The sequence below is a fragment of the Streptomyces sp. NPDC058295 genome, from assembly GCF_042880655.1.
Taxonomy (GTDB): domain Bacteria; phylum Actinomycetota; class Actinomycetes; order Streptomycetales; family Streptomycetaceae; genus Streptomyces; species Streptomyces coriariae.
Genome location: NZ_JBHVYO010000023.1, coordinates 1 through 108,491 on the forward strand (window position 1 = coordinate 1; position 108,491 = coordinate 108,491).

Here is a 108,491-nt window from a genome sequence, read left to right on the forward strand (position 1 = left end):
TGCGTTTCCGACTCTATCAGATCTTTTCTCGACCCGATTTCCTCGGTGCTTTCCAGGTTCTCGCTTTCGCGTTTCCCTTTCCGGCGGTTCCGACTTTATCAGAAGTTCTTGGCCGGTCTGACCGGCCATTCATTTTCCGACTTATCGGGGGTGCCTCTGTGGAATCATCGATTCACGAGGCTGACAGATACTAACCACTGCCGACCGGACTCTGTCCAGTTCCAGGCAACTGTTCGAATCTACCTCCCCACGCGCTCCGTGTCAACGGCTTTTGTGGGGCGAAGAGGAGACTAGCAGCCCGGCGGGGCCCTCCGCACATCAGGCGGCTGTCGGCACCTCGGCGCTGCGCGCGGCGACGTCGAGGTCGCCCGTCTCCCCGGCCCGGGCGGCTCTGCCGCCCAGGACATAGACGTATGCGAGGAAGGCCAGCTCGGCTGTGATGCCGATGGTGATGCGAGCCCATGTCGGTAGGCCCGACGGGGTGACGAAGCCTTCGATGGCGCCGGAGACGAAGAGGACCAGTGCGAGGCCGATCGCCATGCCGACCGCGGCTCGGCCCTCTTCCGCGAGGGCGGTTCGCCTGGTGCGGGGGCCCGGGTCGATGACTGTCCAGCCCAGGCGGAGCCCGGTGCCGGCCGCGACGAAGACCGCGGTCAGTTCGAGCAGACCATGCGGGAGGACGAGGCCGAGGAAGGTGTCGAGCCGGCCCGCCGAGGACATGAGGCCGGCCCCGATGCCGAGGTTGAGCATGTTCTGAAAGAGGATCCAGAGGACCGGTAGGCCCAGGAAGACGCCCAGGACCAGGCACATCGCGGCGGCCTGGGCGTTGTTCGTCCAGACCTGAGCGGCGAACGCCGCGGCCTCGTGGCTCGAGTAGTACGTCTCGTACAGGCCGCCGGGTCGGGTGAGCTCGCGCAGTTCGTCGGGGGCCGCTATCGAGGACTGGACTTCGGGGTGGGTGCCGATCCACCAGCCCAGGAGAGCGGCCACGGCGGTGGAGAGGAGCGCCGTGGGTACCCACCAGTGACGTGACCTGTACACCGCGGCGGGAAAGCCCTGCGTGAGGAAGCGCGTCACATCGCGCCAAGAGGCGCGACGGGTTCCTGTCACCGCGCTACGCGCGCGTGCCACGAGTTGGGTGAGTCGGCCGGTGAGCTGTGGGTCGGGCGCGCTGGACTGGATCAGTGACAGGTGGGTGGCGGTGCGCTGGTAGAGGGTGACGAGTTCGTCGGTCTCGGCGCCGGTCAGGCTGCGCTGGCGGCGCAGGAGGGCGTCGAGGCGGTCCCATTCGGCTCGGTGGGCGGAGACGAAGACGTCGAGGTCCATCGGTGTGCCTGCTCCTCGGCTGTTCGTCGGCGGCCGGTGATGGATGTCAGCTTGTCGTACTGCGGCGCGATGTGCCCTCAGCTTGGCAGACTGGCGGTTCTCGGGGCGGGCCAGGGAAGGGACGACGGGCGTGAGTGAGCTGGTGACGGGTGAGGCCGTGGCGTTGGAGCTGCGGCCTGCCAGGCTGCCCAGCCGAGCGTTGGCCACGCTGCTGGACCTGACCGTGGCCTTCGTGGTCTACGTCGTCGTGAGCATCGGTCTGGTGGCGGCGACGGCTTCCCTGGACGAGGCGGCTCAGATCGCGCTGTCGATCGCGACGTTCCTGCTGGTGCTGGTGGGCGGGCCGATCGCGGTGGAGACGCTCAGCCACGGGCGGTCGCTCGGGAAGATGGCGTGTGGGCTGCGGGTGGTGCGGGACGACGGTGGGCCGATCCGGTTCCGGCACGCGTTGGTGCGGGGCGCGCTGGGTGTGGTGGAGATTCTGCTGACGATCGGGGTGGTGGCCTGTATCGCCTCGCTCGTGTCGGCGCGGGGGCGGCGGCTCGGGGATGTCTTCGCCGGGACGCTGGTGGTGCGGGAGCGGGTGCCCGTGGCGCGGTCCGGTTTCGTGCCGCCGCCTCCGCCTTGGCTGGCGGGCCGGTTCCAGGCGGTTGATCTTTCGTCGGTGCCGGACGGCTTGTGGCTGGCGGTCCGCCAGTACCTGGGGCGGATGAACCAGCTGGATCCGCAGGTCGGCTGGGCCATGGCGGATCGGCTGGCCGGAGATCTCGCCGCGCGTACGGGGACGCCGGTGCCGCGAGGGGTGCCGGCGGCCGCCTACCTGGCGGCGGTGGTGCAGGAGCGGCAGGTCCGGGAGGCACGGCGGGCCTTCGGGAACGGTCCGGTGGCGGGGTGGCCCGCCGGTCAGGGTGGGGCCGGAGGTGCGGGCGGTGCGCCCGGGGCCTATGGGCCGCCGACACCCTATGGCCCGCCGACGCCATACGGGCCGCCCACTCCCTACGGGCCGCCCACGCCGTACGCGCCGACGCCGCCGATGTCTTACGGGCCGCCGGTGTCGTATGGGCCTGCTGTCGCGTACGGGCCTGCTGCGGGGCAGGCGTCTGCTGGGTCTATGGAGGAGTCGCCTGACGAACCGTCGCAGGGCCCGGCCACTGGGTTCGCGCCGCCGGCCTAGCGCCGTCCCGGGTGGTGCCGTCCGAAGGGGTTCAGTCGAAGGTGGACGGGGGTGTTTCGAGGTCTTCCAGTTCGATGCCGGGGGCCGCGAGCACGATGTCCCCGGCGATGTGCACCGCGTGCTGTTCCCCGGTGTCCAGGGCTGTGACCTGGTATTCGTCCACGGTCAGGGGGCCGTTGTCAGTGGCGTGTGTTTCTCTTCTCAGCAAGGCCCAGGACTGGTCCACGGTGCGCGGAGCGAGGACCGGATCGGTGAAGGCCACGAGGCGTACTCGGGTCGCCGAGGAGGAGGGGGTGAGGCGTAGGAGGCGGCTGGTGGCGATGAGGAATGCGGGGGATGTACCGGTGAAGGCGTGGGCGGGGACGTTGCCTTCCGTGGCCTGCGTGCCGGTGGGGTCGGTGCGGACCCAGGTGACGCCGTCGAGGGCTGCGCCGCGGACCTGCCAGCTGCTCGCGTGGAGTTCGAGGCGGAGGGGGCGGCCGAGGTCGTCGAGGGTGAGGTCGACGGATCCGGTGTGCTCGCCGGTGGGGGTGGTCAGCTGAGAGACATAGCGCCAGCCGGAGGGGCCTGGGGCGCATTGGAAGTGCTCGTGTGCGAGGGGGGTGTGATCGTGCGGATCGTGGAGCGAATATCGGCCGCGGGGCATCGGGGTCCTGGGGTGTGACGGGCCGGTCGGGTCCGTCTCGACGGGTCGGCCAGGCAGGCAGGCTGACGGCCGGTCCGGCCGTGGGCCGAAGGGGCAGGCCCCCGGCACGGGGGTGCGGGGGCCTGCCTCGGAGGACCTGCCCGGTGCTGAGAAGCGCGTCAGTGCACGGACGCGCTTTCAGCGGGCGGAGCTGCGGACTCAGTAGCGGTAGTGGTCCGACTTGTAGGGACCCTCGACCTCGACACCGATGTACGAGGCCTGCTCGGGGCGGAGGGTGGTCAGCTTGACGCCGAGTGCGTCCAGGTGGAGGCGGGCGACCTTCTCGTCGAGGTGCTTGGGCAGCACGTAGACGTCGACCGGGTACTCGTCGGGCTTGGTGAACAGCTCGATCTGGGCCAGGGTCTGGTCCGCGAAGGAGTTGGACATCACGAACGACGGGTGACCGGTGGCGTTGCCCAGGTTCAGCAGGCGGCCCTCCGACAGCACGATGAGGACCTTGCCGTCGGGGAACTTCCAGGTGTGGACCTGCGGCTTGACCTCGTCCTTGACGATGCCCGGAATCTTCGCCAGGCCGGCCATGTCGATCTCGTTGTCGAAGTGACCGATGTTCCCGACGATCGCCTGGTGCTTCATCCTGGCCATGTCGGCGGCCATGATGATGTCCTTGTTGCCGGTGGTGGTGACGAAGATGTCGGCCGTCTCGACGACCTCGTCGAGCGTCGTCACCTGGTAGCCGTCCATCGCCGCCTGGAGCGCGCAGATCGGGTCGATCTCGGTGACGATGACCCGGGCGCCCTGGCCGCGCAGCGACTCCGCGCAGCCCTTGCCGACGTCGCCGTAGCCGAAGACGACCGCGGTCTTGCCGCCGATCAGGACATCGGTGGCACGGTTGATGCCGTCGATCAGGGAGTGCCGGCAACCGTACTTGTTGTCGAACTTCGACTTGGTGACCGCGTCGTTGACGTTGATCGCCGGGAACAGCAGGCTGCCGTCCCGGTGCATCTCGTACAGGCGGTGGACACCCGTCGTGGTCTCCTCGGTGACACCGCGGATCTCCGAGGCGAGCTGGGTCCACTTCTGCGAGCCCTCGGTGATGGTGCGGTTCAGGAGTTCGAGGACGACCCGGTGCTCGTCGTTCTCGGCCGTGTCGACCGAGGGGACCTTGCCGGCCTTCTCGTACTCCACGCCCTTGTGGACCAGGAGCGTGGCGTCACCGCCGTCGTCGAGGATCATGTTCGGGCCGCCGGTGGGGCTGTTCGGCCAGGTCAGGGCCTGCTCCGTGCACCACCAGTACTCCTCCAGCGTCTCGCCCTTCCAGGCGAAGACCGGGACGCCCTGCGGGTCGTCGGGCGTGCCGTTCGGGCCCACCGCGATCGCGGCGGCCGCGTGGTCCTGGGTGGAGAAGATGTTGCAGGACACCCAGCGGACCTCGGCGCCGAGGGCGACCAGGGTCTCGATCAGGACGGCGGTCTGCACGGTCATGTGCAGCGAGCCCATGATGCGGGCGCCGGCCAGCGGCTGGGTGGCGGCGAATTCCTTGCGGATCGCCATCAGGCCGGGCATCTCGTGCTCGGCGAGGGTGATCTCCTTGCGGCCGAAGGCGGCCAGGGAGAGATCGGCGACCTTGAAGTCCTGTCGGTTGTCGACAGTCGTCATGTGGGCTGCTCCTCGGGGTTTTGGTCGAGAGAGTGGGTACGGCTGGTCTGCGCGGCGGCGGACACAGGGGTGCCCGATGAAGGGCATGGGCATGCCCGCGTGCGCGCAGCGCAGTCCGTCGGAGGCCCTCTCTCCCTCGGACGGTCCGCACCGGGACCGCCCGACCGCCATCAGCAGCGACGTCTGGCTCCGCTCCAAGCTACACCGGAGTGGCGGGGCGGCCCCAGTCCATCTCCGATCAGATCGAGCCGATCACGATCAGAGATGGACTGGGCCGAAGGAGATGCGGGGTGGAACGGCGACAGGGCCCGCCTGGTGTGGGGCGGGCCCTGTCGGGGTGGTGCGGGTCAGTGCTCGGTCGGGTGCTGGGCGGGGCCGCCCGGGGTCGCCTCGCGGTCGGAGCCCTTGGTGGCCTCGGCCTCGCTGTAGATGTCGGGTTCGAGGTAGATGACGCGGGCGATGGGGACCGCGGTGCGGATGCGGGCCTCGGCGGCGTTGATGGCGGTGGCGACCTGGGAGGCCGTGTCGTCGTGCTGGACGGCGATCTTGGCGGCGACCAGGAGTTCCTCGGGGCCGAGGTGGAGGGTGCGCATGTGGATGACGCGGGTGACGGTGTCGCCGTCGACGACCGCCGCCTCGATCTTCCGGACGTCTTCGGCGGTCGCGGCCTCGCCGAGCAGGAGGGACTTGGTCTCGGCGGCCAGGACGAGCGCGATGAGGACGAGGAGGACACCGATGCAGAGCGTGCCGATGCCGTCCCAGACGCCGTCGTCGGTGAGCAGCGCCAGGCCGACGCCGCCGAGCGCGAGGACCAGGCCGACGAGGGCGCCGAGGTCCTCCAGGAGGACGACCGGGAGCTCGGGGGCCTTGGCGCGGCGGACGAACTCCGTCCAGGAGTGCTCGCCCCGCAGGGGGTTGGACTCCTTGATGGCGGTGCGGAAGGAGAAGCCCTCGGCGATGATCGCGAAGACGAGGACGCCGACGGGCCAGTACCAGTGCTCGATCTGGTGCGGGTGCTTGATCTTCTCGTAGCCCTCGTAGATGGCGAACATGCCGCCGACCGAGAAGAGGACGATGGAGACGAGGAAGGCGTAGATGTAGCGCTCGCGACCGTAGCCGAAGGGGTGTTGCGGGGTCGCCTCGCGCTGGGCCTTCTTGCCGCCCACGAGGAGCAGGGCCTGGTTGCCGGAGTCGGCGAGCGAGTGCACGCCTTCGGCGAGCATCGACGACGAGCCGCTGAACGCGAACGCCACGAACTTCGATGCCGCGATCGCGAGGTTGGCCCCCAGTGCCGCCACGATCGCCTTGGTGCCGCCTGACGCGCTCATGTTTTCGCGTTGTCCCTTCGCCTACGTGCGTACGCCGTGCAGGGCGGGGCCGACTTCGGCTTTGCCCGTCCTTTGCCGGGGGGGCCATTCTTGCAGCCCTGTTCGGCAGCGGTGCGTCAGGTCGTCACGACAGGAGTCATACGACGACCGTGGCCCGGAAGACCGTACCCGCCCCGGCCACTTCGGCCTTGTGCCCCGCGGGGACGAAGACAGACGTGCCGGGCGTCAGCGCGTGCTCGCCCGCTCGGACGGTGCCCGCGGTGCAGAGCAGTATCTGCGGGGTGGGGAGGGTGAGGTCGTGGGCGGTGGCGCCCGGCGAGAGGACATAGCGCGACAGGCGGAACTCGTCGATGGGGGTGTCGTAGACCTCTTCGCCGTCCGGGGCGGCTTCGGGGCGCAGGACGCCGGGGTCCGCGGGCTCGAAGCGGACGATGCGCAGCAGTTCGGGGACGTCGACGTGCTTGGGGGTGAGGCCGCAGCGCAGGACGTTGTCGGAGTTGGCCATGATCTCGACGCCGAGGCCGTCGAGGTAGGCGTGCGGGATGCCGGCGCCGAGGAACAGGGCCTCGCCGGGCTGGAGTCGGACGTGGTTCAGCAGCATCGCGGCGATGACGCCGGGGTCGCCGGGGTAGTGGTGGGCGATGCCGGCGTAGGGGGCGTAGTCGCCGCCGAGGCGGTCGCAGGCGGCCGCTGCCTGGGCGACGGTGTGGGCCATCTCCTCGCGGTCGGCGCTGAGGATCGCGGTGAGGACCTCGCGCAGTGCGGCTTCCTCCGGCTGGGCGTGCAGGAGGTCGACGTACGGCTTGAGGGAGTCGACGCCGAGGCCGTCCAGGAGGTCGGCCGCGTGGGACGGGGCGCGGAAGCCGCACAGTCCGTCGAACTCGGTGAGGGCGCAGATGAGTTCGGGCTTGTGGTTGGCGTCCTTGTAGTTGCGGTGCGGTGCGTCGACGGGGATGCCGCGGCGCTCCTCGTCCTCGTATCCCTCTCGGGCCTGTTCCAGGTCGGGGTGGACCTGGAGGGAGAGGGGGGCGCCGGCGGCGAGGATCTTGAGGAGGAAGGGGAGGCGGGGGCCGAACTTGGTGACCGCCGCCGCGCCGAGTTCCCCTTGCGGATCAGCCTCGATGATCTCGACGAGGGTGCCTCGGTCGGTGCGTGAGGGTGCGCCCGGGTGGGCGCCCATCCACATCTCTGCCTGCGGTTCGCCGGTCGGCTCGGTGCCGAGCAGGTGCGGGATCGCGGTGGGGGAACCCCAGGCGTAGGGGCGGATGGTGTTGTCGAGGCGGTCCATGCGCTTCTCTCTGCCTGCCGGTCTGTCTGTCGGGCTGTCTGTGGGGGCTGCCTGTCGGGCTGTCCGGCTCGGGGCTGTCGGGCTGTCGGCCTGCCCGGCTCGGGCTGTCCGGCTGTCGGTCTTCTGCCGTCTGTGGCGCGTCGTCAGCCGTCTGTCATCTGTCGCCAGCCGTCTGTCGTCCGCCGTCTGTGTCTGGTGTTTCTGGGGTGACGGTCGGGGTCGGGTCAGGCTCCTGAGGCGAGGGCCAGGTAGACGGCGGCGAAGTCCGTGGTGGCGATGAGTTCGGCGAGGGTGACGAGTTCGTCGCCTGCTTCGGGCTCGAGTTCGCTGATCGGCGTGTCGTGGCTGAGGGCCAGTTCGCGGGCGGCCGAGGCGGCGGTGAGGCCGCCGATCGGACGGTCGCGCAGCAGCACCACGCGCGCGTGCAGCGCGGGCGCTTCCTCGACGCGGTCGCGGAAGAAGTCGTCCGGGTCGGCGCTGGCGGCGAGGGGGCCGGCGAGGATCGCGTTGTGTTCGGCGAGGGCCTGGGGGAGTTCGGCCACCAGGGCGGGGCGGCCGGCGAGTTCGGCGAGGGCGGCGGCGAAGCGGCGGCCCGCGGGGCCGGCCGAGGTGCCTTCGGTCCAGATCACCGGGAGGGAGTCGGCGAGTTCGCCGGCCAGGGTCTTCGCCGGGTTGCTGTAGGTCGCGACGGCGGGGCCGCAGCGTTCGGCGACCTGGTCGAGCCGGTCGGCGACCCGTTCGAGCTCCTCTGGCGGGGCGGAGAGCAGGGCGACGCGGTCGAGGAGGGCGAGGAGGGGGGTGAGGAGGGCCCAGAGGATTCCGGGGGCGGAGGCCGCGTCCGGTACTCCCTCGTCCTGTTCGTACGGTGCGGTCGCGAGCGGCACGAACAGTCCGTGGGCGGCGCCGGCCGCTTCGGTGAGCGGGGAGTCGGCGGGGGCCACGGCGGCGACCGTGCAGCCGCGGCGGTAGGCCTGTTCGGCGAGGAGGGAGAGGCCGGGCTCGCTCCCGTCGGGGGTGGCGATGAGGAGAAGGTCCACGGAGCCCGCCCAGCCGGGGAGTTCCCAGCGCAGGGCGCCTGCGGCGGGTGCGACGCCGGTGGGTGTCAGGCGGATGACGGGGCAGGCGGCGCCGGCGAGCGTGCCGAGGAGGTCGGCGACGCAGGTGGCCGCCGCGCCGGGGCCCGCGATGAGGATCGCCCGGGGGCGACCGTCCGGCTGGAGGTCGTGGACGCCGGCCTCGGCCGCGTACCGGGCGGCGGTACGGACGCGTGCGCCGGCCTCGGCCGCGCCGCGCAGGAGGGCCCGGTGATCGGCCTCGGCCAGGGCCTGCGGGGTGTCGAGCAGCGAGTCGTCGAGCATGTCGGCAGTCTCCGATCGCCTGGGGCGTCGTCGGTTTGCGGGGCCGTGGATGTGGCGGGGCGTTCGCCCGGAAGGCGTGGGGCTCGGCGCCGTGCGCGGCCGGGCGCCGGGGTGTGCTCGGGCCGGGGACGGCAGCGTGGCCGGGGGCGGCGTGGGGTGGGGTCGCGTGAGGTGCGGTCGCGCTGCGCGCTGTTACGCGGGGTGGCGGGCCTCGTCGACGAGGAGGACGGGGATGCCGTCCCGGACGGGGTATGCCAGGCCGCAGTCCTGGCCCGTGCAGATCAGCTCCGTGTCCTGCTCCTTCAGGGGGGAGTGGCAGGCGGGGCAGGCGAGGATCTCCAGGAGGCCGGCTTCGAGCGGCATGGGGTGTCCCTTCGGGGTGTGCGGATGTGCCTGGTCAGGGTACCGCTGGTGGGGTTGGGGCGTGGGGGTTGGGCGGGACGGGGAGGGGGCGCGCGTGGGACGGGGCTGGTGGTCGGCGCGTCGAGGGGCTTCGGGGGGCGTCGGGGGTTCGCTCCCGCCGCCCTTGCCCGTTCCCACCCTCAGACGCTTCGCCCCTTCCCTCTTGGGAGACTTCGCCTGTTCTTGCCCTTTTTGCCCCTGCCGCGTGTCGCCCCGCCCCCTCGAACCCACTCGAACCCCTGCGAGGCCTGAGGCCTGCGGGGCCTGCGAGGTCTTCAGGCTCGGATGATGGTCAGTGCCTCGTCGCGGATCTTGGCCATCGTCGGTTCGTCGCGCGCTTCCGCGTTGAGGCGGAGGAGCGGCTCCGTGTTGGAGGGGCGGACGTTGAACCACCAGTCGGCGGAGGTGACGGTCAGGCCGTCGAGTTCGTCCAGGGTGACGTCCTCGCGGTCGCCGTAGGCCGCCTTGATCGCGGCGATGCGGTCGGCCTGGTCGGCGACCGTGGAGTTGATCTCGCCGGAACCGGTGTAGCGGTCGTACTCCGCGACCAGGGAGGAGAGCGGGCCGTCCTGGCCGCCGAGGGCCGCGAGGACGTGCAGGCCGGCCAGCATGCCCGTGTCGGCGTTCCAGAAGTCCTTGAAGTAGTAGTGCGCGGAGTGCTCACCGCCGAAGATCGCGCCGGAGCGGGCCATCTCCGCCTTGATGAAGGAGTGGCCGACGCGGGTGCGGACGGAGGTGCCGCCGTTCTCCTTCACCACCTCCGGGACGGTCCAGGAGGTGATCAGGTTGTGGATGATCGTGCCCCGGCCGCCGTTGCGGGCGAGCTCGCGGGCGGCCACCAGGGCCGTGATCGCGGACGGCGGGACCGGCTCGCCCCGCTCGTCGACGACGAAGCAGCGGTCGGCGTCGCCGTCGAAGGCGAGGCCGAGGTCGGCGGACTCCTCGCGGACGCGCTTCTGGAGGTCCACGAGGTTCGCCGGGTCCAGCGGGTTGGCCTCGTGGTTGGGGAAGGTGCCGTCCAGCTCGAAGTACATGGGGACGAGCGTCAGGGGCAGGCCGTCGAAGACCGTGGGGACGGTGTGGCCGCCCATGCCGTTGCCCGCGTCGACCACGACCTTCAGGGGGCGGACGGAGGTCAGGTCGACGAGTGCGCGCAGGTGCGCCGCGTAGTCCTTCAACGTGTCGGCGGTGGTGATGGTTCCCGGGATCGGGGCCGGTGCGGGGGCGCCCGAGTCCGTCCAGCGTTCCACCAGTTCGCGGATCTCCGTCAGGCCCGTGTCCTGGCCGACCGGGGCGGCGCCCGCGCGGCACAGCTTGATGCCGTTGTACCGGGCCGGGTTGTGCGAGGCCGTGAACATGGCGCCGGGCAGGTCGAGTGCGCCCGAGGCGTAGTACAGCTGGTCCGTCGAGCAGAGGCCGATCTCGGTGACGTGTACGCCGAGGGCCGCTGCCCCGCGCGCGAAGGCGCCGGTCAGCGCAGGCGAGGAGGGGCGCATGTCGTGGCCGACGACGATCGCCTCGGCGCCGGTCACCCGGGCGAAGGCCGCACCGAACAGCTCGGCCAGCGACTCGTCCCACTGGTCCGGGACCACCCCGCGTACGTCGTACGCCTTCACGATCTGTGACAGATCAGCAGCCACGGCCAGCCTTCCTGGAGTCTGTAGGTCACCACAAACTACCCGGGCCGGTTCACCGCCTGCGGTGGGGCCGCCGAGTGGACCCACAGACGTAACCGTGCCGCCATGGTCCGCCGTCGTCCGAGGTGGGGCCGCTACGGCAGCATCCAGTCCAGCACGGGCGAGCTCTGGCCCACCACGATCAGGCACATCACCAGGAGCAGTCCGAGGCTCCACGGGAGCACCTTGCGCAGCAGGTCGCCCTCCCGGCCCGCGAGGCCGACGGCGGCGCAGGCGATGGTGAGGTTCTGCGGCGAGATCATCTTGCCGAGGACGCCGCCGGAGCTGTTGGCGGCGGCCAGCAGCTGCGGGGACAGACCGGACTCGCGGGCCGCGGTGACCTGGAGGGCGCCGAAGAGCGCGTCGGCGGAGGTGTCCGAGCCGGAGACGGCGACGCCGAACCAGCCCAGCACGGGAGAGAGGAAGGCGAGGACCGCGTCGGCCGCCGCCACGAAGTGGCCGATCGTGGCCGCCTGTCCGGAGAGGTTCATGACGTAGGCGAGGGCCAGGACGGAGGTCACGGTGAGGATCGCGTACCTCAACTCGTGCACCGTCGCGGCCCATTCCCTGAGCGCCACGCGCGCGTGGACGCCGAGTACGGCCGCGGTGCCGGTCCCGGCCGGCAGGACGAGGGTGCCGCCCGTCGCGACGACCGGCCAGGTGAAGAGGTTGCCGCCGACCGGATTCCCGTCCGGTTCCGCCACGTTGAGGAGGGCCAGTCGTAGGTGCGGGTGGTCTGTGCGAGCCGCGCCTTGACCGCCGGGATCTGGGCCACGGAGAAGATCACGACGATCAGTGCGTAGGGGGTGTAGGCGCGCACGACCTCGGCGCGCGGGTCCGGTTCGTCCAACTCCTCGCTGCGGGTGCCCGTCAGCACCGACGCGCGTACCGCTTCGGGAGCGGGCACGCGCGTGTGCGGTACGGCGGCCAGGGCCGCGGCCCCCGCCAAGGCGGCGCCGATGTCGGCGAGTTGCGCGGAGGCGTGGTTGGCGGCGGCGAACCGGGCGACGGGGAAGGCGGTTCCGCAGGCCAGGGCGGGAACCCAGGTCTCGCGCACGCCTCGTCGGCCGTCCACCAGGACGAGCGGTACGACGAGGGCGAGCAGCGGAGTCTGACGGCCCACCACCGAGGCCACGGTGTCCAGCGGGAGGCCGGTGACCTGGGCCAGCGTCACGACGGGGGCGCCCATGGCGCCGAAGGCGACGGGCGCGGTGTTGGCGACGAGGGCGACCACCGCCGCGCGGACGGGGTCGAAGCCCAGGGCGACGAGCATGACCGAGCAGATCGCCACCGGGGCGCCGAACCCGGCGAGCGCCTCCAGGAGGGCGCCTAAGCAGAAGGCGACGACGAGGGCCTGGATGCGCGGGTCGTCGGAGAGGCGCCCGAAGGAGCGGCGCAGGACGTCGAAGTGCCGTGTGTGGACGGTCATCCGGTACACCCACATGGTGTTGACGACGATCCACAGGATGGGGAAGAGAGCGAAGGCTGCTCCCTGGGCGGCGCCGGAGAGCGTCTGTCCCACGGGCATGCCGTAGGCGAGGCAGGCGACGAGGGCGGCGGCCAGCAGGCCCGCCAGGCCCGCCAGATGGGCCTTGAGGCGGACGCCGCCGAGCAGGACGAGGACGATCACCAGGGGCAGGGCCGCGACGAGGGCGGACGGGCCGAGCGAGTCGGCGACGGGTTGCAGCTCCTGCACGTACACGGGCGCCCCCGATCCCGATCACGTTTCCGATCACGTTTCCGGTCGCTTTTCCGGTCCCGCGCTTGCGATCCCGCCGGCGATCACGAGGGCGGTCGCCCTTACGGCCGTCCCGCCGGGCAGGCCGCAGGGCGCGCTTCCGTCATGCGGAAAGCGGTTTCTCGTTCTTCGACTGAAACGGAATGGCCATGTCCGCGACAACAGCGCGTCAGGGGATGTGCGCCGGTCCGTGCGGACGAGAGGAGGAAACCGGCTCAGTTGTCCGGCGAGCGCAGCACCCGCAGGTGGCCGCGGCGCGCGACCTCCATCGGGTCGATCGCACGGCCGCCGCCGGCCCCGGCCGCGCGTCCCTGCGGGCGGGCGGCTTCACGGACGGCGTTGGCAAGCGCTTCCAGGTCGTCACCACTGGGGCGCGCGGGAGCCGAACCGTCGAGGAGCCGGACGACCTCCCAGCCGCGCGGGGCGGTGAGGCGCTCGGAATGCTCGGCGCACAGGTCGTAGCAGTGGGGTTCGGCGTAGGTGGCGAGCGGGCCGAGGACCGCGGTCGAGTCGGCGTAGACGTACGTCAGCGTCGCGACGGCGGGTCGGCCGCAGGCAGTTCGCGAACAGCGACGTACAGGGCTCACGACGTTGGACGGTACCGCACTCTTGAGCGGGCCGCGACGACTCTCCACCAGGTCACTCCACCGTGTCGTGTTGTGAAACGCCCCACGCGCCTCTCCAGTCATACCCCGCTGACCTGCGCGAACACCAGCCCCTCCCCACACGTAGGCCTCAGCTCGTGGTCACCACTCGACACAAACGGCATCAATTGCGATGAGTTCGCCGGTCTCGGAGAGATACGGAATCGAGCCCAACCTTGGCCGGAATGGTCATCCCGCGACATGCGGGGCACGGCGGCCGGTGGCGGTCGGACTGCCGTGTGGGGCCGGGCACCGGGTCGCGGCGGGGACTACGCTTCAGTAGTGATGGACAGCCCCGTACCACCCCCCGCCGCAGGCCCCGGACCCCGTCGTCGCGACCGCCACGGCCGGGGCATGCGCGGGCCGATCGCGCCGCCGCAGGTTCCGTTGGCCGCCAGCCGTGCCGATGTGTTCGCGGATCTCGTGCAGGACTCCGTGGAACGGCTGGAGCGGCGGTGGCCGCAGCTCGCCGACATCGACTTCATGGTGCTGGAGGTGCCGCGTCTGGACGCGGCCCCGGAACCGTGGAACGACGAGGCGGTCCCGCTGGGCGGGGCGATTCCCGCGCGCGAGGGAGGGCGGGCGCGGGTCGTCGTCTACCGGCGGCCGGTCGAGATCCGCACCAAGGGGCGCGACGAGCGGGCCGCGTTGGTGCACGAGGTGGTCGTCGAGCAGGTCGCGGAGCTGCTGGGGCTGACTCCGGAGACGGTGGATCCGCGCTACGGCGAGGACTGAACCCCGTCACCCCGCGCCCGTCTCCCCCGCCCTGCTTCCGGGGCACCTCGACCGCCCTCTCGGGTTACTTCTGGAGCACCGCGACGTCCTCGTCGGCCTCCGGGACGGCCACCGTGCCGCGGTCGTCCGGCAGGGTCTGGATCGTGAAGCCCGGGACGCCCTCCGTGGTGGCCGTCAGGGTGCGGGAGGCGTAGACCGGGGTGTCCGTGAGGGGTTGCACGGTCAGCGCGTAGGTGCCCTTCAGGCCGGTGGGGACGGGGAGTTCGACCTCCTGCGTGGTGCCGCCCTTGACCGTGTACGTCTGGGACGCGGCCGTGCCGCCGCCGCTGCCCGCGGACGCGGTGACCTTGACCTTGGCGGTGCCCTTGGGGGCGGTCAGGGAGAGGGTGGAGCCCTTGGCGCTGTTGCCGGCGGCGGACGCGCGCGTGCCGACCGGGGCGGTGGCGGTGATGAACGCCGACTCCTGCTGGGCGCCCTTGCCGCGCAGGACCCGTACGGCCGCGACGACGGGCACCGACCGGTCCGTCGGGGTCAGGACCAGCGAGCCCGCCTCCCCGCGCGTGACGTCACCCAGGTCGACCGAGGCCGTCATGCCCGCCTTGACGTGCAGCGTCTCGTGTCCGGCCGGGGTGATCAGGCCCGAGGGGGAGGCGAGTTGGACTTTCAGGTCGGCGTCCGCGTCACCCGGCGCGTAGGCGATGAGGCGGACGGCCGTGGCGTCCTTGGGGATGCCCGGGATGACCTGCGTGCCCGCCGGGTCGGTGGAGGCGGCCAGCCAGTCCCCGCCGAGCTTCTCGTCCAGGGCCTGGACGGCGGCCCCCACACGGCCGCTGCGGACGTTGACGTGGACGGTGAGGTCCTCCTGCTTCTCGCCGGTGAGCGTGGACAGCAGGATCGGCTCGCTGGAGTGCGCCGGGATCGTGATGCCCTCCCCCACCGTGGTCGTCAGGGCGCCGTCCTTGCCGTAGAGCTCGATGTCGGCGACGGCGGCGGAGTCGTCCGGATTGGTGAGGTGGACGTAGTCCGTGCGGTCGGCGACGGTGCTGACGCCCGGGAACCAGAACTCCGTGTCCGGCGCGGTGCAGGTGACGCCCTGGAGGCCGCGACCACTGCCGGCGGCGACCTCGGTGGTCTCCTGGACGGTCCAGCCGGGCGCGAACTTCCCCCCGGCGGTGCCCAGCAGCGCGGGCGTCTCGCCGCCTGAGGTCTCGCCGACGGCCGGGGTGCCGGGCGCCTTGGGCGCGACGACGGGCTTCGTCGCCTTCTTCTTGTCGCTCGCCTTGTCGCCCGTCTTGTCGGTCGCCTTGTCGGTCGCCTTGTCGCCCGTCTTGTCGGTCGTCGCGGCTGCCGACTCCGCGGTGGCTGCCACGAGTTCGGCCGTGCCGTCGCCGTCCGTGCCCTTGGTGACGGGCGTGAAGGACGTGTACGACGTCTCGGCGAGGTCGGACGTACTGGGCGAGGGGCAGAGCAGGCTCGTACGCTCCACAGGCAGTTCGGCGGCCGCCTGGGCGGTGTCGGCGGGGGTCGCGTCCGGCTGGTTGAGCGTGGCGAACCCGGTGACCGCGGCGAGCGCGGCCGTGCCGGCGATCAGGGACAGGGTGGTGCGGTTCACTGCTGGCTCCCGTCGGGGCGCTCGCTGCCGGTGCCGTGGGGGTGCCGGTCCGGGTCGTAGGCGGGGTCGTAGCCGCCCTGGTCGTAGGCCGACGGGTCGTAGCCCTGCTGCTGCTGGTAGGTCTGGTCGTACGGCGCCTGCTGGGCCTGGCCGTCGTAGGCGTACGGGTCGTACTGGCCGGCCTGGTAGGGGTCGTAGGCCTGCTGGTCGTAGCCGCCCGCCGGGTACTGCTGGGTGCCCTGGTACTGCTCGCCCGCGTACCCGCCGTACTCGGCGTTCGCGTAGCCCGCCCGGTCCCCGCCCCAGTCCCCGCCCTGCCCGTCCGGGGGGACTCCCATGTCGTACGACTGCTGCTGGGGGACCGCGACCGGGGTCTCCTCCTGCGGCGGCGACGGGAACTCCTCGTGGTGGCCGGGCTCCTCGGCCTCGGCCTCGGCCTGGGCGCGCAGACGGCGGGCGCGGCGGCCCTCGCCGTCGACCGCCTGGGCCGGGACCGGCTCCTCCTCGGGAAGGTCGTCGTCGACGTCGCGGCGGCGGCCGGGAAGGGCGAGGACGACGAGGACGAGACCGAGGAGGCCCTGCGCCCACAGCCAGGCGGTGTGGGTGAAGGGGTCGTCGTAGGTGACGTCCAGCTTCCCGCCGGTGGCGGGGAGTTCGAAGCCCTGGGCCCAGCCGTCGACGGTGGTGGGGGTGAGGGGCTTGCCGTCGAGGGTGGCCGTCCAGCCGTCGGCGGCGGTGTCGGCCAGGCGCAGGACGCGGCTGCCGGAGCCGTCGGGGACGGTGGTGTGGATGTCGACGGGGCCCGCGGCGACCGGAGTCGCGGTGCCCTTGCCGGAGTCGGCGACGACGGCCGCGCGGGAGACCTCCTGGTCGACCCGCCACAGGGCGCTGCCGTCCTGCTGGCTGAGCCGCTTCAGGCCGGGTGTGGCGTCCAGGACGCGGGTGACCTCGCGCGGCGCGCCCTTGTGGACGAGGACGTAGCCCACGGCGAACTTGCCGAGCTGGTCGGCCTGGTCGGCGCCGGAGCCGGCGACGAGATTGGCGACGACCTTGTCGAGCTGCTGGTTCTCGCCGTCGGCCGCGGCGAGTTCGGCGTCGCCGAGGCGGGCGCCGGAGCCGCGGACCAGCATGTAGGCGACGTGGGCGGCGGAGTCGCTGTCGAGGACGAGGGTGCGGGCCTGGTCGCGGTTGCCTGCCTCCTCGGCGACGAACGCGGGCACCTGCACGGGGTCGCGGCGCTCCAGGGGGCCGTCGGCGCCGCCGATCATCCAGCCGGCGGCGACGAGCAGCGGGCCGGCGGCCGAGGCGAAGGCGATGAGGGCGGCCACCGGCTGGCGCCAGCCGAAGCTCTGTTCGGCGACACGCGTGCGTGCCCCGTCGGCGCCGATGACGGCGGCGGCGAGGAGGGCGATGCCGTAGACGAGGGTGGCGGGCCCGGCCCAGGTGGAGCTGTTGGACAGGATCGCGAAGACGAGGCCCACGAGGGCGACCGCCCAGGCCGCCCAGACGCCGAAGTGGCGCTCGGAGCGCAACAGCGCGGCCAGCGCGGCCAGCACGATGCCGATGAGCATCAGGCCGTCGACGGTGCCGGGGCCGCCGGGGCTGGCGCCGAGCAGGTCGAGCGCGGTGGCGGTCGACGCGCCGTAGTCGAGGCCGGCCTGGGTGAAGAAGCCGAACGGCAGCAGGGACAGCGACCAGGGCGCGAGGATCAGCAGGGGGGTGCCCAGCTGGGCCAGGAAGCGCGGGCCGTAGGCGGTGATCTCGCGGCGCCGGACGGCCAGGACCGCGATGCCGAGGACGAGCGCGAGGGGCCAGACGATCGGCGTGAACGCGGTGGTGATCGTCAGCAACAGCGCGTACGCCCAGGTGGCGCGCCAGCTGCCGCGGGCGCCGGACGCGTGCGTCAGGCCGCTCGCGGCGACGCCCGCGCGGGCGATGAGCGGGAGCAGGACGGCCAGGACCGCGGTGCCGACCCGGCCGCCGGCGAGGGCGCCGGTGGCGGCGGGCAGGAAGGCGTAGACGACGGCCGCCCAGGCACGCAGGAGGCGTGACTCGACGAGCGGCCGGGAGGCGAAGTAGGCGGCGAGGCCGGCCAGCGGCACCGAGCAGACGAGCAGCACGGTGAGGGCGAGTCCGGTCGAGCCGAACAGCAGGGTGGCCAGCGTCGCGATGATCGCGAGATAGGGCGGGGCGGACGGGGTGCCGCCCGCGCCGATCGGATGCCAGGCGTCGAGGTAGCGCGACCACAGCTCGGAGGCGTCGGCCGGGGCGGGCAGCAGGGCGCCGCCCGCGAGCGCGCCACCGCCGAGGAGGTTGCGGCAGGCGACCAGGGAGACGAGCAGCAGGACCAGGAAGAGCACCGGGCCGGGCTTGCGCGCGATGCGCTTGAGGCGGGCGAACTGCTCGATCTCCAGGAAGTCGGCGTCGTCGCCGCCGGGTCCGGACTCGACGGCGCCGCCATGCCGGCCCGCTCCGGACACGGCCTCGGGGTCGGAGGAGCCGAAGAAGTCGCCGGCGACCTGTTCGACGGTGGCCCGCACGGTCGCGCCGGGTGGCGGGAACAGGGGGCGCAGCTCATCCTTGTCGACCGCCGGCTTCCCGCGCCTGCGCCGCCCGGCGATGATCCGCTCGGGCCGCAGCAGGGTGCCCAGCAGACCGCGGATCTCGTCGACGGCCTGTCCGGGGACCTTGCCGACGAGATAGGCGACGGTCCGCAGCAGGGTGCCGAGGACCAGGCGGACCAGGATCCAGGGCAGCAGGGCGGTGCGGCTGTTGACGAGGAGGGTGTAGACGGCGCCGGCCTTGTCGACCTTGTGCGGGGAGGCGCTGGTGCGGCCCGCGCAGTCGACGGTGCGGCGCTCGCGGGAGGCGGCCTCGGCGTGCCGTACGACGGCCTCGGGGGCGATCAGGACGCGGTGGCCGGCGGCCTGCGCGCGCCAGCACAGGTCGACGTCGTCGCGCATCAGGGGCAGGCGGCGGTCGAAGCCGCCGAGCTGTTCGAAGACGTCGCGGCGGATCAGCATGCCGGCGGTGGACACGGACAGCACGGACCGGACGTGGTCGTGCTGGCCCTGGTCCTGCTCGCGGCGGTCCAGGCCGGTCCAGCGGCGGCCGGAGTGGGCGATGGTGACGCCGACCTCGAGGAGCTGGCGGCGGTCGTACCAGCCGCGGAGCTTGGGGCCGACGACGGCCACGTCGTCCCGGCCCAGTTCGAGTTCGTTGTCGACCACGCGCAGCAGTTCGGCCAGGGCGTCCGGTTCCGGGGCGCAGTCGTCGTGCAGCAGCCACAGCCACTGGACGGGCTCTCCGTGCGGGAGCTCCGGCAGGTCGTAGGTGTCGTCGCGCCAGGTGCGCGTGACGGGGTCCCAGCCGCTGGGGCGCTTCAGGTACGGCAGTTCCTCGGGGGTGAGGACCGGAGCCGTCCGGTTGGCCTCCTCCACTGCCTGGCCGAACCCGGTGCGCCGGGCGAGGTGCAGGACGCGGTCGTCGCCGAGGGTCTCGGTGACCAGGCGCGCGGAGTCGTCCGAGCTGCCGGTGTCGGCGGCCATGACGGACTGGACGGGGCGCTCCTGGCCGAGCAGCCCGGCGAGCGCGTCGGGCAGCCAGCGGGCACCGTCATGGGTGACGATCACCGCGGTCACTACATGACGCGGGAACTCAGGTGTGGCAGCGCGGTCTTGATGGGCTGCCGTGTGGCTGTGCACGGACATCGAGGTACGGGCCCCGGTTCGGTGGACTGCGGTGGACGCCTGCGCCGTGTGGTGCGGCCGGGTGTCTCGGACGAGCGCCCACACTATCGGCTGGGCAGGACGACGGCCCGCCGCCTGTGGACAACCCACGTGCGACGGGCCGTTCGGACCCTTTTCTCTGCGTACCGCGATGCCGTGACGCCCTTGTGCTGTCGAACCGGGCGGTTCTCAGACCGCCGCCTTCTTCAGCCGGCGGCGCTCCCGCTCGGAGAGCCCGCCCCAGATGCCGAATCTCTCGTCGTTGGCGAGGGCGTACTCGAGGCATTCGGAGCGGACCTCACAGGCGAGGCAGACCTTCTTCGCCTCGCGGGTGGAGCCGCCCTTCTCGGGGAAGAAGGACTCGGGATCGGTCTGGGCGCACAGCGCGCGCTCCTGCCAGCCGAGTTCCTCGTCCGCGTCGTCGACGTCGACCAGCAGTTGCTGCACCAGCTCGGTCATGTGCGCCCCTCGCTCTGTCTTTCGCGTCCCCGTGACCTGGCCGTTACCGATTTCGGCTGAACGACACGAGTGAAATTACAAGTGTGCTGCTCCGGGCGAGTCAAGCCGAGATCTGCTATTGGGTCCCTTATTCACTCTGCGGAACCAAGGCCATGCGGTAAGTGTTCAAATCGCCATAAACCTTGACAAGCAGATGAAGCCCCGGAGGGCCACCGGCCCCGCACAGCGCTTGTACGGGGAAGGACGCCCAAAGGTGCGATCCCGTTGCGGCACGCGCGCGGAAGCGAACCTGATCACAGTCGGATCACGGGATCGCCACGAGGCTTGCGCGCCCGGCTTGTGCGCCATGTGTCCCGAAGAACGCCTGCACAAACCTTTCACCTCCGAGATGGACCGGATGAGGTGAACCCTGTCCCACATACCGGGCGTCGAGTTGACAGTGAAGGTGTGAACCGCTGTCCTTATGGGCATGCTCGCGAACTTGGCACTCACCTCGACCGGCTCCGCCGGGTCCCACGGTGCTGCCCGCGCTCGCTGTAGCTGTTGTCGTCGTTCCAGCTGTTGAGCCCAACGCGCTCCGGCTGCTCCTCCTGAGTCCACCGCGACTCGGCTGCTGTCTCCCTTCGGCCCACACCAGGGCGCTCCTGCTCCACCCGTGATCCGGGCGGACGGTATGCGACACCCAGCAGGCCCCCCACTCTTCCGCCTCTTCCGCCGAGGAACCACCGCATCCCATGAACAGCGACAGCGACCTCCAGATCGCGGGCGACATCCTCGAAGTCCCGCACCTCCTCCAGGCACCGCGCGAGCACCCGGCCACCGTCGCCGAGTTCGTCGGCCTGGCCCGTTCTATCGCCGCGGACCGTGCCCGGTGGGAGCACCTGGTCCGGTACGACGCGACGACCCGCTGGTACCACCGGCTGCGCACCGGCCCCGGCTACGAGGTGTGGCTGCTGTCCTGGGTGCCCGGCCAGGGCAGCGGGCTGCACGACCACGGCGGCTCCTCCGGGGTGCTCACCGTCCTGGACGGCGAGCTGACCGAGCGCACCGAGCGCGGCAAGCGGGTGCTCGGGGCGGGTGTGCAGCGGGTGTTCGCGCCGGGGTACGCGCACGAGGTCGTCAACGACGCGCTGGAGCCCGCGGTGAGCCTGCACGTGTACTTCCCGGGACTGACGGACATGCCCATGCACCCCCGGTCCGGGCTGCACCCGGCCGGAAGGGCCCCCATCGCCTGCGCGGCGCTCGACACGTACGAACAGGTGGACACCGTCAGCTCGTGATCCGCCGTGCTCCGCTCGTGAGCGGACGCCGTCCGTCGTCGGCACGTACGGGTGGACCGGATATCCACAGGCGGGTGGTTGTCCACAACCGGCCGACGGGCTGTCGTGGCCGCCTGCGAGACTTGCCCTCATGCGCATTGTGGTTCTGGCAGGCGGCATCGGCGGTGCCCGGTTCCTGCGCGGTCTGAAGCAGGCCGTGCCGGACGCGGACATCACGGTCATCGGCAACACCGGCGACGACATCCACCTCTTCGGGCTGAAGGTCTGCCCCGACCTCGACACGGTGATGTACACGCTCGGCGGCGGCATCAACGAGGAGCAGGGCTGGGGGCGGGCCGACGAGACCTTCCACCTGAAGGAGGAGCTCGCCGCGTACGGCGCCGGGCCCGGGTGGTTCGGGCTGGGCGACCGGGACTTCGCCACACACATCGTGCGGACGCAGATGATCGGTGCCGGGTACCCGCTCAGCGCGGTGACCGAGGCGCTCTGCGACCGGTGGCAGCCGGGCGTCCGGCTCATCCCGATGACCGACGACCGGGTGGAGACCCATGTCGCGGTCGAGGCGGACGGCGAGCGCAAGGCCGTGCACTTCCAGGAGTACTGGGTGCGGCTGCGGGCGTCGGTGCCGGCCGAGGCGGTCGTGCCGGTCGGCGCCGAGCAGGCGAAGCCCGCGCCGGGGGTGCTGGAGGCCATCGCGGCGGCGGACGTGATCCTCTTCCCGCCGTCCAACCCGATCGTCTCGGTCGGCACCATCCTCGCCGTGCCGGGCATCCGCGAGGCGATCGCCGAGGCCGGGGTGCCGGTGGTGGGCCTCTCCCCCATCGTCGGGGACGCGCCCGTGCGCGGCATGGCCGACAAGGTGCTGGCGGCGGTCGGCGTGGAGTCGACGGCCGCGGCGGTGGCCGAGCACTACGGCTCGGGTCTCCTGGACGGCTGGCTCGTCGACACCGTGGACGCGGGCTCCGTGGAGCGGGTGGAGGCGGCCGGCATCCGCTGCCGGGCCGTCCCGCTGATGATGAGCGACCTCGACGCGACCGCGCGGATGGCCCGGGAGGCGCTGGCACTGGCCGAGGAGGTGCGCGGGGCATGAGCGGGTCCTTCGACACCGGTTACCGGGTCTGGGCCGTGGACGGGCTGCCCGAGGTGCGGCCCGGGGACGACCTCGCGAAGCTGATCGCGGCCGCCGAGCCCGGCCTGGCCGACGGTGACGTCCTGCTCGTCACCTCGAAGATCGTGTCCAAGGCGGAGGGTCGGATCGTCCGGGCGGACGACCGGGAGGCCGCGATCGACGCCGAGACCGTACGGGTCGTGGCCCGGCGCGGGGCGCTGCGGATCGTCGAGAACCGGCAGGGGCTGATCATGGCCGCCGCCGGCGTCGATGCCTCCAACACCCCTGCGGGGACCGTGCTGTTGCTGCCCGAGGATCCGGACGCGTCGGCGCGGACGATCCGGGCGGGGCTGCGGGACGCGCTCGGTGTGGACGTCGGGGTCGTCGTCACCGACACCTTCGGACGGCCCTGGCGCGCCGGGCTGACGGATGTGGCGATCGGCGCCGCCGGGGTGCGGGTGCTGGACGACCTGCGCGGGGGCACTGACGCGCACGGCAATCCGCTGAGCGCGACGGTCGTCGCCACGGCGGACGAGCTGGCCGGCGCCGGGGATCTCGTGAAGGGGAAGGCCGCCGGTCTGCCCGTGGCCGTGGTGCGGGGGCTGGGACACGTGGTCGTCGCCGAGAACACCGAGAACGCCCCGGCCGACGGAGGCGACGGGACCGACGGGGCCGACGCGGCCGACGCGGCCGACGGGAGTGGGCTCACCGGGGCGCGGGTCCTGGTGCGCGGCGCACGCGACGACATGTTCCGGCTCGGGACGTCCGAGGCGGTGCGGCTGGCGGTCACCCAGCGGCGGACGGTGCGGTCCTTCACCGACGAACCGGTCGATCCCGGGGCGGTACGGCGGGCGGTGGCGGCGGCCGTCACGGCGCCGGCGCCGCATCACACGACGCCGTGGCGGTTCGTGCTGCTGGAGTCGGCGGGGTCGAGGGCCCGGCTGCTGGACGCCATGCGGGACGCGTGGATCGCGGATCTGCGGCGGGACGGGAAGTCCGAGGAGTCCATCGCCAAGCGGGTGCGGCGGGGTGACGTCCTGCGCAACGCGCCCTATCTGGCGGTGCCGTGTCTGGTGATGGACGGGTCGCACACCTACGGCGACGCGCGGCGGGACGCGGCCGAGCGGGAGATGTTCGTGGTCGCGACCGGGGCCGGCGTACAGAACTTCCTGGTCGCGCTGGCCGGGGAGCGGCTGGGCTCCGCGTGGGTGTCGTCGACGATGTTCTGCCGGGACGTGGTGCGTGAGGTGCTGGAGCTGCCGGAGAACTGGGACCCGATGGGGGCGGTGGCGGTCGGACACGCGGCGGAGGAGCCCCGGGCACGCGGCGAGCGGGAGGTGGGGGACTTCGTCGAGGTGCGGTGAGGTGTGCGGCCCGGTGGGATGAGGTGTGCGGTGATCTGTGCCGGTCGGTGATGTGCCCGGGCTGTGTAGTGCGCCGGGCGGTGACAGCTGCCCGGCGGTGACGCTCGCCTGGCGGTGACATCCGGCGGCGACGCGCGCCCGACAGTGACGCGCGCCCCACAGTGAACTGCGCCGGACAGTGACGGTGCCGGGCGGTGGTGGGTCATTCGCCGCACCGCGAGGTGACCCCGCTGGGCGAGCCGTACTGCGCCCGACAGAGACCTGCGTGGCGCACAGCCCACTGCACGGGGCCGGTGTGGGCGTCGTGCGGTGGCATGGGGTGGGTGCGCCTACTCTCGTAGCGTCTCTCTTCCTCTACTCGGGACTTTTCGTGTCAGGACGGTTCTCTCCCCGGCCCACCCGTACGACCGTGCGCGGTGGGCATGTCGGCGTGCCCGGCGGGGTGCCGCGGCAGCCCTCGGCGGCCGGGCGGGTGCGGAGCTGGGTGCCGGAGGGGCCGCTCGATCTCGGGCTGGTCCTCGGGCCCCTCCGACGCGGGCCGGGTGATCCGACGTTCCGTGCGACGCCGGACGGGTCGGTGTGGCGGGCCAGCCTCACCCCCGCCGGGCCGGGGACGCTGCGCGTCGCCGCGGCCGGCGGCGCGGTGCGCGGGGAGGCGTGGGGGCCGGGCGCGGAGTGGCTGTTGGACCGGTTGCCGGAGCTGCTCGGGGCGTCGGACACGCCGGAGGCGTTCGTGCCCCGGCACCGCGTGGTGGCGACGGCCCGGCACCGGCGGCCGGGCCTCAGGCTGACGCGGACCGGGCTGGTGCTGGAGTCGCTGATCCCCTCCGTGCTGGAGCAGAAGGTGACCACCGACGAGGCGTACCGGGCGTGGCGCCTGCTGGTGCGCAAGTTCGGGGAGCCGGCGCCGGGGCCCGCGGCGGACGGGCGGCTCTGGGTGATGCCGGCGCCCCGGACGTGGGCGCTGATCCCGTCCTGGGAGTGGCATCGGGCGGGCGTCGACAACAAGCGGGCGTCGACGATTCTGCGAGCCGTTCGGGTCGCCGCGCGGATGGAGGAGGCGGTGCGGATGGCTCCGGCCGAGGCCCAGGCCCGGCTGGAGGTCGTGCCGGGGATCGGGCCGTGGACGTCCGCGGAGACCGTGCAGCGCAGCCATGGGGCAGCGGATGCGGTGACCGTGGGGGATCTGCATCTGCCGGGGATCGTGGGGTGGGCGTTGGCGGGGGATCGGGACGCCGATGACTCCGTGATGCTGGAGTTGCTGGAGCCTTATGCGGGGCAGCGGCATCGGGCGGCCCGGCTGATCCTGTTGAGCGGGCAGGTGCCGGCGCGGCGGGTGCCGAAGATGCCCCGGTGGGACATCGGGAAGTTGTGAGGGGCCGCTTGTGAGGGTCCGCTCAGCGAGGGCGGGGGTTGGGGCGGAGGGTTTCGCCCCCGCCGCCCCTACCCGTTCCCATCCTCACCAGGGGCGCTGCCCCTTCGGCCCCGCCAAGGGGCTCCGCCCCCTGGACCCCCGTTTCGGCCTGGACGGCCTCGTCCTCACCGCCGGACGGGCTGGAAGGCCACTGGAGGCTACTGGTCCGACGAGAAGCGGACCGCGCCCGCCGGGATTCTCGCGTCGCACCACACCCGCGCGCCGTCGCGGAGTTCGTTGTCCGGGCCGACGATCGCGCCGTCCCCTATGACCGTGCCCGTGAGCACGGAGCGTTCGCCGACGCGGGCCCGGGTGCCGATGAGGGAGTCGGTGATGACGGCGCCCGGCTCGATCACGGCGCCGGGGAGGATCGTCGAGCCGAAGACCCTCGCGCCCTCCGCCACGAAGGCGCCCTCTCCCACCACCGTGCCGCCCGTCAGCTTCGCGTCGGGGGCGACCCTGGCCGTCGGGAGGACCAGGCGGTCGCCGCAGCGGCCGGGAACCGCGGGGGACGGGGCCCGGCCGAGGACCAGGTCCGCCGAGCCCCGGACGAAGGCCGCCGGGGTGCCCAGGTCCAGCCAGTACGTCGAGTCGACCATGCCCTGCAGATGGGCTCCGGCCGACAGGAGGTCGGGGAACGTCTCGCGCTCCACCGACACCGGGCGGCCCTGCGGGATCGTGTCGATGACCGAGCGGCGGAAGACGTACGCCCCCGCGTTGATCTGGTCGGTGACGATCTCCTCCGGGGTCTGCGGCTTCTCCAGGAAGGCTAGGACCTTGCCCGTCCCGTCGGTGGGGACCAGGCCGTAGGCCCTGGGGTCCGTCACCTTCGTCAGGTGCAGGGAGACGTCCGCAGCCGTCGCCTCGTGGGTGGCCACCAGCCTTCTGATGTCCAGGCCGGTGAGGATGTCGCCGTTGAAGATCAGGACCGGGTCGTCGGGGCCGGAGTGCAGCCGGGACGCCACGTTGCGGATCGCGCCGCCCGTGCCGAGGGGTTCCTCCTCCGTCACGTACTCGATGTGCAGGCCCAGTGCCGAGCCGTCGCCGAAGTACGGTTCGAAGACCTCCGCCAGATAGCTCGTCGCCAGGACGATGTGGTCCACGCCCGCCGCTCTCGCCCGCGCCAGTTGATGCGTGAGGAACGGCACCCCCGCCGCCCTGACCATGGGTTTGGGCGTGTGCACCGTGAGTGGGCGCAGCCGGGTTCCCTTGCCGCCGACCAGGAGGATCGCTTCTGTCACCGTCGTCTCTGCTTCCTGCCGGGACCGGTCGAACCGTCATTCGACCGGCCAGTGTATGCAGACCGTTGTGTGGCGACTTCCAGGCCGTTGGTGTTCCGTCCCGGTCCCAGGAGACTGTCCCCCCGACGAGCTGAATGTGCCCCCATCCGAATGTGCGCTCCGGCCGTCCGGGGCATGCGGCCTCCGGGGCCTCCCCAGGCCCCGGGGCTCCCGAACCGAATCGTCCGCCTCAGCGCCCCTGGAAGCGCGCCGCGGTGGAGCGGGCCGAGCCGAGCTTGCCGTAGAGCTGCCTGCCTGGGCATTCCGTGGCGAACCCGTCCCGGTGACCCGAGATCACATTCAGTCGTACGTTCTTTCCCTTTCCGTAGAGATTGCCACCCCCGGACTTCAGGTATGTCTTTCCCTTCGGATTGGCCCCGAAGAGGCCGAGCTTCCATGCCGTCAGACGCGCGACGGCGTCGACCGTGGCGGTGGTCGGCTTGGCGGAGGTGAACGTGCCGAGAACGGCGATCCCCATGCTGTTGCTGTTGAAACCGAGGGTGTGGGCGCCCAGGACCGGCTTCGCCACTCCCCCGGCGCGACCCTCATAGATCTTCCCGCACTTGTCGACGAGGAAGTTGTAGCCGATGTCGCGCCAGCCCATGCTCCTCACGTGGTACCGGTAGATACCACGGATGACGGACGGGGCCTGTGAGCACTTGTAGCTGTTGCCCGACGCCGTGTGGTGCACGAACGCGGCCTTGACCTTCGTCGTGTAGCGGAAGCCGCTCTCCCGCAGTTTCTCGTCGGCGCCCCAGCCTCGACGCGTGACGATGCTCGGCCGCGGGCCGATGTACGGCTTCGCCCGCTGGGCCGGCGTCAACTCGGCTCCGCGCAGGGCGAGGAGTTCGCGTTCGGTGCCCAGGCGGTCCAGGGCGGGGATCCGCGTGGCGCCGAGCGGGGCGAGGGGGGCGTTGGCGGCGGAGGCCGCGGTCGCCTCGGCGGTCATCGCGGTCATGGCCGCGGGCTCGGCCCCCTCGACCCCTTCGCCCGCCTCGGCCCCTTCGCCGGCTTGGACTTCCTCGCCCGCCTCGACTTCCTCGCCCGCTTCGGCCTCCTCAGCCTCCTCGGCCTCCTCGGCCGCCGTCGCGGTCCGGGCGGTCTTCTCGGTTGCCGCGTCGCGCGGGTCCAGCGCCTCCGGGGTGCCCGCCTGGCCGGACCAGGTGATCGATGTCCGGCTGCGCGGGGGGCCCGCGGGGACGTGCTCGGGGGGCGCCGAGCCCGGGTCGACGAGCTCCAGGCGCAGGCCGGAGGGGAGCAGGGCGGCGTTCGCCGTCTCCTCCGTACGGCGTTCGGTGTCCGGATGGACGCGGATCTCGACGCCGTCGGAGTCACCGACCCACAGCGGGGCCGTGGCGCCGCGGACCCGGCCCGAGGCGCTCTCGGGCGTGCCGGGGTCGGCGCCGTGGTCGGCGTTGTGGGTCTCGACGTCCTGCCAGCCGGACCAGGCGCCGGTCTCGGAGGTGCGGGTACGGACCTGGACGCGGCCGTGGAGTTCGGCGGCCGGGTCGTCCCAGACGACGCCGAGGAGGGAGAAGTGGCGCACGTCCCGGCGGGGCAGGCCCTGGTCGGTGGCGGCGCCGCCCGGTGCCCGGTCTCGGGCCAGAGCGGCGAGGGGCAGCGACTGGGTACTGCCCGGGAGGTCGGGAAGAGCTGGGTGAGCTGGGTGGTCGGAGAGGGAGGGGTCGGAGAGGGATGAGGTGACGGGGGTGTCGGGGCTCGTGGCCCTGGCCGTCCCGGTGGGCGCCGTCTCCGCGGCCGACGCCGGTCGCGCCGTCGCCGCGCTGGCGGGCGGCGTCAGCGGGAGGGCGAGTGCCGCCGCGCAGGTGACACCGATCGAGGTAGCTAGCAATCCGCGCATGCCAACGATCCTGGCCATACCCATACATTTCTGTCCATCGGGGAATTGACGGGCCGTCGGGTGCGTTCGGCCGAACCGGTGGCTCCGGGAGGGCCCTGCGGCCGGTACGGCACCCAGGCCGGCGCGTACGCTTGCGCGGGTGACTGCCACCGATCGCACCCCGGCCGACCTGCTGCGTTCCGCGCTGGCCGCGGACCCCGCGCGCCCCTTGGTGACCTTCTACGACGACGCCACGGGCGAGCGGGTCGAATTGTCCGTGGCCACCTTCGCCAACTGGGTGGCCAAAACCGCCAACCTCCTCCAGGACGGGCTGTCCGCCGAGCCCGGTGACCGGGTCGCGCTGCTGCTGCCCGCGCACTGGCAGACGGCGGTGTGGCTGCTGGCGTGTTCGTCGGTGGGCGTGGTCGCGGACGTCGCCGGGGATCCGGCGCGGGCGGACTTCGTCGTCGCCGGACCCGGTTCGTTCGAGGCGGGGCTGGCCTGCCGGGGCGAGCGGTACGCGCTGTCGCTGGCGCCGCTGGGACGGCGGTTCGTACCGGGCCCGCCGGAGGGGTACGACGACTACGCCGTGAACGTCCCGACCTTCGGGGACCGTTTCGCGCCGTACGCCCCCGTCGATCCCGAGGAGCCGGCGCTGATCGTGGCCGGGGCCGAGTACACCGGGGCCGAGGTCGTGGAGCGGGCGCGGGCGGAGGCGTCGGGACTGGGGCTGACGGGTCCCGGCTCCCGGCTGCTGTCGGGGCTGGCGTACGACACGTGGGAGGGGCTGAGCGCCGGGCTGTACGCGCCGCTGGCGAGCGGGGGGTCCGTGGTGCTGTGTGCGCACCTGGCGGAGGCCGGCGAGGAGGCCGTGGCTCGGCGGGTGGAGAGTGAGCGGGTGACTTCGACCGCGCGGTAGCTTCTCGGGCGGCGGGTCGGTGCTCGGCGTCGACGCCGGCGTTGCCGGGGGCTGCCGCCCCCAGACCCCCGCTTCGGCCCTGAAGGGGCCTCGTCCTCAAACGCCGGACGGCCTGATCTTCCCGCACCCCAGCCCACGAGGCGGTCCCGCCCACCCGCCGCAGGCAGGCTGCCTTACGCACTCCCGGCGCCGGACGGGCAGATTTCCCGCGCCCCAGCCCACGCGCAAACCCCGCCCACAAGGCGGCCCCCCGTCCGCCTCACCCGTTCGGCCCACCCCCGTCCCCCCTCGCGGCCCGCTTCGCGGCATCGTCGTAGGGACAGCTCTACACGCTCGTACGGCCGAGGCGGGTCCGGAGGCGGGAGGGGTGGATCGGACGTGAGGGAAGCGGCGGGTTCCGGTGGGCCGCTCGGGCCGGGGGTGGGGGCGTCCGCCGACGGGCGAGGGCTCATACGGCGGCGCCGGCGGCGGTGGGTGCGGTACGGGGCGGGGGCGGCGGGGATGGTCGTCCTGGGGGTCGGGGTCGCGGGGTGGGTCGTCTACGCGAAGCTGGACGGGAACATCACGCCCGACGACGCGACCGCGGCGGAGCTCGCGCGGTATGCGCGGGAGCGGCCGACCTCGCTGGTGAAGGACGCGCAGAACATCCTGCTCATCGGGTCCGATTCGCGGTCGGGGGACGGGAACCGGAAGTACGGGCGGGACTCCGGGACCGAGCGGTCGGACACGACGATCCTGCTGCATCTGGCGGCCGGACGGCACAGCGCCACCGCCGTCTCCGTCCCGCGCGATCTGATGGTGGACGTGCCGGCCTGTCTGCGGCCGGACGGGAAGCGGACCGAGCCGATGTTCGCGATGTTCAACTACGCGTTCCAGAGCGGGGGTTCGGCCTGCACGATCCGGACGGTGGAGAAGCTGACGGGCGTCCGGATCGATCACCACGTGGTCGTCGACTTCAGCGGGTTCAAGGACATGGTCGACGCCGTGGACGGGGTCGAGGTGTGCCTGAAGGAGCCGATCGACGACAAGGCCGCCAGGCTGCGGCTGCCCGCCGGGAGGGTCACGCTCGACGGGGAGCAGGCGCTCGGGTACGTGCGGGCCCGCAAATCCCTCGGGAACGGCAGTGACACCGACCGGATGGACCGGCAGCAGCGGTTCCTCGGGGCGCTCGTCAACAAGGTGCAGAGCAATGACGTCCTGCTGAACCCGGTGAAGCTGTATCCGTTGCTGGACGCGGCCACGTCCTCGCTCACCACCGACCCGGATCTGGCGAGTCTGCGCGGACTGTACGAACTCGTGCGCGGCCTGCGGGACATTCCCACCGAACATGTGCAATTCCTGACCGTTCCACGGGAGTCGTACGTCTACAACGCCAATCGCGACCAACTGGTGGAGCCGGAGGCGGAGAAACTCTTCGAACGGCTGCGAACGGACAGGCCGGTGGTGGTTTCTCAGGAAATTCCCACGAACCCCGCCCCCACGGAGTCGGGCGACTACGGTCCGTTCGGATCCCGGACGTCGGGACCTGCGGCTTCCGGGGTGGTTTCGCCCACTCCGCCCGCTCCCACGTTCCGCGGGAACACCGCCGCCGAGGACGGCTGCGGGTAAAGCGCTTGCCAAGCCGGCCTCTTGCCGCGAACACAAGTTCAAAGAAATAGGGCGGATTGCCCGCTTGTAGGGGCGTGGAATTTGTCACGGCCGTCGCTCGCCACCGAACCTGGCGGATAGTGTGAGCGATCCGGTGCCCCCGGCCACGAGGTCTTCCTGGGGTCGCGCACCGAGTGACCGAGACCCGAGCGCCTTGAGGGGGAAAGGCGCCGCGTGGCCCCGACGGAGGATTCGGACAACCGTGGACGCGCAAGGCCGTGGGCGGGCGGACAACATCGACCCCGCAGACCAGTGGGTGCTCAATCCGAACACCGGCGAATACGAACTGCGACTGACTCCTTCCACACCGCAATCGGCGGTGCCGGGGCCTCGTAGGTCCGACTCCGGTCGGACCGGTGGCGCAGGAGGTCCGGCGCGCGGCCGGTCGGCGGCGCAGGGCCGGGAGTCCTCGTCGCCCGAGGAGACGCCGGACCCGGAGGTGCCTTCGCCGCGCCGCCGCCGGGGCGCACCGCCGGAGGAACCGGCGGCGAACCGGCGTGGCCGCCGGCCGGTGAAGAAGAAGGCGAAGGCGAAGAAGATACTGCTGTGGACCGGCGGGATCATGGCCTTCGTCCTGGTGGGTACGGCCGGTGCGGCCTACCTCTATCTCGAGCACCTCAACGACAACATCACGTCCGTCTCCGACGACGGCGCGAGCACCGGTGGCTTCAGCAAGGACAAGGCCATCAACCTGCTGGTGATCGGCACCGACAAGCGCACCGGTTCGGGCAACGAGGGCTACGGCGACTCCGGCAGCGTGGGCCACGCGGACACCACGATCCTGCTGCACGTCTCCAAGGACCGGACGAACGCGACCGCGCTCAGCATCCCCCGCGACCTGATCGTGGACGTCCCGGACTGCGAGACCAAGCAGGAGGACGGCTCGACCAAGGTCATCAAGGGCACGGACAACGTCCGCTTCAACACCAGCCTCGGCCAGGACAACCGCACGCCGAGCTGCACCGTGCGCACGGTCACCGAGCTGACCGGGATCCAGGCGGACAATTTCATGGTGGCCGACTTCAACGCGGTCAAGACGCTGACCACGGCGGTCGGCGGCGTCGAGGTGTGCCTGGCGAAGGACATCGACGACCCGGACTCGCATCTGAAGCTGTCGAAGGGCACGCACATCATCCAGGGCGAGCAGGCGCTGGCCTACGTGCGCACCCGGCACTCGGTGGGCTTCGGCGGCGACCTGAGCCGGATCGAGCTCCAGCAGCAGTTCCTCAGCGCGCTGATGCGCAAGCTGAAGTCGAACGACACGCTCACCAGCCCGACCAAGATGATCAAGCTGGCGGAGGCGGGCACCAAGGCGCTGACCGTCGACTCCCAGCTGGACACCATCGACAAGCTGAAGGACCTGGGTCTGGAGCTGGGCAAGCTCAATGTGAAGAACCTGACCTTCACCACCGTGCCGGTGGTCGACAACCCGGCCGAGAAGGTGGCGGCCACGGTCGTCGTGAACGCCTCGACGGCGCCCACCGTCTTCCAGATGATCAAGGACGATGTCTCCTTCACCGAGGTGAAGGAGCAGGCGGCGGCGTCCAAGAACGCGGCCGCCAAGGCCGCCGCGGCCCGCCTCAAGGGCACCCAGTCCGCCGCCTCCGCGGTGCGGGTGCAGGTCATGAACGGCGGCGCTCCGGCCGGCAGCGCACAGGAGACTCTTAGCTGGCTGCAGAATGATGAGGGCGTGACGAAGTCCGAGAACGCGGGGAACGCGCCCGCGGCACTGAGCAGGACGACGCTCGAGTACGCGCCCGACCAGGCCGACCAGGCACGCAAGCTCGCCGCCATCATGGGGCTGCCCGGTACCGCTCTGAAGCCGGGCAAGAGTGTCGAGAACTCCCAGGGTCTGCCGACGATGACGCTGACGCTGGGCAAGGACTTCAAGGGCGCGGGCGTCTCGCTCACAGCTCCGACCACCGTGCCGGACACGGTCCAGAAGTCCACGGCGGACAAGGTCGAGTGCGCCAAGTAGGTAACCCTTCGGGCCCGTCGTGCGTCTGACTTGACGCGGGACGGGCCCGTGTCAGGCGCACGGCGGGGAGGGGCAGGGGAAGTGGCGGGGAGCAGTGGGGTGCGAAGGGAGGTTCCCGCGGTCGAGGACACGGTGTCCCCGGCGGCGCGGGAACAACAGGACGAGACCGCGTCCGAGGGGGACGGCGGAGCGGGTGGCGGGCGCGGCGCGGGCCGGAACGCGGATCGCAGACGCCGACGTCGACGCGCGTTGCGCTGGTCGGCGACGGTGCTCGCGGTGGTCATACTCGGCGGCGCGGGGGCCGGATACCTCTACTACGAACACCTCAACGCGAACATCAAGAGCGACGACCTGAACATCGGCGACGCGAAGGACCGGGCGGCCAGGACGGAGGCCAACTCGGCCGGGCAGACGGCGCTGAACATCCTGCTGATCGGTTCGGACGCCCGTGACACGGCGGAGAACCAGAAGCTCGGCGGCGCCAAGGACACCTTCGACGGTCCCCCGCTCGCGGACGTCCAGATGCTGCTGCACATATCGGCGGACCGCAGCAACATGTCGGTGGTGAGCATGCCGCGCGACACGCTGCTGGACATCCCCAAGTGCACGGACCCCGACGACGGGACGACCTACCAGGCGCTGTCCGACGAGATGACGAACGTGTCGCTCGGCCGCGGCGGCCCGGGCTGCACGGTGGCCACCTGGGAGAAGCTCACCGACATCCACATCGACCACTTCATGATGATCGACTTCTCCGGTGTGGTGTCGATGGCGGACGCGATCGGCGGCGTCCCGGTCTGCGTGGACGCCAACGTCTACTCGCACACCAGCACCGGCAAGGGCTCCGGTCTGAAGCTGGAGGAGGGCACCCACGCCGTCAAGGGCAAGCAGGCCCTGCAGTGGCTGCGCACCCGCTACGGCTTCGAGGACGACACCGACCTGGCCCGGGCCAAGGCGCAGCACATGTACATGAACTCGATGGTCCGCGAGCTGCGCGCCAACGCCAAGCTGACCAATCCCAACAAGCTGCGCAAGCTCGCCGAGGCGGCCACGAAGGCGATCACCGTCGACGACGGCCTCGACACCATCACGAAGATGTACGACCTGGCGGGCGAGTTGAAGAAGGTGCCCACCGAGCGCATCACGATGACGACGATGCCGAACCGCTACCAGGGCAGCCGGGTGGTGCCCACGGACGACGCCAAGCAGCTGTTCCGGCTGGTGCGCGAGGACATCGCCCTGGACGGCAAGGACGCCAAGAAGGCCACGGCCAGTCCGACTCCGACGGTCACCGACCCGGCCGCCGCGCCCGGCGAGATCGCGGTGCAGGTGCACAACGGGACGTCCACGAGCACGCTGGCGGCGGTCCGCGGGCGGGCCACGGCGGTGAAGGAGCTGCTGGAGGGCAAGGGCTTCACCGAGGCCGTCGCGGACACCTCGGCGGCCACGGCCGTGGCGGCCACGGTGGTCCGCTACCCGAGCGCCGATCTGCAGGGCGACGCCGAGGCGGTCGCCAAGGCCCTCGGTATCCCGACGGGTCAGGTGAAGAAGTCCACCGAGGTCTCCGGGGTCACGGTCGTCGTGGGCGCGGACTGGCGCTCGGGGACGGCGTACAAGGCGCCGGTGAAGGACGACACGACGCCCGACACGGCCGGGGCGATCAACGCCTCGGACACCACCCAGTGCATGCACGTGGACCCGAACTACACCTGGTAGCCCGGGTCCTGTGATGCCCTGAGGGCGCGCTCCGGAAGTGCTTCGTGAGCGCGCCCCTGCGTCGGCGGAGCGGTGCGGCGGTGCTCAGTGCGTGTCGCTGAGCACCGCGGGGCGCCGCGAGGCGATGACCTTCCTGGCCAGTGCCTTGGGGCTGGTCAGGAAGCCGAAGCCCCACGACATGTGCATGGTGGCGAGGGCCACGGGGATCTGGAGCCGTGCCTTCGGCGGCAGCCCCTTGCCGGCCGGCAGCGACCCGGCGACGATCGCCGCGAGGTAGCCGCCGGGGATCACGAAGCCCAGCGGGGTGAGCGCGGCGCCCACGACGAGGCCGGCGGCTATCGCGCAGACCGCGGTGGGCGGGGCGAGGTAGCGCAGGTTGATGGAGCCCTCGTGGTAGCGGGCGACGACGTGCCGCCAACGGCCGTAGTCCTTGTACTGCTTGGCGAGCGCCTTGACGCTGGGCCGCGGCCGGTACGACACCTTGAGCTCGGGCGAGAACCAGATGAGGCCGCCGGCCTCCCTGATCCGGAAGTTCAGCTCCCAGTCCTGGGCGCGGACGAACTCCTCGTTGTAGCCGCCCTGTTGCTCCAGCGCGGCACGCCGGAAGACGCCGAGATACACGGTCTCCGCGGGGCCGGCCTGCCCTCCCGTGTGGAAGGCGGCGTTGCCGACCCCGATCTTCGAGGTCATGGCCGCGGCCACGGCGTGCTCCCAGTCGTTCTCGCCCTCGGCGTGCATGATCCCGCCGACGTTCTGCGCACCGGTCTCCTCCAGGAGCCGTACGGCGGTGGCGATGTAGTTCGGGGAGAGCATGCCGTGCCCGTCGACGCGGACGACGATCGGATGGCGTGACGCCTTGATCGCGGCGTTGAGCGCGGCGGGCGTACGCCCTGAGGGATTGGGGACCGTGTGCACGCGCTTGTTGCCGGAGGCTGTCTCGGCGACGAGCTGGGCCGCGATCTCTTCCGTACGGTCCGCGGACGGACCGATGGCGATCACGACCTCCATCTCGCCGGCGTACTCCTGCGCGAGGATCGCTTGGACGGCTCCGCGCAGATGCCGCTCCTCGTTGAGGACGGGCATGATGACGGACACTGCGGGGAGCTGCACGTCGGGCTTGGCGTTCATAGGGGGCTCACGTTACCGCGAACGGGGGACACGGCCCGCCCCGCCGGGTGCGCTGCACCGGTCGGCAGATCGTATGGGCCTACCGTTCCAACGGCTCCCCCCGCCCACCGCCGCCGCCCGGAGGTGCCCCGATATGCCCACCACACCGCCCCGGCCCCCGCGCCGACCCCACCCGCGGCGCCGCGTACCCCGTCCCTCCGCCCGGCGCGGACGCCCCCGCTGGGCCATGCGGGCGACGACCACGCTCTCGGTGGTGCTGCTCGCCGCCGCCGGGATCGGTCACTCGGTGGTCGCCGGCCTCGACGCGGACATCGCCCGGGTCGACCCCTTCAAGGACATGAAGAACCGTCCGCGGGCCGGCCACGGCATGAACGTCCTGCTGGTCGGCACCGACGGCCGCGACAACATCACGGAGACGGAGCGCCGCCGCTACCGCCTGGGCGGGGCCCCCTGTCACTGCACCGACACGATCATGATCGTGCACATCTCGGAGGACCGTGAGCGGGCCAGCGTCGTCAGTCTCCCGCGCGACTCCTACGCCGAGACGCCGCCGCACACCGACCAGGTCTCCGGCAAGGAGCACAGCGGCCACCCGATCAAGATCAACTCGGCGTACGCGGAGGGCGGGCCGCAGCTCACCGTCCGCACGGTCGAGAACATGACCCACGTGAAGATCGACCACTACCTGGAGGTCGACTTCACCAGCTTCATGAAGACGGTGGACGTGCTGGGCGGCGTGCGGATCTGCACGGCGGAGCCCCTGAAGGACACGTACACGGGCCTGGACCTGGCGCCTGGCGCGCACACGCTCAAGGGCGGCCAGGCCCTCCAGTACGTCCGCTCCCGGCACACGGACGCCTCCTCCGACCTGGGCAGGATGAAGCGGCAGCAGCGCTTCCTGGCGGCCCTGGTGGACCGGGCCACCTCCTCCGGGGTGCTGCTGAACCCGCTGCGGTTCCGGGACGTGACGCGGGCGGTGCTCGGCTCGGTACGGGCCGACCGGGGCTTCGGCACGGACGAGCTCCTCGACCTCGGCCGGGCGATGCGCACCTTCTCCCCTTCCTCCTCCGAGTTCACGACCGTCCCCATCGGCGAGCTGGACCACGTCGTGAAGGGCCTCGGCTCGACGCTGAAGTGGGACCCGGTGAAGTCGCGGCGCCTCTTCCGCGCCCTGCGCGACGACGAGTCCCTCGCCTCCGCGGGAGCCCGGCCGCGCGACGACGGGGCGACGCGCGTGGACGTGGCCCCGCAGCAGATCCGGGTCCAGGTCGAGAACGGCACCCGCACGGCGGGACTCGGCAGGCGGGTGGACGCGGCGCTGGCGGCGACGGGCTTCCGTACGACCCGGCAGCCGGTCAGCGCGGCCGACCCCTCGACCCGGCGCACGGTCGTCGCCTACGACCCCCGCTGGGACCGCTCCGCGAAGTCGCTCGCGACGGCCCTGCCGGGCAGCGAACTGCGGGCCGTGAAGGGCCTCGGGCCCACGCTGAAGGTCATCGCGGGGACGGACTTCCACAAGGTCCGCAAGGTGCGCGCGGACCAGGTGGAGCAGGGCGAGTCGGGAGTGGTGCGGGGGGACGAGGTGGGCTGTCCCTAGGCGGATGTGCGTTTCTGGTGCGAAACGTACGGAACGGAGCCGTCCGCCCGATGGCGCGGGGCACGTGGGAGGCGTACGACGGAAGGGCACGCACGGGGCCCGCCGGGCCCCCTCACCCCCAGGAGGAGCCATGACCCAGCCCGAAACCATGACCGCCATGAGCAAGGAGATGCAGGACTGCGTCGAGGCGTGCATGTCCTGCCACAGCATGTGCGAGGAGACCATGAGCTCCTGCATGCAGATGGGCGGCCAGGCCCAGATGCAGATCATGCGCGCGCTCATGGACTGCTCGGAGACGACCCGCATGTGCGCCGACATGATGATGCGGCGCTCGCCCATGTCGGCCGAGATGTGCGCGATGTGCGCCAAGGCGTGCGACATGTGCGCCGAGGCGTGTATGGCCATGCCGGACGATCCGCAGATGATGCGCTGCGCGGAGTCCTGTCGCCGCTGCGCCGAGATGTGCCGCATGATGGCGGGCGCCACCATGTGACCGCCGCCCGAACGCGCTCAGGGGCACCCTGTGCGGGTGCCCCTGGGTGATCCGCCGCGCGGCCGGCTCAGTTGCCCGAGACGGTGACCTTCTCGTCGTTCTTCAGCTGGCTGACCAGCGTCTTCACCTTCGCCTTGTCCCAGACGAGGTTGCTGCCGCTGGAACCGGAGATCGGCATGTTCATCGACTTGCCGTCACCGCTGTTGACGCCCTTCATCGCGAAGAACATCGACCCCAGGTCGTACAGGCCCATGTCCTTGTCGACGATCAGCGTGTCCAGGCCCGCGCTCATGGTCGGGTAGAGCTTGAACGGGTTGAGGACCGTGCCCGGGGTGGCCACCTGGTTGGCGAGGGCCGCGAGGAACTTCTGCTGGTTCTTCGTACGGTCCAGGTCGGAGCCCGCGAGCGCGTACCGGGTGCGGACGAACGCGAGGGCCTCCTCGCCGTTCAGGGTCTGCTTGCCCTTCTTGAAGTCGGCGCCCGACTTGGTGTCCTTGATGTCCTGCGGGATGTCGATCTCGACGCCGCCGACCGAGTCCACGATGTTCGCGAAGCCGGCGAAGCCGATCTCCACGTAGTGGTCGATGCGCAGACCGGTGTTGAACTCGACCGTGCGGACCAGCAGCTCCGGCCCGTCCTCGGCGTAGGCGGCGTTCAGCTTCACATGGCGGCCGGTGCCCTTGTAGGTCTTGCCGGACTCGGAGCCGACGAAGCTCGGGATCTCCACGTCGGAGTCGCGCGGGAGCGAGATCAGCGTGTCGCCGTTGGAGCCGGTGTGCAGGATCATCATCGAGTCCGTGCGCTTGCCCTCGGCGGAACCGGTGTGCAGTTCCTTCTTCTCCTCGGCGGACATGCCCTCACGGCTGTCGGAGCCGACGATCAGGTAGTTCGTGCCCTCGCCCGCCTCGGGCCGGTCGATGACCTTCGACAGGTCGACCTCGCGGTTCAGCTTGCCGTCGGCCCAGAAGTACGTGCCCACCGACGTCACGACCAGCACCGTCAGGACGGTGATCGCCGTCCACTTGATGCGGCGGCGCCAGTTCGGCGCGGGGCGCGGAGCGCGGGTGCCGACGCCCCCCGGACCGCCGGCGTCGCCGCCGCCCCCGTAGACCTCGCCCGAGCTGTAGCCGCTGTCGTAGCCGGTGTTCTGGGCGTTCGTGTAGTCGCCGTATCCCTGGCCGTTGACGTACGACGGCTGCGGCGGGACTCCGGCGCCCTGCGGCGGCGCGGCCGGGCCGCGGCGGACCTGCCGCATGACACGCGGGCTCTCGGGCTGCGCGTTCGCGCTGCCGCCGCCGTACCGGTTGCCGCGGTCACTGTCGGACCATCCCTCGGGCCAATCGTTCATGCGGACCAGTGTGCAGGGCAGGGCTGTGTGCCTTACAAGGGCCGTCGGAGAATCAGGGCCCCCCTGTTGCCAAGCTGACACAAAATCCCGGGTTGTCCCCCTCGGCATAAGGTGGAGGACATGACAGACCAGGTCACCGCGGCGGACTCGGGCAGCACCCCGGACATCCCGGGCAAGCCCACATCCGCGTCCCGCACCACCCTCAGCCACATCATGAGCCACAACGACACCAACCTGCTGGGGACGGTGCACGGCGGTGTGATCATGAAACTCGTGGACGACGCGGCGGGCGCGGTGGCAGGACGGCACTCCGGCGGCCCCGCCGTCACCGCGTCCATGGACGAGATGGCCTTCCTGGAGCCGGTCCGCGTCGGCGACCTCGTCCATGTGAAGGCGCAGGTCAACTGGACCGGCCGGACCTCGATGGAGGTCGGGGTCCGGGTCCTGGCCGAACGCTGGAACGAGTCGGCTCCGCCCACCCAGGTCGGCTCGGCCTATCTGGTCTTCGCCGCCGTCGACGCCGACGGCAAGCCGCGCGTGGTCCCGCCGGTCCTCCCGGAGACGGAACGGGACAAGAGGCGGTACCAGGAGGCCCAGATCCGCCGCACCCACCGGCTGGCCCGGCGCCGTGCCATCAGAGAACTGCGCGAGCGCCGGGTCGCCGAGGGGCTCGAGGACTGAGCAGACGCGGCGAAGGGTGCCCGCTGCTCACGGGCACCCTTCGGGCGTCGACTCAGTGACCGGTTACGGCAGGTTCCTCGCCATGACGATGCGCTGGACCTGGTTGGTGCCCTCGTAGATCTGGGTGATCTTCGCGTCGCGCATCATCCGCTCGACCGGGTAGTCGCGGGTGTAGCCGTAGCCGCCGAGGAGCTGCACCGCGTCCGTGGTGACCTCCATCGCCACGTCCGAGGCGAAGCACTTCGCGGCCGCGCCCATGAACGTGAGGTCGGAGTCCAGCCGCTCGGACTTGGCCGCCGCCGCGTACGTCAGCTGACGGGCCGCCTCGATCTTCATGGCCATGTCGGCGAGCATGAACTGGATGCCCTGGAAGTCGGCGATCGCCTTGCCGAACTGCTTGCGCTCCTGGACATAGCCCTTGGCGTAGTCGAACGCGCCCTGCGCGACACCGAGGGCCTGCGCGGCGATCGTGATGCGGGTGTGGTCCAGGGTCTTCATCGCGGTCAGGAAGCCCGTGCCCTCCTCGCCGATCATGCGGTCGGCGGGGATGCGGACGTTGTCGAAATAGACCTCGCGGGTCGGGGAGCCCTTGATGCCCAGCTTCTTCTCCGGGGCGCCGAAGGAGACCCCCTCGTCGGACTTCTCCACCACGAACGCGGAGATGCCCTTGCTGCGCTTCGTCGGGTCCGTCACGGCCATCACCGTGTAGTACTCGCTCACGCCCGCGTTGGTGATCCAGCGCTTGACGCCGTTCAGGATCCAGTGGTCGCCGTCGCGGACCGCCTTGGTCTTCATGCCGGCCGCGTCCGAGCCCGCGTCCGGCTCGGACAGCGCGTACGAGAACATCGCGTCGCCCTTGGCGAGCGGCGTCAGGTACTTCTTCTTCAGGTCCTCGGAGCCCGACAGGATCACCGGCAGCGAGCCCAGCTTGTTCACCGCCGGGATGAGGGAGGAGGACACGCAGGCCCGCGCCACCTCCTCGATCACGATCACCGTGGCCAGCGCGTCCGCGCCGGCGCCGCCGTACGACTCGGGAACGTGCACCGCGTGCAGGTCGCTCGCCACCAGGGCGTCCAGCGCCTCCTGCGGGAACCGGGCCTCCTCGTCCACCGCGGCCGCGAACGGCGCGATCTTCGCCTCGGACAGCGAACGGATGGCGTCGCGGAGCATGTCGTGCTCCTCGGACAGGCGGTACAGGTCGAAGTCAGCCGATCCGGCCAAGGTGTCTCACGCTCCAAAACGCTACGGTCACCGACGCTAATTACCGTTAAGTAACTCAAATTTTAGGGGTCCGCCCACCCGAGTGATACGTGAGCTTGGCGACAGGGGGCCTTCTTCTGACAACTGCCCGGTGAGGGGAGCCGACACGCCCCGACTATGCTCGGGCGCGCAGCGACGACATCCCCACCTGGAGCATTCATGGCCCTCAAGATCACCGTGATCGGCACCGGCTATCTCGGCGCCACGCACGCCGCGGCCATGGCCGAGCTGGGTTTCGAGGTGCTCGCTCTCGACGTCGTGCGCGAGAAGATCGAGATGCTGGAACGCGGCGAGACCCCCATGTACGAGCCGGGGCTCGAGGAACTGCTGCGCCGGCACGTCCCCGGCTTCGAGGGATCCAGCGGGCGGCTGCGCTTCACCCAGGACTGGGCCGAGGTGGGGGCCTTCGGCGACGTCCACTTCGTGTGCGTCAACACCCCGCAGAAGCACGGTGAGTACGCGTGCGACATGTCGTACGTCGAGTCCGCCATGGGCTCCCTCGCGCCGCATCTGGCACGGCCCGCGCTCGTCGTCGGCAAGTCCACCGTGCCGGTGGGTTCCGCCGACCGGCTGGCCCGGACCATCGCCGAGCTGGCGCCCGCCGGTGCGGACGCCGAGCTCGCCTGGAACCCGGAGTTCCTGCGCGAGGGGTTCGCGGTCCAGGACACCCTGCACCCGGACCGCATCGTCGTCGGGGTGCGCAGCGAGCGGGCCGAGGCGCTGCTGCGGCAGGTCTACGAGACGCCGATCGGCGAGGGATCGCCGTTCGTCGTCACCGACTTCCCCACCGCTGAGCTGGTGAAGACCTCGGCGAACTCCTTCCTCGCCACCAAGATCTCCTTCATCAACGCCATGGCGGAGGTGTGCGAGGCCGCCGACGGCGATGTCGCCAAGCTGGCCGAGGCCATCGGCTACGACGACCGGATCGGGAAGAAGTTCCTGCGGGCGGGGATCGGGTTCGGCGGCGGCTGCCTGCCCAAGGACATCCGGGCCTTCATGGCCCGTGCCGGTGAGCTCGGTGCCGACCAGGCACTGACCTTCCTGCGCGAGATCGACTCCATCAACATGCGTCAGCGCGGACAGATGGTCGAGCTGGCCCGTCAGGCGCTGGGCGGCGGGTCCTTCCTGGGCAAGCGGATCGCCGTGCTCGGGGCCACCTTCAAGCCCGACTCCGACGACGTACGGGACTCGCCCGCCCTCAATGTCGCCGGTCAGATCCATCTCCAGGGCGGGCAGGTCACGGTGTACGACCCGAAGGGCATGGCCAACGCCCGCCGGGTCTTCCCGACGCTCGCGTACGCGGACTCGGCCCTGGAGGCCGTCCGGGGCGCGGACGCCGTACTGCACCTCACCGAGTGGCAGGAGTTCCGCGAGCTCGACCCGGCGCGGCTCGGGGAGGTCGCGACGACCCGGCTGGTCCTCGACGGACGCAACGCGCTCGACCCGGTCCTGTGGCGCAAGGCCGGATGGACGTACCGGGCGATGGGTCGCCCGACCGCATAAGCAGCGGCACGAGCACGGACGCCGGAAACAAGCACGGGCACCGGCACGAACGCGGGCACGAGCACGGGCGCCGGCACCGCCGCGCGCGAGGCGCGGGCAGAGGCCTACGGAGCGACGCCGGTTCGGCCGAGGCTCAGTCGGCCGAACCGGCGTCTTGCTGCATTCTGCACCACCGGCCTGTGCCCCGGCCGGTGAACTACTTCGCCCGGTACCGGCGCATCTTCGCGCGCGCCCCGCACACCTGCATCGAACACCAGCGCCCACGGCCCGCCGGACTGCGGTCGTAGTACGCCCAGTGGCAGGTGACGGCCTCGCAGGCCTTCAGCCGGGTCCAGGTGCCCGCGATCAGCGCCTCCGCCACCGCGGCGGCCGTACGGGAGAGCAGCGAGGCCGCGCCGGCGGCGGCCAGGCGGGCGGAGCCGTCGTGCTCGTCGATCGTCACCAGCAGGGGCGCCGACGCCAGCAGCTCGCCCAGCGGGGTCACCTCGCGGTGCGGCGGATGGCCCGCGTGGGCCAGCAGGGCCGCGCGCAGCGACTCGCGCAGCTCACGGGCGCGCGCCACCTCGCCCCCGGCCTCCCCGACGGCGTCGGCGTTCGCCGGGTCTTCCGGGTTTTCCGGGTTTTCCGGCAACCCGAATCGGGCCCGGCCCTCCGCCGTGTCCAGCGCGTCCGCGCCCGACTCGAGGTCCAGCGTGTTCACCAGGGACTCGACCAGGGCCAGGCTCCCGGGCGCCGCCGATCGGTCATTCATGGTTGCGACGTTACCGCCAATGCGGGAGCATGCAGTAACCGTTACTGGTTACCAGGATCTAGGGGTAACCCATCCGATCGCCAGGAGGAAGTCATGGCTCTCGCCAAGCTGGGTGTCGTCGTTCTGGACTGTCCCGACCCGGGCGCACTGGCCGGTTTCTACGCCGAGGTGCTGGGCGGGAGCGTCGAGGGCGAGGGGGATTGGGTCGACGTGAAGGTGCCCGGTGGCCAGTCGCTGGCCTTCCAGGCCGCCGCCGGGTTCGTACCGCCCGCGTGGCCCGCCCCCGAGCACTCGCAGCAGTTCCATCTGGACCTGACCGTCGACGACCTGGACGCGGCCGAGCGGGGCGTGCTGGCGCTGGGCGCGAAGCCGCTGGACGCGGAGGACCGCTCGCGCGGCTGGCGTGTGTACGCGGATCCGGCTGGGCACCCGTTCTGCCTGTGCAGCTGCTGAGGCCCGCACCCCCACCGCAATCCCGCACGACCGACGAAGCCCGCACGACCGATGAAGCCGCACGCCCGATGCGGCGGCACCAGCGATGAAGCCGCCACCGCCGACGCGGCACAGACGCCGAGGCGGCACAGGCACAGACGCTGCAGCCGCATGACGCCGAAACCGTACGACTGTCGAAGCCCCGTACCGCGCTCGAGCCAGGAGGATTCCATGCCGCCCGTCGCCCGCTTCCGTTCCGTCGTCCTCGACTGTCCCGACCCGCGCGCGCTCGCCGACTTCTACGCGGCGGTCCTGGGCGGTACGCCCGAGGCCGAGGACGGCGAGGACGACTGGTTCGTCCTGTACGTCCCCGGCGGTCCCCGGATCGCGTTCCAGCAGGTCGAGGGGTACACCCCGCCGGAGTGGCCGCGCGCCGACCGCAATCCGCAGCAGTTCCATCTCGATCTCGACGGCGGCGCCACCTGGGCGGAGATCGACGCGGCCCACGAGCGGGTGCTGGCGCTGGGCGCGCGGCCGCTGGATCTGGAGGACCGGGAGAAGAAGGATTTCCAGGTGTACGCCGACCCGGCGGGGCATCCGTTCTGCCTGTGCCGGATCGAGCACCCGTAGCGGTCCTGACCGACAGGCCTGTCCGGCGGGCCCGACCGGCGATCCGCCCGATGGGCCTATCCGTCCAGCTCCGCGATCCTCACCGTCGACGGCTCCCTGCGGTCCTGGGCCGCTCGGGCCGTGAAGTCGGCGGTGCGCAGGACGCGCTGGACGTTGCCCCAGGTCAGCAGGGCGATGTCGGTCTCCGGCCAGCCCCGGCGGAGCAGCTCGGCGATCAGGTGCGGATAGCCGGAGGCGTCGGCGAGGCCCTGCGGGTGGGCGGCGCCGCAGTCGTAGAGGCCGGACAGTCCGACGCAGTCCGGGCCGGCGATCGCGCGGACGTGGTCGAGGTGGTCGGCCACGTCCCGCAGGCCGGGGCCGGTCTGCTCGGCGGTCAGCGGTACCAGGCAGAGTCCCCTGGCCTCGCCCAGCCCGGCGAGCAGTTCGTCGGACAGGTTGGCGGGGTGGGGGCGCAGCGCGCGGGCGGCGGAGCGGGTGCACAGGACCGGCGTCTTGGAGAACGTGAGGACGCGGCCGACGGTGAGGTCGCAGGCACCGGAGAGGTCGGCGAGCACACCGAGCCGGTTCATCTCGCGCACCACCTCCTCGCCGAACCGGGTCAGCCCCGTGTCGCCCCCCGCCCAGGAGACGCCGGTGAGGGTGAGGACGCGCAGCCCGAGGGAGTGCAGCACACGCAGGATGCCCAGGGAGTCGTCGAGCGCCGCGGCCGCGGCCGGGCCCAGGACGACGGCGACGCGGCCGCAGTTGCGGGCGTCGATGATCTGCCCGGCGCTGCGGGCCAGCCGCAGTCCTTCGGGGTGGGCGGCGATCACCGACCGGACGAGGTCCAGCTGCTCCAGGGTGGCCCCGACGGCCCGGTCGGCGACAAGGCCCTCGGGCAGGTGCAGCGACCACAGCAGCGCGCCGACATTTCCCCGGCGCAGCCGGGGCACGTCCGTGTCGACGGCGCTCTCGCCGAGCTGGAGGTCGTAGCAGGGCAGGTGCCGCAGGGCCGAGGGCAGTCCGCTGTAGCCGTCGGCGACGGGGTGCGCGGCGAGCAGGGCGCGGGCGCGTTCCAGCGGGGTGCTCTCCGGCTCCTGGACGTCCCGGACGGCGTCGGCGGCCTCCTCGGCCGTGAGCGGCGCGTACGGGCGGAACGGGGCCGCCTGCGCCTCGTCGTCGAGCTCACCGACCTCGGGAAGGGTGTGCGGCTCGTCATGGAGGTCGGCCATGGCGGTCTCCGTACGTCGATCAGCAGTACGGTCACCGTCGCACGGCGGACGGCGGGCTTCCTGGTGGGCGGGGCGTTCGGGGTACGGCCGCGCCGGCGCCCCGGTCAGGTGCCCTCGGCCACCTGGATCACCTCGTCCAGGGTGTGCCGGGAGCGGACCAGGTCGGCGATGGTCCGGTCGATGCGGTCACGTTCCGCGGTGAGGTCGGCGACCAGCCGGGGGGTGGCGACGGCCGAGGGGCCGCCGTCGGAGTCCCGCATGCAGGGCAGCAGCTGGGCGATCTTGGTGCTGTGCAGCCCGGCCGCGAACAGCTCCTGGATGAGCACGACCCGGTCGACGGCCCGCTCCGGGTAGTCCCGGTGGCCGCCGGGGGTGCGGTCGGCGGCCAGCAGCCCCTGGGCCTCGTAGTAGCGCAGGGAGCGCTCGCTGACGTTCGTGCGCCGCGCCAGTTCACCGATCCGCATGGCCGCTCCCGGTCCGGAAGGACTTGAATCTGACATCAGTGTCAGCTTTTACGGTACCGGCATGACACCGACCAAGGACACCCCGTTCCGGCTGGGAGGACTCGCTCTCCCCCACCGTCTCGTCATGGCCCCGCTGACCCGCAACCGCGCCGCCGCCGACGGCACGCCGGGCGACCTCATGGTCGAGTACTACGCCCAGCGCGCCTCGGCCGGCCTGATCATCGCCGAGGCCGCCACGCCCAACGCGGTCGGGCAGACGTATCCGAACATCACCGCGATCCACCGGCCCGAGCACGTGGCCGGATGGCGCCGGGTGACCGACGCCGTACGGGACGCGGGCGGGCGGATGTTCCTCCAGCTCCAGCACGGCGGGCGGGTGAGTCATCCGGCGACCAGCGGGCTGACGCCGGTCGCCCCCTCCCCCGTCCCGCTGCCGGAGACGATCTTCACGCCCGACGGTCACCGGCCCGCCGTCACGCCCCGGGAGATGGACCCGGACGACATCCGTGCCACCGTCGCCGACTTCGCCTCGGCCGCCCGCAACGCGCTCGACGCCGGGTTCGAGGGCGTGGAGGTGCACGCCGCCAACGGCCATCTGCTGCACCAGTTCCTGGCCGGCAACACCAACCACCGCACCGACGCCTACGGCGGCTCGGTCGCCCGGCGGATCCGGTTCGCGGCGGAGGTGGTGGAGGCGGTCGCCGCGGAGATCGGTGCGGAGCGGGTGGGTGTACGGATCTCGCCCGGCGTCACCTTCAACGGCATCGAGGAGGACGAGGACGAGACGGCGGAGCTCTACCCGGCGCTCGTCGAGCGGCTGAAGGGGCTCGGGCTCGCGTATCTGCACGTGGTGTACGCCGAGCCGGACGCGCCGCTGTTCCGCCGGATCCGGGCCGAGTGGCCGGGGGCGCTCGTCGCCAACCCCGTGCTGACGGAGCTCACCACGGACGCCGTCTCCCGCGCGGTCGACCGGCTGCTCGCCGCCGGGGCCGACCTGGTCGCCCTCGGACGGCCGTTCCTGGCCAACCCCGACCTGGTCGCCCGGCTGCGGCGGGGGGCCCCGCTGAACCCGCTGCGGGACCGCTACCTGATGTACGTGGGCGGGGCGGTCGGCTACACCGACTACCCCGCCCTGAGCGACGGTCCGGCTCAGCCGTCCAGCGACTCGATCGTCGCGTGGGACGGCGACCGGGTCGCCTGAAGGTCGCGGGCCACGTCCTCCGCCGCGCCGAGTACCCGTACCGCGTTCTGCCAGGTCAGCTTGGCGAGGTCCGGCCCGGACCAGCCGCGGTCGAGGAGCTCCGCGATCAGGTTGGGGTAGCCGGAGACGTCGTCGAGGCCGTCGGGGGTGAAGGCGGTGCCGTCGTAGTCGCCGCCGATGCCGAGGTGGTCGATCCCGGCGACCTCCCGCATGTGGTCGAGGTGGTCGGCGACCGTGGCGACGGTGGCGATCGGGCGGGGGTGCGTCTCCTCGAAGGCCCGGTGGACCTTCATCGCCTCGGCCGTGGTGGCGAGGTGGTGGAAACCGTTCGCGCGCATGTTGTCGTCGGCGGCGGCCGTCCAGTCGACCGCCGCCTGGAGGACGAACTTCGGCACGAAGGTCACCATCGCCATGCCGCCGTTGTCGGAGAGCCGTCCGAGGACGTCGTCCGGGATGTTGCGGGGGTGGTCGCACACCGCTCGCGCGGAGGAGTGCGAGAAGATCACCGGCGCGGCCGTCGCGTCGAGCGCGTCCCGCATCGTCGTCGCCGCCACGTGCGAGAGGTCGACCAGCATGCCCTCGCGGTTCATCTCGCGCACGACCTCGCGGCCGAACGCGGACAGGCCGCCGGCCCTGGGTTCGTCGGTCGCGGAGTCCGCCCAGTCCACGTTGTCGTTGTGGGTGAGCGTCATGTAGCGCACGCCGAGCGCGTACAGGCCGCGCAGGGTGCCGAGCGAGTTGGCGATGGAGTGGCCGCCCTCCGCCCCCATGAGCGAGGCGATACGGCCCTCCGCGCGCGCCGTCTCCATGTCCGCGGCCGTCAGCGCGGCGCGCAGGTCCCGCGGGTGGCGGGCGATGAGCCGCCGCACGCAGTCGATCTGCTCCAGCGTCGCCGGGACCGCGTCGGGCAGGTCCGCGCGCACGTACACCGACCAGTACTGCGCGCCGACCCCGCCGGCCCGCAGCCGGGGGATGTCGGTGTGCAGGTGGTCGTGCTGGTGGCCGGCGATGTCACGGGCGTCGAGGTCGTAGCGGACCTGCTCGCGCAGCGCCCAGGGCAGGTCGTTGTGGCCGTCGACGACGGGGAACTCGCGCAGCAGCTCGCGGGCCGCGTCCAGTGAGGTCATCTGCGTCACTTTCCGAAACCGAAGCCGTTCGAACCCTCGACCTTGGCGCGCAGGCGCTTGCCCTTCTCGGTGGCCTGGTCGTTCAGCTCCTGCTGGAAGTCCCGCATGCGGGCGAGCAGCTCCTCGTCCTGGGTGGCGAGGATGCGGGCGGCCAGCAGACCGGCGTTGCGGGCGCCGCCCACCGAGACCGTGGCGACCGGGACGCCGGCCGGCATCTGCACGATGGACAGCAGGCTGTCCATGCCGTCCAGGTACTTCAGGGGCACGGGTACGCCGATCACCGGCAGCGGGGTCACGGAGGCGAGCATGCCGGGGAGGTGGGCGGCGCCGCCGGCGCCCGCGATGATCACCTTGAGCCCGCGCCCGTCCGCCTGCTCGCCGTAGGCGACCATCTCGCGCGGCATGCGGTGCGCGGAGACGACGTCGACCTCGTACGCGATCTCGAACTCGTCGAGGGCCTGTGCGGCGGCCTCCATGACCGGCCAGTCGCTGTCCGACCCCATGACGATGCCTACAACTGGGCTCATTCGGTGATCGTGCCTCTCAGGTAACCGGCTGCGTGACGTGCGCGTTCGAGGACGTCGTCCAGGTCGTCGCCGTAGGTGTTGACGTGTCCGACCTTGCGGCCGGGCTTCACGTCCTTGCCGTACATGTGGATCTTCAGCTGGGGGTCGCGGGCCATGCAGTGCAGGTACGCGGAGTACATGTCGGGGTAGTCGCCGCCGAGGACGTTGACCATGACCGTCCACCCGGCGCGCGGACGCGGGTCGCCGAGGGGGAGGTCGAGGACGGCGCGGACGTGGTTGGCGAACTGCGAGGTGATCGCGCCGTCCATCGACCAGTGGCCCGAGTTGTGCGGGCGCATCGCCAGTTCGTTGACCAGGACCCCGGGAGACCCGTCGGCGTGACGGATCTCGAACAGCTCGACCGCGAGGTGGCCGACCACGTCCAGTTCCTTGGCGATGCGCAGGGCCAGCTCCTCGGCGCGCAGGGCGAGGGACCCGTCCAGGCCGGGCGCGGGCGCGATCACCGTGTCGCAGACGCCGCCCACCTGCTGCGACTCGACGACCGGGTACGCGACGGCCTGACCGTGCGGGGAGCGCACGACGTTCGCGGCGAGCTCGCGGACGTAGTCGACCTTCTCCTCCGCCAGGACGGGCACGCCGGCCCGGAAGGGGTCCGCCGCCTCCTCGGCCGAGTCGACGACCCACACACCCTTGCCGTCGTAGCCGCCGCGGACGGTCTTGAGGACCACCGGGAAACCGTCGCCCGCGTCGCCTTCGGCCAGGCCTTCGGCGGCGAACGCGGCGACGTCGGCCGGGTCGGTCACGATCCTGTGCCGGGGGCAGGGAACGCCGATCGCGTCGAGTCGCGCGCGCATCACCCCCTTGTCCTGGGCGTGCACCAGCGCGTCGGGGCCCGGGCGGACGGGGATGCCGTCCGCCTCCAGCGCCCTGAGGTGCTCGGTGGGTACGTGCTCGTGATCGAAGGTGATCACATCGCACCCGCGCGCGAACTCGCGGAGCGTGTCGAGATCGCGATAGTCGCCGATGACGACATCGCTCACGACCTGCGCCGCGGAATCCAGTGGGGTGTCACTGAGGAGCTTGAATCTGATGCCGAGCGGGATGCCCGCCTCGTGTGTCATACGAGCGAGCTGGCCCCCGCCGACCATGCCGACTACCGGGAACGTCACGCCCCCAGGGTATCGGCCACGCCACCGCGGCCGAATCCCGTGCCTCTTACCGGGACCTTTCCCGTCTCATACCGACCGTTTCCCCGCTTCTTCCCCGCTGGTCACCGGCCCGTGAGCCGGACCACAGGAAACCGACAAGAGTGGTGGTTAGCATGGCTGGGTTGACGAAACCGAACCCGGACGGGGGCCTGTACGACCATGGCGCATGGTTCCTCGGGGCTGAGGAGGGTCGTCCGCGAGCTCGCGAAGTTCGGAGCCGTGGGCGGCGCGGGGCTGCTCGTCAACCTCGGAGTCTTCAACCTCGTCCGGCATCTCACCGACCTTCAGGTGGTGCGGGCCAGTGTCATAGCGACGGTCGTGGCCATCGTCTTCAACTACGTGGGGTTCCGCTACTTCACCTACCGTGACCGCGACAAGAGCGGGCGGACGAAGGAACTGACGCTGTTCCTGCTGTTCAGCGCGGTGGGACTGGTGATCGAGAACGGTCTGCTGTTCGCGGCGACGTACGGGTTCGGCTGGGACAGCCCGATCCAGAGCAATGTGTTCAAGTTCGTCGGCATCGGGATCGCGACGCTGTTCCGGTTCTGGTCGTACCGGACGTGGGTGTTCCGGACGCTGCCCGCGAAGGAGGCCGTGGCCGGCGCCGAATCGTTCCTGGCGGTGACCGAACAGTCGCGGGGGCCCGAGCCGAGGGCCGGGCAGCGGGTCGGCTGACCGCCGTACCCGTCGGCCCCACCTGAGGCCTCCTCGGCCGCTCGCCGCCCTACCTGACCGTCGTCTCGCCGTCCTCCGCGGTCCGCTTCTGCGGGGCCGTACTGGACAGGAACAGCCCGAAGATCGGCGGCTGGGCCTGGAGCATCTCCAGGCGGCCGCCGTCGGCCTCCGCCAGGTCGCGGGCCACCGCCAGGCCGATACCCGTGGAGTTGCGGCCGCTGATGGCCCGCTCGAAGATGCGGGCGCCCAGATCGGCGGGGACGCCGGGACCCTCGTCGGTGACCTCGACCACGGACTGGTTGCCGGTGACACGGGTGCGCAGTGCCACCGTGCCGCCGCCGTGCATGAGGGAGTTCTCGATCAGGGCGGCCAGGACCTGGGCGACCGCGCCGGGCGTGCCCACCGCCCGCAGATTGCGCTTGCCGGAGCTGACGATGGCCCGGCCCACGCCGCGGTAGGCGGGGCGCCACTCGGCGAGCTGCTGCTGGATGACCTCGTCGAGGTCGAAGGTGACCGCCGAGCCGGTGCGGGGGTCCCGGGCGTTGGTCAGCAGGCGTTCGACCACGTCCGTCAGGCGCTCCACCTGCGTCAGGGCGATCGTCGCCTCCTCCTTCACGGTCTCCGGGTCGTCGGTGAGGGTGATCTCCTCCAGGCGCATGGAGAGGGCCGTCAGCGGCGTGCGCAGCTGGTGGGAGGCGTCCGCCGCGAGACGGCGCTCTGCGGTCAGCATGCGGGCGATGCGCTCGGCGGAGGCGTCGAGGACGTCGGCGACCCGGTCGAGCTCGGGAACGGCGTACCGCTTGTGCCGGGGCCGCGGGTCGCCCGAGCCCAGCCGCTCCGCCGTCTCGGCGAGGTCGGTCAGGGGGGAGGCGAGCCGGTTGGCCTGGCGGATGGCCAGCAGCACCGCCGCGATCACCGCGAGCAGCGCCACCAGGCCGATGATCAGCAGCGTGCGGCCGACCTCCCGGGTGACCGTGGAGCGTGGCTCCTGCACCAGGACGGTCTCGCCCTCCTCGCCCCGGGCCGTCGCCTTGATCACATCACCCTGGGGCTCGGTGCCGACCTGGATGACCGTCCGGCCGGGGATCCGGATCTCGGCGTAGCGGTCCTGTGTGACCTGGTCGCGCAGTATCTCGGCGGTCACGTGCTCCGCGCCCACCAGCCGGCTGTCCACGATGCTGGCCAGCCGCAGCGCCTCGGAGTCCACCCGCTCCTGGGCGCTGTTGCTGATCGTGCGGGTCTCGACGATGACGAGGGACACGCCGAAGACAGCGATGACGACGAGCACCACGGCGAGGGTGGACTGGATGAGACGGCGACGCACGAGGCCCTCCGGGCGATGACTTCACAAGACCGTCGGTGCACCCCGCCGGAACGCGGTGCCTCTACGAGACCGGTCGGGGCAACCCCCCGGGGGACGCGGGGAACCGCACGACACCGGCCGAACCCCACCCCCTCAGGGGCGCGGGGAACTGCGCGACCAGCCCCCACTCACCCGCGCCCGACGACACGGGGCGAGGCGAGGCGCGGACACCGGCCGGGCCCGCGCCAGGGGGTGCCCCCTCTGGGGGAGCTCAGCTCTTCTCGAAACGGAAGCCGACGCCCCGCACAGTGGCGATGTAGCGGGGGTTCGCCGCGTCGTCGCCGAGCTTCTTGCGCAGCCAGGAGATGTGCATGTCGAGGGTCTTGGTCGACGACCACCAGGTGGTGTCCCAGACCTCGCGCATCAGCTGGTCGCGGGTGACGACCCGGCCCGCGTCCCGGACGAGGACCCGCAGCAGGTCGAACTCCTTGGCCGTGAGCTGGAGTTCCTCCTCGCCCATCCAGGCGCGGTGCGACTCCACGTCGATGCGGACGCCGTGCGTGGCGGGCGGCTGCTGGGGCTCGGACGCGCCGCGCCGCAGCAGGGCCCGGACCCGGGCCAGCAGTTCGGCGAGCCGGAAGGGCTTGGTGACGTAGTCGTCGGCGCCCGCGTCCAGACCGACGACGGTGTCGACCTCGTCGGCGCGCGCGGTCAGGATGAGGATCGGGATCGCGTGGCCCTCCGCGCGCAGTCGGCGGGCCACCTCCAGACCGTCCATGCCGGGCAGCCCGAGGTCGAGCACGACCAGGTCGACGCCGCCCTGCATTCCGGCGTCGAGCGCGGTGGGGCCGTCCTCACGCACCTCGACCTCGTAACCTTCCCGGCGCAGGGCGCGGGCCAGCGGCTCCGAGATGGACGCGTCGTCCTCGGCGAGCAGTACACGGGTCATGAGCTGATGGTAGTCCGCGCCGGGCGGCGGCCGAAGTGTGATCGCCCAGCTGTTTCTTACTCACGGACATGCCGGACAGCCGGCGTGCCGAACGGTCGACCACCCTCCCCTCGATCTTGGTACGGACCTACGGTCGGTGGATGGCATCCTGGTGAGGACCTTCAAATCCTCGCCCACGGTTCCTTGATCACCTGTGATCCGTGTCTCAAGTCCTTCCATATCAGGCGTTGTGCTGCCGTATGGTGAGGTAACGCCTGTAGCACGCATGGACCTTCGGCGGTCGGCTCGACGTCGAGGGTCTCCTTTGTGTGCGGGCCGGTCCCCGCCGGCCTCCAAAGGAATGACCTGTGGCCGGGCCCCCGACTCGAGGGGGCGTGGATCCCGGTGGTCGCCGTCCGCCGCTCCGAGACCCGGAGCGGCCTCCCCCGGGGCGTGGGGGTGGACGACGCGGTCCGCCGGTGCCGGCCGCCCCCCACCGGGCGCGCAACGCTCCACCGCGGCGCGCGTCCCGAGCAGCAAGGAACGACATGGCGTCCAGCCTGACGAAGGACTCGGTCCGCCCGGGCACACCCGGCTCCGGGAAGACCTTCTTCGGCCACCCCCGCGGACTGGCCACCCTCTTCATGACCGAGATGTGGGAGCGGTTCTCCTACTACGGCATGAAGGCCCTGCTCCCGCTGTACCTCGTGGCTCCGACCGGCCTGAACCTCGACGGCGCGACCGCGATCACCATCGCCTCGGTGTACGTGTCGCTGGTGTACCTGCTCGCCCTCCCCGGCGGCTGGTTCGCGGACCGCGTCCTCGGCCCCCGCAAGACGGTCGCCCTCGCCGGCCTGATCATCATGCTGGGACACCTGACCCTCGCGGTGCCCGTGACCGGCGTCTTCTACGTCGGCCTGGCCCTCGTGGCGCTCGGCTCGGGTCTGCTGAAGGCCAACATCTCCACGATGGTCGGTCACCTCTACGACGGCCCGAACGACCCGCGTCGCGACGGTGGGTTCACCGTCTTCTACGTCGGCATCAACACGGGCGCCTTCGCCGCGCCGCTGATCATCGGCACCGTCGGCGAGAAGGTCAACTGGCACCTCGGCTTCGCGCTGGCCGCTCTCGGCATGGCGCTGGGCCTCGCCCAGTTCCTGCTCGGCACCCGTCACCTGAGCTCGCGCAGCGACATCGTGCCGACCCCGCTGTCCGCCGCCGAGAAGTCATCCACCCTGCGCAAGGGCCTGTTCTGGCTGGCCGCCGCCGCGGTCTTCTACGGCGCCGTCGGCCTCTCCGGCCACTTCACGCTCAACTGGGCCATGATCCCGCTCACCGTCATCGGGCTGGTCGTTCCGATCTGGGTCATCGCCCGCATCAGGCGGGACAAGTCCCTTGACTCCACCGAGCAGTCGCGGGTGTCGGCGTACGTCTGGTTCTTCGTGGCCGCCGCCGTGTTCTGGATGATCTACGACCAGGGCGCCACCACGCTGTCGATCTTCGCCGACTCCTCGGCCGACAACAGCGTCCTCGGCTGGGACTTCCCGGTCTCCTGGTACCAGTCGGTCAACCCGGTCATGATCATGGCAGCCGCCCCGGTCTTCGCCTGGCTGTGGCTGTGGCTGAACCGGCGCGGCAAGGAGCCGAGCACGGTCGTGAAGTTCGCCTCCGGGCTGATCCTGGTCGGTGCCTCGTTCTTCGTCTTCCTCATCCCGTTGTCGATCGCCGACGGTGGCCACAAGGCCGCGGCGCTGTGGATCGTCGCGATCTACTTCATCCAGACGATCGGCGAGCTGACGCTCTCCCCGGTGGGCCTGTCGGTCACCACGAAGATGGCTCCCGCCAAGTACGCCTCGCAGATGATGGGCGTCTGGTTCCTCGCCGTCACCGCGGGCGACTCGTTCACCGCCCTGCTCTCCAACCCGGCCGTCGGCGGGGTCAACCTGGACAAGATGGGCTTCGTTGCGTTGGAAGCGGTCCTCGCCGTGCTCGCCGGCATCGCGGTGTGGATGTACCGCGGCAAGGTCAAGCGGCTCATGGGCGACGTCCACTGACGTCCGCTCCGGCACTCGACGGAGGGCCGTCACACCCGCGTGGTGTGACGGCCCTCCGTCGTTGCGTCCCGCGCGGCTCAGCTCGCCCTTCTCCTGGGCATGAACGTGAACACCGCGCCGCCCAGCAGGATCGCCGTACCCGCGACCAGGCCCAGCGCCTTCAGGGTGCCGTGGTCGCCGGAGCCCGTCTCGGCGAGGCCGCCGCTACTCGACGTGGAGCCACCCGCCGACGACGAGGACGACGAGGAGCCACTGCCGCCGGACGCGCCGCTCGCCTGTTCCGAGGTGTCCAGGGTGAGGGAGACCGCCGTGCTGTCCGGAGTGCAGGTGGTGGTCGTGCCCATGGCCTCGATGAGGAGGACCCCCGGGGAGAGCGTGGATTCACCGGTGGCGCCGGGCTTGTAGACGCCCGTGAGGTCCGGGATCTCGATCGGTTCGTTCTGCGGGATCGGCGCGGAGTTCAGCGGGCCCTCCACCGTCACCGAGCCCGTGTCCGCGCCGCCCAGCACGATCTGCATGGTCGGCTTCACCTTGCCGGCCGGGATGTCGATCGGGCTGTCCATGACCGACTTCTTGAACTGCACGGTGAGGTCGTAACTCCCGCCGTTCTTCTTGGCGTTGATCTGGATCGGCGAGGTCGCCTTCTTCTCGCCGATCGGCGACTGGCAGGTGTAGGGGATGTCGACGACCTTGCCGGTGAAGTCGGTCTGGCCGCCACCACCGGTCGCGGACGCCGAAGGGGAGGTGCTGGGGGTGCCGGACGCGCTCGACGACGGCGACGGGCTCTGGCTCTGCGAGGGGTCGGAGGACGTGCTCGGCGAGGCCGATCCCGAGCCGGAACCCGAACTCCCCTCCCCCGCCGTCACGGTGATGGTCGCCGCCGGCTGGACGGCCTCCGTCGGCGCGCACTTGGTGTCCGTGGACAGCGCGTTGACGACGTACGCGTCCGGCGTCAGCGTCACCTGTCCGGCCGCCGTCAGCTTCAGCGTGCCCTTCATGTCGGACAGCGTCATCGCGCCGCCCTTGGGGATCGCCGGGTTCTCGCGCGGCCCCTGCATCGCGATGTCGGCCGTCTGCGCACCGGCCGCCTCGAGGGTGCCGGACGGCTGGACCGAGTTCGCGGGCAGGTCGATGATGTCGGGGTTCTTCGACGCGGCCTGGGTGAACTTCCAGACGATGTCGACGGTGTCGCCGACCTTCGCCGTCGCCGGCGCCGTGATCTCGACCTTGGTGGTGCCGTTGACGTCGGGCAGACCGATGCCCGAGGGCGGAACGCACTTGGTGGCGTAGGCCACCTCGGCGGCCTGGGCCTGCCCGGCGCTCACGCCCAGCAGGACGGCCGCCCCGGTGATCAGGACGGCGGCGCCCGCCGCTGCCGCTCGCTTCCGCGCGGGCGCACGGTCAGGTGATACGGCTCTCTCACTCACGTGGATCCCTTCCTGCCGGGAGTCGTGGGAGTCGTGGGACTCGTCGGATGGTCTTCGTGCGGTGCGGAGAGCCGGCCCGCCGGGCCCGGACCGGTGTCCGGGGTGAACCAGGGCAGGGTCGTGTTCGGGGTGGGGGGCGCGGGCCTCGGGGGCGCGATCGCCGTCCTGCGCCTGCGTCCGTGCCCGGGGGCGGGCGAGGGCCGTCGGGGGGCGTGGCGCGGGCGTACCCGGTCCACCACCGCCATCCCGATGCGGAAGAGCGCCGCCGGCACCACCAGGCAGAGCAGGATCCAGAACAGGGTCACGCCCCAGGGGCGGCCCACCCCCCACGGCTGTTCGGCGAGGACCTTCCCGCCGTACTTCAGGGAGACGGTGTAGTCGCCGTGCGCGCCGGCGGTGAGTTCGACGGGCAGTTCGACGCGGGTCTTCTCGCCGGGGCCGAGCGTGCCGTGCCACTGCCGCTCGTCCCACTGCGGGGCGAACACCCCGTGGGCGGTGCCGACCTGGAAGACGGGGTTCTCCACGGCCGCGGTGCCCACATTGCCCACGGTGAAGGCGAGCGTGCGCGACGGCGGCGCCCCGAACCAGGTCAGCAGACCGCCGGAACCGTCGAGCCGGGCGTCGCTGAGCACGGACAGGCGTCCGCCGGCCGTCTGCGCGGGAAGCGGTTCGACCGGGTGACCTGCCACCTGGAACACCGCGTCGGCCTGCGCCTTCGCTCCGGTCGCGGTGACCACGTGCACCACGCAGGGGCACGGCACGGGCGGCTCGGTCACCGGCAGTGCCCGGCTGAAACGGCCGTCGGCGTCGGTGGTGACGGCGCGTCCGTCGGCGTTGGCGCAGGAGTTGGTGCCGCCGACCACGCCCCGGGCCGGTGTCGCCTGCCCGCAGACCAGCAGCATCAGCAGGGTGCGCGACCGCCAGCCGGTGCCGCTGACGGTGATCGAACCGCCCGTGCCCGCCTGCGTCGTCGAGAGGGTGACGGCCGGCTTGCCCTCCGCGGCGGCGGCCGTGCCGGCCGAGGGCAGTGCGAGCGGGAGCAGCGTCAGCAGCAGGGCCGGCACCAGCGCCGTGATCCGGGGCTTGCCTCTCATGTCAGTGCTCCCGTCGCCGCGCCCCGGTTCACAGCCGTTCCGCGTCCCCGTCGCCGTACGGCCACCGCGGCCGCCGCGACCGACAGCGCGCCGGCCGCCGTGCCCGCCGCCGCACCCCAGGGAACGAACCGCGCCGACGCCCGCCCGGTGGCCCGCGCCGCGCCCGGCGCGGTCACCGTGAGGCGGACGGTGACGGCGTCCAGGGCCGGGCGGTCGGGCCACGGTTCGTCGAGGCTGAGGCGGCGGCCCGGGGGCAGCCGGACGGGCAGGGTGCGCGGGGCCCGGTCCAGGACTGCGCCGAGGACGCCGTCCGCGTGGACGGCGAGCCGCGGGACGAGGGCCGTGGTGCCGCGGTTGACCAGCTCGTACGTGATGCGGTCGCCGCGCACGGCCACGTGCTCGACGGTCAGCGCGGCCAGCTCCGGGCCGCCGACCCGGATCAGCAGCCGGACGGCGGACTCCCGGCCGGTGGAGTCCCGTACGAGGAGGCGGCCGGCGCGGTCGCCGGGCGGCGCGTCCGCCGGGACCGTCATCGTGAAGGGCACCTCGGCGCGGGTGCGGGCGGGGACGCCGAGGGCCGGTTCGGCGAAGGCGACCCGGAGCCCGTCGCCGGTGGCACGCAGCCGTACGCTGAGCGGCCCCGTGCCCCGGTTGGTCACGGAGAGCGCGTCCCGGAGCACCGCCCCGGGCGTGCCCTCCGCGTAGAAGGACGGCCGTCCGCCACCGGAGGGCGCGACCGACCAGCCGCCGGGGGCGGCCGGGGTGGCCGCGAGCAGCAGCGGCAGCGACAGGGTCAGCAGCAGGGCACGGGCGGCGGCGTACGGCATCGGCGGCTCCAGCACTCGTACGAGGGGGCGGTCAGCGGGGGACGCGTGCCGCCCGGCCCCGCCGGGTCAGCCACAGGGTTCCGGCCGCGCCCGCGAGCAGCACCGTGCCGCCGAGGGTGCCGAGGGCGATGGCGGAGTCCTCGGGGCCGGTCTGCGGAAGGCCGCCGCCGGAACCGCCGCCACTCGTGGCGCCGCCACCCGTGCTTCCACCGCTCGTACTGCCGCCGCTCGTACTGCTCCCGCCGCCCGACGCGGTCACGTCGAGGGTCAGGGAGGGACCGACGTTGTTGGTGGGCGTGCAGGTGGTGGTCGTCCCGAGCGCCTTGATGGTGAGCACGCCGGGCGTGAAGGTGACCTTGCCGGTCTTCTTCGGGGTGTACGTGCCGCTCAGGTCGTTGATCTTGATGGGGGTGTTCTCGGGGATCGCGGTCTGGTTGGCGGGGCCGGTGACCGCGAGGGTGCCGCTGTCGGCGCCGCCCAGTCCGATCGTGGCGCTCGGCTTCATGGAGCCCGCGCCGAGTTCGACGGGGCTGGACGAGACGCCCTTCTGCCAGGACATGGTGATCTTGTAGCCGCTGCCGCTCCTGACGCCCTTGATGTCGATGGGCGACACGGCGCTCTTGTCGCCGATGGGCGTCTTGCAGGCGTAGTTGACGTTCACGACCTCGGCCATGGCCGCGGGGGCGGCCATCCACACCGCCGAGCCGGCCAGGGCCGCGGCAGTCGCGAGCGCGGCGGTTCGCTTCCGGTAGGACACGGTCCCGTCCCCTCACTCCCACCGCCCCGCCCTTACTGACGAGGCATCAGATTGAGCCGTCAAGGTACGCCCGGGGCGATGAGGAGGGAAGAGAACGTACGCGCCGGAGTTGTGGCGATCCGGCGCGCGGGTTCAGGGGCTTTCGAGAAGGCCCGGAACTCGCCGACACCACAGCACTCCGGAAACGACGACCACCCGCCGGACCCCCGCCACCACCCCGAAACGGCCGATCCCGCCCACCACACTCCCCCGAGACGGGGGGGCACGGACGGCGAGAAGCGGGGCCGGGAGGCTCGCCCAACGGGAGGTGACCGGGGGTGGCGGGGAGGTGGCCCGGGAGGTCGACCGGAAGTCGGCCTGGGAGCCCGCTGGGCCGGAAGTCAGCCGTGAGCCCGCTGGGGGCAGGACGGCGACCAGGAGTCCGGGGGTCGATCCAGGGGCGGAAACTTCTGGGAGCCCGGGATGGAAGGCACCAGGGGCCCGGGACGAAAGGTCCCGGGGCCCGGGGCGAAAGGCTCCGGGGCCGGGAAGGAAGGCTCCAGGGGCCCGGGGTGGAAGGTTCCCGGGCCCTGGGGCGGTCAGGCCGGGGCGCCCAGTTCCGCCCAGACCGTCTTGCCCGCGACGTCCGGGGTCCGTACGACGCCCCAGTCCAGGCAGAGACGCTGGACGATGAACATGCCGTGGCCTCCGGGGCGGCCCGCCCGGTGCGGGGTACGGGGGGCCGGCTGGCCCGCTCCGCGGTCCGAGACCTCGACGCGGATCACCTTGTTGTCGCAGCTGAGGACCATCGCGTCCGGCCCCTCGGCGTGCAGGCACGCGTTGGTGACCAGCTCGGAGACGACGAGCAGCACGTCCTCCGCGGCGGCCCGTTGGTCGGCGGTGGCCGCGGGCAGCCAGGCCCACGCGTAGAGCGCCTGGCGGGCGAAGTCGCGGGCGAGCGGGACGACCCCGCTGGCGCCGTCGAAGCTCAGCCGGCGTACCTGGCGGCCGCCCGGCGACCCGGACGTCACGGTCGCCGCGCCGCCTTGGGGCGCCTCGACTCCCGGTGCGCCCGCTTGGGACGCCCCCGGAGCGTCGCCGGGCTCCGGGCCGCGGTCGCCCGGCGAACAAGGCCGGGTGGTGCTCATCAGCGCTTCACCTCACCGATTCCCCGATTCACCGGTTCACAATTCACGAGTCGGATCACTGCAAGTCTGTACATAGGCGGACGGCGTTCGCGTCGGCAAGACCGCCGACATGTTCGGGTTCAGGATGTCTCCTGCCCGAGAGAACCGCCGGAACACCCCCCGTTCACGTCCGTTCGCACCCGTTTCCGGCGGACGGCGAAGCTCAGCCGTCCTCGTCACGCTCGTCGTGCCCGTCGCTCAGGGCCGCCTCGACCGTGGCGTGCACGGTGAACACCGCGTCCGCGCCGGTGATCTCGAAGACCCGCGCCACCACGGGCAGCATGCCCGCCAGATGGACCCCGCCGCCGGCCGCTTCCGCCTTCAGGCGGGCGCCGAGCAGCACGTTGAGCCCGGTGGAGTCGCAGAACTCCAAACGGGTGCAGTCCACCACAAGGCGACTCAGCCCCTTGGAGAGGCAGTCCTCCAGTGGTTCACGCAACAGATCGGCGGTGTGGTGATCCAACTCACCCGCCGGGGTCACCACGGCGCTGGAGCCCTCTTGCCGTACCTCGACCAGAAGCCGGCCAGACTGTGCGCTGCCGACCGTCCCGCGGTCCATGCCGTCTCTTCTCCTGGGGTCGTTGACTGCTTCCTGACGCCCTCGCACCCTACGCCTTCGACCCGCACCTCAACACCCGAACAATCACACACAAACGGACATAGTCGTACAAAATGCACTTGCGGCGGGGCAAGTAAAGCGGGTAGGGCTAGTAGAAGCACGTAACCGACACGGCCGGCTTTGGAGGCGCCGCACACCGCAGTGCGCTCACTGGCTTCGGCAGCCATACGCCGAGAACGATGGAGGACATCATGTCACCCCGGCTCGACGCACCGCCTACCCGCGGAGCGACGTCGACACCCCCTCCGGAACAAGAACATCTGAAACCCATCGCGCAGGACGCGGCACCGGACGTCGACCCCACCGACGTCCTCGCCGGACTTCCGGAGATCCCCCCGTACGACGAGGTCGGAGCCGTCGACGCACGGGCCCTGTCCAAGACCCTGTTCGCACGGCTCGAATCCCTCGAGGAAGGCACGTACGAGTACTCGTACGTCCGCAACACCCTCGTCGAACTGAACCTCGCCCTGGTCAAGTTCGCCGCCTCCCGGTTCCGCTCCCGCAGTGAGCCGATGGAGGACATCATCCAGGTCGGCACCATCGGCCTGATCAAGGCGATCGACCGCTTCGAGCTGTCACGCGGCGTCGAGTTCCCGACCTTCGCGATGCCAACCATCATCGGCGAGATCAAGCGCTTCTTCCGCGACACGTCGTGGTCGGTGCGCGTCCCGCGCCGGCTCCAGGAGCTCCGGCTCGACCTGGCCAAGGCGGGCGACGAACTGGCCCAGAAGCTCGACCGGGCGCCCACCGTCGTGGAGCTGGCCGAGCGTCTCGGCATCTCCAACGAGGAGGTCGTCGAGGGCATGGCCGCGTCCAACGCGTACACGGCCTCCTCACTGGACGCGCAGCCGGAGGAGGACGACTCCGAAGGCGCCCTCGCCGACCGCATCGGCTACGAGGACCACGGACTCGAAGGCATCGAGTACGTGGAGTCGCTGAAGCCGCTGATCGCGGAACTCCCGTCCCGCGACCGGCAGATTCTCTCGCTCCGCTTCGTCGCCGGTCTGACCCAGTCGGAGATCGGCGAGGAGCTCGGCATCTCGCAGATGCACGTGTCGCGGCTGCTGTCGCGGACCCTGGTGCGGCTGCGGAAGGGGCTGACGGTCGAGGAGTGACCCGTCCCGTCCGTGTCCGGGTGCTCTCCCGGACACGGACGCCGGTGTCACCCCGGCCCCTCGCCTCCACCCTCTCGTTACCCCCGGAAACCTCCCCACAGGACCCCTTGGGCCACTAGGGTCACCTCCACCACAGACTGACCGGTACGTCAGCAGCCGGGCGCGCTGCGCATCCGGCGAGGAGGCGACCCCATGGCCCGTGCCGATGTGGACGGCGACGGAAACGGTGACCGTGACGAAGGCGGTCACGGCGGCGACCTGAGCGCCGACGCCTCGGACGCATACCTGACCGACCGGCTCCGCGCCGCCCCCGCCGCCGCGTACCCGGCGCTGCGCGCACTCCGCGCCCGCCACCACCCCGCCGTCCTGGCCTACGCCCGCCGCTGCACGACCGGCGAACCGGCGGCGCGGCGCCTCGCGGCCGAGGCGTTCACCCTCGCCGCCCGGGAGACCGCCCGCGGCAACGACCCCGGCGGGTCCTGGCGCCACCACCTCCTGCTGCTGTCCGGGCGGGTGGCCACCGACTGGGCCCGCGACGACCGGGCCGGCGGCCTGGACGCGGGACTGCTGCTCGTCCTCAACACGGCGGCCCCCGGCGGCCCGGTGCCGCCACTGCTCGCCGCGTTCCGTTCCCTGCCCTCCCGCACCCAGGGCCTCGTCTGGTACGGCGTCGTGGAGCGCGAGCCCGTCGAACGGACGGCCACGCTGCTCGGTCTGACCCCCGAGGACGTCACGTACGGCACGGGCCCCGCCCTCCATCTCCTGGCCCAGGCCTGTCTCCGGCACCGCCTCGCCGCCTCCGACGACCCGCGCTGCGGGGACTTCCGCCGGCTGATCGAGCAGTCCGTACGGCCGGACGCCCCGCGGCACAGCCCGGACCTCGAAGCCCACAGGGCGCACTGCCCGCACTGCGCGACCGCCTACGAGGAACAGTGCGCGCTGCGCGACGATCCTCGCGGGGCGCTGGCGGAGGGGTTGCTGGTGTGGGGCGGGTCGGCGTATGTGCGGGACGACCGGCAGCCGTCCGGGGGCCGGGGACCGACGGCCGCGAGACGACCGTCGCGGCGGGTCGCGCTGGCCTCGGCCGCGCTGGGGGTGGCGGTGGTGCCGGTGGCGGTGGCTCTGTTGCTGACCTCGGGCGGCTCGGGGGACTCGCGGGACGCGGCAGGAGCCGTCGTCACCGGGCCGTCGGCGGTCCCGCCGGTGACCGTGACGGCGACGGTCGCCGCGCCGCCGGCCTCCTCCCCCGCCTCCCCGTCGCCTTCCCCGACGCCGAGTTCGTCCCCCTCCCGCACGGGCACCCCGCCGCCGCCGAAGCCCACCCCGCCACCGACCCGCGCGCCCGGTGGGACGTTCGCCCAGGTCGTGAACGTGGACAACGGGCGCTGCCTGGAGGTGGCGGGCGACTTCGACAACGGCACGGACGTGGTGACGGTCCCGTGTTCCGGCTCGCCCAGCCAGCGGTGGCGGGTGGACGCGGCGCGCGGGGTCCTCCAGTCGTACGCCGACCAGGACTTCTGTCTGGACAGCAGGGGGTCCGTGGACAAGGGCGTGGGGGTGTGGGAGTGCGCCTCCGTGGACGGTGATCACGGGACGAACCTGCGGTTCACCGTGGACGAGGACGGCACCGTCCGCCCGGCGATCGCGATCCTGACGGCGCTGACCGCGGACGCGGGCGGCGGGGTGTCGCTGGAACCGCTGGACGAGGACGGGGACCAGCTGTGGCGGGCAGGGGCGGCCTGAGCTGTCTGAGCTGTCTGAGCTGTCTGAGCTGTCTGAGCAACGTAGCGGCCTGAGCGCAGGACGCGGGAGCCGCCTTCGGGTGTCCTCATGTTGGAAACCCCGTGGCCTGATCCCCGTCGGTGACTACTCTGACTCAGCCCTCTGACCAGCAGAGCCGCTGGGCCAGCCGCGTCATCTGTTCATGAGGAGCCCCATGCCCGACTCCCCTGACTCCGCCCCTGCCTCGCCCGCCCCTGCCTCGCCCGCCCCGGCTGCCGGTCCCTCCGCGCTCGGGCGGCTCGCCGATCTTCCCGTTCTGCTCGTCGCCGTCGTCTGGGGGTCGAGTTATCTCGCCGCCAAGGGGGTCACGACCGCCGACACCGTGCCGGCCGTGCTGGTGCTGCGGTTCGCCGTGGTGCTGCCGGTGCTGGTGGTCGTGGGGTGGCGGCGGCTGCGCGCGCTGAGCGGGCCGCAGTGGCGCGGGGCCGGGGTGCTGGGGCTGATCCTGGCCGGGATCTTCCTGCTGGAGACCTACGGCGTCGTGCACACCTCCGCGACCAACGCCGGGCTGATCATCAGCCTGACCATGGTGTTCACGCCGCTCGCGGAGAGCCGGGTGCGCGGGGTGCGGCTGCCGGGGGCGTTCATGGCGGCGGCGGGGCTGTCGGTGCTCGGCGTGGCGCTGCTGACGCAGGGCGCCGGGTTCACCGCTCCGTCCGGGGGCGATCTGCTGATGCTGGGGGCGGCCGTCGCCCGGACCGTGCACGTGCTGGCCATGGCGCGCATGGACTCGGTACGCGGCGCCGACGCGCTGTCGCTGACGACGGTCCAACTGGGCTCCGCGGTGGCCGTGTTCGCGGTGCTGGTGGCGCTGCCCGGCGCGGGCGACTCGCCGTGGGCGGCCGCGGCGGACTTCGACGGCGGCGACTGGCTGGGGCTGGTCTACCTCTCCGTGTTCTGCACGCTGTTCGCGTTCTTCGTCCAGATGTGGGCGGTCCGCCGTACGTCGCCGTCCCGGGTCAGCCTGCTGCTGGGCACCGAGCCGGTGTGGGCGGCGGCCGTGGGCATCGCGCTGGCCGGGGACCGGCCGGGGTGGCTCGGCTTCGTGGGCGCGGTGCTCGTGCTCCTCGGCACCGGATGGGGCCGGACGGTGGCGGACCGGGGCAAGGGGCCGCAGTCGGCTCAGACGACCCGTACGCCGCGCCGCCACACGCCCGAGACGAGCGGCACGCCGGGCCGGTAGGCCAGGTGGACGTGGCTCGGGGCGTCCAGGAGGGTCAGGTCGGCACGGGCGCCGGGGGCCACGCGGCCCACGTCCGTGCGGCGCAGGGCCGCGGCGCCGCCCGCGGTCGCCGACCACACCGCCTCGTCGGGTGTCATCCCCATGTCCCGCACCGCGAGCGCGATGCAGAACGGCACCGACGAGGTGAAGGACGAGCCCGGGTTGCAGTCCGTGGAGAGGGCGACGGTCACGCCCGCGTCCAGCAGCCGGCGCGCGTTCGGCCACTCGGCCCGGGTGGAGAACTCGGCGCCGGGCAGCAGCGTGGCGACCGTGTCGCCGCTCGCGAGGGCGTCCACGTCCGCGTCCGTGAGGTGGGTGCAGTGGTCGGCGCTGGCCGCGTCCAGCTCGACCGCCAGCTGTACGCCGGGCCCGTAGGAGAGCTGGTTGGCGTGGATGCGGGGGTGCAGCCCCTTCGCCCGGCCCGCGGTGAGGATCGCGCGGGCCTGGTCGCCGTCGAAGGCGCCCTTCTCGCAGAAGACGTCGATCCAGCGGGCGTGCGGGGCGCAGGCGTCGAGCATCTCGCCGGTGACCAGGGCCACGTAACCGGCCGGGTCGTCGGCGTAGTCGGGAGAGACGATGTGCGCGCCGAGGTAGGTGACCTCGTCGGTGTGGGCGGCGGCGAGGCGCAGGGCGCGGGCCTCGTCGGCGACCGTCAGGCCGTAGCCCGACTTGGTCTCGAAGGTGGTGGTGCCCTGGCGCAGCGCCTCGGAGAGGAAACGGGTGAGGTTCGCCTCCAGTTCCCCGTCGGTGGCCGCCCGGGTGGCCGCCACCGTCGTGCGGATGCCGCCCGCCGTGTAACCGCGGCCCGACATACGGGCGTTGAACTCCTCGGTGCGGTCGCCCGCGAAGACCAGGTGGGAGTGGGAGTCGACGAAGCCGGGGAGGACCGCCCGGCCGCCGGCGTCGACCCGGTTGTCAGTGGCGGGTGCTTTGCTTGATTCACCGGTCCACACGACGCGGTCGCCCTCGATGACGACGGCCGCGTCCCGGATCAGTCCGAGCGGGGAGTCGCCGAGGGAGGGATCGTTGGTGACCAGCGTGGCGATGTTCGTAATGACGGTGGTCGTGCCGGTGCTGCTGCTCATCGTCGTGTCCTCGTGGGGGCGGGAGCCGGTGGTGGTCGCTAGGCGTGCAGGGCTGCCACGGCCCGCGCGAGGGCCTGCGACACGTCGGGGACGAGCGTGTGCGCCCCGTCGCGTACGACGTGACGCCCGGCGACGACCGTATGACGTACGTCCGCCGCGGTCGCCGCGAATACGGCCGTCTCGGCGCCGAGCCTGGGCACCGGGCCCGCCGTCCTGACCGAGTCGAGCGCGATGGTCGTGAAGTCGGCGGCCGCGCCGGTCTCCAGGGTGCCCGCGTCCGGGTTGCCGAGGGCCGCGTGGCCGTCGGCGGAGGCGGCACGCAGCAGGGCCGCCGCCGTCCAGTGGCCCCGGGTGCGGGTGCGCAGCCGCTCGTTCAGCTCCATCGCGCGGGCCTCTTCGAGCAGGTCGATGACGGCGTGGCTGTCGGAGCCGAGGGAGAGCGGTGAGCCCGCCGCCTGGAGGGCGACGGCCGGGCCGATGCCGTCGGCGAGGTCCCGTTCGGTCGTCGGGCACATGCAGGTGCCGGTGGCGGAGCGACCGAGGAGGGCGATGTCCTCGTCGGTGAGATGGGTGTTGTGGACGCCGGTGGTACGCGGTCCGAGGACGCCGTGCTCGGCCAGCAGCTGGGTGGGCGTGCGGCCGTGGGCCGCGCGGCAGGCGTCGTTCTCGGCGGTCTGCTCGGACAGGTGCACATGCAGCGGCGCCCGGCGCTCCTCGGCCCAGCGCGCCACCGTCGCCAGTTGCCCGGCGGGCACGGCCCGTACGGAGTGGATCGCCGCCCCGATCCTCGCGTGATCCCGTTCCTTGAGAAGTGAACAGCGTTCGGCCCAGGCGTCCGCGTCGCCGTCGGAGAAGCGCAGCTGGTGGGCGTTGGGGGGCTGTCCGAAGCCGGCGGACAGATAGGCGGTGTCGAGGAGGGTGATCCGGACACCGGCTTCGGCGGCGGCCTCGATCAGAGCCTCGCCCATGGCGTTGGGGTCGGCGTAGGGGGTGCCGCCGGGCGCGTGGTGCAGGTAGTGGAACTCGCCGACGGCCGTGATGCCGGCCAGCGCCATCTCGGCGTACACGGCACGGGCCAGCTGGTGATAGGTGTCCGGGGTGAGCCGGTCGGCGACCGAGTACATGACCTCGCGCCAGGTCCAGAAGGTGCCGGAGCCGACCTGGACGGTGCCGCGCAGGGCACGGTGGAAGGCGTGGCTGTGGGCGTTCGCCAGGCCGGGGAGGGTGAGGCCGCGCAGGATCTCGGCGCCGGGCGGCGGGGTGTCGACGCCCGTCCGGACGGCGGTGATGCGGCCGTCCGGCCCCGTGGCGGAGCCGCTCGTCGACACCGTGAGGGCGACGCCCGGCTCGACGTGCGTGTCGAGCCAGGCGTGCTCCAGCCAGTACGTCCGTGTCCGCTGCGTGGGGGTCACCGGCAGGCCAGTCCTTCCAGTACGTCGGCGAGGGCGTGCACCCCGGCCACGCAGTCGTCCTCGGCGGCGAACTCGGCCGGGGAGTGCGAGACGCCCGTGGGGTTGCGCACGAACAGCATGGCGGTGGGGATGGTCCCGGAGAGGATTCCGGCGTCGTGTCCGGCGCCGGTGCCCAGGACCGGGACCTTGAGGTCCGTGTCGCTGCCGAGGATGCGGGCGAGTTCGTCGCGCAGGGCGTGGTCGAACTCGACGACGGGCGTGAACGACTCCCGGACGACGTCCAGGTCGATGCCGTGGCCCTCGGCGTACTCGCGGGCGGCCTTCTCCACCCCGCCGACCACGGTGTCGAGGGTGGCCTGGTCGGCGGCGCGGGAGTCGAGCCAGCCGCGCACCAGTGAGGGGATGGCGTTGACGCCGTTCGGCTCGACGGAGATCTTGCCGAACGTGGCGACGGCGCCCGCGAGCCGGGCCTCGCGGCGGGCGGCCAGCACGGTCTCGGCGTACGGCAGCATCGGGTCGCGCCGGTCCACGAGGCGGGTGGTGCCGGCGTGGTTGGCCTCGCCCCGGAAGTCGAACCGCCAGCGTCCGTGCGGCCAGATGGCGCTGGCCAGGCCGACCCGGTCGCCGCTCAGGTCGAGGGCGCGCCCCTGCTCCACGTGCAGCTCCACGAAGGCGCCGATGCGGGCGAGCCGCTCCGGGTCCGCGCCGATGGCGTCGGGGTCGTGGCCGGCGGCCTCCATGGCCCGCGGGAGGGTGATCCCGTCGCCGTCGGTGAGCCGGTGGGCCTGCTCCAGGGTGAGCCGGCCCGCGGTGAGCCGGGAGCCGACACAGGCGAGCCCGAAGCGGGCGCCCTCCTCGTCACCGAAGTTGACGAGGGCGAGCGGCTTGGTGAACGTGACGTCCCGCGCGCGGAGTTCGTCGAGCGCGGCGAAGGAGGACACCACGCCCAGGGGCCCGTCGAAGGCGCCGCCGTCCGGCACCGAGTCGAGATGCGAGCCGGTGACGACGGCGTCGCCGGCCGTCGGGTCCCCGAGCCAGGCCCACTGGTTGCCGTTGCGGTCGACCTCGTACGTCAGGTCCCGTGCCTCGGCCTGTTCCCTGAACCACTCCCGGCAGTCGGTGTCGGCGGCGGTCCAGGCGTAGCGGCGGTAGCCGCCGGAGGCGGAGCTGCGGCCGACCGGCAGCAGCTCCGCCCACATGCTGTGGAAGGTCACGCGTCGTCACCTTCGCGCATGGGCACCCGAACGCCACGCTCCGCGGCGGCGGTCTCGGCGATCTCGTAGCCCGCGTCGACGTGCCGGATGACGCCCATGCCGGGGTCGTTGGTGAGCACGCGGCGCAGCTTCTCGCCGGCGAGCTCGGTGCCGTCGGCGACGGAGACCTGCCCGGCGTGGATGGAGCGGCCCATGCCGACACCGCCGCCGTGGTGGATGGAGACCCAGGAGGCGCCCGAGGCCACGTTGACCATGGCGTTCAGCAGGGGCCAGTCGGCGATCGCGTCGGAGCCGTCGAGCATGGCCTCGGTCTCGCGGTAGGGGGAGGCGACGGAGCCGGAGTCCAGGTGGTCGCGGCCGATGGCGAGGGGGGCCGCCAGCTCGCCGGACGCCACCATGTCGTTGAAGCGCTCGCCGGCCTTGTCGCGCTCGCCGTAGCCGAGCCAGCAGATCCGGGCGGGCAGGCCCTGGAAGTGGACGCGCTCACCGGCCAGCTTGATCCAGCGGTGCAGGGACTCGTTCTCCGGGAAGAGGTCGAGGATCGCCTTGTCCGTCTTGTGGATGTCGGAGGCCTCGCCGGACAGGGCCGCCCAGCGGAAGGGGCCCTTGCCCTCGGAGAAGAGCGGGCGGATGTAGGCGGGGACGAAGCCGGGGAAGGCGAACGCCCGGTCGTATCCGGCGAGTTGGGCCTCGCCGCGGATGGAGTTGCCGTAGTCGAAGACCTCGGCGCCCGCGTCCATGAAGCCGACCATCGCCTCGACGTGCTTCGCCATCGACTCGCGGGCCCGGGTGGTGAAGCCGGCCGGGTCCTTGGCGGCCGCGTCGGCCATGTCGTCGAAGTCGACGCCGACGGGCAGGTAGGCGAGCGGGTCGTGGGCCGAGGTCTGGTCGGTCACGATGTCGATGGGGGCGCCCTCGGCCAGCATCCGCGGGAGCAGCTCGGCCGCGTTGCCCAGCAGGCCGATGGAGAGCGGGCGGCGGGCGTCGCGTGCCTCCACCGCGAGCCGGAGGGCGTGCTCCAGGGAGTCGGCCCGGACGTCGAGGTAGCGGTGCTCGATGCGGCGCTCGATGGCGCGCGGGTCGACGTCGATGCAGATCGCGACGCCGTCGTTCATCGTCACGGCGAGCGGCTGGGCGCCGCCCATGCCGCCGAGGCCGGCGGTGAGGGTGATCGTGCCGGCGAGGGTGCCGGAGAACTTCTTCGCGGCGACGGCGGCGAAGGTCTCGTAGGTGCCCTGGAGGATGCCCTGGGTGCCGATGTAGATCCAGGAACCGGCGGTCATCTGGCCGTACATGGTCAGGCCCAGGTGCTCCAGCCGGCGGAACTCCTCCCAGTTGGCCCAGTCGCCGACGAGGTTGGAGTTGGCGATGAGGACGCGGGGGGCCCACTCGTGGGTCTGCATGACGCCGACCGGGCGCCCGGACTGCACGAGCATGGTCTCGTCCTGCTTGAGGGTCCTGAGCGTGCGGACCATCGCGTCGAAGGAGCGCCAGTCGCGGGCCGCCTTGCCCGTGCCGCCGTAGACGACGAGCTTGTCGGGGTGTTCGGCGACCTCGGGGTCGAGGTTGTTCTGGAGCATCCGCAGGGCGGCTTCCTGCTGCCATCCCAGGGCGCTCAGTTCCGTACCGCGTGGCGCTCGTACGGGGCGGGGTCCTGACATGGTCTGCCTCCTTGCGGATGGGTGATCCCGGCGGTTGTTGCTGTTGTTATTCACATCCTGACTTGATGAATAAGACTAGTCAATACATCGGGGCCATGCATCGCGGCCGCGACGCCGGGGCCACGGCAGGCGGAGGCGGCCGGCGCAGAGAGCGGAGGCGGCCGGCGCAGAGAGCGGAGGCGGCCGGCGCAGAGAAGAAACGCGCAGAGAAGGAAACGCGGGGAGAAGAGGGCGCGCGTTTTCGCGTTCACCACCCCGCCTGGACGTGCGCGCCGTTGACGCGCGCCGGTGGGCCGGTGTTGAACGGTGGAGAAGGGGCGCATGGGGCGCCGATTCGGCCCGAAACGTGGTCAGTCGACCCACGTTAGCCGCCCCGCCGCATGTTCCGCTGGAAAATGCCAGAAGACTCACCCCTCGGCGCCTACGTTGCGTAGCTTCTTCATCACTCAGCCGAACCGAAGGCGGGAGGGGAGCCCAACGGTGCCCGGAATCGACGAGTGTCTCCTGGAGGCCATGCGGCTGCCCGGTGCCCGGGGTGCCGCGCTGGTCGACTGGACCAGCGGGCTGGCCCTGGGCGCGGTCGGGGAGTTCCCCGGCGGCGACCACGAGGCGGCGGCCGCCGAGGCGGCCGAGGTGGCCCGGCTCACGGCCGAGCAGCGGGCGTTCGCACCCGGCGGCTACGACCGTCGCGACAGTCATGACGGCCACGACGAACAGGGAGGCGGTGGCGGGGTCGCCGATCCTCCGGTCGAGGACCTGATCATCAGCAACCGGGACAGCTATCACGTGCTCCGCTTCGTACCGACGTCCTTCGACAGCAGCGTGTTCCTGCACGTGTGGCTGGCCCGGCCGGACGGCAACCTCGCGCTGGCCCGGATCCGGCTGGGCGAGATGGCCGGACGGCTGGTGCTGGGGTGACCGCGGTGAGAACGACCCCGCAGGGGACGACCCCGCCGCCCCGGCTGCCCGTGCGGGAGAAGTCGGCGGCCCGGGAGCGCGGCGGCGGACTGTCGCCGATGCTGACCCGGCTCGCGGCCGAACGGGCGACCGGTGTCCTGGAGCGCGAGCGCGGCTCGCTCTACCTCGCCGAGGGCCGTGTGGTGCACGCCGAGAGCCCGCTCGCCCCGGGCCTCGACGTGCTCCTCCTGGCCCACGGCACCCTCGCCCCCGCCGTCTGGCAGGACGCGGTGGACCGGGCCGACGAGGAGTACGGCGTCGCCCGGCTGCTGCTGGACGCCGGCCGCGTCCCGCGCGGCGCGCTGGAACTGTGCCACCTGGAGGCGGTCTTCGACGCGGCGTACTTCGCGCTCACCCCCAGCAGCACTCCCGGCCACTTCCGGTACGGCGCCGGGCACTGGCTGGGCACGCTCCGGCCGGTCCCGGTCGCGGCGGTCGAGCGCGAGACGCTGCGCCGGCGTGAGCTGCTGCACCGGCTGTGGCCGGACCCGTTGACCGACGGGGCGCCGCTGCGACGGGCCGAGACCGTCGCGGCGCCCGCGCCGACCGCCCGGCAGAGCGCGGTGCTCGCCTCGGTGGACGGCGTACGCACCGCCTCGGACATAGCCCGGGAGCTGGGCCGGCAGGCCTTCCACACCCTGGTGGACGTCCGGCGGCTGGCGGCGGCGGGGCTGCTGACCGCCCTCTTCCCGCCGCCCCGGCAGCACCGCCCGCCGCCGGCCGCGCCCCCGCTCCACCCCGGGCCGGCCGCAGGTCCCGCCGTGAGTCCCGTCGGCCCCGACCCCGAACCGCCACCGGGCATCACCCTGCCCCGTGTCAACGACCCCGACATCACCTTGCTGAAGAGGCTCAGGGATGCGCTGGAGGCCCTTTGAACGGCAGCGACCGCGCGCCGAGAGGAGCGAGCTGATGGTGTCCGAGCCAGTGATACTCGACGAACTCCGGCGGCTGCGGGCCCGGGTGCCCCAGTTGACCGGCGCCCTGACGGCCGGGGTGGACGGTCTCGTCCTCGCCCACGACACGCCGGGCGTGGAGCCGGAGGTGGTGGCCGCCCTGACCGCCGCCGCCCTCGGCGTCGCGGTGCGGATGGCGGACACGACCGGCCAGGGCGACTTCCGCGAGCTGCTCGTGCGCGGGGTCTACGGCTACGTCGCGACCTACGCGGCCGGTGAGAGCGCCGTACTGACCCTGCTCGCGCAGGACCGCGTCAACGTCGGCCGGCTGCATCTGGAGGGCCGCCGGGCCGGGGCCCGCATCGGGGAGCTCGTCGACGCGTGGGAGGCGAAGGCGCGGGAGGCCGAGGCAGCCGCCCCGCCACCGGCCAGGGCGCCGGCGAAGACCCCCGCGAAGGCGCCCGTCCGGACGCCCGCCAAGCCACCCATCGTACGGACCAGATCGGCGCGCGGATCAGCGACCACCAACGCGCGCACCACCACGGAAAGTTGAGAAGGAACCGAGGAGCACAGCATGGCCAACACCGAAACCACACTGAAAGAGTGTCTCGCCTCGATCGAGGGCGCGACCGGAGTGGCGCTCGTCGACTACACCAGCGGCATGGCGCTGGGCACGATGGGCGGCAGCAAGACCTTCGACCTGAACGTCGCCGCCGCCGGGAACACCGACGTGGTGCGCGCCAAGATGCGCACCATGGAGCACCTCGGGCTCAAGGGCCAGATCGAGGACATCCTGATCACGCTGAACGACCAGTACCACCTGATCCGGCTGATCAGCGGCCGCGGCGGCAACGGACTCTTCATGTACCTGGTCCTTGACGCCAAGCGGGCCAACCTCGCGATGGCCCGCCACCAGTTGAAGAGGATCGAGGAGGACCTCGAGGTATAGCCCGACCGGCCGGACGTGCCGGACCGGCCGGACGGACCGGACCGGCCGGACGTGCCGGCCGGACGGACCGGAAAGGCCGGACCGGTCCGTGGCTAGACCAGCGCCGCGGTGCGGCGGCGGGACCCGCCCGGGGCCGCGTCGCCCGCCGCGATGCCGGTGCTGCGGTACGCCTTGACGGCCTTGCCCGCCGGGCGTCCGCCGCGCCGGTCCAGCCAGTCGACGCGCACCCACAGCAGTGCGTCCTCGGCCCGCTCGCGCCGTCCGAGCCAGGCGGCCTTCAGCCGCAGTCCCGTCCCCCAGCCGGCGAGCAGCAGTCCTGCGGCCGCGGGCACCGCGAAGGAGCTGCCGAGCGCGGCCACGAAGGCGAGCAGCAGCCACCAGCGGTGCCCGCGCCGCCAGGTGCGCACGGTCACCGCCCGGTCCTGGAGCACGTCCTGCTTGCCGGCCCGGGCGGCGCCGTGGCCGAGTCCGGCGATCCGCCTGCGGCCGCGCCACGCCACCACGGCGGCGGCGACGATGAACAGGGCGGCCCCGGCCAGCACCCCGATCCGCCGTCCGGTGAGGCCGGGCACCAAGGCCCCGACCCCCGCCGCGAACACCCCGCACCACCACAACGGCGCGGCTCCGGCCCGTACGACGACGGCCACCCGAGCCAGCCCCTGCCCTCCGCGCGCCACGTCCGCCTCCTGGTCTCTCCGGCACAGTCTCGTGACCGTTCAGACTAGTGAGCGAACGTGAGACGAGTCTGAGAGAACGCCCCGAAAAGTCGCGCCTCCCACGCGCGGCGGCCTACTCCACGAAGAGCCCCCGCGCCGCCGCCCGCGCGTCGAACTCCTCCAGCCGGGCCTGCGCGTCGGGCAGGTCGTCGCACATCGCCTCCAGCAGCACCCGCCCGAGCAGCATCGGCGCACACGCCGTGTCGAAGGCGAGGCCGGTGCCGACGGCGGCCGGCAGCAGCAGGTCGGAGACCTTGGCGACCGGCGCGAACGCGGAGTCGGCGACGGTCACCACGCTCAGCCCCGCCTCCCGGGCGTAGCCGAGGGTGTCGACGACCTCGCGCGGATGACGGGGCAGCGCGAAGCAGAGCAGGGCCGAGGCGCCGGCCCGGACGGCGGCGTCGATCCGGTCGTGGATCATCGTGCCGCCCTCGTTCAGCAGCCGTACGTCCGGATGGACCTTGGCGGCGAAGTAGGCGAACCCGTACGCCTGGGAGGCGGCGGCCCGCAGTCCGAGCACGGGAAGCGGACGGGAGGCCGCCAGCAGCCGACCCGCCCGCTGCACCGGCCGGGGATCGGCGAGCAGTTCGGCGAGGTGCTTCAGGTTCTCGATCTCGGCCTCGACGGCCTGCTGGTACTCGTTGTACGAGGCCGGTCCTGCCGTCTGTTCGGCGGGGGCGACCTCGCGCAGGTGCTTGCGCAGGGCGGGGTAGCCGTCGAAGCCGAGGGCGACCGCGAAGCGGGTCACCGATGGCTGGCTGACGCCCGCGAGTTCGGCCAGCTCCACGCTGGACAGGAACGGCACGTCGGCGGCGCGCCGCACCATGCTGTGTGCGATGCGCCGCTGGGTCGGTGTCAGCCGGTGCCCCTCGAAGAGCGCCTGCAGCCGAGCGGCGGGACTGTCCGGCACACCGGCACCCGGCACCCCCGGACCCGATGCCGCCGGACCCGACACCCTTGGACCCGACACTCCTGGCCCCGACCCCCCTGGACCCGGCACTCCCTCACCGATCCCCGTCTCCGCGCTCATGCCCCGCTCCCCCTCCAGATGTCCGTGAACCGGTCCAGCAGCCCGGCCGCCGCCCGTACGTCGTCCGTGAGCGGCCGGTCGGCCTGTTCCGCGTCGAGCACCGCCTCGGCCAGCTCCAGCGCCCGGCCCGCCGGAAGTCCCGGCTCGGGCCGCAGCTCGCGCTGGCGCAGCGCCCGTACGGCGGCGACGAGTTCGCAGCCGACGACGAGACGGTACGCGGCACAGGCGCGCAGTGTCTGCCGGGCCGCGAGCGAGGCGAAACTGGCCTGTTCCTCGACGCCCCGGGAGAGTACAGCGTGGCCGAGCGAGGCGGGCGCCGAGAAGGCCCGCAGGTCACCCAGGGCGGCCGCGGCGGCGTACTCGAGGATCATCACGCCGGAGGAGGCGGGCTCGGGGTCGGCGAGGAAGGGACGCAGCCGGGTGTAGGCCGGTTCGTTCAGGGTCGACAGGCGGGAGGTGGACAGCCGTGCCACCTGGGTCAGCGCCAGCCTGAAGTGGTCCAGGGCGAGGGCGAGCTGGGCCTGGTAGAAGCCGCCGTGGTGATAGGCGGTCATGTCCTCGGGGCAGATGAGCGGGTTCTCGGCGGCCGCGTTGATCTCGATGCCGACCACGTCCTCCAGGGCGTCGGCGGCGTCGTGCGCGGGGCCGTGGATCTGGGGCAGGCAGCGGAAGCCGTAGGGGTCCTGGATCCTGCCGAGGGGTGGCGTGGGCCGGTCCTGCGCGCCGATCAACTCCCGCATCCGGCGGGCGACCTCGGTGGACCCGCGATGCGGGCGGGCGGCGTGCACGGGGGCGGCGTACGCCTCGTGCGAGCCGTCCACGGCCAGCAGGGAGAGCGCGGCGACGACCTGGGTGGCCTCCAGGAGCCCGCGCAGTTCGTGCAGGGCGAGGGCGGACTGGCCGAGGGTGAGGGCGTTGCTGCTGATGAGCGCGAGGGCGTCGTTGTTGTCGAGCTGCTGCGGTTCGGGGATCCCGGTGCCGCGCCACGGGTGCTCCCCCACCAGCGCGAGTCCGACCTGTGCCAGCGCCGCCAGGTCACCGGTCCCGACCGAGCCGAACTCGTTGACGACCGGATACGCCCCGCTCTCCAGCGCCTCGCACAGCGCCGTGACGACGCCGGGCCTCAGGCCTGCGCCGCCGGCGAGCAGCTGGTTGGCGCGGACGGCGAGCATGGCCCGGACCTGCCGGGCGGGCAGTTCCTCGCCGATGGCGCCGGCGTGGCTGCGCAGCAGGCGCAGGCCGTGCTCGGCGGCCGCCTCGGTGGGCACGTCCTCGTTCCGGTTGGCGCCGACCCCGGTGGAGCGGCCGTAGACGCGACCGGTGGCGGCGATCCGGCGGGCGGCGTCCCAGGACTCGGTCATCCGCTTTGTCGCCTCGGTGCCGGGGACCGGGCGGGCGGCCCGGTCGGCGAGGCGGGCGACGTCCGCGACGCCGAGGGCGATCCCGTCGAGGACGACGAGACCGGAGCCCACCCCAGTAGGGGCGTCCATCATCCGAGACGACATAAGTCCACGAACTCCCATCAATCCGGACACTCGATCTTGCCCACCGGTCATCCGTTACCTCGGATTAACACCCAGCCGTTGACAAGCTATTCATCTACCGAGAACTCTGCATGACGTTATACAGCCGGGCAAGGGACAACTCATGATCCAGTTCGACGCGGTCCACAAGCGCTTCCCCAACGGCACGACGGCGGTCCACGATCTCTCCCTCCACATGCCGGAGGGTGGCGTGACCGTGCTGGTCGGTTCCTCCGGTTGCGGCAAGACGACCACCCTGCGGATGATCAACCGCATGGTCGACCCGACCTCCGGGACGATCGAGGTGGGCGGCAAGGACGTCACCCGCCAGGACGCGGCCGAGCTGCGCCGCTCCATCGGTTACGTCATCCAGCAGTCGGGGCTCTTCCCGCACCGCACGGTGCTCGACAACATCGCCACCGTGCCGCTGCTGCTGGGCCACGGTCGCCGCAGAGCCCGCGCCCGCGCGGCCGAACTCCTGGAGACCGTCGGCCTGTCCGCCGACTCCGGGAAGCGCTACCCGCACCAGCTCTCCGGCGGCCAGCAGCAGCGCGTCGGGGTGGCCCGCGCGCTCGCCGCCGACCCGCCGGTGCTTCTCATGGACGAGCCCTTCGGCGCGGTCGACCCGGTGGTCCGCACCCAGCTCCAGGACGAACTGCTCCGGCTCCAGAAGGAGTTGAGCAAGACCATCGTCTTCGTCACGCACGACATCGACGAGGCCGTCCGGCTCGGCGACCAGATCGCCGTGTTCCGCACCGGCGGCCACCTGGTGCAGTGCGCCTCGCCCACCGAACTGCTCGCCCGCCCGGCCGACGACTTCGTGGCCGACTTCCTCGGCGCCGAGCGCGGCCTGAAGCTGCTCTCGCTGACGACCCTCGCGGGCGTCCCCCAGGGCGCCGCACCCGAGGGCGGCACCTGGACCCTCGTGCTCGACAAGGCCCGCAAGCCGCTGCACTGGACGTCCGGGGACGCCGCCGGACCCACCGTGCCCGTACGCCCCCTCAGGGACACCGACTCCCTGCTGTCGGCGCTCAACGAGTCGGTCGCCTCCCCCACCGGGCTCGTCGCCCGCGTCGACGCGGGCGGCGCCCTCACCGGCGTCACCTCCCGCGACGACATCCACACCCACGCCGGCCAGGCGCACACCGAGGCGCGGGTGGCCGCATGACCATCGACTGGTCCTGGATATCGGGCCACACCGACTACCTGGCCACCCTCACGATCTCCCACCTCCAGGCCGCTCTGACCGCGGTCCTCCTCGGCCTGCTGATCAGCCTCCCGCTCGCGGTGATCGCCCACCGTGTCCGCCCCCTGCGCGGCCTGCTGCTCGGCCTCTCCAACGTCCTGTTCACGATCCCGTCGATCGCGATCTTCGTCCTGCTGCTGCCGATCAGCGGTCTGACCCGCACCACCACCGTCATCGGCCTGACCGTCTACACCCTGGTCGTGCTGCTGCGGAACACGGTCGAAGGGCTCGACTCGGTGCCCGCGAAGACCAAGGAAGCGGCCAAGGCGATGGGCACCCGCCCCCTGCGCACGCTCCTCACCGTCGAGTTCCCGCTCGCGCTCCCCGTGATCATGGCGGGCGTCCGCATCGCGACGGTCATGTCGATCTCCCTGGTCTCCGTCGCCACCTACATCGGTGACGGCGGCCTCGGCCAGCTCTTCACCGACGGATTCCAGCGCGACTTCCCGACCCCGGTGATCGCGGGAGTGGTCCTCACCCTCCTCCTCGCGGTCGTCGCCGACGCGGCTCTGGTCGGCGTCCAGTACGTCCTCACCCCGTGGAAGAGGCGGCGAGCCTGATGTTCGAACTGTTCAAGAACCTCGGCGCCTGGCTCACCAGCGGCGCCCAGTGGTCCGGCTCCGACGGCATCGCACACCGCCTCGCCGAACACCTGCAGTACTCGCTGCTGGCCACCCTCGTCGCGGCCGCGATCGGCCTCCCCCTCGGCCTGCTGATCGGCCACACCGGCCGGGGCGCGTTCCTCGCGATCAACCTGGCCTCCTTCGGCCGGGCGCTGCCGACCGTCGGCCTGGTCGTCCTCGTCTTCCTCGCCAGCGGCCTGTCCATGTGGCCGGTCTACATCGCGCTGGTCGCGCTCGCCGTCCCGTCGATCGTCACCAACACCTACGCCGGCATGACGGCCGTCGACCCGGACGTGAAGGACGCGGCCCGCGGGCAGGGCATGCGCGGCCACCAGGTCCTGTTCCAGGTGGAACTGCCGCTCGCCCTCCCGCTGATCATGACCGGCCTGCGCCTCGCGCTCATCCAGGTCGTCGCCACGGCCACCATCGCCGCGTACGTCTCCTTCGGCGGCCTCGGCCGCTACGTCTTCGACGGCCTCGCCCAGCGCGACCTCGTCCAGGTGCTCGGCGGCGCGGTCCTGGTCGCCGCGGTCGCCATCGCCCTGGACCTGGCCCTCTCCGGCCTCCAACGCCTCCTCTTCCGCCACCGCCCCGCACAGACCGCCTAGGCCCAGGGAATCCCGACATGAACCGACGCATGATCCTCGGCGGCCTGTTCGCGGCCGCGACCGTCCCCGCCCTCTCCGCCTGTGCGAGCGGCATCACCTCCCTCGACAACGAGGGCACCACCACCTCCGGCGGCGGCTCCAGCAAGAGCGGGGTCACCATCGGCACCGCCAACTTCACCGAGAACCAGGTGCTGGGCTACCTCTACGCCGCCGCCCTCACAGCGGCCGGCGTGAAGGTGAAGGTCCGCCCCAACCTCGGCACCCGCGAGATCGTCTTCCCCGCCCTGAAGAGCGGCGACATCGACCTCCTGCCCGAGTACCAGGGCGCGCTCCTCACCTACCTCGACCCGAAGGCCTCGGAGACGGAGGAGGGCGCGATGCAGAACGACATCACCATCGCCCTGCCCGCCGGTCTCCAGGTCCTGCCGTACGGCGCCGCCGAGGACGCGGACGCCTTCGCCGTCACCCGGGAGACGGCGAAGAAGTACGGCCTGACCTCCCTCGCCGACCTGAAGAAGCTGAACGGCAAGCTCGTCATCGGTGCCGCTCCCGAGGTGAAGACCCGTCGTGTCGGCGTGGTCGGCCTCGAGGAGGTGTACGGCGTGGAGTTCAAGGAGTTCAAGTCCCTCGACTCCTCCGGACCGCTGGTCAAGGGCGCCCTGAAGAAGGGCGACGTCGACGTGGCGAACCTCTTCACCACCGACACCGACATCCTGGACAACGGCTGGGTGGTGCTCACCGACCCGAAGAACCTCATCCCCGGCCAGCACATCGTCCCGCTCATCGCCGACCGCAAGGCCGACTCCACCGTCCGCAAGGCCCTCGCCCGCCTCGGCAACATCCTCACCACCACCCAGCTCACCGAGCTCAACCGTCAGGTGGACAAGGACAAGAAGGACCCGGAGGACGTGGCGAACGCGTACGCGAAGCAGCACGGGCTCACCAAGAAGTAGGCCCCGCGCTCTCCGCACGCTCCCCGCCGGCTCCCCGCCGCCCTCCCGCGAACCCGACTCCCGACAGGGGGGCTATCCCCAGTGCGGCGGGCGTTCCCGCTGCCTAGCCTGGTCACCATGACGGGATGGGAGACCACCATGGAAGCGCGCGACGCGGACCTGAAGAAGGAACTCGACGCCACCCTGGCGACCCGCAGGGAACTGGGCGAGGAGTACGAGTCCGCGCTGGTGGACTCCTTCCTGGAGAAGGTCGACCAGCGCATCGACGGCGTCGTGGAGCGCCGGGTGCGGCGGCAGTTCGCGGAGCAGCAGATGGTGGCGGCCCGGGACGCCCGCTCGCCGAAGGCGACGGACTCGTGGGGCGAGCGCTTCGGCTTCGGCATCGTCTCGCTGGTGCTGGCGGTCCCGCTGTCCGCGATCGGCGCGGGCACCGCGCACCTGCCGGGCCTGATCGTCTCCTGGGTGGGCATCGTCGGCGTCAACGTGGTCCAGGCCGCCCGCTCCCACCCCGGCCTCTTCGGCACCCGGCGCGGCTCCTCGAAGGGCAGCGACTGGGAGGAGTGACCCGGGGGCCCCGAGGCCCGGCGCTCACGCCTGGCGGGTCGGCAGCACCATGATCTGCCGCAGGTTGACGTGCCGGGGACGGCTGGTGGCGTAGGCGACGACATCGGCGAGCTCGGCCGCGGACAGCCCGCCGATGGCGTCGAACATGCCGTCCAGCTGCCCGGCCAGCTCGTCGTTGTCCAGGTGCGTCGCCAGCTCGGTCTCCGTCAGCCCCGGCTCCACGTTGGTGACCCGCACGTCACGCGGCCCGAACTCGATGCGCAGGGCCTGGGAGAGATAGGTGACGGCCGCCTTGGTGGCGCCGTACACCCCGTAGTTCGGGAACGCGATGTGCGCGGCGATGGACGAGATGTTCACCAGGTCCGCGGTCCGTCCCTCGGCGGCGGCGCCCACCAGGTCCCCGGTGAAGGCGCGGATCACCCGCAGCACACCGGTCACGTTGGTGTCGAGCATCCGCCGCCACTCATCGATCCGGCCGTCGTCGACGGGGTTCGGCAGCATGACGCCGGCGTTGTTGACGACCAGGTCGACGCTCCCGTAGGCCTCGCGGATCGTGGCGGCCGCCGCGTCCACCGACGCGTCGTCGGTGACATCGGCGACGACGGCCAGGGCCTCGCCCCCGTCGGCGCGGATCTTCTCGACGACCGACTCCAGCCGGTCGCCGCGCCGGGCCAGCAGGGCGACCCGGGCCCCCGAGGCGGCGAGCAGCACGGCGACGGCCTCACCGATACCGCTGGCAGCGCCGGTGACGACGGCGGTACGACCGGCCAGACCCGCGTACCGGTCCCCGTAAGGGTTCTGGTTCTGGTTCTGCTGCCCGTTCTGGTCCTGGTTCTGCTGCCCGTTCTGGTTCTGCTGCCCGTTGTGGTTCTGCTGCCCGTTGTGGTTCTGGCTCTCGTGCGACATCCGTTGCTCCTGGAAAGGCGGGCCGGGGTGGTTCCCCGGCGGCACGCACCACCCTCGCCGTCCGCGTCCGCGCTACCCAGGGATGCGCTTTTCCTGGGTCTGCCAGTACCAGGTTCGCGGCCCGCCGCTCCCCTACCATCGAACGCATGGACGGGGACCTTGGAGACTTTCTGCGCTCGCGCCGCGCCCGCATCCAGCCGGAGGAGGTCGGGCTGCCCTCGCACGGGCGCCGACGGGTACCCGGGCTGCGACGCGAGGAGGTGGCGCAGCTGGCCGGAGTGAGCGTCGACTACTACATCCGCCTGGAACAGGGCAGAGGCCCTGGGGGCCCCTCCCGGACGAAGTCTGGGGGAGTCAGCGACGCGGTCCTGGACGCCGTCGGGCGCGTGCTGCGCCTGGACGACACGGAGCACGCCTATCTGCACGCCGTCGCCCGCCCCCGCAAGCAGGCCGGTCGACCGGCCGCGCCCCGCGTCCGCGCGGGCGTCCGGGCGCTGCTCGACAGCATGGAGCGCACCCCGGCCTTCGTGCTGGACCAGCGGATGGACGTGCTGGCGTGGAACACGCTCGCCGACGCGGTCTTCGGCTACAGCCGTACCGGTCCGGGGGGCCGCAGCATCCCGCGGCACGTCTTCCTCGACCCCGGCTCCCACGACTTCTACCCGGAGTGGTCCGCGGTGGCCGTCCAGTGCGTCGCGCATCTGCGGATGCTGGCCGGCCATCACCAGGACGACCGCCGGCTGACCGCGCTCGTCGGGGAACTCTCCCTGAAGAGCGACGACTTCCGCCGGCTGTGGGCCGATCATCCGGTCCGGGAGTGCGCGTACGGGGTGAAGCGCATCCACCACCCGGTCGCGGGCCTGCTGACCTTCCCGTACGAGACGCTCGCGGTCTCGGCGGACCCGGACCAGTCCCTGCTGGTCTACACCCCGGAGGCGGGTTCCGAGACGGAGGAGCGGCTGCGGCTCCTGGGCAGCTGGGGAGCGACGCCGGTCCGGACGTCGTCCTGATCCGGGTCCGACCCGAGTCCTGCTCCGGGTCCGACCGGGGTCCGGCGCACACGACTCAGGGCCTGTCCGGTGGACAGGCCCTGAGTGACGGAAGCTTGCGCGGGGACCGCCGCACCCCCGTTACCGGGGGGCGGGACGACGGCGGTCCCCGCGAGGGACGCGGGCCGGGTCAGGCCGGGCTTGCGCGTCCGTGGCGTCGGTGGAGGTCCGGGAGCCGCTCCGGAGGTCCGTGACGCCGTTTTGGTGCCGGTGGGGCGGGGAGCCGCTCCCGCCCTGCCGACACCCATAAATATGCCGGACGCGTGTTAACCGAGTGCTGCGTCGACGTGACACGCTCGTACCACTTCCGCGAAGTCCACCACTTCGGTAGGCAAACGGAAGTTCAGCGCTTCCAGGGGCCGTTCACCGGCGGTTTCCCCGGGGTTTCGGCCCCTGCCCCCGGAAGTTACTTCCCGCCCTTGGCCAGGAAGGCCAGCAGGTCCTGGCGGCTGACGACCCCGGTGGGCTTGCCCTCGACGAGGACGATCGCCGCGTCCGCGGTGCCGAGCACGGACATCAGGTCGCCGACCGGCTCACCGGAGCCGACCTGCGGCAGCGGGGCGGACATGTGCTTCTCCAGCGGGTCGTCGAGCGAGGCCCGCTGGGTGAACAGCGCGTCCAGCAGCTCCCGCTCCACGACCGACCCGACGACCTCGGCGGCCATGACGTCCGGGTGACCGGCGCCCGGCTTCACGATCGGCATCTGGGAGACGCCGTACTCGCGCAGCACCTCGATGGCCTGGCCGACGGTCTCGTCCGGGTGCATGTGGACGAGGGACGGGATGGCGCCGTGCACCTTGTCGTTGAGGACGTCGGCGACGCGCGCGCTGGGACCCTCGTCCTCGAGGAAGCCGTAGTCGGCCATCCACTCGTCGTTGAAGATCTTCGAGAGGTACCCGCGACCGCTGTCGGGCAGCAGGACGACCACGACGTCGTCCGGGCCGAGCCGCTCGGCGACGCGCAGGGCGGCCACGACGGCCATCCCGCAGGAGCCGCCGACGAGCAGCCCCTCCTCCTTCGCGAGCCGCCGGGTCATCTGGAAGGAGTCCTTGTCGGACACCGCGACGATCTCGTCGGCGACGGTCCGGTCGTACGCGGTCGGCCAGAAGTCCTCACCGACGCCCTCGACGAGATACGGCCGCCCGGACCCACCGGAGTACACGGAGCCCTCGGGGTCGGCGCCCACGACCTGGACCCGGCCCTCGCTGGCGTCCTTCAGATAGCGCCCGGTCCCGGAGATGGTGCCGCCGGTGCCGACGCCGGCGACGAAGTGGGTGATCCGCCCCTCCGTCTGCTCCCACAGCTCAGGGCCGGTGGAGTGGTAGTGGGAGAGCGGGTTGTTCGCGTTGGAGTACTGGTCCGGCTTCCACGCACCCGGCGTCTCCCGCACCAGCCGGTCGGAGACGTTGTAGTAGGAGTCCGGGTGCTCGGGGTCCACGGCGGTGGGGCACACGACGACCTCGGCGCCGTACGCCCGCAGCACGTTGATCTTGTCGGTGCTCACCTTGTCGGGGCACACGAAGATGCACTTGTACCCCTTCTGCTGCGCGACGATGGCCAGCCCGACCCCGGTGTTTCCGCTGGTCGGCTCGACGATCGTGCCGCCGGGCAGGAGCTCCCCGCTCTTCTCCGCCGCCTCGATCATGCGCAGGGCGATGCGGTCCTTCACGGAACCGCCCGGGTTGAAGTACTCCACCTTGGCCAGGACGGTCGCCTGGATGCCCTTGGTCACGCTGTTGAGCTTCACCAGCGGGGTGTTGCCGACGAGGCTGATCATCGAGTCGTGGAATTGCACCGTTGTCTCCGGTTGCTTGCAAAAACAGTGGTCGTAGTGGTGACGCCAGGGTACGGCCCGGGCGGCGGCCGGGTCGGCACGTTCACTCCCGGTTGAGATTGGGCGACGGTCCGTACGGGGCAAGGAGTGGGTGTACGGACACGAGGAGGTGGCGTCGAGGCATGACGAGCATGTCGAGGGCGAGAGTGGCCCGGCGCATCGCGGCCGGAGCGGCCTACGGCGGCGGCGGCATCGGACTGGCCGGGGCGGCAACCGTAGGGCTGGTGCTGGCGGAGGTGCATCTGGCGCGGCGCCAGGTGAACAACGGGGCGCATCCGCACGTCCCGCAGGCGGACGGCCGTTACGGCCTCGCCTACGACGCACCCGGGCCCGGCAAGGAACCCCTGCGCCTGACGATGCTGGGCGACTCCACGGCGGCGGGCCAGGGCGTGCACCGCTCCGGGCAGACCCCGGGCGCGCTGCTGGCCTCGGGCCTGGCGGCGGTCGCCGAACGCCCCGTGGAGCTGCGCAACGTGGCGCTGCCGGGCGCGCAGTCCGACGATCTCGACCGCCAGGTCGCGCTGGTCCTGGCGGACTCCGACCAGGTGCCCGACGTCTGCGTGATCATGATCGGCGCGAACGACGTGACCCACCGGATGCCGGCCACCCGCTCGGTCCGCCACCTGTCCTCGGCGGTACGACGGCTGCGCACGGCCGGCGCCGAGGTCGTCGTCGGCACCTGCCCCGACCTGGGCACGATCGAGCCGGTCCAGCAGCCGCTGCGCTGGCTGGCCCGCCGGGCCTCGCGCCAGCTGGCGGCCGCCCAGACGATCGGCGCCGTCGAGCAGGGCGGCCGCACGGTCTCCCTGGGCGACCTGCTGGGCCCCGAGTTCGAGGCCAACCCGCGCGAGCTGTTCGGCCCCGACCACTACCACCCCTCGGCGGAGGGGTACGCGACGGCGGCGATGGCGGTCCTCCCCACGGTCTGCGCGGCCCTCGGCCTCTGGCCGGCCGAGGAGGAGCGCCCGGACGTCTCCCGCCGCGAGGGTTTCCTGCCGGTGGCCCGAGCGGCGGCGGAAGCGGCCTCGGAGGCCGGCACGGAGGTCACCGCGGCGATGCCGACGGGCCCCCGAGGCCCCTGGGCCCTCCTGAAGCGCCGCCGGAGGCGGCGCGTCTCGGAAACAGAACCCGCGTCCCCCGCCAACACATAACCAGCCCACCCGACCCCAGCCCCCCGACCCGCCCGGGGTCCGACCGGCCAGCCCCGCCCGGGGCCAGCCTTTCCAGCCCGCCGGGGGGCCGCCCTCCAGCCTCGTCCGGGGGGCCGCCCTCCAGCCTCGTTCGGAGGGCCGCCCTCCCAGCCTCGTTCGGTGTCCGCCCCACCAGCCGGTCCCGGGGTCCGCCGAACCAACCCGTCCGGAGTCCGCCCCACCAGCCCGTCCGATGCCCGCCTCGTCGGGGGCCGCCCCCTCCCAGCCCCGTCCGGACGGCCGCCCTCCCGGCCCGTCCGGGGGGGCCGCCCTCCCCAGCCCCGCCCGGGGTCCGCCCACCAGCCCGCCGCCGGGGGTCCGCCCACCAGCCCGTCCGGCGTTTGAGGACGAGGCCCCTTCAGGGCCGATGGGGGGTCTGGGGGCGCAGCCCCCAGGGGACCGGCGCGTGGACCCACCCGCACATTCCCCGCCCACCGCCGGAGGCCCAAGCAAGCGCTTAGTAAATTGCGGCCAGGGTCACACCACGACACCAGTGACCCAGCCCATACGTACGGGTAACTTCCCAGACAGCCGTGCCCGTACGAACCCCCTCGCCAATGGAGCCGTGATGCCCGAAGCAGTCATCGTCTCGACCGCCCGCTCACCCATCGGCCGCGCATTCAAGGGCTCCCTGAAGGACCTGCGCCCGGACGACCTCACCGCCACGATCATCCAGGCGGCCCTCGCCAAGGTCCCCGAGCTGGACCCGAGGGACATCGACGACCTGATGCTCGGCTGCGGCCTGCCGGGCGGCGAGCAGGGCAACAACCTCGGCCGCATCGTGGCGGTGCAGATGGGGATGGACCACCTCCCCGGCTGCACGATCACCCGTTACTGTTCCTCGTCCCTCCAGACCAGCCGGATGGCGCTGCACGCCATCAAGGCCGGCGAGGGCGACGTCTTCATCTCGGCCGGCGTCGAGCTGGTCTCCCGGTTCGCCAAGGGCAACTCCGACAGCCTGCCGGACACCCGCAACCCGTTCTTCGCGGAGGCCGAGGCCCGCACCGCGGCCGTCGCCGCGCAGGAGGGCACCACCTGGCACGACCCGCGCGAGGACGGCCTCGTCCCGGACGCGTACATCGCGATGGGCCAGACCGCCGAGAACCTCGCCCGCCTCAAGGGCGTCACCCGCCAGGACATGGACGAGTTCGGCGTCCGCTCGCAGAACCTCGCCGAGGAAGCCATCAAGAACGGCTTCTGGGAGCGGGAGATCACCCCGGTGACGCTCCCCGACGGCACGGTCGTCAGCAAGGACGACGGCCCGCGCGCCGGCGTCACGCTGGAGGGCGTCCAGGGCCTGAAGCCGGTCTTCCGCCTCGACGGCATGGTCACCGCCGCCAACTGCTGCCCGCTGAACGACGGCGCCGCCGCGGTCGTCGTCATGAGCGACACCAAGGCCCGCGAGCTCGGCCTCACCCCGCTCGCCCGCATCGTCTCGACCGGCGTCTCCGGCCTGTCCCCGGAGATCATGGGCCTCGGCCCGGTCGACGCGTCGAACCAGGCCCTGCGTCGCGCCGGTCTCACCATCGACGACATCGACCTGGTCGAGATCAACGAGGCGTTCGCCGCCCAGGTGATCCCGTCCTACCGCGACCTGAACATCCCGCTGGAGAAGCTGAACGTCAACGGCGGCGCCATCGCCGTCGGCCACCCCTTCGGCATGACGGGCGCCCGCATCACCGGCACGCTCATCAACTCCCTCCAGTTCCACGACAAGCAGTTCGGTCTGGAGACGATGTGCGTCGGCGGCGGCCAGGGCATGGCCATGGTCATCGAGCGCCTGAGCTGATCGCCCCCACGCGGGCCCTCGACAGGGCCCCTGCGTAACCGCTTCAGCACCTGCGGTGACGGATCGGCCCGGAGTCCGGAAAGCCCCTGGACTCCGGGCCGTTTTGTGATCCAATCTCCCCCAGGATGTGACCTATCTCCCTCCCCGGAGGGATTTACGCAGCTCAGCGCCTTTCGGCACCAAACCCCAGGCCCAAAGTCCTGCCCGTTTCGTGACGTTACGCACTGACAGTTGGATAGTCCACCCTTCAAGCTGATGTAGGAAGTCGGGGGTCGACTTTGAACCGGGAGTACGTCAGTGAGCGCCATGCCGATCGCCTTGCTGGTCACCACGGCCGCCACGGGCGCCGTGGGCGTCGCCGTCCTGCGCACCCTCTTGCAGTTGCGCCGGCAGGTGGCCGCCCTGCACACCCAGCTCGCCAAGGACGCCAGGAACGCCGAGGAGACCGCCGCCGAACTGCGCGGCTTCGTCCCGGCCGCCCGAAGTACGGCCGACGCGGCTGAGATACGCGCCGCCGTCGCCGACGCGCTGGCGGAGGAGCGGGAGCGGGAGCTGGCCGAGGCCCGTGCCTTCTGGGCCGCGCAGGAGGCCCGTGACGCCTCCGACGCGCCCACCCTGCTGGGCCTCCCGGACAGCGAGCTGTTCCTGCCCCGCCAGGCCGACTTCGTGGGCCTGGAGCCCCTGGAGTCGGTGAGCGAGCCGGCCTCGGACGCCGACGAGTTCGCCGGGGACTCCGCCGAACTGGCCGCGGCCCGCCGCCGTCACCCGTCCCACCCCGACTTCGTACCGGTCCAGTCACCGGTCGTGAACGACCACGAGCGCACGGTGGCGACACTCGAGGAACTGGCCGCGTCCCAGATCGAGCTGACCGATGTCCGCCCGGGTCCGCTCGGCACCCTCGACGTCTACGTCTTCGGCGACGGCACCACCCTGTGCATGACCCCGGGCCACCGCGAGACGGCGGAACGCCTGGCCGCGGCCCTCACCGCGGGCGAGACGCCGTTCCTGCTGGGCGGGTCGGGCATCTCGGGCGCGTACACCCTGACGTTCCAGTGCGGGGCCGAGAACGTCTACATCCTGGCCGACCGGGTCATAGCGAGCCTGTGAGGCTCACACGCCCGCCCGCTTCTGCGCCTGCGCCACCAACTCCAGAGCTTCCCTCACCTGGCCCTCGTCCGTGAGCACGAGGGCCAAGTCGTGCACCGCGACGGTGATTTGATCGGCGGCGGCGAACATCCCGGCGTCCGGCATCTCGCGCGGCAGCGCTCCTGGCTCCTCGATGAGCTGCGCGCGCCGGACCAACTCCCGGGCCAGCGCCAGCGCCTCCGTGGCAGCGCCTCTCTGGAGCCGGCTCTGCGAAGCGGCGCGCAGACGATCGGCGAAGTGGTCCACCGCACGGGTCAGGGACGTCGTATCAGCCACGCCGCGAGACTACGCGTCGCACCGGCACTGTTGCCAACGGGCGAACACTCAGGCACCGTGACCTGAAGGACCGGCTTACATCCCCTTTGCTACCGGAGGCGCCGATGTCCCATGTCCTCTCCGAGGAGACCCACCGCAACATACTGGCCCGCATCCCCCACTGCACCGGTCGTGAAGTCGCCGACTGGCTGCGCACCGTCGACGAAGGCCCCGCTCTCCGCTTCGAGGAGAAGGTCAGCTGGCTGCGCGCCGAGCACAACCTCGCGTACGGCCACGCCAAGGCGATCATCCACGAGTACGACCTGAGGAGGGCCGCGCGCAAACTCCTCTAGCGCGCACGCGACACACCACTCTACGGACACGGGAAAGGGCCCCGGGATCGGATCCCGGGGCCCTTCTCGCGGTCTGGGTGGATCAGTCGCTGTTGAGGATCGAGAGGAGTCGCAGGAACTCCATGTAGATCCACACCAGCGTCAGCGTGAGGCCGAAGGCGGCGAGCCAGGCCTCCTCGCGCGGGGCGCCGTACGCGATGCCGTCCTCGACCTGCTTGAAGTCCAGGGCGAGGAAGCAGGCGCCGAGCAGGATGCCGATGACACCGAACACGATGCCGAGCGGACCGCTGCGGAAGCCGAGACCGTCACCGCCGCCGAAGACGGTGAACAGCAGGTTCACGGCCATCAGCAGGACGAAGCCGAGCGCGGCGGCCATCACGAAGCCGTAGAAGCGGCGGTTGACGCGGATCCAGCCCGCCTTGTACGCCACGAGCACACCGGCGAAGACCGCCATGGTGCCCATCACCGCCTGGGCGACTACGCCGTCCGCGATGTACGTGGAGACCGCGCTGGAGATCACGCCGAGGAAGACGCCCTCGAGGGCGGCGTACGACAGGATCAGCGCGGGGGCCGCGCGGCGCTTGAACGACTGGACCAGGGCCAGCACCATGGCGACCAGACCGGCGCCGATGGCGATGCCGTACGACTTGCCGAGGTTGGCCTCGTCGACGGGCAGCAGCACCCAGGACAGCACCGCGGTGAGGACGACGAGGCCGAGCGTGGTCGCGGTGCGCGCGACGACGTCGTCCATGGTCATCCGGCCGGCGGCGGCCGGGGCCTGCGGCGGGGCGCCGTACTGAAGGTCCTGCTGGGCGTAAGGGTTCTGCGCGTACGGGTTGCCGGCCTGCTGGGCGTAGGGGTTGCCCTGCTGCGTGCCGACTGCGGGTCCCCCGGCCTGCGGCGCGGCGTTGAAGCCCGCGTAGCCGTTGTCGCGGCTGAACCCCCGTCGCGAGAAGACCGGGTTTCTGCTCCTCATTGCACTCCTCCGTGGCCACACTGCGCGGCCTTGAGCTCAAGGGTAATGGGTAGGCAAAGGATTGACCCTAGTGCTTGGGGAGGATCTTTCCCTCTTCCTGCTGGCCAACACGCTACGTGGCGTCATGATTCCCGGCACAGGAGGGCCGTATTCATGACCAAGCCGCGACATGGCCGGTACCCCGCGGAGACCGGACAGGCCCGGACGGGCCGAGCCGGGCCCTTGACGGGACCCGCCGTCCGATCACCCGAACGGGAACCCGGTGTACGCCTCGGCCAGCTCGGTCTCGGCGGCGCGGGAGGAGGCGAGCCGCTCCAGCCGGGCCAGCTGGAGACGGTCCTCGAAGGGGGTGGCGTCGGGGGCGCGGTGCAGGAGGGTGGTCATGTCGTACGAGAACCGCTCGGCCTGCCACACGCGCCGCAGACAGGTCTCCGAGTAGGCGTCCAGGAGAGCGGTGGACCCCGTCTCCCGCCGGTGCGTCAGCGCCCGCGCGAAGGTGACAACGTCCCCGACGGCGAGGTTCAGCCCCTTCGCCCCGGTCGGCGGCACGATGTGGGCCGCGTCGCCGGCCAGGAAGAGCCTGCCGTGCCGCATGGGCTCGTGCACGTAGGAGCGCATGGGGGTGACCGACTTCTGGGTGATCGCCCCGCGCTCCAGTTTCCAGTCGTCGTCGGTCTCGAAGCGGCGCTCCAGCTCGTCCCAGATCTCCTCGTCCCCCCACGCCTGCGCGTCCGTGCCCTCCGGTACCTGGAGGTAGAGGCGGGAGACGGACGGGGAGCGCATGGACAGCAGCGCGAAGCCGCGGTCGTGGCGGGCGTAGACGAGCTCGTCGTGCGAGGGCGGCACGTCGGCGAGGATGCCGAGCCAGCCGAACGGGTACGTCCGCTCGAAGACGCGGGTCGACGCGGCCGGGATCGCCTGCCGGGCGACACCCCAGAAGCCGTCGCAGCCCACGACGTAGTCGCACTCCAGGACGTCCTCGACGCCCTCGTGGCGGAAGCGGATCCGCGGGTGGTCGGTGCCGGCGTCCTCGACGGCCAGCGCCTCCGCCTCGAACAGCAGCGGGCCGCCGTCCGCGAGCTGGAGCGCTATGAGGTCCTTGCACACCTCGGTCTGCGCGTAGACCATCACCGACCGGCCACCGGTGAGGGCGGGGAAGTCGACGCGGTGACGCCGCCCGGCGAACCGCAGCTCTATGCCGTCGTGGGACAGCCCCACGCGGTCCATGCGCTCCCCGGCGCCGGCCGCGCGCAGCACGTCCACCGTGCCCTGCTCCAGGATCCCGGCGCGCTGGCGCTGCTCGACGTAGGCCCGGTCGCGGCTCTCCAGCACCACGGAGTCGATGCCGGCGCGGTGCAGCAGACGGGCGAGGAGGAGGCCGGCGGGGCCGGCGCCGACGATGCCGACGGTGGTGCGCATCGGGCGTTTCCCTTCACTGTTCGCACAGTGAAGTTTTCTTCACTGTATTGGGACGTGAGTCTGCGCTCCTGCTCACCGGGTGTCAACGGTCGGAACGCCGAGACGCCGAGGCATCGAGGCGCCGAGAGGCGCGAGCAAGGAGGGGGGCGGCCGCCGCGGCGGTCAATGCCTCAATGGAGGATGCAGCGATCGCCGAGACGTCGGAAGTGCCCAGAGCCGGACTTGAACCGGCACGCCCGCGAAGGGGCAGCGAGGTTTAAGCTCGCCGTGTCTGCATTCCACCATCTGGGCAGGCCTGACGGCTCCGTTGGAGCTTCCGACCCTATCGGGATCCGTCCCTCGAACAGCGGAACAGCGGACCGATGTTGTCTTATTTTATTGAGGTCTGAGGGTGCATCAGCACCTGGAACTGGCCATCTGCACTTGCCAGTAGCCTCGCGCGCGGCAACCGCTTGCGTACGCGGAATGACGGAATTTCACCGTCCGAACGAGGTTGCTCCACCGGTTCTTGACGACCTGGCCCTCAGGGACGGGCGTCATCCCCAGGTATGACACGGCGGTCCGCCGTCCGACCCGAGGCTGCCCTCGGAACCGGGACAGCGGCTGACTACACGGCCGTCGGCGGCCAGGACGATGGTTCATGTCCCCCAGACTTGCCGTCGTCCCGTCAGGAGCCACGCCCGTGACCACCAGCCCCCTCGCCGAACGGACCACCGCCGTGGCCGCACGCGCCACGGACCTGTCGAAGATCTACGGACAGGGCGAGACCCAGGTGGTCGCTCTGGACCGGGTCTCGGTCGACTTCCGGCAGGCCGAGTTCACCGCGATCATGGGGCCGTCCGGCTCCGGCAAGTCCACGCTGATGCACTGCGTGGCGGGCCTCGACAGCTTCTCCTCCGGTTCGGTGCGCATCGGTGACACCGAGCTCGGCGCCCTGAAGGACAAGCAGCTCACCAAGTTGCGCCGGGACAAGATCGGGTTCATCTTCCAGGCGTTCAACCTGCTGCCGACGCTGACGGCGATCGAGAACATCACGCTCCCGATGGACATCGCGGGGCGTAAGCCGGACAAGGAGTGGTTGGAAAAGGTCATCGGGATGGTGGGGCTCGCCGACCGGCTGAGCCACCGGCCCTCACAGCTCTCCGGCGGTCAGCAGCAGCGGGTCGCCGTCGCCCGTGCCCTCGCCTCCCGGCCCGACATCATCTTCGGCGACGAGCCGACCGGAAACCTCGACTCGCGTTCGGGCGCCGAGGTGCTGGGCTTCCTGCGCAACTCGGTGCGGGAGCTGGGGCAGACGGTGGTCATGGTGACCCACGACCCGGTGGCTGCGGCCTACGCGGACCGGGTGATCTTCCTGGCGGACGGACGGATCGTCGACGAGGTGTACGGCCCGACGGCCGACTCGGTGCTCGACCGGATGAAGCGATTCGACGCCAAGGGCCGCACCAGCTGATCCCCCACCGGGACCGACCGCTCGTCGACGAGCAGGACTGAGAAGAACCCATGTTCCGTACCGCCTTGCGCAACGTACTCGCGCACAAGGCCCGGCTCCTGATGACCGTGCTCGCCGTGATGCTCGGCGTGGCCTTCGTGTCGGGGACCCTGGTCTTCACCAACACCCTTTCCGGAGCCCTCCAGAAGAGCTCCGCCAAGGGCTTCGACCAGGTCGACGTCGCCGTCACCGCCGAGGTCCAGGACGATGTCGGCGACCGTATCGTCAAGACGCCCGAGCTGACCCAGGCGCTGCTGGAGCAGAGCGCGAAGGTGCCGGGCGCCGCGTCCGCCATCGGCGTCGTCAACGGCTTCACCGCCATCGCCGACAAGGACGGCAAGCTCGTCGGCGGCGGCTTCCAGTCGCAGGGCGGCAACTACTGGGGTGACAAGGACGCCCGGTACCCGCTCGCCACCGGGCACGCGCCGAGCGGCGCCGACGAGGTCGTCATCGACTCCCGGACGGCCGAGCGGACCGGGTACAAGGTCGGCGACACCGTACGGATCTCCGTCGACGGCCCCGTCCTCTCCCCGAAGATCACCGGCATCTTCACCACCGACGACGGCAACGTCGCGGCCGGCGGCAGCCTCGCCCTGTTCGACACGGCGACCGCGCAGACGCTCTTCGGCAAGACCGGCACCTTCGACGAGATCGACGTCCAGGCCGCCGCCGGGACCTCGCAGAGCGCCCTGAAGTCCGCTCTGGACAGCGCCCTGCCGAAGGGCAAGGTCGAGACCGTCACCGGAAAGAAGCTCGCCGACGACCAGGCGGAGATGATCGCCGCCTCGATGAGCGGGATGAAGCAGGGCCTGCTGGTCTTCGCCGGGATCGCGCTGTTCGTCGGCACCTTCATCATCGCCAACACCTTCACCATGCTGGTCGCCCAGCGCACCAAGGAACTCGCCCTGATGCGGGCCGTCGGCGCCTCCCGCCGGCAGGTCACGCGGTCGGTGCTGATCGAGGCGTTCGTCGTCGGCACGGTCGCCGGGGTGACCGGTCTGGTCGCCGGTATCGGGATCGGGGCCGGGCTGCGCTCGCTGCTGGGGACGCTGGGGGCGACCGTCCCCGACGGACCGCTCGTCGTCTCGGGCGGCACCGTCGCCACCGCCCTCGTCGTCGGCGTCGTCATCACCATGCTGGCGGCCTGGCTACCCGGCCGCCGGGCCGCGAAGATCCCGCCGGTCGCGGCGATGAGCAGTGTGCACGCCGCCGCGAGCACCAAGTCGCTGGTGCTGCGCAACACGCTGGGCGCGCTGTTCTCGGCGGCGGGCGTCGCCGTGGTCCTGGCCGCGACGACGATGAGCGGCTCGGACGGCCAGGCCCCCATGGGTCTCGGCGCGGTCCTGCTCATCGTCGGCGTCTTCATCCTGACGCCGCTGCTGTCCCGTCCGCTGATCGCGGCCGCCGCGCCCGTCCTGCGGATCTTCGGGGTGTCCGGCAAGCTGGCCCGGCAGAACTCGGTGCGCAACCCGCGCCGTACGGCGGCCACGGCCTCCGCGCTGATGATCGGTCTGACCCTGATCACCGGGATGACGGTGATGGCGGGCAGCCTGCAGAAGTCCATCGACAAGATGGCGTCCTCCGCGGTCAGGGCCGACTACGTCGTGTCGATGGCGAACGGCAACGAGCTCTCGGCCGGCATCGACGAGAAGCTGAAGGCCACCGAGGGGGTCACCGCCACCAGCCCGATGCGCAACGCGCCCGGCCGGATCGACGGCACGACCGAGTACCTCACCGGCGTCACCGGCTCCACCATCGGCGCACTGACCGACCTCAAGGTCGACGACGGCTCCTTCGAGGTGGGCGGCGGGCAGGTCGTCGTCGACGACACCACCGCCGAGTCCCACGGCTGGAAGGCCGGCTCGTCCTTCACGGTGAACTACGAGGACGGCAAGAAGCAGCAGCTGACGGTCTCCGGGGTCTACGAGGGCAACGAGCTGATCGAGGGCATCCTGCTGGACAACGCCGCCCTCACCCCGCACCTGACGGACCCGGCCGACATGCGGGTCATGGTCAAGACGTCCGGCGGCACCTCGGACGCCACGAAGGACCGGCTGGAGAAGGCCCTCGGCGCCAACCCGGCCATCAAGGTCCAGAGCAAGCAGGACCTCTCCGACGAGGTCGCGAAGATGTTCACGCTGATGCTGAACATGCTCTACGGGCTGCTCGCGATGGCCGTGATCGTCGCGGTCCTCGGCGTCATCAACACCCTCGCGATGTCGGTCTTCGAGCGGTCCCAGGAGATCGGCATGCTGCGGGCCATCGGCCTGGACCGGCGTTCGGTCAAGCGGATGGTCCGGCTGGAGTCCCTGGTGATCTCGCTCTTCGGCGGGGTGCTCGGCATCGGCCTGGGCGTGTTCTTCGGCTGGGCCGCCGGTGAGCTGCTCGGCACCAGCATGCCGACGTACGAACTGGTCGTGCCGTGGGCCCGGATGGCCGTCTTCCTGCTGCTGGCCGCCGGGGTGGGCATCCTGGCCGCGCTGTGGCCGGCCCGGCGGGCGTCGCGCCTGAACATGCTGGCCGCGATCAAGTCCGAGTAGAACGAGTCCGGCCGGGGCCCCGTCGCGTACCGCGGCGGGGCCCTCGTGCGCCGGGCGGCCGTCAGTTCCAGGTGCGGGCGCGCAGCGGCATCCCGGAGTCGCCCGACCCGGGGGTCCGGACGGCCAGGACCTGGTTGACGCCGATCTGGTTGCGTTCGAAGGCGACGGCGGAGGCCGCCATGTAGAGCCGCCAGACCCGGGCCCGACCGGGGCTGGTGAGGTGCACGGCCCGGTCCCAGCCGGCCTCCAGCCGGGCGACCCAGCGGCGCAGGGTGAGGGCGTAGTGCTCGCGGATCGACTCGACGTCACGGACCTCGAACCCCGCGCGTTCGAGCTGGCCGACGGTGGTGCCGACGGGGGCGAGCTCGCCGTCCGGGAAGACGTAGGCGTCGATGAACGAGTCCACGCCGTACGCCGACTCGTCGCGCTGCGGACGGCGGGCGATCTGGTGGTTGAGCAGCCGGCCGCCGGGCCGGAGCAGCGCGAACAGGACCTGCGCGTACTCCAGGTACCGGTCGGAGCCGACGTGTTCCGCCATACCGATGGAGGAGACCGCGTCGAACGGCCCGTCGGCGACGTCCCGGTAGTCCTGGACGCGGATCTCGACCTTGTCGGTGAGCCCGGCGTCGGCGACACGCTTGCGGGCGAACGCCGCCTGCTCCTGGGAGAGGGTGATCCCGACGACGGTCGCACCGTGCTCACGGGCCGCGTGGACGGCGAGGGAACCCCAGCCGCAGCCGACGTCCAGCAGCCGCGACCCCGGTCTCAGGTCCAGCTTGCGGCAGACGAGTTCGAGCTTGTCGCGCTGGGCGAGTTCGAGGGTGCTGTCCCCGGACTCCCAGTAGGCGCACGAGTAGACCATGGACGGGCCGAGGACGAGCGCGTAGAAGTCGTTGCCGACGTCGTAGTGGTGGCTGATGGCGCGTCGGTCGGTGCGGCGGGTGTGGAGGTGTCCGGTCCGGCGGACCTCTTCACGCGGCGGGGCGGGCGGCAGCGGCGGTCCGGCGAGTTTCAGCAGGCCGCGCACCGCCGACCGGAAGTCCGGGTCGCGCAGCGCCCGGCCGAGCGTACGGGCGTCCTCGCCGCGCTGCCAGATCAGGCCGGAGAGCAGATCGAGAGCGGTGTACAGGTCCCCCTCGATCCCCAGGTCGCCGGCCACCCAGGCGCGGGCGAGGCCGAGTTCGCCGGGCTTGAAGAGGAGCCGGCGCAGGGCCCGCCGATTGCGTACCACCAGGGTCGGCGCATCGGGCGGACCCGCCTGCGAACCGTCCCAGGCGCGGACGCGCACCGGAAAGGGGGCTCCCAGCAACTGTTCGACGAGGGCATGGAGCCGCGGCGCGGCGTCAGCCATGATGCACACCTCCGTGACGGGTGATCCCGCGATGTCCTGACACCACGTAAACACGGAAGAGCACGCCGTCCAGTCCCGCGCGCCCGTCATGGCCCGGCAAAATACATGTATGCAGCATGCGCCGCCCGGCGGCGGGCGGGCGCACGCCGAAGGGGCCGTCCGCACCACGGATGGCGGACGGCCCCTTCGGGGGTGTTTCAGTGACCGGCGGCCCGGAGGCCGGAGGTCGGGTGACTCGAGGTCAGGTGACCGGGAGTCAGGTGACCGGAGGTCGGGTGACCGGGGGTCAGGAGGCCTTGGCCTTCTCGTTCTCGGTCTTCTCGGCGGCCGGCTTCGCGGCGACCGGCGCCGGCTTCGCGGCCTCGTAGAACTCCTCGCGCGGGGACTCCAGCGCACCCAGCGCCACGACCTCGCGCTTGAGGAACATGCCGAGCGTCCAGTCGGCGAAGACACGGATCTTACGGTTCCACGTCGGCATCGCCATGCCGTGGTAGCCGCGGTGCATGTACCAGGCGAGACGGCCCTTGACCTTGATCTTCATCTTGCCCATGACGATCATCGCGACGCCCTTGTGGAGGCCGAGGCCCGCCACCGCACCCTTGTTGGAGTGCGAGTACTCCTTCTGCGGGAAGCCCCGCATACCGGAGATCACGTTGTCGCCGAGGACCTTGGCCTGCCGCAGCGCGTGCTGCGCGTTCGGCGGGCACCAGGCGTTCTCGACACCGGCCTTGCGGGCGGCGACGTCCGGGACCTGGGCGTTGTCGCCGGCGGCCCAGATGTAGTCGGTGCCCTGGACCTGGAGGGTCGGGGCCGTGTCGACGTGGCCGCGGGGGCCCAGCGGCAGGCCGTAACGGGCCAGCACCGGGTTGGGCTTGACGCCGGCCGTCCACACGATGGTGCTGGAGTCGACCTCGAGGCCGTTCTTCAGCACCACGTGGCCGTCGACGCAGGAGTCCATGGAGGTGGAGAGGTAGATCTCCACACCGCGGCCCTCGAGGTGCTCCTTGCCGTACTGGCCCAGCTTGGGGCCGACCTCGGGAAGGATCTTGTCGGCGGCGTCGACGAGGATGAAGCGCATGTCCTCGCGGGACACCGTCTTGTAGTACTTGGCCGCGTCCCGGGCCAGGTCCTCGACCTCACCGATGGTCTCCGCACCGGCGAAACCGCCGCCGATGAAGACGAAGGTGAGCGCCTTGCGGCGGATCTCCTCGTCGGTCGTGGAGTCGGCCTTGTCGAGCTGCTCGAGGACGTGGTTGCGCAGGCCGATGGCCTCCTCGACACCCTTCATACCGATGCCCTGTTCGGCGAGGCCGGGGATCGGGAAGGTGCGGGAGACCGCGCCGAGCGCGATCACCAGGTAGTCGAAGGGCAGCTCGTACGCCTCGCCGACCAGCGGCGCGATCGTGGCGACCTTGCGGTCCTGGTCGATGGTGGTGACCCGGCCGGTGAGGACCTCCGCCTTGGGCAGCACGCGTCGCAGCGGGACGACGACGTGGCGCGGGGAGATGTTGCCGGCGGCGGTTTCGGGGAGGAAGGGCTGGTAGGTCATGTACGACCGGGGGTCGACGACCGTGACGGTCGCCTCGCCGTAGCGCATCTTCTTCATGATGCGCCGAGCTGCGTACAGGCCTACGTACCCACCGCCTACTACGAGGATCCTGGGACGCTCCGTGGTGCTCATGCCATCGAGTATCCACCCGCTCGAGGGGGGTCGCTCGTGCGCCCCTTCACAAGCTTCCCGGGGGTGTGTGCTATCCTCCGCGACCCGCGTGATCCACGTCATGGCGCGGAGGGGGAACCAGCGTGTAGGGCATGGCGTTGTCAATGCCGCGTGAGCTGCCTCTCCGGGCTCGGAAGGGCTCCGTGAGGGCCGTCCGGGACCCCTTCCCCCGACCTCCGCGATACGTCCGCGCCCGCCTCTTTTGAACACGTTCACACGGGTGTTGAGCCCCCGGAAGGGTCAACGAAGACACGTCTGTCCTCCGACAGGGCCGAATTCCTTGTGAAGAACTTCACGAACTTTCCCGAGGGGGTGCCTCCGGAACGCGTCCGAGGGGCCACGAAGGGCCCCTCGGGTCTGCTCATTCGCGCATCCTGCCTGCTCAGCAGAGTGCAAGTAGCGGGTCCGCCGGAGTCACGCGATCGACCAGGCGATGCCGTCGAGGATGTCGTGCTCGCTCACGACGACCTCCTGCGCGCCGATCCGCTCCATGATCGCCAGCAGGACGAGCGCACCCGCCGCGATCACGTCCACCCGGCCCGGATGCATCGCCGGATGCGCCGCGCGCTCCTCGTGGGTGGCCCGGAGAAGCTCGTCGCTGATGCTCCTGACCCGGTCGAGACCGATCCGCGCGTGGTGGATCTTCGTGGAGTCGTACTCCTCAAGGCCCAGGGCGATCGCCGCGACCGTCGTCACCGAACCGGCCAGGCCGACCAGGGTGTGCGCCTCGCGCAGCGGGACCGTCCGCTCGGCGAGGTCGAGGGCGGCCTCGATGTCGGCGCGCATCGCGGTGATCTGCCCGGCGGTGGGCGGGTCGGTGACCTTCCCGTCCACGACCAGGTGCCGCTCCGTCATCCGTACGCAGCCCACGTCGACGGAGCGCGCGGCACGCACCCGGTCGTCGCCGACCACGAACTCGGTCGAGCCACCGCCGATGTCCACCACCAGGAACGGCTTGGCCAGGTCGGTGCGCCCCTTCAGTTCCTTCGTGGCGCCGGTGAAGGAGAACTCGGCCTCCTGGTCGCCGGTGATGACCTCGGGCTCGACGCCGAGGATGTCCAGCACCCCGCGCACGAACTCGTCCCGGTTCTCCGCGTCCCGGGAGGCGGAGGTGGCGACGAAGCGCAGCCGCTGCGCGCCGTACTCCTTGATGGCGGCCGCGTACTCCCGGCAGGCCGCGAAGGTCCGCTCCAGCGCCTCGGGGGCGAGCCGTCCGGTGCGGTCGACGCCCTGGCCGAGGCGGACGATCGTCATCCGGCGGTCCAGGTCGACCAGCTCGCCGGTCTCCGGGTCGGCGTCGGCGACGAGGAGGCGGATCGAGTTCGTACCGCAGTCGACGGCGGCGACCCGGGTCACCGGGCGGCCGCCTTCGCGTCGTCCCGCGCGGCCGGCACCACACACGTGCCCTTGCGCCACCACTGCGGGAGCATCTCCAGGGCCTCGTCGCCGAGGGGGTTCACACCCGGGCCGGCCGCCAGGGAGTGCGCGACGAGCACGTGCAGGCACTTCACCCGGTCCGGCATGCCGCCCGCGCTCGGGAAGTTCTTCAGTTCCTCGATCTCGTCCCGGCGCCGGACGTAGTCCTCGTGCGCGGCACGGTAGGAGGCGGCCAGCTCCGGGTCGGCCTGGAGCCGCTCCGTCATCTCCTTCATCACGCCGTTCGCCTCGAGCGTGCCGATGGCCGAGTTGGCCTTCGGGCACGTCAGGTAGTACAGCGTCGGGAAGGGCGTGCCGTCGGGCAGGCGGGGGGCCGTCTCCACGACGTCCGGCTCACCGCACGGGCAGCGGTGCGCGATCGCGCGCAGACCGCGCGGCGGCCGTCCGAGCTGCTGCTTGAAGGCCTCGACGTCCGCGTCGGTGGGCTCGGTGCGCGGGGTGGTCGGCGGGGGCGTTTCCATGCCTGTCTTTCTATCGGTTCCGGCAACCGGTTCTGACCACCGGTCGGTTCACCGGTCTCAGTTCACCGGTCGGTCGTTCACTGGTCGGCTGTTCACTGGTCCGAGGCGTCGGACTTGTCGACGCCGTCCCAGACGTTCGAGTACCAGGGGCGGTCGGCCGACCCGAGGTCGGCGCGGGACTGCCTGGCCGCGTCCGGGTCGATCACGACGAACCCGGTCTCCCCCGGCAGCACGTAGTGCAGCCGCTGCCGGATCTGCTGCTCGGCGTAGGCGTCGTCCTGCCAGCGCGCCTTGAGGTCGCGCAGCTGCTCGACGCGTTCGCTGGCCTGCCGCTTCTCGCGCTCCAGATCGGCGATCTCGGCGCGCTGGGAGACGTACTGGCGCATCGGGTAGGCCAGGGCCACGATCAGCGTGCAGAGCACGAGCGCGAGGAGCGCGGCACGGCCGGTGAGCCGGGAGCGGCGGGCCTGGCGCTTGGTCTGGGAGCGGTAGACCCGGGCCGCGGTCTGCTCGCCGAGCAGCTTGATCCTGGTCGCGGTGGAGAAACGGTCCCGGTCCTTCACGGCCACTGCTTCCCGCCTCCCGTCTCACACGTGCGTACGTCCCCGCACACGGTACGGGACCGGTACGGGGACGTACGTACGACTGGCGGAGCCTTGCCCCGGTTGGGGTCGGCGGCGTCAGCCCTTGATCAGACCTTGCTCAGCCCTTGAAGCGCGGGAAGGCGCTGCGGCCGGCGTAGACCGCGGCGTCGTCGAGGATCTCCTCGATGCGCAGCAGCTGGTTGTACTTGGCGACGCGGTCCGAGCGGGCCGGGGCGCCGGTCTTGATCTGGCCGCAGTTCACCGCGACCGCGAGGTCGGCGATGGTGACGTCCTCGGTCTCGCCGGAGCGGTGGGACATCATGCACTTGAAGCCGTTGCGCTGGGCCATCTCGACGGCGTCCAGGGTCTCGGTCAGCGAACCGATCTGGTTGACCTTGACGAGCAGGGCGTTGGCGGAGCCCTCCTCGATGCCGCGGGCCAGACGCTCCGGGTTGGTGACGAAGAGGTCGTCGCCGACGATCTGGACCTTGTCGCCCAGCTTGTCGGTGATGACCTTCCAGCCGGCCCAGTCGTCCTCGTACAGCGGGTCCTCGATGGAGACGAGCGGGTACGCGGAGACGAGCTCCTCGTAGTACTCGGTCATCTCGGCGGCCGAGCGGGACTTGCCCTCGAACTCGTACTTGCCGTCCTTGTAGAACTCGGACGCGGCGACGTCGAGCGCGAGCGCGATCTGCTCGCCGGGGACGTAACCGGCCTGCTTGATGGCCTCGATGATGAGGTCGAGCGCGGCGCGGTTGGACTCCAGGTTCGGGGCGAAGCCGCCCTCGTCGCCGAGGCCGGTGGACAGGCCCTTGGTCTTCAGCACCTTCTTGAGGGTGTGGTAGACCTCGGCACCCCAGCGCAGGGCCTCGGAGAAGGACTCCGCGCCGATCGGGGCGATCATGAACTCCTGGATGTCCACGTTGGAGTCGGCGTGCGAGCCGCCGTTCAGGATGTTCATCATCGGCACCGGCAGCAGGTGCGCGTTGGGGCCGCCCAGGTAGCGGAACAGCGGCAGGTCGCTGGCCTCGGAGGCGGCGTGCGCGACGGCGAGCGAGACGCCGAGGATGGCGTTGGCGCCGAGCGAGGCCTTGTTGTCGGTGGCGTCCAGGTCGAACATGGCCTGGTCGATCAGGCGCTGCTCGGTGGCGTCGTAGCCGACGAGCTCCGGGCCGATCTGCTCGATGACCGCGAGGACGGCCTTCTCGACACCCTTGCCGAGGTAGCGGTTGGGGTCACCGTCGCGGAGCTCGATGGCCTCGAAGGCACCGGTGGAGGCACCGGACGGAACGGCGGCACGACCCGTGCTGCCGTCGTCGAGGCCGACCTCGACCTCGACCGTGGGGTTGCCTCGGGAGTCCAGGATTTCCCGGGCTACGACGACGTCGATGGACGGCACGAGCATCTCCTTCTTGGGATGTGACGCTGGTTGTGCGGGGCCCAGGGGACTTGATGAGCCCTTGCTGAGCCTTGCGACTAGAGCCTAACCGCCCCGGGACCGTCGGCAGCCGACCGACCGTCCCGTGGACAGACAGACGGTACCTATTGTTTCCGCCCGGAACAAAGGGGGTGGCCGAGAAAAGCCGACAGGAAGTGACGAACGGGCAAAGAGAAACCCCGCTCCGGTGCGTACGGGGGAACACGCACCGGAGCGGGGGGCCCGTGGGGACGGGGGGTGACCCTCACGAGGTCTTCAGTGTGCCGACCTCGGATATGAGGGTGCTGTGGCTTCTCTGGGGGCCAGGTGTCATTTCGGGCGAAGCGTCACTGCGGGCCCGGTGTCACTTCGGGCCGAGCGTCACTTCAGGTGCAGCTGCTGGCCCGGGTAGATCAGGTCGGCCTCGACGACGATGTCCTTGTTCAGCTCGAACAGCTTCGCCCAGCCACCCTTGACCTTGTGCTTCTCGGCGATGGAGCTGAGGGTGTCGCCCTTGACGACCTTGTACTCGCCGTCACCCTTCTTGACCTTCTTGCCGGTGGGGGTGGTGACCGTCTTGGAGGCGGCCGGGCGGTCGGTCGAGCGGGAGGCGCTCTGCTCGTCGGTCGAGCGGCTGCTGGTGCTGCCGCCGTTCGACGAGCTGGAGGAACCGGAGGAGCCGGAGCCCGAGGAGGCGGCGCTCGAGCCGTTGTAGGCGGCGCCGGACAGGCCGGTGCCGCAGACCGGCCAGGCACCCTTGCCCTGACCCGCGAGGACCTTCTCGCCGATGGCTATCTGCTGGGACTTGGAGGCCTGGTCGGCGGTGGAGGCGTAGGCGGTGCCGCCGTACGCGGCCCAGGTGGACGCCGAGAACTGCAGACCGCCGTAGTAGCCGTTGCCGGTGTTGATGGACCAGTTGCCGCCGGCCTCGCACTGGGCGACCGTGTCCCACTCGGAGGCGGTGGCGGCGGAGGCGTTGCCGGCCGCCATCAGCGGGGCGGCGATGGCGACGCCGGTGACGCCGGCGAGCGTGGCGACGCGGGTCGCCTTGGAGGGACGGCGGTGCTTGCCCTTGGCGGAAAACAGCATGGTGGATCCCCTCACCGACGCCTGCGAGGTGAGCTGTCGGGTTCGGGTCGTGTGAGTTGCCCGGCCACTTCCTCGCCCGTCGGAGCGCTGCTCCGTGGGAGGTGTGGCTTCACCCCTAGCCGTTCCGGTCAACCGACCGGCGCGGCACTTACCTTGGGTCCCCCGCTCCTGCCTACGGCGCTTGACGCGACGACTGTTCCCGGTTCGTCGCTGGCAGGATTCGGCGTTGCGACGGCCGGGGCTCGGGTTGCCGAGCGGCCTCGACCGTAGACACGCGATCGACGGAATTTCAAAGACGATCAGGGCTTCTGAGACTCATCCCACACTTTCACCAAACCGGACATTCGGCGCGAAGCGTGACGTGAACTCCCGCTGTTTTTCTTGGGCTTTGCGCCCTATTCCACCCCTGTGTCGAGGGTCTGACCGGCGGCGATGTTGCTCGGGTCGACACCGATGAGGCCCCTGTTCTCGGCATAGAGGGCGCGCCATCCGCCGTCGAGACCAAGGGAGTCGGCGATGGACGCGAGGGAGTCGCCCTCCTGGACGACATAGGTGGCCGCGGCATGCCGGCCGGCGGAGGCGGGGGCGGTGCCGTCCACGCCGGTGCCGGTCGCGCTCTTGGTCGCGGCCTCGTCGGCGGTGGCGCCGCGGTGCTTGCCCGGGCCCAGGGAGCCGGTGTCGACGAGACTCCAAGAACCTTCGTCCTGGACGTATTTGTCCGAGTCGTCCGCACCCGGGGTCGCCGTGGGCGAGCTCGCGCCCGTCGAGCCGTCGCTCCGGCCGCCGGAACCGCCGGACGTGCCGGAGTCGACCGTGGCGGCGGAGGAAGAGGATGAAGGGGAGGAAGCGGACGCCGAGGGCGAACCGGAGGAATCAGCGGACGAGTCGGACGATCCGGCCGAGGAGTCGTCGTCGGCCGTGGAGCCCGAGGATCCGGACAATCCCCTGGACAGGTCGGACAATCCGGAAGACCCAGATGAGTCGGACGAGTCGGACGAGTCGTCCGCCACGCCGGTGTCCACGCTCAGCGCGCCGTTCTCCTGGGTGAGCCCGGAGGTCAGCCCGCAGGTGCCCCAAGCGCCGATCCCCTCGGCCGCGAGCACCTTCTGCGCGACGGCGATCTGCTGGCTGCGGCTGGCCAGGTCGGGGCTGGTCGCGTAGTCGAGGCCGCCGTTCGCCTCCCAGTCCTTCTGGGTGAGACTCAGGCCGCCGTACTCGCCGCCACCCTCGTCGGCACTCCACGAGCCGCCGGTCTCGCACTGCGCCACCTTGTCCCACACCGTGCCGTCCGCCGCACTCGCGCCGGAGGCGGCGAGCAGCGGGATGGCGATGGCGGAGCCCGTCACTCCGGCCGCGACAAGGAGGGCCGGGGCCTGGCGGGGGCGACGGTGACGACCGTTCCCGGAGAGCATGCGAAGGGCCTTTCTCTGGACAGCACTGACCGGCGCGGCGAGTGGAACCGATGCGTCGCGCTGACGAGAGAACGTATCGGCAGACGATCACTTGTCACAAGTTAATGCCGCGCAGATCACGTGAAGATCACAGACTTGAGTGTTGGTCACCTTTACTCCGCCGAACGGTCACACTCCGGCTGACATCCGGTCAGATGTGGATCGCTTATGAGCCGGAATGCACCGGAGTGAACTCGACCGGCAAAGTCCGCAGTCCGCGCATGATGAGCCCGCCGCGCCACCTCAACTCGGCCGGTTCCACGGCCAGTCGGAGATCGGGCAGCCGGGTGAGCAGGGTGGCCAGCGCGGTCTGGCCCTCCAGCCGGGCCAGCGGGGCTCCCAGGCAGTAGTGGATGCCATGGCCGTAGCCGAGGTGCTGGTTGTCACGGCGGGACAGGTCGAGGGTGTCGGGGTCCGCGAAGCGCGCCGGGTCACGGTCGGCCGCCGCCAGCACCACGAGCACGGGGTCGCCCGGCGCGATGTCCTGCCCGCCGATGCTCAGCGGCTCGGTCGCGAACCGCCAGGTGGCGAGCTCCACAGGACCGTCGTAGCGCAGGAGTTCCTCGACGCCCGTCTCGAGGAGGCCGCGGTCGCCGTCGTGCTCGGTGAGCGAGAGCTGGAGGCGTGCGCGCTGCTCGGGGTGGGTGAGGAGGGCGTAGGTGCCGTTGCCGATGAGATTGACGGTGGTCTCGAAGCCCGCGAACAGCAGGATGAAGGCCATGGCGGCGGCCTCGTTCTCGGTGAGGTGCTCGCCGTGGTCCGAGGCGCGGATCAGACCCGAGATGAGGTCCTCGCCGGGAGCCGGATCGGCGGGAAGCTCCGCGCGCTTGCGGTGGATGAGCTCCAGCAGATAACCGCGCATCTTCTTCACCGACCGCGCGACACCGCCCCGCGGGCCCCCGCCGTGCCGGATCATCATCCCCGCCCAGTCGCGGAAGTCGTCCTGGTCCTCACGGGGGACGCCCAGGAGGTCGCAGATCGCGTAGATGGGGAGAGGGAAGGCGAAGTCGTGGATGAGGTCGGCCTTCCCCTCGGCGGCGAACCGGTCGATGAGCTGATCCGTCAGCTCCTGGACCCGGGGCGCGAACTCGGCGACCCGGCGCGGGGTGAAGGCCTTGCTGACGAGCCGTCGCAGCCGGGTGTGGTCCGGCGGGTCGATGTTGAGCAGATGCGTCATCAGCTCGGCCTTGCGCTCACCGGGGATGCCGGTCTTGCCCTTGGCGTGCGCCGGTTCGTCGTGGTGCGCCGGGTTCTTGGAGAGCCGCTGGTCGGCGAGGGCCTGTTTCGCGTCGGCGTACCGGGTGACCAGCCAGGCCTCGACCCCGCTGGGCAGAACGGTGCGGTGCACGGGCGCGTGCTCGCGCAGCCAGGCGTAGGCGGGGTAGGGGTCGGTCGCGAACTCCCAGGTGAAGAGTTCGGGAGTGGTGCGGTCCTGGTGGTCTGTGTCGGGCTGCTCGGTCACTCCCCGACCGTAGCGGTGTCCTCGCCGCGCTCCGCGAGGGCCTTCCGCGCGGCGGGGTGCCCCAGGTCGGCGGCCTTGCGGTACCAGAGGGTGGCTTCGGCGGCGCTGTCCTGCTTCTCGAGGAGCAGCGCGAGCCGGTAGGCGGCGTAGGCGTCGCCGCGGGCGTGACCCTGCTCGTACCCCTTGCGGGCCTCGTCCGAGAACCCCATCTTCTCCACCACAGCGGCCTCGTGTGTGGCGTCCAGCCTGCCGTCGCCGGCGAAGTAGTCCGCGGCGTCGTCCAGGCTCTGCCGCGGCTTGCGGAGGCCGGCCAGCAACTCGGCGGCCCCCTCGTCGCCGTCGGCGGCGGCGCGGGCCAGCAGTACCTCGGCGGTCTCTTCCTCGTGACTCAGCAGGAAGGACACGGCCGCGCTGCGGGCCACGGGGGTGTATCCCTGCATCTCGGCACTTACGTAGAGGTCCATCGCCTCGCTGAACTCGCCGCGCCCCAGCAGCAGGTCCCCCAGCCGGTGTGTGGCCGCCATGTCAGCCTCGGCCGCCGCCTTGCGCAGCCACTGCTCGGCCAGCGCCAGGTGCGCCTCCCCGACCAGCCGCGCCTGTGGACCATCGGGCTTCGCCTCGGCCGCCGCCCGCAGATAGGGCAGCGCCTCCTCCGCCTCGCCCTGCCCGAGGAGCCGCTCGCCGACCTGTCCCGCCAGCTCCGTCCTCCCCGCGTCCACGGCCTTGCGCAGCCAGTCCAGCGCCGTCGCCTCGTTCTCGGAGAGCAGGCTCAGCATGTGCATCGCCCCGGCGTCACCGTCCTGCGCCCTGGCCGAGAAGACGAGGCCGGCGGTCGCACGGACGTTCAGGTGCACCCCGGTGTCGTACTTCGTCCCCTCCAGCGCACAGCGCCAGACGGTCTCCGGGACCGCCCTCGCCGCCGCCTCCTCCGCGTCGGCTACCAGCGAGCCGTACGGCCGCCAGGTCTCCTCGCTCTCCCCCACCCTCAGCGGCGCTCCCGGGACCAGCATCCCGGTGACCCCGTGCAGCGGCTGGACGGCCCAGTCGACGGCTTCCTGGAACGACTCCATATCCGGACGCCCCGCCCCGTAGCTGCGGCACGCCTCCTCCAGCAGCCGACGGGGGATGTCCCCGGTGACGCCACAGCGGGCGAGATCCGTCGCGGCTCTGATCAGCAGGTGACCGTACGGATGGCGGCTGTTGGAGCGGGCGGCCCGCTGCCACTTCGCCCGGAGTTCCGCGCCGATGGCCAGGTACTGGGTGACGCTGGTGGCGCCGCGTCGGTCGAGGGCCTCGCCGAGCCGGTCGTCGCGCAGCCCGGTCAGCCGCTCGACCTCCTGCTCGCTCCACCCCGAGCTCACCCGCTCCGACCGTGCCAGCGTCATCAGGCGGGACGCGGGTCCCTCTCCGAAGCGGTGCGTGTCGTAGGCGTCGTCGCCCATGGTGGCCACCACCGGGACCCCGAGCGTCCTCAGGTCGGCCAGCAGGCCCATCGTCAGGCCGTGCTCGCCGAGGTGGCCCTCCAACTCGTCCAGCCAGAGCACGTACGCACCGTCCCGGCCGCGCAGCAGGGCGGGCAGCCCGCGCAGGTCCGTGCCGGGGGCCGGCGCGTACACCCGGGTCCCGGGACCCGTCTCACGGACCACGGCCGCCCAGGCCGTCCTCGACTTGCCGGTCAGCGGGCCGCCCGTGATCACCAGCAGCCTGTCCCGCGCGGTCCAGCCCCGCAGCGCCTCGTCGATGTCACGGGGCACGTACGGCGGCAGCCCCGGGTCCGCCCAGCGCCGCCCCGCGGGCCGAACGCCCAGGGTCACCAGGTCGGCGTCCTCCACCGTGGGCCAGCCGGCGGGGTCGGGCACCCCGAAGACGCCGGGCGGCGTGGCGTAGGTGTGCTGGTTCAGAACGCCCACGACGGGGCCGTGGTAGTTGCCGCCGTAGTAGCCGACGGTGTCACCGGAGGAGGCCGGGGCAGTGGGCTCGGAGGGCTGGGGAGTGGGCTCGGAGGTCCCGGCAGCGGGGTCGGGGAGCCGGGCAGTGCGCTCGGAGGACACGGCAGCGGGATCGGGGAGCCGGGCAGTGCGCTCGGAGGACACGGCAGCGGGATCGGGGAGCCGGGCAGTGCGCTCGGAGGACACGGCAGCGGGCTCGGGGAGCCGGGCAGTGCGCTCGGAGGACACGGCAGCGGGATCGGGGAGCCGGGCAGTGCGCTCGGAGGACACGGCAGCGGGATCGGGGAGCCGGGCAGTGCGCTCGGAGGACACGGCAGCGGGATCGGGGAGCCGGGCAGTGG

At 71.7% G+C, this 108,491-nt stretch carries 91 protein-coding genes, 1 tRNA gene, 1 pseudogene and 1 riboswitch; of the genes and pseudogenes, 38 read left to right on the plus strand and 55 right to left on the minus strand.

Translation table 11 applies throughout. The features are described 5' to 3' along the window. Nucleotides 1-318 precede the first annotated feature (318 nt). Nucleotides 319-1,326 (minus strand): stage II sporulation protein M, encoded by a 1,008-nt coding sequence (locus ACFVYS_RS24160; RefSeq protein WP_389505075.1) that lies wholly within the window; start codon nt 1,324-1,326, stop codon nt 319-321. A gap of 130 nt (nt 1,327-1,456) precedes the next feature. Between ACFVYS_RS24160 and ACFVYS_RS24165 the strand changes: the two genes are divergently transcribed. Further along, a complete protein-coding gene (locus ACFVYS_RS24165; RefSeq protein WP_389505077.1) occupies nt 1,457-2,500 on the plus strand; it encodes an RDD family protein in 1,044 nt (347 codons plus the stop codon). Between the two features lie 31 nt (nt 2,501-2,531). Here ACFVYS_RS24165 and ACFVYS_RS24170 read toward each other — a convergent pair whose 3' ends face one another. The 9 genes and pseudogenes from ACFVYS_RS24170 to ACFVYS_RS24210 form a co-directional block, all read right to left on the minus strand. Further along, on the minus strand, nt 2,532-3,146 hold the full coding sequence (locus ACFVYS_RS24170; RefSeq protein ID WP_389505079.1) for a hypothetical protein: 615 nt from the start codon (nt 3,144-3,146) through the stop codon (nt 2,532-2,534). Nucleotides 3,147-3,344: 198 nt separating this feature from the next. Continuing rightward, nucleotides 3,345-4,802: an adenosylhomocysteinase gene (ahcY, locus tag ACFVYS_RS24175; protein ID WP_020128562.1), complete on the minus strand. Its 1,458-nt coding sequence runs from the start codon at nt 4,800-4,802 to the stop codon at nt 3,345-3,347. Between the two features lie 347 nt (nt 4,803-5,149). Then, nucleotides 5,150-6,130: a cation diffusion facilitator family transporter gene (locus tag ACFVYS_RS24180; protein WP_389505080.1), complete on the minus strand. Its 981-nt coding sequence runs from the start codon at nt 6,128-6,130 to the stop codon at nt 5,150-5,152. Nucleotides 6,131-6,266: 136 nt separating this feature from the next. Continuing rightward, nucleotides 6,267-7,418, minus strand: a complete 1,152-nt coding sequence (manA, locus tag ACFVYS_RS24185) for a mannose-6-phosphate isomerase, class I (RefSeq protein WP_389505082.1) — start codon at nt 7,416-7,418, stop codon at nt 6,267-6,269. 224 nt (nt 7,419-7,642) lie between these two features. After that, nucleotides 7,643-8,776 (minus strand): SIS domain-containing protein, encoded by a 1,134-nt coding sequence (locus tag ACFVYS_RS24190; protein ID WP_389505083.1) that lies wholly within the window; start codon nt 8,774-8,776, stop codon nt 7,643-7,645. A gap of 192 nt (nt 8,777-8,968) precedes the next feature. Beyond that, nucleotides 8,969-9,139 (minus strand): Trm112 family protein, encoded by a 171-nt coding sequence (locus ACFVYS_RS24195; RefSeq protein WP_389505085.1) that lies wholly within the window; start codon nt 9,137-9,139, stop codon nt 8,969-8,971. Nucleotides 9,140-9,453: 314 nt separating this feature from the next. After that, the gene (locus tag ACFVYS_RS24200; protein WP_389505087.1) at nt 9,454-10,818 is read right to left on the minus strand and encodes a phosphomannomutase/phosphoglucomutase; all 1,365 of its coding nucleotides are present in this window, start codon (nt 10,816-10,818) and stop codon (nt 9,454-9,456) included. A 131-nt stretch (nt 10,819-10,949) separates the two neighbouring features. After that, nucleotides 10,950-12,556: pseudogene (locus ACFVYS_RS24205) on the minus strand (L-lactate permease). Between the two features lie 251 nt (nt 12,557-12,807). Next, nucleotides 12,808-13,227, minus strand: coding sequence for a DUF3499 domain-containing protein (locus ACFVYS_RS24210; RefSeq protein WP_020128555.1), 420 nt, complete (start codon nt 13,225-13,227; stop codon nt 12,808-12,810). A 363-nt stretch (nt 13,228-13,590) separates the two neighbouring features. Between ACFVYS_RS24210 and ACFVYS_RS24215 the strand changes: the two genes are divergently transcribed. Then, nucleotides 13,591-13,971, plus strand: a complete 381-nt coding sequence (locus ACFVYS_RS24215; protein ID WP_389505089.1) for a metallopeptidase family protein — start codon at nt 13,591-13,593, stop codon at nt 13,969-13,971. 64 nt (nt 13,972-14,035) lie between these two features. Here the strand turns inward: ACFVYS_RS24215 and ACFVYS_RS24220 are convergent, their stop codons facing one another. From ACFVYS_RS24220 to ACFVYS_RS24230, 3 genes are all read right to left on the minus strand, one after another. After that, entirely contained in the window at nt 14,036-15,583 is a 1,548-nt protein-coding gene (locus tag ACFVYS_RS24220) for a DUF5719 family protein (RefSeq protein WP_389505091.1), read from the minus strand. After that, a complete protein-coding gene (locus ACFVYS_RS24225; RefSeq protein WP_389505093.1) occupies nt 15,580-19,293 on the minus strand; it encodes a glycosyltransferase in 3,714 nt (1,237 codons plus the stop codon). The genes ACFVYS_RS24220 and ACFVYS_RS24225 overlap by 4 nt, the downstream gene beginning before the upstream one ends. A gap of 207 nt (nt 19,294-19,500) precedes the next feature. Continuing rightward, nucleotides 19,501-19,770 carry a WhiB family transcriptional regulator gene (locus ACFVYS_RS24230; RefSeq protein ID WP_020128551.1) on the minus strand — a complete coding sequence of 90 codons (270 nt, stop codon included), beginning with the start codon at nt 19,768-19,770 and terminating at the stop codon, nt 19,501-19,503. Nucleotides 19,771-20,504: 734 nt separating this feature from the next. Here ACFVYS_RS24230 and ACFVYS_RS24235 point away from each other — a divergent pair. The 4 genes from ACFVYS_RS24235 (at nt 20,505) to ACFVYS_RS24250 (ending at nt 24,897) form a co-directional block, all read left to right on the plus strand. After that, nucleotides 20,505-21,050 carry a cysteine dioxygenase gene (locus tag ACFVYS_RS24235; RefSeq protein ID WP_389505095.1) on the plus strand — a complete coding sequence of 182 codons (546 nt, stop codon included), beginning with the start codon at nt 20,505-20,507 and terminating at the stop codon, nt 21,048-21,050. Between the two features lie 130 nt (nt 21,051-21,180). Further along, nucleotides 21,181-22,140, plus strand: coding sequence for a 2-phospho-L-lactate transferase (cofD, locus tag ACFVYS_RS24240; protein ID WP_054244207.1), 960 nt, complete (start codon nt 21,181-21,183; stop codon nt 22,138-22,140). Continuing rightward, the gene (locus ACFVYS_RS24245; protein ID WP_389505097.1) at nt 22,137-23,522 is read left to right on the plus strand and encodes a coenzyme F420-0:L-glutamate ligase; all 1,386 of its coding nucleotides are present in this window, start codon (nt 22,137-22,139) and stop codon (nt 23,520-23,522) included. The genes cofD and ACFVYS_RS24245 overlap by 4 nt, the downstream gene beginning before the upstream one ends. A 370-nt stretch (nt 23,523-23,892) precedes the next feature. Next, nucleotides 23,893-24,897 (plus strand): DNA-3-methyladenine glycosylase family protein, encoded by a 1,005-nt coding sequence (locus ACFVYS_RS24250; RefSeq protein WP_389505099.1) that lies wholly within the window; start codon nt 23,893-23,895, stop codon nt 24,895-24,897. 197 nt (nt 24,898-25,094) lie between these two features. Here the strand turns inward: ACFVYS_RS24250 and ACFVYS_RS24255 are convergent, their stop codons facing one another. Beyond that, nucleotides 25,095-26,177: a sugar phosphate nucleotidyltransferase gene (locus ACFVYS_RS24255; RefSeq protein WP_389505101.1), complete on the minus strand. Its 1,083-nt coding sequence runs from the start codon at nt 26,175-26,177 to the stop codon at nt 25,095-25,097. A 229-nt stretch (nt 26,178-26,406) separates the two neighbouring features. Continuing rightward, nucleotides 26,407-28,077: a peptidoglycan recognition protein gene (locus tag ACFVYS_RS24260; protein ID WP_389505103.1), complete on the minus strand. Its 1,671-nt coding sequence runs from the start codon at nt 28,075-28,077 to the stop codon at nt 26,407-26,409. 139 nt (nt 28,078-28,216) lie between these two features. On the opposite strand from ACFVYS_RS24260, the gene ACFVYS_RS24265 reads away from it, so the two are divergent. The 4 genes from ACFVYS_RS24265 to ACFVYS_RS24280 all read left to right on the plus strand — a co-directional run bounded on the left by ACFVYS_RS24265 (nt 28,217) and on the right by ACFVYS_RS24280 (nt 34,316). Beyond that, the gene (locus tag ACFVYS_RS24265) at nt 28,217-28,975 is read left to right on the plus strand and encodes a TIGR03089 family protein (protein ID WP_389505105.1); all 759 of its coding nucleotides are present in this window, start codon (nt 28,217-28,219) and stop codon (nt 28,973-28,975) included. Nucleotides 28,976-29,476: 501 nt separating this feature from the next. After that, nucleotides 29,477-30,583: an LCP family protein gene (locus ACFVYS_RS24270; protein WP_389505107.1), complete on the plus strand. Its 1,107-nt coding sequence runs from the start codon at nt 29,477-29,479 to the stop codon at nt 30,581-30,583. A gap of 241 nt (nt 30,584-30,824) precedes the next feature. Continuing rightward, nucleotides 30,825-32,600: an LCP family protein gene (locus ACFVYS_RS24275; protein WP_389505109.1), complete on the plus strand. Its 1,776-nt coding sequence runs from the start codon at nt 30,825-30,827 to the stop codon at nt 32,598-32,600. A gap of 99 nt (nt 32,601-32,699) precedes the next feature. Beyond that, nucleotides 32,700-34,316 (plus strand): LCP family protein, encoded by a 1,617-nt coding sequence (locus ACFVYS_RS24280; protein ID WP_389505111.1) that lies wholly within the window; start codon nt 32,700-32,702, stop codon nt 34,314-34,316. Nucleotides 34,317-34,400: 84 nt separating this feature from the next. On the opposite strand, the gene ACFVYS_RS24285 is transcribed toward ACFVYS_RS24280, so the two are convergent. Beyond that, complete coding sequence (locus ACFVYS_RS24285; protein ID WP_389505113.1) at nt 34,401-35,444, minus strand: glycosyltransferase family 2 protein; 1,044 nt, start codon at nt 35,442-35,444, stop codon at nt 34,401-34,403. Nucleotides 35,445-35,577: 133 nt separating this feature from the next. On the opposite strand from ACFVYS_RS24285, the gene ACFVYS_RS24290 reads away from it, so the two are divergent. Then, on the plus strand, nt 35,578-37,041 hold the full coding sequence (locus ACFVYS_RS24290) for an LCP family protein (protein ID WP_389505115.1): 1,464 nt from the start codon (nt 35,578-35,580) through the stop codon (nt 37,039-37,041). A gap of 130 nt (nt 37,042-37,171) precedes the next feature. After that, the gene (locus ACFVYS_RS24295) at nt 37,172-37,534 is read left to right on the plus strand and encodes a four-helix bundle copper-binding protein (RefSeq protein WP_389505117.1); all 363 of its coding nucleotides are present in this window, start codon (nt 37,172-37,174) and stop codon (nt 37,532-37,534) included. Nucleotides 37,535-37,601: 67 nt separating this feature from the next. On the opposite strand, the gene ACFVYS_RS24300 is transcribed toward ACFVYS_RS24295, so the two are convergent. Beyond that, complete coding sequence (locus ACFVYS_RS24300) at nt 37,602-38,882, minus strand: LCP family protein (RefSeq protein WP_389505118.1); 1,281 nt, start codon at nt 38,880-38,882, stop codon at nt 37,602-37,604. Nucleotides 38,883-39,002: 120 nt separating this feature from the next. Here ACFVYS_RS24300 and ACFVYS_RS24305 point away from each other — a divergent pair, with 120 nt between their 5' ends. After that, nucleotides 39,003-39,563, plus strand: coding sequence for an acyl-CoA thioesterase (locus ACFVYS_RS24305; RefSeq protein ID WP_171397657.1), 561 nt, complete (start codon nt 39,003-39,005; stop codon nt 39,561-39,563). Between the two features lie 63 nt (nt 39,564-39,626). Here the strand turns inward: ACFVYS_RS24305 and ACFVYS_RS24310 are convergent, their stop codons facing one another. Further along, entirely contained in the window at nt 39,627-40,784 is a 1,158-nt protein-coding gene (locus ACFVYS_RS24310; RefSeq protein ID WP_389505120.1) for an acyl-CoA dehydrogenase family protein, read from the minus strand. 198 nt (nt 40,785-40,982) lie between these two features. Between ACFVYS_RS24310 and ACFVYS_RS24315 the strand changes: the two genes are divergently transcribed. Next, the gene (locus tag ACFVYS_RS24315) at nt 40,983-42,326 is read left to right on the plus strand and encodes a UDP-glucose dehydrogenase family protein (RefSeq protein WP_389505122.1); all 1,344 of its coding nucleotides are present in this window, start codon (nt 40,983-40,985) and stop codon (nt 42,324-42,326) included. A gap of 196 nt (nt 42,327-42,522) precedes the next feature. On the opposite strand, the gene ACFVYS_RS24320 is transcribed toward ACFVYS_RS24315, so the two are convergent. Continuing rightward, nucleotides 42,523-43,077 (minus strand): CGNR zinc finger domain-containing protein, encoded by a 555-nt coding sequence (locus ACFVYS_RS24320; protein ID WP_389505124.1) that lies wholly within the window; start codon nt 43,075-43,077, stop codon nt 42,523-42,525. A gap of 93 nt (nt 43,078-43,170) precedes the next feature. Here ACFVYS_RS24320 and ACFVYS_RS24325 point away from each other — a divergent pair, with 93 nt between their 5' ends. Both ACFVYS_RS24325 and ACFVYS_RS24330 read left to right on the plus strand, forming a co-directional pair. Further along, entirely contained in the window at nt 43,171-43,530 is a 360-nt protein-coding gene (locus ACFVYS_RS24325) for a VOC family protein (protein ID WP_389505126.1), read from the plus strand. 210 nt (nt 43,531-43,740) lie between these two features. After that, nucleotides 43,741-44,139, plus strand: coding sequence for a VOC family protein (locus ACFVYS_RS24330; RefSeq protein ID WP_389505128.1), 399 nt, complete (start codon nt 43,741-43,743; stop codon nt 44,137-44,139). 56 nt (nt 44,140-44,195) lie between these two features. Here the strand turns inward: ACFVYS_RS24330 and ACFVYS_RS24335 are convergent, their stop codons facing one another. Next, nucleotides 44,196-45,350 carry a dipeptidase gene (locus tag ACFVYS_RS24335; protein WP_389505130.1) on the minus strand — a complete coding sequence of 385 codons (1,155 nt, stop codon included), beginning with the start codon at nt 45,348-45,350 and terminating at the stop codon, nt 44,196-44,198. A 104-nt stretch (nt 45,351-45,454) separates the two neighbouring features. Further along, complete coding sequence (locus ACFVYS_RS24340) at nt 45,455-45,814, minus strand: MerR family transcriptional regulator (protein WP_389505132.1); 360 nt, start codon at nt 45,812-45,814, stop codon at nt 45,455-45,457. 61 nt (nt 45,815-45,875) lie between these two features. Here ACFVYS_RS24340 and ACFVYS_RS24345 point away from each other — a divergent pair, with 61 nt between their 5' ends. Continuing rightward, a complete protein-coding gene (locus ACFVYS_RS24345) occupies nt 45,876-47,015 on the plus strand; it encodes an alkene reductase (protein ID WP_389505134.1) in 1,140 nt (379 codons plus the stop codon). Here the strand turns inward: ACFVYS_RS24345 and ACFVYS_RS24350 are convergent. From ACFVYS_RS24350 to ACFVYS_RS24360, 3 genes are read right to left on the minus strand one after another with little or no spacing between them, the layout of a single operon-like run. Continuing rightward, nucleotides 46,964-48,142, minus strand: coding sequence for a dipeptidase (locus tag ACFVYS_RS24350; RefSeq protein ID WP_389505136.1), 1,179 nt, complete (start codon nt 48,140-48,142; stop codon nt 46,964-46,966). The two genes, ACFVYS_RS24345 and ACFVYS_RS24350, sit on opposite strands and share 52 nt — an antisense overlap. 5 nt (nt 48,143-48,147) lie before the next feature. Then, the gene (gene purE / locus ACFVYS_RS24355; RefSeq protein WP_385565946.1) at nt 48,148-48,669 is read right to left on the minus strand and encodes a 5-(carboxyamino)imidazole ribonucleotide mutase; all 522 of its coding nucleotides are present in this window, start codon (nt 48,667-48,669) and stop codon (nt 48,148-48,150) included. Beyond that, nucleotides 48,666-49,838 carry a 5-(carboxyamino)imidazole ribonucleotide synthase gene (locus ACFVYS_RS24360; RefSeq protein WP_389505138.1) on the minus strand — a complete coding sequence of 391 codons (1,173 nt, stop codon included), beginning with the start codon at nt 49,836-49,838 and terminating at the stop codon, nt 48,666-48,668. Before ACFVYS_RS24360 ends, purE begins: the two co-directional genes overlap by 4 nt. Before the next feature lie 198 nt (nt 49,839-50,036). Between ACFVYS_RS24360 and ACFVYS_RS24365 the strand changes: the two genes are divergently transcribed. Then, nucleotides 50,037-50,552 carry a GtrA family protein gene (locus tag ACFVYS_RS24365; RefSeq protein WP_389505140.1) on the plus strand — a complete coding sequence of 172 codons (516 nt, stop codon included), beginning with the start codon at nt 50,037-50,039 and terminating at the stop codon, nt 50,550-50,552. Nucleotides 50,553-50,601: 49 nt separating this feature from the next. On the opposite strand, the gene ACFVYS_RS24370 is transcribed toward ACFVYS_RS24365, so the two are convergent. Beyond that, nucleotides 50,602-51,876 carry an ATP-binding protein gene (locus ACFVYS_RS24370; RefSeq protein WP_389505142.1) on the minus strand — a complete coding sequence of 425 codons (1,275 nt, stop codon included), beginning with the start codon at nt 51,874-51,876 and terminating at the stop codon, nt 50,602-50,604. A gap of 250 nt (nt 51,877-52,126) precedes the next feature. Next, the gene (locus ACFVYS_RS24375; protein WP_107443623.1) at nt 52,127-52,804 is read right to left on the minus strand and encodes a response regulator transcription factor; all 678 of its coding nucleotides are present in this window, start codon (nt 52,802-52,804) and stop codon (nt 52,127-52,129) included. Nucleotides 52,805-53,331: 527 nt separating this feature from the next. Here ACFVYS_RS24375 and ACFVYS_RS24380 point away from each other — a divergent pair. Then, complete coding sequence (locus ACFVYS_RS24380) at nt 53,332-54,837, plus strand: peptide MFS transporter (protein WP_389505144.1); 1,506 nt, start codon at nt 53,332-53,334, stop codon at nt 54,835-54,837. 77 nt (nt 54,838-54,914) lie between these two features. Here the strand turns inward: ACFVYS_RS24380 and ACFVYS_RS24385 are convergent, their stop codons facing one another. The 6 genes from ACFVYS_RS24385 to ACFVYS_RS24410 form a co-directional block, all read right to left on the minus strand. After that, nucleotides 54,915-56,192 (minus strand): hypothetical protein, encoded by a 1,278-nt coding sequence (locus tag ACFVYS_RS24385; RefSeq protein WP_389505275.1) that lies wholly within the window; start codon nt 56,190-56,192, stop codon nt 54,915-54,917. Between the two features lie 68 nt (nt 56,193-56,260). Next, nucleotides 56,261-57,358 (minus strand): hypothetical protein, encoded by a 1,098-nt coding sequence (locus ACFVYS_RS24390; RefSeq protein ID WP_389505146.1) that lies wholly within the window; start codon nt 57,356-57,358, stop codon nt 56,261-56,263. Next, nucleotides 57,355-58,185 (minus strand): hypothetical protein, encoded by an 831-nt coding sequence (locus tag ACFVYS_RS24395; RefSeq protein WP_389505148.1) that lies wholly within the window; start codon nt 58,183-58,185, stop codon nt 57,355-57,357. The genes ACFVYS_RS24390 and ACFVYS_RS24395 overlap by 4 nt, the downstream gene beginning before the upstream one ends. 31 nt (nt 58,186-58,216) lie before the next feature. Beyond that, complete coding sequence (locus ACFVYS_RS24400) at nt 58,217-58,942, minus strand: peptidase (protein WP_389505150.1); 726 nt, start codon at nt 58,940-58,942, stop codon at nt 58,217-58,219. A gap of 578 nt (nt 58,943-59,520) precedes the next feature. Next, on the minus strand, nt 59,521-60,069 hold the full coding sequence (locus ACFVYS_RS24405) for an ATP-binding protein (protein WP_389505152.1): 549 nt from the start codon (nt 60,067-60,069) through the stop codon (nt 59,521-59,523). A gap of 202 nt (nt 60,070-60,271) precedes the next feature. Continuing rightward, nucleotides 60,272-60,667 carry an STAS domain-containing protein gene (locus ACFVYS_RS24410; RefSeq protein ID WP_327183429.1) on the minus strand — a complete coding sequence of 132 codons (396 nt, stop codon included), beginning with the start codon at nt 60,665-60,667 and terminating at the stop codon, nt 60,272-60,274. Nucleotides 60,668-60,906: 239 nt separating this feature from the next. On the opposite strand from ACFVYS_RS24410, the gene ACFVYS_RS24415 reads away from it, so the two are divergent. The 3 genes from ACFVYS_RS24415 (at nt 60,907) to ACFVYS_RS24425 (ending at nt 64,807) form a co-directional block, all read left to right on the plus strand. After that, nucleotides 60,907-61,842: an RNA polymerase sigma factor SigF gene (locus ACFVYS_RS24415; RefSeq protein ID WP_389505154.1), complete on the plus strand. Its 936-nt coding sequence runs from the start codon at nt 60,907-60,909 to the stop codon at nt 61,840-61,842. Between the two features lie 192 nt (nt 61,843-62,034). Next, the gene (locus ACFVYS_RS24420) at nt 62,035-63,585 is read left to right on the plus strand and encodes a ricin-type beta-trefoil lectin domain protein (protein WP_389505156.1); all 1,551 of its coding nucleotides are present in this window, start codon (nt 62,035-62,037) and stop codon (nt 63,583-63,585) included. Nucleotides 63,586-63,778: 193 nt separating this feature from the next. Beyond that, nucleotides 63,779-64,807, plus strand: a complete 1,029-nt coding sequence (locus ACFVYS_RS24425; RefSeq protein ID WP_389505158.1) for a DMT family transporter — start codon at nt 63,779-63,781, stop codon at nt 64,805-64,807. Here the strand turns inward: ACFVYS_RS24425 and hutI are convergent. The 4 genes from hutI to hutU are packed head-to-tail and all read right to left on the minus strand — an operon-like array spanning nt 64,747 to nt 70,218. Then, nucleotides 64,747-65,931 carry an imidazolonepropionase gene (gene hutI / locus ACFVYS_RS24430; RefSeq protein WP_389505160.1) on the minus strand — a complete coding sequence of 395 codons (1,185 nt, stop codon included), beginning with the start codon at nt 65,929-65,931 and terminating at the stop codon, nt 64,747-64,749. The genes ACFVYS_RS24425 and hutI overlap by 61 nt on opposite strands. 38 nt (nt 65,932-65,969) lie before the next feature. Further along, nucleotides 65,970-67,343 carry a formimidoylglutamate deiminase gene (locus tag ACFVYS_RS24435; protein ID WP_389505162.1) on the minus strand — a complete coding sequence of 458 codons (1,374 nt, stop codon included), beginning with the start codon at nt 67,341-67,343 and terminating at the stop codon, nt 65,970-65,972. Then, on the minus strand, nt 67,340-68,557 hold the full coding sequence (locus ACFVYS_RS24440) for an allantoate amidohydrolase (RefSeq protein WP_389505164.1): 1,218 nt from the start codon (nt 68,555-68,557) through the stop codon (nt 67,340-67,342). Before ACFVYS_RS24440 ends, ACFVYS_RS24435 begins: the two co-directional genes overlap by 4 nt. After that, nucleotides 68,554-70,218: a urocanate hydratase gene (gene hutU / locus ACFVYS_RS24445; RefSeq protein ID WP_389505166.1), complete on the minus strand. Its 1,665-nt coding sequence runs from the start codon at nt 70,216-70,218 to the stop codon at nt 68,554-68,556. The genes ACFVYS_RS24440 and hutU overlap by 4 nt, the downstream gene beginning before the upstream one ends. A gap of 480 nt (nt 70,219-70,698) precedes the next feature. Between hutU and ACFVYS_RS24450 the strand changes: the two genes are divergently transcribed. The 4 genes from ACFVYS_RS24450 to ACFVYS_RS24465 are packed head-to-tail and all read left to right on the plus strand — an operon-like array spanning nt 70,699 to nt 73,017. Further along, nucleotides 70,699-71,136, plus strand: a complete 438-nt coding sequence (locus ACFVYS_RS24450) for a hypothetical protein (protein ID WP_389505168.1) — start codon at nt 70,699-70,701, stop codon at nt 71,134-71,136. Beyond that, entirely contained in the window at nt 71,133-72,050 is a 918-nt protein-coding gene (locus tag ACFVYS_RS24455) for a transcriptional regulator (RefSeq protein WP_389505169.1), read from the plus strand. The genes ACFVYS_RS24450 and ACFVYS_RS24455 overlap by 4 nt, the downstream gene beginning before the upstream one ends. 34 nt (nt 72,051-72,084) lie before the next feature. Continuing rightward, nucleotides 72,085-72,621 (plus strand): roadblock/LC7 domain-containing protein, encoded by a 537-nt coding sequence (locus ACFVYS_RS24460; RefSeq protein ID WP_389505171.1) that lies wholly within the window; start codon nt 72,085-72,087, stop codon nt 72,619-72,621. 21 nt (nt 72,622-72,642) lie between these two features. Next, nucleotides 72,643-73,017, plus strand: a complete 375-nt coding sequence (locus tag ACFVYS_RS24465; protein WP_385274487.1) for a hypothetical protein — start codon at nt 72,643-72,645, stop codon at nt 73,015-73,017. A gap of 92 nt (nt 73,018-73,109) precedes the next feature. Here the strand turns inward: ACFVYS_RS24465 and ACFVYS_RS24470 are convergent, their stop codons facing one another. From ACFVYS_RS24470 to ACFVYS_RS24480, 3 genes are all read right to left on the minus strand, one after another. Continuing rightward, the gene (locus tag ACFVYS_RS24470; protein ID WP_389505172.1) at nt 73,110-73,694 is read right to left on the minus strand and encodes a hypothetical protein; all 585 of its coding nucleotides are present in this window, start codon (nt 73,692-73,694) and stop codon (nt 73,110-73,112) included. 112 nt (nt 73,695-73,806) lie between these two features. Next, the gene (locus ACFVYS_RS24475; protein WP_389505174.1) at nt 73,807-74,658 is read right to left on the minus strand and encodes a MurR/RpiR family transcriptional regulator; all 852 of its coding nucleotides are present in this window, start codon (nt 74,656-74,658) and stop codon (nt 73,807-73,809) included. 101 nt (nt 74,659-74,759) lie between these two features. Then, nucleotides 74,760-76,268 (minus strand): aromatic amino acid ammonia-lyase, encoded by a 1,509-nt coding sequence (locus ACFVYS_RS24480; protein ID WP_389505176.1) that lies wholly within the window; start codon nt 76,266-76,268, stop codon nt 74,760-74,762. A 142-nt stretch (nt 76,269-76,410) separates the two neighbouring features. Here ACFVYS_RS24480 and ACFVYS_RS24485 point away from each other — a divergent pair, with 142 nt between their 5' ends. From ACFVYS_RS24485 to ACFVYS_RS24505, 5 genes are all read left to right on the plus strand, one after another. Continuing rightward, nucleotides 76,411-77,454: an ABC transporter ATP-binding protein gene (locus tag ACFVYS_RS24485; protein ID WP_389505178.1), complete on the plus strand. Its 1,044-nt coding sequence runs from the start codon at nt 76,411-76,413 to the stop codon at nt 77,452-77,454. After that, nucleotides 77,451-78,092: an ABC transporter permease gene (locus ACFVYS_RS24490; protein ID WP_389505180.1), complete on the plus strand. Its 642-nt coding sequence runs from the start codon at nt 77,451-77,453 to the stop codon at nt 78,090-78,092. The genes ACFVYS_RS24485 and ACFVYS_RS24490 overlap by 4 nt, the downstream gene beginning before the upstream one ends. Continuing rightward, entirely contained in the window at nt 78,092-78,763 is a 672-nt protein-coding gene (locus ACFVYS_RS24495) for an ABC transporter permease (protein WP_389505277.1), read from the plus strand. Before ACFVYS_RS24490 ends, ACFVYS_RS24495 begins: the two co-directional genes overlap by 1 nt. Before the next feature lie 17 nt (nt 78,764-78,780). Further along, complete coding sequence (locus ACFVYS_RS24500; protein WP_389505182.1) at nt 78,781-79,716, plus strand: ABC transporter substrate-binding protein; 936 nt, start codon at nt 78,781-78,783, stop codon at nt 79,714-79,716. A gap of 138 nt (nt 79,717-79,854) precedes the next feature. Then, the gene (locus ACFVYS_RS24505) at nt 79,855-80,280 is read left to right on the plus strand and encodes a hypothetical protein (protein WP_389505279.1); all 426 of its coding nucleotides are present in this window, start codon (nt 79,855-79,857) and stop codon (nt 80,278-80,280) included. A 24-nt stretch (nt 80,281-80,304) separates the two neighbouring features. Here the strand turns inward: ACFVYS_RS24505 and ACFVYS_RS24510 are convergent, their stop codons facing one another. Next, nucleotides 80,305-81,186: an SDR family oxidoreductase gene (locus tag ACFVYS_RS24510; protein WP_389505184.1), complete on the minus strand. Its 882-nt coding sequence runs from the start codon at nt 81,184-81,186 to the stop codon at nt 80,305-80,307. A gap of 146 nt (nt 81,187-81,332) precedes the next feature. Between ACFVYS_RS24510 and ACFVYS_RS24515 the strand changes: the two genes are divergently transcribed. After that, the gene (locus tag ACFVYS_RS24515) at nt 81,333-82,196 is read left to right on the plus strand and encodes a helix-turn-helix transcriptional regulator (protein ID WP_389505186.1); all 864 of its coding nucleotides are present in this window, start codon (nt 81,333-81,335) and stop codon (nt 82,194-82,196) included. Nucleotides 82,197-82,641: 445 nt separating this feature from the next. Here the strand turns inward: ACFVYS_RS24515 and ACFVYS_RS24520 are convergent, their stop codons facing one another. Continuing rightward, nucleotides 82,642-84,030, minus strand: coding sequence for a cystathionine beta-synthase (locus ACFVYS_RS24520; protein WP_389505188.1), 1,389 nt, complete (start codon nt 84,028-84,030; stop codon nt 82,642-82,644). A 161-nt stretch (nt 84,031-84,191) separates the two neighbouring features. Between ACFVYS_RS24520 and ACFVYS_RS24525 the strand changes: the two genes are divergently transcribed. The 3 genes from ACFVYS_RS24525 (at nt 84,192) to ACFVYS_RS24535 (ending at nt 88,155) form a co-directional block, all read left to right on the plus strand. Beyond that, nucleotides 84,192-85,220, plus strand: coding sequence for an SGNH/GDSL hydrolase family protein (locus tag ACFVYS_RS24525; RefSeq protein WP_389505190.1), 1,029 nt, complete (start codon nt 84,192-84,194; stop codon nt 85,218-85,220). A 607-nt stretch (nt 85,221-85,827) separates the two neighbouring features. Beyond that, nucleotides 85,828-87,048 (plus strand): acetyl-CoA C-acetyltransferase, encoded by a 1,221-nt coding sequence (locus ACFVYS_RS24530; RefSeq protein WP_389505192.1) that lies wholly within the window; start codon nt 85,828-85,830, stop codon nt 87,046-87,048. 297 nt (nt 87,049-87,345) lie between these two features. Beyond that, nucleotides 87,346-88,155 carry a hypothetical protein gene (locus ACFVYS_RS24535; RefSeq protein WP_389505194.1) on the plus strand — a complete coding sequence of 270 codons (810 nt, stop codon included), beginning with the start codon at nt 87,346-87,348 and terminating at the stop codon, nt 88,153-88,155. Nucleotides 88,156-88,158: 3 nt separating this feature from the next. Here the strand turns inward: ACFVYS_RS24535 and ACFVYS_RS24540 are convergent, their stop codons facing one another. Next, entirely contained in the window at nt 88,159-88,470 is a 312-nt protein-coding gene (locus ACFVYS_RS24540; protein WP_351765571.1) for a hypothetical protein, read from the minus strand. A gap of 104 nt (nt 88,471-88,574) precedes the next feature. Here ACFVYS_RS24540 and ACFVYS_RS24545 point away from each other — a divergent pair, with 104 nt between their 5' ends. Then, the gene (locus tag ACFVYS_RS24545; RefSeq protein WP_020128488.1) at nt 88,575-88,802 is read left to right on the plus strand and encodes a DUF4287 domain-containing protein; all 228 of its coding nucleotides are present in this window, start codon (nt 88,575-88,577) and stop codon (nt 88,800-88,802) included. A gap of 82 nt (nt 88,803-88,884) precedes the next feature. Here the strand turns inward: ACFVYS_RS24545 and ACFVYS_RS24550 are convergent, their stop codons facing one another. From ACFVYS_RS24550 to ACFVYS_RS24560, 3 genes are all read right to left on the minus strand, one after another. After that, nucleotides 88,885-89,778 carry a Bax inhibitor-1/YccA family protein gene (locus ACFVYS_RS24550; protein WP_389505196.1) on the minus strand — a complete coding sequence of 298 codons (894 nt, stop codon included), beginning with the start codon at nt 89,776-89,778 and terminating at the stop codon, nt 88,885-88,887. Nucleotides 89,779-90,021: 243 nt separating this feature from the next. Continuing rightward, complete coding sequence (locus ACFVYS_RS24555; protein ID WP_389505198.1) at nt 90,022-91,197, minus strand: 4-hydroxybenzoate 3-monooxygenase; 1,176 nt, start codon at nt 91,195-91,197, stop codon at nt 90,022-90,024. 207 nt (nt 91,198-91,404) lie between these two features. After that, nucleotides 91,405-91,488 (minus strand) — tRNA-Leu (locus ACFVYS_RS24560). Nucleotides 91,489-91,879: 391 nt separating this feature from the next. Between ACFVYS_RS24560 and ACFVYS_RS24565 the strand changes: the two genes are divergently transcribed. Beyond that, nucleotides 91,880-92,650: an ABC transporter ATP-binding protein gene (locus tag ACFVYS_RS24565; RefSeq protein WP_389505200.1), complete on the plus strand. Its 771-nt coding sequence runs from the start codon at nt 91,880-91,882 to the stop codon at nt 92,648-92,650. A 50-nt stretch (nt 92,651-92,700) separates the two neighbouring features. Continuing rightward, on the plus strand, nt 92,701-95,229 hold the full coding sequence (locus ACFVYS_RS24570; protein WP_389505201.1) for an ABC transporter permease: 2,529 nt from the start codon (nt 92,701-92,703) through the stop codon (nt 95,227-95,229). Between the two features lie 61 nt (nt 95,230-95,290). Here ACFVYS_RS24570 and ACFVYS_RS24575 read toward each other — a convergent pair whose 3' ends face one another. The 10 genes from ACFVYS_RS24575 to ACFVYS_RS24620 all read right to left on the minus strand — a co-directional run bounded on the left by ACFVYS_RS24575 (nt 95,291) and on the right by ACFVYS_RS24620 (nt 108,111). Next, on the minus strand, nt 95,291-96,580 hold the full coding sequence (locus ACFVYS_RS24575; protein ID WP_389505203.1) for a class I SAM-dependent methyltransferase: 1,290 nt from the start codon (nt 96,578-96,580) through the stop codon (nt 95,291-95,293). 286 nt (nt 96,581-96,866) lie between these two features. Next, nucleotides 96,867-98,261 (minus strand): NAD(P)/FAD-dependent oxidoreductase, encoded by a 1,395-nt coding sequence (locus ACFVYS_RS24580; RefSeq protein ID WP_362265254.1) that lies wholly within the window; start codon nt 98,259-98,261, stop codon nt 96,867-96,869. A gap of 453 nt (nt 98,262-98,714) precedes the next feature. Then, the gene (locus ACFVYS_RS24585; RefSeq protein WP_389505205.1) at nt 98,715-99,656 is read right to left on the minus strand and encodes an exopolyphosphatase; all 942 of its coding nucleotides are present in this window, start codon (nt 99,654-99,656) and stop codon (nt 98,715-98,717) included. Continuing rightward, nucleotides 99,653-100,198 (minus strand): DUF501 domain-containing protein, encoded by a 546-nt coding sequence (locus ACFVYS_RS24590; RefSeq protein ID WP_389505207.1) that lies wholly within the window; start codon nt 100,196-100,198, stop codon nt 99,653-99,655. Before ACFVYS_RS24590 ends, ACFVYS_RS24585 begins: the two co-directional genes overlap by 4 nt. A gap of 92 nt (nt 100,199-100,290) precedes the next feature. Then, nucleotides 100,291-100,767 (minus strand): septum formation initiator family protein, encoded by a 477-nt coding sequence (locus tag ACFVYS_RS24595; protein ID WP_389505209.1) that lies wholly within the window; start codon nt 100,765-100,767, stop codon nt 100,291-100,293. 133 nt (nt 100,768-100,900) lie between these two features. Continuing rightward, a complete protein-coding gene (gene eno, locus ACFVYS_RS24600) occupies nt 100,901-102,187 on the minus strand; it encodes a phosphopyruvate hydratase (protein ID WP_389505211.1) in 1,287 nt (428 codons plus the stop codon). A 393-nt stretch (nt 102,188-102,580) separates the two neighbouring features. Further along, a complete protein-coding gene (locus tag ACFVYS_RS24605) occupies nt 102,581-103,288 on the minus strand; it encodes a transglycosylase family protein (protein ID WP_389505213.1) in 708 nt (235 codons plus the stop codon). 3 nt (nt 103,289-103,291) lie between these two features. Continuing rightward, nucleotides 103,292-103,478, minus strand: a riboswitch (cyclic di-AMP (ydaO/yuaA leader). A 205-nt stretch (nt 103,479-103,683) separates the two neighbouring features. Next, the gene (locus ACFVYS_RS24610) at nt 103,684-104,700 is read right to left on the minus strand and encodes a transglycosylase family protein (RefSeq protein WP_389505215.1); all 1,017 of its coding nucleotides are present in this window, start codon (nt 104,698-104,700) and stop codon (nt 103,684-103,686) included. Nucleotides 104,701-104,905: 205 nt separating this feature from the next. Then, complete coding sequence (locus ACFVYS_RS24615) at nt 104,906-106,201, minus strand: cytochrome P450 (protein ID WP_389505217.1); 1,296 nt, start codon at nt 106,199-106,201, stop codon at nt 104,906-104,908. Then, the gene (locus ACFVYS_RS24620; RefSeq protein WP_389505219.1) at nt 106,198-108,111 is read right to left on the minus strand and encodes a hypothetical protein; all 1,914 of its coding nucleotides are present in this window, start codon (nt 108,109-108,111) and stop codon (nt 106,198-106,200) included. Before ACFVYS_RS24620 ends, ACFVYS_RS24615 begins: the two co-directional genes overlap by 4 nt. Nucleotides 108,112-108,491: the final 380 nt, after the last annotated feature.

Excerpts from the sequence above, each read along its gene's own strand:
- ACFVYS_RS24160 (WP_389505075.1), bottom strand. The coding sequence starts at position 1,326 with ATGGACCTCGACGTCTTCGTCTCCGCCCACCGAGCCGAATGGGACCGC.
- ACFVYS_RS24170 (WP_389505079.1), bottom strand. The coding sequence starts at position 3,146 with ATGCCCCGCGGCCGATATTCGCTCCACGATCCGCACGATCACACCCCC.
- ahcY (WP_020128562.1), bottom strand. The coding sequence starts at position 4,802 with ATGACGACTGTCGACAACCGACAGGACTTCAAGGTCGCCGATCTCTCC.
- ACFVYS_RS24180 (WP_389505080.1), bottom strand. The coding sequence starts at position 6,130 with ATGAGCGCGTCAGGCGGCACCAAGGCGATCGTGGCGGCACTGGGGGCC.
- manA (WP_389505082.1), bottom strand. The coding sequence starts at position 7,418 with ATGGACCGCCTCGACAACACCATCCGCCCCTACGCCTGGGGTTCCCCC.
- ACFVYS_RS24190 (WP_389505083.1), bottom strand. The coding sequence starts at position 8,776 with ATGCTCGACGACTCGCTGCTCGACACCCCGCAGGCCCTGGCCGAGGCC.
- ACFVYS_RS24195 (WP_389505085.1), bottom strand. The coding sequence starts at position 9,139 with ATGCCGCTCGAAGCCGGCCTCCTGGAGATCCTCGCCTGCCCCGCCTGC.
- ACFVYS_RS24215 (WP_389505089.1), top strand. The coding sequence starts at position 13,591 with ATGCGCGGGCCGATCGCGCCGCCGCAGGTTCCGTTGGCCGCCAGCCGT.
- ACFVYS_RS24225 (WP_389505093.1), bottom strand. The coding sequence starts at position 19,293 with ATGTCCGTGCACAGCCACACGGCAGCCCATCAAGACCGCGCTGCCACA.
- ACFVYS_RS24230 (WP_020128551.1), bottom strand. The coding sequence starts at position 19,770 with ATGACCGAGCTGGTGCAGCAACTGCTGGTCGACGTCGACGACGCGGAC.
- ACFVYS_RS24235 (WP_389505095.1), top strand. The coding sequence starts at position 20,505 with ATGAACAGCGACAGCGACCTCCAGATCGCGGGCGACATCCTCGAAGTC.
- cofD (WP_054244207.1), top strand. The coding sequence starts at position 21,181 with ATGCGCATTGTGGTTCTGGCAGGCGGCATCGGCGGTGCCCGGTTCCTG.
- ACFVYS_RS24245 (WP_389505097.1), top strand. The coding sequence starts at position 22,137 with ATGAGCGGGTCCTTCGACACCGGTTACCGGGTCTGGGCCGTGGACGGG.
- ACFVYS_RS24260 (WP_389505103.1), bottom strand. The coding sequence starts at position 28,077 with ATGCGCGGATTGCTAGCTACCTCGATCGGTGTCACCTGCGCGGCGGCA.
- ACFVYS_RS24270 (WP_389505107.1), top strand. The coding sequence starts at position 29,477 with ATGGTCGTCCTGGGGGTCGGGGTCGCGGGGTGGGTCGTCTACGCGAAG.
- ACFVYS_RS24285 (WP_389505113.1), bottom strand. The coding sequence starts at position 35,444 with ATGAACGCCAAGCCCGACGTGCAGCTCCCCGCAGTGTCCGTCATCATG.
- ACFVYS_RS24290 (WP_389505115.1), top strand. The coding sequence starts at position 35,578 with ATGCCCACCACACCGCCCCGGCCCCCGCGCCGACCCCACCCGCGGCGC.
- ACFVYS_RS24295 (WP_389505117.1), top strand. The coding sequence starts at position 37,172 with ATGACCCAGCCCGAAACCATGACCGCCATGAGCAAGGAGATGCAGGAC.
- ACFVYS_RS24300 (WP_389505118.1), bottom strand. The coding sequence starts at position 38,882 with ATGAACGATTGGCCCGAGGGATGGTCCGACAGTGACCGCGGCAACCGG.
- ACFVYS_RS24305 (WP_171397657.1), top strand. The coding sequence starts at position 39,003 with ATGACAGACCAGGTCACCGCGGCGGACTCGGGCAGCACCCCGGACATC.
- ACFVYS_RS24315 (WP_389505122.1), top strand. The coding sequence starts at position 40,983 with ATGGCCCTCAAGATCACCGTGATCGGCACCGGCTATCTCGGCGCCACG.
- ACFVYS_RS24320 (WP_389505124.1), bottom strand. The coding sequence starts at position 43,077 with ATGAATGACCGATCGGCGGCGCCCGGGAGCCTGGCCCTGGTCGAGTCC.
- ACFVYS_RS24325 (WP_389505126.1), top strand. The coding sequence starts at position 43,171 with ATGGCTCTCGCCAAGCTGGGTGTCGTCGTTCTGGACTGTCCCGACCCG.
- ACFVYS_RS24330 (WP_389505128.1), top strand. The coding sequence starts at position 43,741 with ATGCCGCCCGTCGCCCGCTTCCGTTCCGTCGTCCTCGACTGTCCCGAC.
- ACFVYS_RS24335 (WP_389505130.1), bottom strand. The coding sequence starts at position 45,350 with ATGGCCGACCTCCATGACGAGCCGCACACCCTTCCCGAGGTCGGTGAG.
- ACFVYS_RS24340 (WP_389505132.1), bottom strand. The coding sequence starts at position 45,814 with ATGCGGATCGGTGAACTGGCGCGGCGCACGAACGTCAGCGAGCGCTCC.
- ACFVYS_RS24345 (WP_389505134.1), top strand. The coding sequence starts at position 45,876 with ATGACACCGACCAAGGACACCCCGTTCCGGCTGGGAGGACTCGCTCTC.
- ACFVYS_RS24350 (WP_389505136.1), bottom strand. The coding sequence starts at position 48,142 with ATGACCTCACTGGACGCGGCCCGCGAGCTGCTGCGCGAGTTCCCCGTC.
- purE (WP_385565946.1), bottom strand. The coding sequence starts at position 48,669 with ATGAGCCCAGTTGTAGGCATCGTCATGGGGTCGGACAGCGACTGGCCG.
- ACFVYS_RS24365 (WP_389505140.1), top strand. The coding sequence starts at position 50,037 with ATGGCGCATGGTTCCTCGGGGCTGAGGAGGGTCGTCCGCGAGCTCGCG.
- ACFVYS_RS24375 (WP_107443623.1), bottom strand. The coding sequence starts at position 52,804 with ATGACCCGTGTACTGCTCGCCGAGGACGACGCGTCCATCTCGGAGCCG.
- ACFVYS_RS24380 (WP_389505144.1), top strand. The coding sequence starts at position 53,332 with ATGGCGTCCAGCCTGACGAAGGACTCGGTCCGCCCGGGCACACCCGGC.
- ACFVYS_RS24390 (WP_389505146.1), bottom strand. The coding sequence starts at position 57,358 with ATGAGAGGCAAGCCCCGGATCACGGCGCTGGTGCCGGCCCTGCTGCTG.
- ACFVYS_RS24395 (WP_389505148.1), bottom strand. The coding sequence starts at position 58,185 with ATGCCGTACGCCGCCGCCCGTGCCCTGCTGCTGACCCTGTCGCTGCCG.
- ACFVYS_RS24405 (WP_389505152.1), bottom strand. The coding sequence starts at position 60,069 with ATGAGCACCACCCGGCCTTGTTCGCCGGGCGACCGCGGCCCGGAGCCC.
- ACFVYS_RS24410 (WP_327183429.1), bottom strand. The coding sequence starts at position 60,667 with ATGGACCGCGGGACGGTCGGCAGCGCACAGTCTGGCCGGCTTCTGGTC.
- ACFVYS_RS24415 (WP_389505154.1), top strand. The coding sequence starts at position 60,907 with ATGGAGGACATCATGTCACCCCGGCTCGACGCACCGCCTACCCGCGGA.
- ACFVYS_RS24420 (WP_389505156.1), top strand. The coding sequence starts at position 62,035 with ATGGCCCGTGCCGATGTGGACGGCGACGGAAACGGTGACCGTGACGAA.
- ACFVYS_RS24425 (WP_389505158.1), top strand. The coding sequence starts at position 63,779 with ATGCCCGACTCCCCTGACTCCGCCCCTGCCTCGCCCGCCCCTGCCTCG.
- hutI (WP_389505160.1), bottom strand. The coding sequence starts at position 65,931 with ATGAGCAGCAGCACCGGCACGACCACCGTCATTACGAACATCGCCACG.
- hutU (WP_389505166.1), bottom strand. The coding sequence starts at position 70,218 with ATGTCAGGACCCCGCCCCGTACGAGCGCCACGCGGTACGGAACTGAGC.
- ACFVYS_RS24460 (WP_389505171.1), top strand. The coding sequence starts at position 72,085 with ATGGTGTCCGAGCCAGTGATACTCGACGAACTCCGGCGGCTGCGGGCC.
- ACFVYS_RS24465 (WP_385274487.1), top strand. The coding sequence starts at position 72,643 with ATGGCCAACACCGAAACCACACTGAAAGAGTGTCTCGCCTCGATCGAG.
- ACFVYS_RS24480 (WP_389505176.1), bottom strand. The coding sequence starts at position 76,268 with ATGTCGTCTCGGATGATGGACGCCCCTACTGGGGTGGGCTCCGGTCTC.
- ACFVYS_RS24485 (WP_389505178.1), top strand. The coding sequence starts at position 76,411 with ATGATCCAGTTCGACGCGGTCCACAAGCGCTTCCCCAACGGCACGACG.
- ACFVYS_RS24490 (WP_389505180.1), top strand. The coding sequence starts at position 77,451 with ATGACCATCGACTGGTCCTGGATATCGGGCCACACCGACTACCTGGCC.
- ACFVYS_RS24495 (WP_389505277.1), top strand. The coding sequence starts at position 78,092 with ATGTTCGAACTGTTCAAGAACCTCGGCGCCTGGCTCACCAGCGGCGCC.
- ACFVYS_RS24500 (WP_389505182.1), top strand. The coding sequence starts at position 78,781 with ATGAACCGACGCATGATCCTCGGCGGCCTGTTCGCGGCCGCGACCGTC.
- ACFVYS_RS24505 (WP_389505279.1), top strand. The coding sequence starts at position 79,855 with ATGGAAGCGCGCGACGCGGACCTGAAGAAGGAACTCGACGCCACCCTG.
- ACFVYS_RS24510 (WP_389505184.1), bottom strand. The coding sequence starts at position 81,186 with ATGTCGCACGAGAGCCAGAACCACAACGGGCAGCAGAACCACAACGGG.
- ACFVYS_RS24515 (WP_389505186.1), top strand. The coding sequence starts at position 81,333 with ATGGACGGGGACCTTGGAGACTTTCTGCGCTCGCGCCGCGCCCGCATC.
- ACFVYS_RS24525 (WP_389505190.1), top strand. The coding sequence starts at position 84,192 with ATGACGAGCATGTCGAGGGCGAGAGTGGCCCGGCGCATCGCGGCCGGA.
- ACFVYS_RS24530 (WP_389505192.1), top strand. The coding sequence starts at position 85,828 with ATGCCCGAAGCAGTCATCGTCTCGACCGCCCGCTCACCCATCGGCCGC.
- ACFVYS_RS24545 (WP_020128488.1), top strand. The coding sequence starts at position 88,575 with ATGTCCCATGTCCTCTCCGAGGAGACCCACCGCAACATACTGGCCCGC.
- ACFVYS_RS24550 (WP_389505196.1), bottom strand. The coding sequence starts at position 89,778 with ATGAGGAGCAGAAACCCGGTCTTCTCGCGACGGGGGTTCAGCCGCGAC.
- ACFVYS_RS24555 (WP_389505198.1), bottom strand. The coding sequence starts at position 91,197 with ATGCGCACCACCGTCGGCATCGTCGGCGCCGGCCCCGCCGGCCTCCTC.
- ACFVYS_RS24570 (WP_389505201.1), top strand. The coding sequence starts at position 92,701 with ATGTTCCGTACCGCCTTGCGCAACGTACTCGCGCACAAGGCCCGGCTC.
- ACFVYS_RS24575 (WP_389505203.1), bottom strand. The coding sequence starts at position 96,580 with ATGGCTGACGCCGCGCCGCGGCTCCATGCCCTCGTCGAACAGTTGCTG.
- ACFVYS_RS24580 (WP_362265254.1), bottom strand. The coding sequence starts at position 98,261 with ATGAGCACCACGGAGCGTCCCAGGATCCTCGTAGTAGGCGGTGGGTAC.
- ACFVYS_RS24590 (WP_389505207.1), bottom strand. The coding sequence starts at position 100,198 with ATGGAAACGCCCCCGCCGACCACCCCGCGCACCGAGCCCACCGACGCG.
- eno (WP_389505211.1), bottom strand. The coding sequence starts at position 102,187 with ATGCTCGTGCCGTCCATCGACGTCGTCGTAGCCCGGGAAATCCTGGAC.
- ACFVYS_RS24605 (WP_389505213.1), bottom strand. The coding sequence starts at position 103,288 with ATGCTGTTTTCCGCCAAGGGCAAGCACCGCCGTCCCTCCAAGGCGACC.
- ACFVYS_RS24610 (WP_389505215.1), bottom strand. The coding sequence starts at position 104,700 with ATGCTCTCCGGGAACGGTCGTCACCGTCGCCCCCGCCAGGCCCCGGCC.